The 114,177-nt window shown below is 64.7% G+C and carries 105 protein-coding genes, 1 tRNA gene and 5 pseudogenes (1 of these 111 only partly in view); 66 read left to right on the plus strand and 45 right to left on the minus strand.

Annotated elements, in window-relative coordinates; genetic code table 11:
• Window positions 1-114 precede the first annotated feature (114 nt).
• Window positions 115-588 carry a nucleotidyltransferase family protein gene (locus EV641_RS20590; RefSeq protein WP_054717717.1) on the minus strand — a complete coding sequence of 158 codons (474 nt, stop codon included), beginning with the start codon at window positions 586-588 and terminating at the stop codon, window positions 115-117.
• A gap of 40 nt (window positions 589-628) precedes the next feature.
• On the opposite strand from EV641_RS20590, the pseudogene EV641_RS29905 reads away from it, so the two are divergent.
• Window positions 629-1,110, plus strand: a pseudogene (locus EV641_RS29905) (hypothetical protein); the annotation flags it as partial.
• Window positions 1,111-1,229: 119 nt separating this feature from the next.
• Here EV641_RS29905 and EV641_RS20595 read toward each other — a convergent pair.
• Window positions 1,230-1,306 (minus strand) — tRNA-Met (locus tag EV641_RS20595).
• Between the two features lie 122 nt (window positions 1,307-1,428).
• On the opposite strand from EV641_RS20595, the gene EV641_RS20600 reads away from it, so the two are divergent.
• Window positions 1,429-3,321, plus strand: a complete 1,893-nt coding sequence (locus EV641_RS20600) for an alkyl sulfatase dimerization domain-containing protein (RefSeq protein WP_132474198.1) — start codon at window positions 1,429-1,431, stop codon at window positions 3,319-3,321.
• On the opposite strand, the gene EV641_RS20605 is transcribed toward EV641_RS20600, so the two are convergent.
• Window positions 3,311-4,045 carry a FadR/GntR family transcriptional regulator gene (locus EV641_RS20605; protein ID WP_132474200.1) on the minus strand — a complete coding sequence of 245 codons (735 nt, stop codon included), beginning with the start codon at window positions 4,043-4,045 and terminating at the stop codon, window positions 3,311-3,313. The genes EV641_RS20600 and EV641_RS20605 overlap by 11 nt on opposite strands.
• A gap of 28 nt (window positions 4,046-4,073) precedes the next feature.
• Window positions 4,074-5,741, minus strand: coding sequence for an L-lactate permease (locus EV641_RS20610; protein WP_132474202.1), 1,668 nt, complete (start codon window positions 5,739-5,741; stop codon window positions 4,074-4,076).
• A gap of 206 nt (window positions 5,742-5,947) precedes the next feature.
• On the opposite strand from EV641_RS20610, the gene EV641_RS20615 reads away from it, so the two are divergent.
• The 3 genes from EV641_RS20615 to EV641_RS20625 are packed head-to-tail and all read left to right on the plus strand — an operon-like array spanning window position 5,948 to window position 8,822.
• Window positions 5,948-6,700, plus strand: a complete 753-nt coding sequence (locus EV641_RS20615) for a (Fe-S)-binding protein (protein ID WP_054712979.1) — start codon at window positions 5,948-5,950, stop codon at window positions 6,698-6,700.
• Window positions 6,697-8,202 (plus strand): LutB/LldF family L-lactate oxidation iron-sulfur protein, encoded by a 1,506-nt coding sequence (locus EV641_RS20620; RefSeq protein ID WP_054712981.1) that lies wholly within the window; start codon window positions 6,697-6,699, stop codon window positions 8,200-8,202. The genes EV641_RS20615 and EV641_RS20620 overlap by 4 nt, the downstream gene beginning before the upstream one ends.
• Window positions 8,202-8,822 carry an LUD domain-containing protein gene (locus EV641_RS20625; RefSeq protein WP_132474204.1) on the plus strand — a complete coding sequence of 207 codons (621 nt, stop codon included), beginning with the start codon at window positions 8,202-8,204 and terminating at the stop codon, window positions 8,820-8,822. The genes EV641_RS20620 and EV641_RS20625 overlap by 1 nt, the downstream gene beginning before the upstream one ends.
• A 24-nt stretch (window positions 8,823-8,846) precedes the next feature.
• Here EV641_RS20625 and EV641_RS20630 read toward each other — a convergent pair whose 3' ends face one another.
• Window positions 8,847-10,670: a GAF domain-containing protein gene (locus EV641_RS20630; RefSeq protein ID WP_054712983.1), complete on the minus strand. Its 1,824-nt coding sequence runs from the start codon at window positions 10,668-10,670 to the stop codon at window positions 8,847-8,849.
• A gap of 135 nt (window positions 10,671-10,805) precedes the next feature.
• Here EV641_RS20630 and EV641_RS20635 point away from each other — a divergent pair, with 135 nt between their 5' ends.
• Window positions 10,806-11,609, plus strand: coding sequence for an N-acyl homoserine lactonase family protein (locus tag EV641_RS20635; RefSeq protein WP_054713008.1), 804 nt, complete (start codon window positions 10,806-10,808; stop codon window positions 11,607-11,609).
• A 259-nt stretch (window positions 11,610-11,868) separates the two neighbouring features.
• Here EV641_RS20635 and EV641_RS29315 read toward each other — a convergent pair whose 3' ends face one another.
• Window positions 11,869-12,012: a hypothetical protein gene (locus EV641_RS29315; protein ID WP_158289201.1), complete on the minus strand. Its 144-nt coding sequence runs from the start codon at window positions 12,010-12,012 to the stop codon at window positions 11,869-11,871.
• Window positions 12,013-12,062: 50 nt separating this feature from the next.
• On the opposite strand from EV641_RS29315, the gene EV641_RS20645 reads away from it, so the two are divergent.
• Both EV641_RS20645 and EV641_RS20650 read left to right on the plus strand, forming a co-directional pair.
• Entirely contained in the window at window positions 12,063-13,184 is a 1,122-nt protein-coding gene (locus tag EV641_RS20645) for an alcohol dehydrogenase catalytic domain-containing protein (RefSeq protein ID WP_132474205.1), read from the plus strand.
• The gene (locus tag EV641_RS20650; protein WP_054712987.1) at window positions 13,181-14,647 is read left to right on the plus strand and encodes an NAD-dependent succinate-semialdehyde dehydrogenase; all 1,467 of its coding nucleotides are present in this window, start codon (window positions 13,181-13,183) and stop codon (window positions 14,645-14,647) included. The genes EV641_RS20645 and EV641_RS20650 overlap by 4 nt, the downstream gene beginning before the upstream one ends.
• 186 nt (window positions 14,648-14,833) lie before the next feature.
• On the opposite strand, the gene EV641_RS20655 is transcribed toward EV641_RS20650, so the two are convergent.
• Window positions 14,834-15,445 carry a maleylpyruvate isomerase family mycothiol-dependent enzyme gene (locus tag EV641_RS20655; protein ID WP_054712989.1) on the minus strand — a complete coding sequence of 204 codons (612 nt, stop codon included), beginning with the start codon at window positions 15,443-15,445 and terminating at the stop codon, window positions 14,834-14,836.
• 140 nt (window positions 15,446-15,585) lie between these two features.
• Here EV641_RS20655 and EV641_RS20660 point away from each other — a divergent pair, with 140 nt between their 5' ends.
• Window positions 15,586-15,948, plus strand: coding sequence for an MmcQ/YjbR family DNA-binding protein (locus EV641_RS20660; protein ID WP_054713010.1), 363 nt, complete (start codon window positions 15,586-15,588; stop codon window positions 15,946-15,948).
• Window positions 15,949-15,968: 20 nt separating this feature from the next.
• Here the strand turns inward: EV641_RS20660 and EV641_RS20665 are convergent, their stop codons facing one another.
• From EV641_RS20665 to EV641_RS20675, 3 genes are read right to left on the minus strand one after another with little or no spacing between them, the layout of a single operon-like run.
• Complete coding sequence (locus EV641_RS20665) at window positions 15,969-16,586, minus strand: LON peptidase substrate-binding domain-containing protein (protein WP_132474207.1); 618 nt, start codon at window positions 16,584-16,586, stop codon at window positions 15,969-15,971.
• Window positions 16,586-17,059, minus strand: coding sequence for a DUF309 domain-containing protein (locus tag EV641_RS20670; RefSeq protein WP_054712991.1), 474 nt, complete (start codon window positions 17,057-17,059; stop codon window positions 16,586-16,588). Before EV641_RS20670 ends, EV641_RS20665 begins: the two co-directional genes overlap by 1 nt.
• Before the next feature lie 39 nt (window positions 17,060-17,098).
• Complete coding sequence (locus EV641_RS20675) at window positions 17,099-17,719, minus strand: TetR/AcrR family transcriptional regulator (RefSeq protein WP_054712993.1); 621 nt, start codon at window positions 17,717-17,719, stop codon at window positions 17,099-17,101.
• Between the two features lie 153 nt (window positions 17,720-17,872).
• Between EV641_RS20675 and EV641_RS20680 the strand changes: the two genes are divergently transcribed.
• Genes EV641_RS20680 through EV641_RS20690 form a run of 3 tightly spaced genes read left to right on the plus strand, consistent with a single transcriptional unit; the run spans window position 17,873 to window position 22,085 of the window.
• Window positions 17,873-19,027 (plus strand): acyl-CoA dehydrogenase family protein, encoded by a 1,155-nt coding sequence (locus EV641_RS20680; protein ID WP_054712995.1) that lies wholly within the window; start codon window positions 17,873-17,875, stop codon window positions 19,025-19,027.
• 35 nt (window positions 19,028-19,062) lie between these two features.
• Window positions 19,063-20,592 carry a long-chain fatty acid--CoA ligase gene (locus EV641_RS20685; RefSeq protein WP_054712997.1) on the plus strand — a complete coding sequence of 510 codons (1,530 nt, stop codon included), beginning with the start codon at window positions 19,063-19,065 and terminating at the stop codon, window positions 20,590-20,592.
• Window positions 20,592-22,085 (plus strand): aldehyde dehydrogenase family protein, encoded by a 1,494-nt coding sequence (locus EV641_RS20690; protein ID WP_132474209.1) that lies wholly within the window; start codon window positions 20,592-20,594, stop codon window positions 22,083-22,085. The genes EV641_RS20685 and EV641_RS20690 overlap by 1 nt, the downstream gene beginning before the upstream one ends.
• On the opposite strand, the gene EV641_RS20695 is transcribed toward EV641_RS20690, so the two are convergent.
• Window positions 22,073-22,708 carry a TetR/AcrR family transcriptional regulator gene (locus EV641_RS20695; RefSeq protein WP_132474211.1) on the minus strand — a complete coding sequence of 212 codons (636 nt, stop codon included), beginning with the start codon at window positions 22,706-22,708 and terminating at the stop codon, window positions 22,073-22,075. The two genes, EV641_RS20690 and EV641_RS20695, sit on opposite strands and share 13 nt — an antisense overlap.
• Before the next feature lie 106 nt (window positions 22,709-22,814).
• On the opposite strand from EV641_RS20695, the gene EV641_RS20700 reads away from it, so the two are divergent.
• The 8 genes from EV641_RS20700 (at window position 22,815) to EV641_RS20735 (ending at window position 31,490) form a co-directional block, all read left to right on the plus strand.
• Window positions 22,815-23,705: a metal-dependent hydrolase gene (locus EV641_RS20700; protein ID WP_132474213.1), complete on the plus strand. Its 891-nt coding sequence runs from the start codon at window positions 22,815-22,817 to the stop codon at window positions 23,703-23,705.
• Entirely contained in the window at window positions 23,702-24,760 is a 1,059-nt protein-coding gene (locus EV641_RS20705) for a PDR/VanB family oxidoreductase (RefSeq protein ID WP_132474215.1), read from the plus strand. Before EV641_RS20700 ends, EV641_RS20705 begins: the two co-directional genes overlap by 4 nt.
• 13 nt (window positions 24,761-24,773) lie before the next feature.
• Window positions 24,774-26,279, plus strand: coding sequence for an NAD(P)/FAD-dependent oxidoreductase (locus tag EV641_RS20710; protein ID WP_132474217.1), 1,506 nt, complete (start codon window positions 24,774-24,776; stop codon window positions 26,277-26,279).
• Window positions 26,276-27,130 (plus strand): short-chain dehydrogenase/reductase, encoded by an 855-nt coding sequence (locus EV641_RS20715; protein ID WP_132474219.1) that lies wholly within the window; start codon window positions 26,276-26,278, stop codon window positions 27,128-27,130. Before EV641_RS20710 ends, EV641_RS20715 begins: the two co-directional genes overlap by 4 nt.
• A 227-nt stretch (window positions 27,131-27,357) precedes the next feature.
• Window positions 27,358-28,626: a cytochrome P450 gene (locus tag EV641_RS20720; protein WP_132474221.1), complete on the plus strand. Its 1,269-nt coding sequence runs from the start codon at window positions 27,358-27,360 to the stop codon at window positions 28,624-28,626.
• Between the two features lie 69 nt (window positions 28,627-28,695).
• A complete protein-coding gene (locus tag EV641_RS20725; RefSeq protein ID WP_132474223.1) occupies window positions 28,696-29,907 on the plus strand; it encodes a thiolase family protein in 1,212 nt (403 codons plus the stop codon).
• An 11-nt stretch (window positions 29,908-29,918) separates the two neighbouring features.
• The gene (locus EV641_RS20730; RefSeq protein ID WP_132474225.1) at window positions 29,919-30,680 is read left to right on the plus strand and encodes a crotonase/enoyl-CoA hydratase family protein; all 762 of its coding nucleotides are present in this window, start codon (window positions 29,919-29,921) and stop codon (window positions 30,678-30,680) included.
• Window positions 30,681-30,719: 39 nt separating this feature from the next.
• Window positions 30,720-31,490, plus strand: a complete 771-nt coding sequence (locus tag EV641_RS20735) for an SDR family NAD(P)-dependent oxidoreductase (RefSeq protein WP_054719086.1) — start codon at window positions 30,720-30,722, stop codon at window positions 31,488-31,490.
• Window positions 31,491-31,551: 61 nt separating this feature from the next.
• Here EV641_RS20735 and EV641_RS20740 read toward each other — a convergent pair whose 3' ends face one another.
• The 4 genes from EV641_RS20740 to EV641_RS20755 form a co-directional block, all read right to left on the minus strand.
• The gene (locus EV641_RS20740; RefSeq protein ID WP_054719089.1) at window positions 31,552-32,121 is read right to left on the minus strand and encodes a hypothetical protein; all 570 of its coding nucleotides are present in this window, start codon (window positions 32,119-32,121) and stop codon (window positions 31,552-31,554) included.
• A gap of 870 nt (window positions 32,122-32,991) precedes the next feature.
• Complete coding sequence (locus EV641_RS20745) at window positions 32,992-33,396, minus strand: hypothetical protein (protein ID WP_132474227.1); 405 nt, start codon at window positions 33,394-33,396, stop codon at window positions 32,992-32,994.
• The gene (locus EV641_RS20750; RefSeq protein WP_132474229.1) at window positions 33,353-34,201 is read right to left on the minus strand and encodes a hypothetical protein; all 849 of its coding nucleotides are present in this window, start codon (window positions 34,199-34,201) and stop codon (window positions 33,353-33,355) included. The genes EV641_RS20745 and EV641_RS20750 overlap by 44 nt, the downstream gene beginning before the upstream one ends.
• Before the next feature lie 469 nt (window positions 34,202-34,670).
• On the minus strand, window positions 34,671-35,600 hold the full coding sequence (locus EV641_RS20755) for a LysR family transcriptional regulator (RefSeq protein WP_132474230.1): 930 nt from the start codon (window positions 35,598-35,600) through the stop codon (window positions 34,671-34,673).
• On the opposite strand from EV641_RS20755, the gene dapA reads away from it, so the two are divergent.
• Window positions 35,599-36,582 carry a 4-hydroxy-tetrahydrodipicolinate synthase gene (dapA, locus tag EV641_RS20760; RefSeq protein WP_347238245.1) on the plus strand — a complete coding sequence of 328 codons (984 nt, stop codon included), beginning with the start codon at window positions 35,599-35,601 and terminating at the stop codon, window positions 36,580-36,582. The genes EV641_RS20755 and dapA overlap by 2 nt on opposite strands.
• Window positions 36,583-36,762: 180 nt before the next feature.
• Entirely contained in the window at window positions 36,763-36,966 is a 204-nt protein-coding gene (locus EV641_RS20765; RefSeq protein ID WP_132474232.1) for a LuxR C-terminal-related transcriptional regulator, read from the plus strand.
• Between the two features lie 9 nt (window positions 36,967-36,975).
• Here EV641_RS20765 and EV641_RS20770 read toward each other — a convergent pair whose 3' ends face one another.
• Window positions 36,976-38,658, minus strand: coding sequence for an acyl-CoA synthetase (locus tag EV641_RS20770; protein WP_054715562.1), 1,683 nt, complete (start codon window positions 38,656-38,658; stop codon window positions 36,976-36,978).
• 125 nt (window positions 38,659-38,783) lie between these two features.
• On the opposite strand from EV641_RS20770, the gene EV641_RS20775 reads away from it, so the two are divergent.
• Window positions 38,784-40,268: an aldehyde dehydrogenase family protein gene (locus EV641_RS20775; RefSeq protein WP_241997390.1), complete on the plus strand. Its 1,485-nt coding sequence runs from the start codon at window positions 38,784-38,786 to the stop codon at window positions 40,266-40,268.
• Between the two features lie 98 nt (window positions 40,269-40,366).
• A complete protein-coding gene (locus tag EV641_RS20780) occupies window positions 40,367-41,593 on the plus strand; it encodes an amidohydrolase family protein (protein WP_054715564.1) in 1,227 nt (408 codons plus the stop codon).
• Between the two features lie 66 nt (window positions 41,594-41,659).
• Here EV641_RS20780 and EV641_RS20785 read toward each other — a convergent pair whose 3' ends face one another.
• The 7 genes and pseudogenes from EV641_RS20785 to EV641_RS20815 all read right to left on the minus strand — a co-directional run bounded on the left by EV641_RS20785 (window position 41,660) and on the right by EV641_RS20815 (window position 47,736).
• A complete protein-coding gene (locus EV641_RS20785; RefSeq protein WP_132474234.1) occupies window positions 41,660-42,421 on the minus strand; it encodes a TetR/AcrR family transcriptional regulator in 762 nt (253 codons plus the stop codon).
• Window positions 42,422-42,573: 152 nt separating this feature from the next.
• Window positions 42,574-42,765 (minus strand): ferredoxin, encoded by a 192-nt coding sequence (locus EV641_RS20790; RefSeq protein ID WP_132474236.1) that lies wholly within the window; start codon window positions 42,763-42,765, stop codon window positions 42,574-42,576.
• A gap of 50 nt (window positions 42,766-42,815) precedes the next feature.
• The gene (locus EV641_RS20795) at window positions 42,816-42,962 is read right to left on the minus strand and encodes a DUF1059 domain-containing protein (RefSeq protein WP_132474238.1); all 147 of its coding nucleotides are present in this window, start codon (window positions 42,960-42,962) and stop codon (window positions 42,816-42,818) included.
• Window positions 42,959-44,530, minus strand: a complete 1,572-nt coding sequence (locus EV641_RS20800) for a class I adenylate-forming enzyme family protein (protein WP_132474378.1) — start codon at window positions 44,528-44,530, stop codon at window positions 42,959-42,961. The genes EV641_RS20795 and EV641_RS20800 overlap by 4 nt, the downstream gene beginning before the upstream one ends.
• A gap of 42 nt (window positions 44,531-44,572) precedes the next feature.
• Window positions 44,573-46,054 (minus strand): annotated as a pseudogene (locus EV641_RS20805) (AMP-binding protein); the annotation flags it as partial.
• On the minus strand, window positions 46,051-46,878 hold the full coding sequence (locus EV641_RS20810; protein ID WP_199233343.1) for an enoyl-CoA hydratase/isomerase family protein: 828 nt from the start codon (window positions 46,876-46,878) through the stop codon (window positions 46,051-46,053). The gene EV641_RS20810 and the pseudogene EV641_RS20805, both read right to left, overlap by 4 nt.
• 36 nt (window positions 46,879-46,914) lie before the next feature.
• Window positions 46,915-47,736: an enoyl-CoA hydratase-related protein gene (locus EV641_RS20815; protein ID WP_132474240.1), complete on the minus strand. Its 822-nt coding sequence runs from the start codon at window positions 47,734-47,736 to the stop codon at window positions 46,915-46,917.
• A 119-nt stretch (window positions 47,737-47,855) separates the two neighbouring features.
• Between EV641_RS20815 and EV641_RS20820 the strand changes: the two genes are divergently transcribed.
• Genes EV641_RS20820 through EV641_RS20830 form a run of 3 tightly spaced genes read left to right on the plus strand, consistent with a single transcriptional unit; the run spans window position 47,856 to window position 50,735 of the window.
• A complete protein-coding gene (locus EV641_RS20820; RefSeq protein ID WP_132474242.1) occupies window positions 47,856-48,542 on the plus strand; it encodes a hypothetical protein in 687 nt (228 codons plus the stop codon).
• Between the two features lie 52 nt (window positions 48,543-48,594).
• Entirely contained in the window at window positions 48,595-49,500 is a 906-nt protein-coding gene (locus EV641_RS20825; protein WP_199233344.1) for an enoyl-CoA hydratase/isomerase family protein, read from the plus strand.
• Between the two features lie 20 nt (window positions 49,501-49,520).
• Window positions 49,521-50,735: a cytochrome P450 gene (locus EV641_RS20830; RefSeq protein WP_054713043.1), complete on the plus strand. Its 1,215-nt coding sequence runs from the start codon at window positions 49,521-49,523 to the stop codon at window positions 50,733-50,735.
• 92 nt (window positions 50,736-50,827) lie between these two features.
• Here the strand turns inward: EV641_RS20830 and EV641_RS20835 are convergent, their stop codons facing one another.
• Window positions 50,828-51,970, minus strand: a complete 1,143-nt coding sequence (locus EV641_RS20835) for a thiolase family protein (protein ID WP_054713032.1) — start codon at window positions 51,968-51,970, stop codon at window positions 50,828-50,830.
• On the minus strand, window positions 51,963-52,403 hold the full coding sequence (locus EV641_RS20840; protein ID WP_054713033.1) for an OB-fold domain-containing protein: 441 nt from the start codon (window positions 52,401-52,403) through the stop codon (window positions 51,963-51,965). The genes EV641_RS20835 and EV641_RS20840 overlap by 8 nt, the downstream gene beginning before the upstream one ends.
• Window positions 52,404-52,541: 138 nt before the next feature.
• Here EV641_RS20840 and EV641_RS20845 point away from each other — a divergent pair, with 138 nt between their 5' ends.
• From EV641_RS20845 to EV641_RS20855, 3 genes are read left to right on the plus strand one after another with little or no spacing between them, the layout of a single operon-like run.
• Complete coding sequence (locus tag EV641_RS20845; protein ID WP_054713034.1) at window positions 52,542-53,381, plus strand: amidohydrolase family protein; 840 nt, start codon at window positions 52,542-52,544, stop codon at window positions 53,379-53,381.
• A gap of 28 nt (window positions 53,382-53,409) precedes the next feature.
• Window positions 53,410-54,477, plus strand: a complete 1,068-nt coding sequence (locus tag EV641_RS20850; protein WP_132474244.1) for an acyl-CoA dehydrogenase — start codon at window positions 53,410-53,412, stop codon at window positions 54,475-54,477.
• An 11-nt stretch (window positions 54,478-54,488) separates the two neighbouring features.
• Complete coding sequence (locus EV641_RS20855) at window positions 54,489-55,676, plus strand: acyl-CoA dehydrogenase family protein (RefSeq protein WP_132474246.1); 1,188 nt, start codon at window positions 54,489-54,491, stop codon at window positions 55,674-55,676.
• Between the two features lie 63 nt (window positions 55,677-55,739).
• On the opposite strand, the gene EV641_RS20860 is transcribed toward EV641_RS20855, so the two are convergent.
• Complete coding sequence (locus tag EV641_RS20860) at window positions 55,740-56,960, minus strand: CoA transferase (RefSeq protein ID WP_054713036.1); 1,221 nt, start codon at window positions 56,958-56,960, stop codon at window positions 55,740-55,742.
• Window positions 56,961-57,055: 95 nt separating this feature from the next.
• Here EV641_RS20860 and EV641_RS20865 point away from each other — a divergent pair, with 95 nt between their 5' ends.
• From EV641_RS20865 to EV641_RS20875, 3 genes are read left to right on the plus strand one after another with little or no spacing between them, the layout of a single operon-like run.
• Window positions 57,056-58,594 carry an aldehyde dehydrogenase family protein gene (locus tag EV641_RS20865; RefSeq protein WP_054713037.1) on the plus strand — a complete coding sequence of 513 codons (1,539 nt, stop codon included), beginning with the start codon at window positions 57,056-57,058 and terminating at the stop codon, window positions 58,592-58,594.
• 35 nt (window positions 58,595-58,629) lie between these two features.
• Window positions 58,630-59,478, plus strand: a complete 849-nt coding sequence (locus tag EV641_RS20870; RefSeq protein ID WP_132474248.1) for a mycofactocin-coupled SDR family oxidoreductase — start codon at window positions 58,630-58,632, stop codon at window positions 59,476-59,478.
• Window positions 59,479-59,486: 8 nt separating this feature from the next.
• Entirely contained in the window at window positions 59,487-60,314 is an 828-nt protein-coding gene (locus tag EV641_RS20875) for an NAD(P)-binding domain-containing protein (RefSeq protein ID WP_132474384.1), read from the plus strand.
• Here EV641_RS20875 and EV641_RS20880 read toward each other — a convergent pair.
• The 4 genes and pseudogenes from EV641_RS20880 to EV641_RS20895 form a co-directional block, all read right to left on the minus strand.
• A pseudogene (locus tag EV641_RS20880) lies at window positions 60,303-60,766 on the minus strand (isochorismatase family protein). The gene EV641_RS20875 and the pseudogene EV641_RS20880 sit on opposite strands and share 12 nt — an antisense overlap.
• A complete protein-coding gene (locus tag EV641_RS20885; protein WP_132474250.1) occupies window positions 60,763-61,755 on the minus strand; it encodes a Rieske 2Fe-2S domain-containing protein in 993 nt (330 codons plus the stop codon). Before EV641_RS20885 ends, EV641_RS20880 begins: the two are co-directional and overlap by 4 nt.
• Before the next feature lie 30 nt (window positions 61,756-61,785).
• Window positions 61,786-63,087, minus strand: coding sequence for an amidohydrolase family protein (locus EV641_RS20890; protein WP_132474252.1), 1,302 nt, complete (start codon window positions 63,085-63,087; stop codon window positions 61,786-61,788).
• A 49-nt stretch (window positions 63,088-63,136) separates the two neighbouring features.
• Window positions 63,137-64,369, minus strand: coding sequence for an amidohydrolase family protein (locus EV641_RS20895; RefSeq protein ID WP_054713039.1), 1,233 nt, complete (start codon window positions 64,367-64,369; stop codon window positions 63,137-63,139).
• Between the two features lie 91 nt (window positions 64,370-64,460).
• On the opposite strand from EV641_RS20895, the gene EV641_RS20900 reads away from it, so the two are divergent.
• Window positions 64,461-64,850, plus strand: coding sequence for a pyridoxamine 5'-phosphate oxidase family protein (locus EV641_RS20900; protein ID WP_241997391.1), 390 nt, complete (start codon window positions 64,461-64,463; stop codon window positions 64,848-64,850).
• A 22-nt stretch (window positions 64,851-64,872) separates the two neighbouring features.
• On the opposite strand, the gene EV641_RS20905 is transcribed toward EV641_RS20900, so the two are convergent.
• Entirely contained in the window at window positions 64,873-65,592 is a 720-nt protein-coding gene (locus EV641_RS20905) for a TetR/AcrR family transcriptional regulator C-terminal domain-containing protein (RefSeq protein ID WP_054713041.1), read from the minus strand.
• Window positions 65,593-65,727: 135 nt separating this feature from the next.
• On the opposite strand from EV641_RS20905, the gene EV641_RS20910 reads away from it, so the two are divergent.
• Entirely contained in the window at window positions 65,728-66,525 is a 798-nt protein-coding gene (locus EV641_RS20910; protein ID WP_132474254.1) for an SDR family oxidoreductase, read from the plus strand.
• Window positions 66,526-66,529: 4 nt separating this feature from the next.
• Here EV641_RS20910 and EV641_RS20915 read toward each other — a convergent pair whose 3' ends face one another.
• Genes EV641_RS20915 through EV641_RS20925 form a run of 3 tightly spaced genes read right to left on the minus strand, consistent with a single transcriptional unit; the run spans window position 66,530 to window position 68,995 of the window.
• Window positions 66,530-67,333: an enoyl-CoA hydratase-related protein gene (locus EV641_RS20915; RefSeq protein WP_132474256.1), complete on the minus strand. Its 804-nt coding sequence runs from the start codon at window positions 67,331-67,333 to the stop codon at window positions 66,530-66,532.
• A gap of 37 nt (window positions 67,334-67,370) precedes the next feature.
• Window positions 67,371-68,183, minus strand: coding sequence for an enoyl-CoA hydratase-related protein (locus EV641_RS20920; protein WP_132474258.1), 813 nt, complete (start codon window positions 68,181-68,183; stop codon window positions 67,371-67,373).
• A 26-nt stretch (window positions 68,184-68,209) separates the two neighbouring features.
• Entirely contained in the window at window positions 68,210-68,995 is a 786-nt protein-coding gene (locus EV641_RS20925) for an SDR family oxidoreductase (RefSeq protein ID WP_054715727.1), read from the minus strand.
• Window positions 68,996-69,155: 160 nt separating this feature from the next.
• Here EV641_RS20925 and EV641_RS20930 point away from each other — a divergent pair, with 160 nt between their 5' ends.
• From EV641_RS20930 to EV641_RS20950, 5 genes are all read left to right on the plus strand, one after another.
• Window positions 69,156-70,394, plus strand: coding sequence for a cytochrome P450 (locus EV641_RS20930; protein WP_241997383.1), 1,239 nt, complete (start codon window positions 69,156-69,158; stop codon window positions 70,392-70,394).
• A gap of 20 nt (window positions 70,395-70,414) precedes the next feature.
• Window positions 70,415-71,911 (plus strand): carboxyl transferase domain-containing protein, encoded by a 1,497-nt coding sequence (locus tag EV641_RS20935; protein ID WP_054715736.1) that lies wholly within the window; start codon window positions 70,415-70,417, stop codon window positions 71,909-71,911.
• A 68-nt stretch (window positions 71,912-71,979) separates the two neighbouring features.
• Window positions 71,980-73,617, plus strand: a complete 1,638-nt coding sequence (locus tag EV641_RS20940; RefSeq protein WP_132474262.1) for an AMP-binding protein — start codon at window positions 71,980-71,982, stop codon at window positions 73,615-73,617.
• Window positions 73,614-75,269, plus strand: a complete 1,656-nt coding sequence (locus EV641_RS20945; protein ID WP_132474264.1) for an OB-fold domain-containing protein — start codon at window positions 73,614-73,616, stop codon at window positions 75,267-75,269. The genes EV641_RS20940 and EV641_RS20945 overlap by 4 nt, the downstream gene beginning before the upstream one ends.
• The gene (locus tag EV641_RS20950; RefSeq protein WP_054715730.1) at window positions 75,266-76,144 is read left to right on the plus strand and encodes an alpha/beta hydrolase; all 879 of its coding nucleotides are present in this window, start codon (window positions 75,266-75,268) and stop codon (window positions 76,142-76,144) included. Before EV641_RS20945 ends, EV641_RS20950 begins: the two co-directional genes overlap by 4 nt.
• 6 nt (window positions 76,145-76,150) lie before the next feature.
• On the opposite strand, the gene EV641_RS20955 is transcribed toward EV641_RS20950, so the two are convergent.
• The 4 genes from EV641_RS20955 to EV641_RS20970 are packed head-to-tail and all read right to left on the minus strand — an operon-like array spanning window position 76,151 to window position 79,153.
• Window positions 76,151-76,885: an ESX secretion-associated protein EspG gene (locus tag EV641_RS20955; protein WP_054715733.1), complete on the minus strand. Its 735-nt coding sequence runs from the start codon at window positions 76,883-76,885 to the stop codon at window positions 76,151-76,153.
• Entirely contained in the window at window positions 76,882-78,189 is a 1,308-nt protein-coding gene (locus EV641_RS20960; RefSeq protein ID WP_132474266.1) for a hypothetical protein, read from the minus strand. Before EV641_RS20960 ends, EV641_RS20955 begins: the two co-directional genes overlap by 4 nt.
• 2 nt (window positions 78,190-78,191) lie before the next feature.
• Window positions 78,192-78,521 carry a hypothetical protein gene (locus tag EV641_RS20965; RefSeq protein ID WP_054717413.1) on the minus strand — a complete coding sequence of 110 codons (330 nt, stop codon included), beginning with the start codon at window positions 78,519-78,521 and terminating at the stop codon, window positions 78,192-78,194.
• Entirely contained in the window at window positions 78,518-79,153 is a 636-nt protein-coding gene (locus tag EV641_RS20970) for a DUF3558 domain-containing protein (RefSeq protein ID WP_132474268.1), read from the minus strand. Before EV641_RS20970 ends, EV641_RS20965 begins: the two co-directional genes overlap by 4 nt.
• 266 nt (window positions 79,154-79,419) lie before the next feature.
• Between EV641_RS20970 and EV641_RS20975 the strand changes: the two genes are divergently transcribed.
• Both EV641_RS20975 and EV641_RS20985 read left to right on the plus strand, forming a co-directional pair.
• Window positions 79,420-80,745, plus strand: coding sequence for a 3-hydroxyacyl-CoA dehydrogenase (locus EV641_RS20975; protein WP_241997384.1), 1,326 nt, complete (start codon window positions 79,420-79,422; stop codon window positions 80,743-80,745).
• A 320-nt stretch (window positions 80,746-81,065) separates the two neighbouring features.
• Window positions 81,066-83,948, plus strand: a complete 2,883-nt coding sequence (locus tag EV641_RS20985; protein WP_132474272.1) for a UPF0182 family protein — start codon at window positions 81,066-81,068, stop codon at window positions 83,946-83,948.
• Here the strand turns inward: EV641_RS20985 and EV641_RS20990 are convergent.
• Complete coding sequence (locus EV641_RS20990) at window positions 83,942-84,493, minus strand: TetR/AcrR family transcriptional regulator (protein ID WP_132474386.1); 552 nt, start codon at window positions 84,491-84,493, stop codon at window positions 83,942-83,944. The genes EV641_RS20985 and EV641_RS20990 overlap by 7 nt on opposite strands.
• Before the next feature lie 159 nt (window positions 84,494-84,652).
• On the opposite strand from EV641_RS20990, the gene EV641_RS20995 reads away from it, so the two are divergent.
• From EV641_RS20995 to EV641_RS21020, 6 genes are all read left to right on the plus strand, one after another.
• A complete protein-coding gene (locus EV641_RS20995; protein WP_054714314.1) occupies window positions 84,653-85,798 on the plus strand; it encodes an acyl-CoA dehydrogenase family protein in 1,146 nt (381 codons plus the stop codon).
• Window positions 85,799-85,830: 32 nt separating this feature from the next.
• Window positions 85,831-87,048, plus strand: a complete 1,218-nt coding sequence (locus EV641_RS21000; protein WP_132474274.1) for an acetyl-CoA C-acetyltransferase — start codon at window positions 85,831-85,833, stop codon at window positions 87,046-87,048.
• A gap of 145 nt (window positions 87,049-87,193) precedes the next feature.
• Window positions 87,194-87,955, plus strand: coding sequence for a glucose 1-dehydrogenase (locus EV641_RS21005; RefSeq protein ID WP_054714318.1), 762 nt, complete (start codon window positions 87,194-87,196; stop codon window positions 87,953-87,955).
• 25 nt (window positions 87,956-87,980) lie between these two features.
• Window positions 87,981-88,739 carry a 3-oxoacyl-ACP reductase FabG gene (gene fabG, locus EV641_RS21010; protein ID WP_132474276.1) on the plus strand — a complete coding sequence of 253 codons (759 nt, stop codon included), beginning with the start codon at window positions 87,981-87,983 and terminating at the stop codon, window positions 88,737-88,739.
• Window positions 88,740-88,973: 234 nt separating this feature from the next.
• On the plus strand, window positions 88,974-90,566 hold the full coding sequence (locus EV641_RS21015; RefSeq protein WP_054714337.1) for an MFS transporter: 1,593 nt from the start codon (window positions 88,974-88,976) through the stop codon (window positions 90,564-90,566).
• A 13-nt stretch (window positions 90,567-90,579) separates the two neighbouring features.
• On the plus strand, window positions 90,580-91,146 hold the full coding sequence (locus EV641_RS21020) for a TetR/AcrR family transcriptional regulator (protein WP_054714321.1): 567 nt from the start codon (window positions 90,580-90,582) through the stop codon (window positions 91,144-91,146).
• 73 nt (window positions 91,147-91,219) lie between these two features.
• Here EV641_RS21020 and EV641_RS21025 read toward each other — a convergent pair whose 3' ends face one another.
• On the minus strand, window positions 91,220-91,912 hold the full coding sequence (locus EV641_RS21025; protein WP_054714326.1) for an IclR family transcriptional regulator: 693 nt from the start codon (window positions 91,910-91,912) through the stop codon (window positions 91,220-91,222).
• Window positions 91,913-92,030: 118 nt separating this feature from the next.
• Between EV641_RS21025 and EV641_RS21030 the strand changes: the two genes are divergently transcribed.
• From EV641_RS21030 to EV641_RS21045, 4 genes are all read left to right on the plus strand, one after another.
• Window positions 92,031-92,846, plus strand: a complete 816-nt coding sequence (locus tag EV641_RS21030; protein WP_054714329.1) for an SDR family oxidoreductase — start codon at window positions 92,031-92,033, stop codon at window positions 92,844-92,846.
• 22 nt (window positions 92,847-92,868) lie between these two features.
• Window positions 92,869-93,789 (plus strand): NAD-dependent epimerase/dehydratase family protein, encoded by a 921-nt coding sequence (locus EV641_RS21035; RefSeq protein ID WP_054714334.1) that lies wholly within the window; start codon window positions 92,869-92,871, stop codon window positions 93,787-93,789.
• Window positions 93,790-93,810: 21 nt separating this feature from the next.
• Window positions 93,811-95,178: an MFS transporter gene (locus EV641_RS21040; protein WP_132474278.1), complete on the plus strand. Its 1,368-nt coding sequence runs from the start codon at window positions 93,811-93,813 to the stop codon at window positions 95,176-95,178.
• A gap of 111 nt (window positions 95,179-95,289) precedes the next feature.
• A complete protein-coding gene (locus EV641_RS21045) occupies window positions 95,290-96,438 on the plus strand; it encodes a steroid 3-ketoacyl-CoA thiolase (RefSeq protein WP_132474280.1) in 1,149 nt (382 codons plus the stop codon).
• Between the two features lie 16 nt (window positions 96,439-96,454).
• Here the strand turns inward: EV641_RS21045 and EV641_RS29910 are convergent, their stop codons facing one another.
• On the minus strand, window positions 96,455-96,595 hold the full coding sequence (locus EV641_RS29910; protein ID WP_241997385.1) for a hypothetical protein: 141 nt from the start codon (window positions 96,593-96,595) through the stop codon (window positions 96,455-96,457).
• 356 nt (window positions 96,596-96,951) lie between these two features.
• Between EV641_RS29910 and EV641_RS21055 the strand changes: the two are divergent.
• The 12 genes and pseudogenes from EV641_RS21055 to EV641_RS21110 all read left to right on the plus strand — a co-directional run.
• Window positions 96,952-97,170: pseudogene (locus EV641_RS21055) on the plus strand (DegT/DnrJ/EryC1/StrS family aminotransferase); the annotation flags it as partial.
• Between the two features lie 174 nt (window positions 97,171-97,344).
• Window positions 97,345-98,580, plus strand: a complete 1,236-nt coding sequence (locus EV641_RS21060) for an amidohydrolase family protein (RefSeq protein WP_054718693.1) — start codon at window positions 97,345-97,347, stop codon at window positions 98,578-98,580.
• Window positions 98,577-99,443 (plus strand): amidohydrolase family protein, encoded by an 867-nt coding sequence (locus EV641_RS21065; protein ID WP_132474282.1) that lies wholly within the window; start codon window positions 98,577-98,579, stop codon window positions 99,441-99,443. Before EV641_RS21060 ends, EV641_RS21065 begins: the two co-directional genes overlap by 4 nt.
• A gap of 6 nt (window positions 99,444-99,449) precedes the next feature.
• Window positions 99,450-101,651 (plus strand): acyl-CoA dehydrogenase, encoded by a 2,202-nt coding sequence (locus EV641_RS21070; RefSeq protein WP_132474284.1) that lies wholly within the window; start codon window positions 99,450-99,452, stop codon window positions 101,649-101,651.
• Window positions 101,648-102,189 (plus strand): annotated as a pseudogene (locus tag EV641_RS21075) (SDR family NAD(P)-dependent oxidoreductase); the annotation flags it as partial. The gene EV641_RS21070 and the pseudogene EV641_RS21075, both read left to right, overlap by 4 nt.
• Window positions 102,190-102,325: 136 nt before the next feature.
• Window positions 102,326-102,922, plus strand: coding sequence for a TetR family transcriptional regulator (locus EV641_RS21080; protein WP_132474388.1), 597 nt, complete (start codon window positions 102,326-102,328; stop codon window positions 102,920-102,922).
• Window positions 102,923-103,100: 178 nt separating this feature from the next.
• Window positions 103,101-104,747 carry a class I adenylate-forming enzyme family protein gene (locus EV641_RS21085; RefSeq protein WP_054712944.1) on the plus strand — a complete coding sequence of 549 codons (1,647 nt, stop codon included), beginning with the start codon at window positions 103,101-103,103 and terminating at the stop codon, window positions 104,745-104,747.
• 125 nt (window positions 104,748-104,872) lie between these two features.
• A complete protein-coding gene (locus EV641_RS21090) occupies window positions 104,873-106,414 on the plus strand; it encodes an ABC transporter substrate-binding protein (RefSeq protein WP_241997386.1) in 1,542 nt (513 codons plus the stop codon).
• Window positions 106,415-106,457: 43 nt separating this feature from the next.
• Window positions 106,458-107,399 (plus strand): ABC transporter permease, encoded by a 942-nt coding sequence (locus EV641_RS21095; RefSeq protein WP_132474286.1) that lies wholly within the window; start codon window positions 106,458-106,460, stop codon window positions 107,397-107,399.
• Window positions 107,396-108,283, plus strand: coding sequence for an ABC transporter permease (locus EV641_RS21100; RefSeq protein WP_054712897.1), 888 nt, complete (start codon window positions 107,396-107,398; stop codon window positions 108,281-108,283). Before EV641_RS21095 ends, EV641_RS21100 begins: the two co-directional genes overlap by 4 nt.
• Window positions 108,270-109,325, plus strand: a complete 1,056-nt coding sequence (locus tag EV641_RS21105; RefSeq protein WP_054712900.1) for an ABC transporter ATP-binding protein — start codon at window positions 108,270-108,272, stop codon at window positions 109,323-109,325. The genes EV641_RS21100 and EV641_RS21105 overlap by 14 nt, the downstream gene beginning before the upstream one ends.
• Entirely contained in the window at window positions 109,322-110,128 is an 807-nt protein-coding gene (locus EV641_RS21110) for an ATP-binding cassette domain-containing protein (protein ID WP_054712903.1), read from the plus strand. Before EV641_RS21105 ends, EV641_RS21110 begins: the two co-directional genes overlap by 4 nt.
• A gap of 6 nt (window positions 110,129-110,134) precedes the next feature.
• On the opposite strand, the gene EV641_RS21115 is transcribed toward EV641_RS21110, so the two are convergent.
• Both EV641_RS21115 and EV641_RS21120 read right to left on the minus strand, forming a co-directional pair.
• On the minus strand, window positions 110,135-110,965 hold the full coding sequence (locus EV641_RS21115) for an IclR family transcriptional regulator (protein WP_132474288.1): 831 nt from the start codon (window positions 110,963-110,965) through the stop codon (window positions 110,135-110,137).
• A gap of 54 nt (window positions 110,966-111,019) precedes the next feature.
• Window positions 111,020-111,625 carry a TetR/AcrR family transcriptional regulator gene (locus EV641_RS21120; RefSeq protein ID WP_132474290.1) on the minus strand — a complete coding sequence of 202 codons (606 nt, stop codon included), beginning with the start codon at window positions 111,623-111,625 and terminating at the stop codon, window positions 111,020-111,022.
• 93 nt (window positions 111,626-111,718) lie between these two features.
• Here EV641_RS21120 and EV641_RS21125 point away from each other — a divergent pair, with 93 nt between their 5' ends.
• Both EV641_RS21125 and EV641_RS21130 read left to right on the plus strand, forming a co-directional pair.
• The gene (locus EV641_RS21125) at window positions 111,719-112,546 is read left to right on the plus strand and encodes a TauD/TfdA family dioxygenase (RefSeq protein ID WP_054712917.1); all 828 of its coding nucleotides are present in this window, start codon (window positions 111,719-111,721) and stop codon (window positions 112,544-112,546) included.
• Between the two features lie 60 nt (window positions 112,547-112,606).
• Window positions 112,607-113,212 carry a carboxymuconolactone decarboxylase family protein gene (locus EV641_RS21130; protein WP_054712920.1) on the plus strand — a complete coding sequence of 202 codons (606 nt, stop codon included), beginning with the start codon at window positions 112,607-112,609 and terminating at the stop codon, window positions 113,210-113,212.
• Between the two features lie 12 nt (window positions 113,213-113,224).
• Here EV641_RS21130 and EV641_RS21135 read toward each other — a convergent pair whose 3' ends face one another.
• Both EV641_RS21135 and EV641_RS21140 read right to left on the minus strand, forming a co-directional pair.
• A complete protein-coding gene (locus tag EV641_RS21135; protein WP_054712923.1) occupies window positions 113,225-113,872 on the minus strand; it encodes a response regulator transcription factor in 648 nt (215 codons plus the stop codon).
• Window positions 113,854-114,177, minus strand: partial view of a sensor histidine kinase gene (locus EV641_RS21140; RefSeq protein WP_132474292.1) — the 3' portion only. It continues 906 nt past the right edge of the window; the window shows 324 of its 1,230 coding nt (coding positions 907-1,230); its start codon lies beyond the right edge, outside the window; its stop codon occupies window positions 113,854-113,856. The genes EV641_RS21135 and EV641_RS21140 overlap by 19 nt, the downstream gene beginning before the upstream one ends.

Raw genomic sequence — 114,177 nt, forward strand, 5'->3', positions numbered from 1 at the left:
CGGGTAGTCGATCGTGGAAGCACACCGGATCCACGGTTTTCCACGTCCAATCCGAACTGCTCAGGCCAGCGCGTCACCCGCGCGAAAGATTGAGGTTAGCAGCCCTGCGGTCCATCACAGCGGCATCGCTTCGCGGCGGATGTCATCGTCCAGTCGGGGCTTCAGCCCGCCGTAGTCGATCAAGTCGATTTCTCGACCGAGGATATGCTCGATGAGCTGCTTGAAGCGGATGAACCCGAATGACGATGTCTTGTCGGGTGTTTCGACGATCAAATCGATGTCGGAGTCCTCCCGGGCCTCGTGTCGTGCGACCGAGCCGAAGACGGCGAGGCGCGTGTAGCCGTAGTCGGCGGCAAGGGTTTTCAAGATCGGTGTGGCGGCTTCGATCAGAACCTCGGGGTGTACGTCGTCGAGCTCAGGGGTGAACTTGAGTTGCTGGCTCACCGCAGGCTGGGAGATGCCGAGTGCTTGGGCGATCTGCCGCTGGCTCATGCCGGTGGCGACCATCGCCCGCAAAGCGAGTAGGCGGCGCAACCGCGCGACGTATTCGTCATGGCGGGCGTCGTGGTACACGGCCAGCAAGGTCATAAGGCTATCTTATCAGCATCCGACGATCTGCCTCGGCCGGCGGTGGTGTGACCGCGAAAAGAAGATCGCCTGGCTGCAGCTCCTTGCCCACCACCCGTATCCAACGCTGCTACTTCCACATGTTCCAGGTCGTCCGACGCCACCATCCTCGAGCCCGACTCGACGCCGGCCGCGAAATCCATACCCTCACCCGGGCTTTGATGAATATCCGCGACATCGACCAGGCCGTGCTGTGGCTGCAGGAGTACGCGGCGTGGGAGTCGCAATCAAAGATCTCTTCCGCACGCACCGGAGTCTGCCGCCCGAGCATGCGCGTCGGGCCGTGGAGTGGAAGCTCAACAGTCTCACCGCCGAACCGCGTGATCTGTGGGGTCTGGTCCGTCCCGAGCATTACGCACCGCCGCGTTCTCAACGCAACGACGACGTGGTGGACGAACCGATCGGGCCCACGATGGGCACCGACTTCAGTTGGAGGACGGCAACGGGGTTCAGCAGGGCTGGGCCGGTCGGTCACACCGTTGAGTCCGGTCGACACGCCGGTAGCCATACACACAATCTGGCCTATAACCCTATAACCCTATAACCCGCCATCGACCGCTGACAGCAAACTGGCCCGGACTCGAATGAGTCCGGGCCAGTGATGGTAGCGGGGACAGGATTTGAACCTGCGACCTCTGGGTTATGAGCCCAGCGAGCTACCGAGCTGCTCCACCCCGCGTTGCCTGACCTACAGTACACGATGTTTCGGGGTGCAATTACCAGGGTCCATGCTCGGACGTTGGGCCGATCCACCCCGAGAGGATGAAGCGGCCGACCGCGACGGCGGTGCACGCTGTCGGCATGGCCGCGACATCGAAACCCGCATCCGAGTCCATCGTCCGCCAGCAGAGGGAGATCCTCGACAGCCTGCCCTTCTCCGACACCCAGGATTTCGAGGACGCCACCCGCGGCCTCGTGGCCCGCCGGGAACCGAACGCGGTCACCGCGGAGGACGGCACGGTCCTGTGGGGCAACGACACGTACTCGTTCCTCGAGGGCGACGCCCCCGACACCGTGAACCCGAGCCTGTGGCGTCAGTCCAAGCTCAACGCGGTCAATGGGCTGTTCGAAGTGGTCCCCGGTATCTACCAGGTCCGTGGGATGGACCTGGCGAACGCCTCGTTCATCGAAGGCGACGAGGGCGTGATCGTCGTCGACACCCTGCTGTGCGCAGAGACCGGTCGCGCGGCGCTCGAGCTCTATCGTGAACACCGCGGTGACCGCCCGGTGAAGGCGATCGTCTACACCCATCCGCACGCCGATCATTTCGGCGGCGTCAAGGGCTTCGTGTCGCAGGAGGAGGTGGACGCCGGCAAGGTCAAGATCTTCGCACCGGAAGGATTCACCGAGCACGCGATCTCCGAGAACGTATTCGCGGGCACCGCGATGAACCGCCGCGCCGCATACATGTTCGGCGCCGCCCTCGCGCGCGGTCCGCAAGGCCAGGTCGGCGCCGGACTGGGGCAGACGCTGTCCACCGGTACCGTCACGCTCATCCCGCCGACAGACATCATCACCACCACCGGCCAGGAGGTGACCGTCGACGGCGTCCGGATGATCTTCCAGATGGCGCCCGAAACAGAGGCGCCGGCGGAGGTGTTGTTGTACTTCCCGGACTTCAAGGCACTGTGTTCGGCCGAAGACGCCACGCACACCTTCCACAACCTGCTCACCCTGCGCGGCGCGGTCGTCCGCGACCCGCACGGCTGGGCCGGCTACCTGACCGAGACCATCGACCTGTTCGGCGACGACGTCGAGGTCGTGTTCGCCTCCCACCATTGGCCGACGTGGGGTAACGAGCGGGTTGTCGACTTCCTGACCAGTCAGCGCGACCTGTACGCGTATGTGCACGACCAGACACTCCGCCTGATCAACAAGGGCTTTACCGGACCCGAGATCGCCGAACAGATCCAGCTGCCCCCGTCGCTCGAGAACACATGGAGCGCGCGCGGCTACTACGGCTCGGTCAGTCACAACGTCAAAGCGATCTACCAGCGCTACCTCGGCTGGTTCGACGGCAACCCGGCAAGCCTGTGGGAGCACACCCCTGTCGAGCAGTCGAAGCGCTACGTCGAGTTCATGGGCGGTGCGGACGCGGTCGTCACGAAGGCTCGCGAGTCGTTCGCTGCGGGTGACTACCGCTGGGTGGCGCAGGTGGTCAACCACGTGATCTTCAACCAACCCGACCATGCAGAGGCGAGGGAACTACTCGCCGACACTTATGAACAGCTCGGTTACGGCGCGGAGAACGGCACCTGGCGCAGCTGGTACCTCTCGGGCATGACCGAGCTGCGTGAGGGACAGTTCGGCACGCCGACCGAGACGAACGCACCCGACGTCATCGCGGAATTGACCCCGGACATGCTGTTCGATTCGATCGCGATCCAGGTCGACGGGCCGCGGGCGTGGGACGAAAAGCTGTCGATCGACGTCGTGCTCACCGACGTCGACGACCGGTACCGCCTGCGCCTCGCAAACGGTGCGCTGACCTACAGCACCCGTCCGCAGAAGGGCGCAGCGGACGCGACCTTGACCACCACCAAGGCAGCGCTGCCGGCGATCGCGCTGGGTGGACTGTCGGCCGACGGTCTCGCGAAGGCCGGCATCGAACTGGACGGCGATCCCTCGGTTCTCGAACGACTTGCGGCTGTCCTGGATCCGGGTAACAAGAACTTCGCGATCGTCACACCCTAGGAGTTCTGTTCTCGATCCGGTCCGATCCGAGGGTCTCGGAGTAGTACCCGCGGATATGGTCTTCGATTCGCCGGCGGGCGAGGTCCGCATCGCCGGCGCGCACCGCGTCGATCAGACCGCGGTGCTCGTGCCGCAGGCGTCCGCACGTCGTCGGCCAGATCGCGAGCGGTGCCCCGGCCAGGACGTATCCCTCGATGGATTCGCGTAGTCCTGCCATCATCGCCGCGATCACCTGGTTGCCTGCGGCGTCTGCCATTGCGATGTGGAACTGCGAGTCGAGCACCAGAAACTCGTTTGCTGCGAGCGCGGTGTCGTCCATCGCGTCGAGCAGCTCCTCCGCATTGCCCAGATCCGGTGTGGGGTTACGGGTGGCAAGCAACTGCATCACCTCGGTTTCGAGGACGAGGCGCGTCTGCACGACATCGGCGACCGGGAAATTCTGGGCCGCGACCTGCATCCGCATGAGCATCGTCATGCCGCCTGTGGGGCGCGACACGATCATCGCGCCGGAGGTGGGCCCCGATCCGGTCTGCGACTTGAGCAGGCCCAGCGCCTCCATCACGCGCAGCGCCTCCCGTACCGACGACCGCCCGACCCCGAGATCCGCGGCGAGTACACGTTCACCGGGCAGGCGCTGGCCCGGGGAGAGTTCCCCGGATACCAGCATCTGCTCGAGGTGGTTCAGTACGTGTTCCCACGCGCGTGGCTCGGACTGTGGCGACATGACTCGACAGCCTATGTGTCGGGGCAGGTCAGGGCAGCATCCAGGACAGCACCGGCGTCGACTGCAGGTACACCAGCACGCACAGGACCGCGAGCATGCCGATGCTGTACCAGACCACCTTGCGCAACAGTTCCGGCTCACTACCGGGCCGGTCGACGGCGGTGGCCGCGATGGTGAGGTTCTGCGGACTGATCAACTTGCCGACCACACCACCGGAGGTGTTCGCCGCAACCAGCAGCGTCGGATCGATACCGGCGGTCTGGCCCGCAGCCTGCTGCAGGCGAGCGAACAGCGCATTGGCCGAGGTGTCGGATCCGGTGACGGCGGTGCCCAGCCAGCCGAGAATCGGTGAGAACAGTGCGAAGATCGCCCCGGTTCCCGCGAGCCACGTGCCGATCGCGACGGTCTGCCCGGACTGGTTCATCACGTACGACAAGCCCAGCACCGTCGCGACGGTGGCGATAGCGAGGCGCATCTTCCATGCGGTGCTCCCCAGGGTGACCACGGCCAGACGACCGGTCATCGGGAACTTTCCGGCGTGGTTCCATATCGCGTAGACCACGGTGACGATGGCGCCCGAGAGGAGCAGGAGTGTGCCCGGAGTGGACAGCCACGGCAGCGTGTAGATCGCGCCCGTCGAGGCGGACCCGTCCTCGTTGAGGAGATTTCCGTACAGGCCGGGCCACTCGATCTTGATATCGGTGGAGGCCAGCCACTTCGGGATGTCGACTCCGAGGGTCCACAGCTTGGCAATGCCGAACACCACGATGACGAGCAGGTAGGGGAACAGGGCGAACATCGTGCGGGTGGGGCCGATGGCTTCGGCCGACGCCTGTGAGAGCTGGTCGTCAGGGGTGCGGGGACCCCAGAAGCGCAGCATGATCACTGCGGCGGCCAGGCCTACCAGCGAGGCGACGACGTCGGTCAGTTCGTACGAGAAGTGGCTCGAGCACCAGAATTGGGCGAGCGCGAACGCGGCGCCGGTGACCAGTGCGATCGGCCATACCTGGCGGAAGCCGCGGCGACCGTCCACGAGGAACAGCAGCAGCATCGGCACGAACAGCGCCAGTAGCGGGGTCTGACGTCCCACGACGGCGGCGATCTCGGTGGCGGGGATACCGGTGAGGTTGCCGGCGGTGGTGATCGGAATTGCCATGGCACCGAAGGCGACCGGTGCGGTGTTCGCGACCAGGACGGTGACGGCGGCGCGGATGGGGGGCATTCCGATCGCGATGAGCATGGCGCCTGTGATGGCCACGGGTGCACCGAATCCGGCGAGGGCCTCGAGCATGCCGCCGAAGCAGAACGCGATGAGCATCGCCTGCACACGCATGTCGCCGCGGCCGACCGAGTTGAACACCTGCCGGAGGTCTTCGAACCGGCCGCTGACGACGGTGAGTTCGTAGAACCAGATCGCGGTGACCACGATCCACATCACGGGGAACAGGCCGAACGCAATGCCTTGCAGGGCCGACAGTCCGGCGAGCGGTGCGGGCATTCCGAACCCGATCACCGCGATGAGGAGTGCAACCGCGAGCGCGCCGAGCCCGGAATACCAGGCCTTGAGTTTGAATCCGGCGAGCAGGACGAAGAACGTCAGCAGCGGCACCAGGCCGAGCAGCGCGGAGGCGGTGAGGCTACCGGCGACGGCGGTCGTCGACGGTGTGAAGGTCACCGCAAGCAGATCGGTTTCCACAAGGGGGCTCCTGAGGTCGCGGCCGCAGTGCGCGGCGACTGGCTATGTGGTCGGACCACGTGGTCAGACCACAGGGGAAGCTACACCATGATGCGGGTCACAATCGAGTCCCGATGCAGAATCGAGAAATTTCGAAATCTCGTGACGGGCTCCACGATCATCCGCTAGGGTGTGGTCAGACCACACAAGCCGATGCGGAGTTCCCCATGCGAGTCGCGCTGTTCGCCACGTGTCTGGGCGACACGTTGTTTCCGAATGCAGTCAAAGCCACCGCCCTCCTGCTGACCAGGCTCGGGCACGAAGTCGTCTTCCCCGACTCCCAGACGTGCTGCGGCCAGATGCACATCAACACCGGTTACCAGCCCGATGCGCTTCCCCTGGTCGAGAACTACGCGGGCACTTTCGGAGACACGTCCATCGATGCAGTCGTCGCGCCGTCCGGGTCCTGCGTCGGATCGGTGCGACACCAGCACGAGATCGTCGCGTCGCGATACGGCAGCGCGAGCCTGTGCGGTCGTGTGGACACGGTCAAAGCCAAGACGTACGAGCTGTCGGAGTTCCTCGTCGATGTCCTCGGCGTCACCGATGTCGGTGCTTACTTCCCGCATCGCGTGACGTACCACCCCACATGTCATTCGCTGCGGATGCTGCGTGTCGGCGACAAGCCCCTCCGGCTCCTGCGTGAGGTCCGGGAAATCGATCTCGTCGAGCTCCCCGAAGCCGACTCGTGCTGCGGCTTCGGTGGCACGTTTGCGATCAAGAATGCGGAGACCTCCACCGCAATGCTGGCCGACAAGATCCGCAACGTCTCGACCACGGGCGCCGAGTTCTGCAGCGCGAGCGATTCGTCCTGCCTGATGCACATCGGCGGTGGCATGTCGCGATTGCAGACGGGAACCCGCACCATCCATCTCGCCGAGATACTCTGCGCTACCGACTCGAAGGTGGTGCCGGCATGACATCCACCTCACTCGGACTCCCGTCGATACCGCCGCGCGGATTCGGCAATCTGCGCGGAACCGAGACGTTCCCGGCCGCGGCGCATCACGAGCTCGCGAACGGACAGCTGCGGCGCAACATCGGCAAAGCGACACACACCATCCGCGCCAAGCGACTCAACGTCACCGGTGAGATCCCCGACTGGGAACAGTTGCGCGACGCCGGTGCCGCTGTGAAAACCGATGTACTGAACCGGCTTCCCGAGTTGCTCGAGCAACTCGAAGCTGCGGTGATCGCGCGCGGCGGGGTCGTGCACTGGGCCGCGGACGCCGCCGAAGCCAACGCCATCGTGACGCGGCTCGTCCGCGAGACCGGATCCGACGAGGTCATCAAGGTCAAGTCGATGGCCACGCAGGAAATCGGCCTCAACGAGCACCTCGAGGACGAGGGAATCCACGCCTACGAGACCGACCTCGCCGAGCTCATCGTCCAGCTCGGACACGACAAGCCGTCGCACATCCTGGTGCCGGCCATCCACCGGAACCGCACCGAGATCCGCGAGATATTTCTGCGCGAGATGGCCGGCGTGGACCCGAATCTCGACGACAATCCCGCACATCTCGCCGAAGCGGCACGCAAGTTCCTCCGCCGGAAGTTCATGACCGTTCCGGTCGCCGTGTCCGGAGCGAACTTCGGGATCGCGGAGACCGGCACGCTCGCTGTCGTGGAGTCCGAAGGCAACGGTCGCATGTGCCTGACCCTGCCCGACACCCTGATCACCGTCATGGGTATCGAGAAGCTGCTGCCCACGTATCGCGATCTCGAAGTGTTCCTGCAGTTGCTGCCCCGGTCGTCCACGGGCGAGCGGATGAATCCCTACACCTCCATGTGGACGGGTGTCACTCCCGGCGACGGACCGCAGAACTTCCATCTCGTGCTTCTCGACAACGGCCGCACCGCGGCGCTCGCCGACCGCGTGGGACGCGAAGCACTGCACTGCATCCGGTGCTCGGCATGCCTGAACGTGTGCCCCGTGTACGAGCGCACCGGCGGGCATGCCTACGGATCGACGTACCCTGGCCCGATCGGTGCGGTGCTCAGCCCCCAATTGGCCGGCATGAGCGAACCCGGCGACCCGAACGCGACCCTGCCGTTCGCCTCGAGCCTGTGCGGCGCGTGCTTCGACGCATGTCCGGTGAAAATCGACATCCCTTCGCTCTTGGTCGAGCTGCGGCACCAGAAGGTCGAACATGCGAAGTTCGGGCCTGAGGCCGCGCTGATGAAGGCGGCTTCGGTGGCGATGTCGTCGTCTGCGCGTTGGACCGCGGCGCAGAAGGCTGCCGGCGCGTTGCGGATCGTCGCGGGAAAGAAGGGCAAGATCTCCAACCTTCCCGGACCACTCGCAGGATGGACGGCAGCTCGGGACATCCCGGCACCTCCGAAACAGACCTTCCGGCAATGGTGGCACTCCGACGAGGGCGCCGCGGCGATCGCGCAGGCGCGCGAGAACGGAGAGGCGTGATGACGTCGCGCGACACGATCCTGGGACGCATCCGCGACGCCGGGGTACTGGCGCCACCGATGCCAGTGGAGATTCCACGTGAATACCGCACCGGCCGAGTGCTTCCCGACGACGAACGCTACGAGCTGTTCGTCGATCGGCTCGTCGACTACAAGGCCCATGTGCATCGCAGCACGGTCGAGGAACTGCCCGCCACGATAGCGCGTGTGCTGAACGAACGAGGCGTCCGCCGGGTGGGGATACCTGCGGGGCTGGACGCTTCGTGGCTCTCCGAGTTCGACGGTGAGACCGTCGTCGACAGTGCCGACGTCCCGGCGCCGGAGCTCGAGAGTCTCGACGGTGTCGTGACCGCGTCGACGGTGTCGTGCGCCGAGACCGGCACGATCTTCCTCGACGGCCATTCCGATCAGGGCCGCCGGGCTCTGACGCTGGTGCCCGACCTACACGTGTGCGTGGTGCCGATGAGCAGCGTCGAGGTCGGGGTACCGGAGGCGCTGGCCAGGTTGGTGCCGGAGCGGCCCACCACCATGATCAGCGGGCCCTCGGCGACATCCGACATCGAACTCGAACGTGTCGAGGGAGTACACGGCCCGCGGACCCTCGACGTCGTGATCGTCTGACCGCAGGTCGGGGGAACACTGTGGTCAGGATCGATCGATCTGTAAGCGCGGTAGTTCGACACCGGGATGGCCGGGTGCATTCGGTGCGGTGCGAAGCCGCCACAGTCGCAGAGCGAGATGGGTGTCCAGACTTCCCGGTGCCCGACGCCAGCGGTCACCGAGAATCGTGTCGATGCGGTCGGAGCGTTGACGCACCGTGCTCACGTGGACATGGAGCGCGGCCGCGGTCCGCGCGAGATGACCGCCGTTCTCTAGATAGTGCCATGCCGTCGAACACAACTCGGTCCTCCGCTCCCGGTCGTACGAGATGATGGGGCCGAGGAAGCGTTCGATCAGATGATCCACCCATCGTTCGTCGCGCGCCCCGGTCACCGCGCCTGCCAGACCCAGGCCGACGACGTCGGAGGCCTCACCGGATCGTCCGAGTGCTCGCATTGCCGACACGACTGCGCGGGCTTCGTCGTGTGCAACCCGGATCTCGCCTAAGCACGACGCATGAGAGCTGCCGACGAGGACCGTTATTCCCACTGCACGTAGGGAATCGGAAATCGCCCGTCCTCGTCCAGGTCGCTCATCGGACGAACGAAGAACACAGATGTGCCCGGTGTGTACGGCGACGAGTGCGGGTGCACCGGCCACCACCGACTTGATCGCTGCGACTGCTGCCGATTGTCGTGTGCCCGTATTGCCTTCACACACATACAGGTCGAACTGCTCGCCTTCGCGGAAGCCGTATGACTCGAGTTTCGACGCGATCGCCGTTTCGCTGCGTCCGCTCATGTCCATCAGCAGTTCGATCATCTCGAACTGTTCCCGATTCCGGGATGTTTCCAAGGTTCGCTCGAACAGTCTGGCCGTGGAGACGAATACAGAGGCTCGAGAGAGTATCTCGCGCCGACCGGGGCCGTCCTCGGCGACGAGGGTGGCGAGATGTTCTTCACCGGCGGATGCTGCCATGACCAGAAGCGGGGTGCCGGCTGCGGCCACCAGCACTGCGGCCTGCTCACGGTGGGAGACAGCCACGGAGGTACGCGCGTCATCCCCGCGTAATCTCCGATCGGCGGCGACGGCAGAGCCGGCGACGAGGCGGCCGTCGGGATCGGCGATGCCCACCGGCGTGCCGAGGAACTCGCCGAGCACGTCGGCGATTCCTGCGAGCGTGCTCGTTCCCCGCAGTGCTGCCATCAGACGGTCGTCGAGGAGAAGCAGTGATTCGAGTTCGTGCTGTCGGCGTCCGGTCGACGACATCGTCCGGGAGAGCACCGTCCGCAGCCGCGATGCCTCGTTGCGGATGCGTAGGTGTTCGTAGGCGACTCCGGCCTGCGCTGCCAGATCGACAAGCGCGGCGACTGTTTCGTCCGGGAACGCGGTGCAGACCCGATGGGCGACGAGGAGCGCGGCCACGACACGTCCGCCGACCCGGACCGGGGCTCCGGCGATCGAACGAACACCTTCGCCCCGGACGATCGCGTCGATTCCCGGCAGGTGGTTCATGTCGGGGTCCGCGAGATAGTCACGGGTCTGTGTCGGTGCGTTTCCCGCGGCGACGGTCCCGAGGATTCCGGTGCCCAACGGCATCCGGATCGTGCGGTATTCCTCGGTCTCCACACCGACGGTCTCCGCGATGTGCGTCTCTCCGCTCTCGAGGTCGTTCACGCTGAGATACGCCATATCGACACCGAGAAGGGTGCGGGTGCGTCGCAGGATGCCCTGGAGAACCACCCCTCCGTCGCGGACGCTGGTGAGGTCCTCGGCGCACTCCCGCAGGACTCGGCGCACCTCGTCCGTCGTCGGGACGGCGAGAGCTGGGCTCGGGTCGGCGGGCTGTTCTCGGCTGGGTGTGTTCATCGATCCTCCACGCAAGAGTATGGCGCTCAATGTCACCTATGGCCCTTCAATATGTCACAGAGAGCCATATCTGCGATGGGCGAAATCGGTCATGGTGAAGGTCACCAAGAACACAAGGAGGTTGCCGTGGTCGACATGAAGGTGCACGTCCTCTCCACCGGCGTGATGGAGACGGATCTGACGTGGCTGCTGCTCCAGGGCGGTCACACGATCCGTGACCGGCACCACAAGAATGAGCCCGTGGTGTGGCGCGATTGCCCCACCCACGCCGTGCTCATCGAGCATCCAGACGGGAACATACTGTGGGACACCGGGGTTCCCCGAGACTGGGAGGAGCGCTGGGCGCCGACGGGTTTCCACGACTTCTTTCCGGTGCGCGAACCGGTCGACGGACCGGGGTACCTCGACACATCCCTCGCCCAGCTCGAGATGACGTCCGACGACGTCGACATCCTGCTCCTGTCGCACCTGCATTTCGATCACGCCGCGAACGCGAAGATGTTCACGAATCCGAAAACGCGGATCCTGGCGCAGGCCGACGAGATCGAAGGTGCGAATGCGATCACGGGCTATTCCAGCGGAGCGCACATCGTCAGCGACTACGACGGACTCGACCTCGAAGCGGTCCACGGCGACTCGGAGATCGTCCCTGGGGTGAGCGTGATTCACACCCCCGGGCACACCTGGGGCACCATGTCGTTGCAACTGGACTTGGAGAACGACGGCACGAAGATCTTCACGTCCGACGCCGTCTACCTCCAGGAGAGTTGGGGTCCGCCGGCGGTCGGCGCGGCGATCGTTTGGGACAACGTGCGCTGGCTCGAATCAGTGGAGAAGCTGCGAGGAATCGCCGACCGCACCGGTGCCGAAGTGATCTTCGGGCACGATGCCGAACAGCGGAAGAGTCTGCGGCTTGCGCCCGACGGATACTACAGCTAGGCGGGCCGAAATGATTCTCTACGACTTCGGCTGCGACAACGGACATTGCTTTGAAGCAGCTGTACCGAACATGAATTCGCCGGCTCCGTCGTGCATCGCATGTGGTGGTGCCACCCGGCGGCGACCCACACGTGTACGGATGGGTGCCGTCGCGTCGGCCGGTCCGAGCCGCGAGCAGATGCCGAACACATGGCGGAGTGTGCGCGGCGGCGACCGAGAGACGGTTGCCCACTGGCACACACTCGCCCGTCGGCGCGAGTCACTCGAGGAGCGGTATCCCGAACTTTCCGGCGATCGACGTCCCGTCCTTGCACACGAAGGCATCTTCGCCGACCGCCCGCTCCGTGCCGGTGACGACATCCAGGCATCGGTCGCGGATGCACTTGCGACGGGCGGTGGACACGCACACTCCCACGGAAGCTCGAAGAACACAGCGAAGGAAGGGGATACGGCGTGAAGATCGCCGGAGCAATACTCGAGGAGATCGGCCGGCCGAGACCGTACGCGGAATCCCGGCCCATCCGCATTGTGGAACTCGACATTGATCCTCCCGGACCGGGAGAGATCCTGGTGCGGATCGAGGCAGCGGGACTGTGCCATTCCGACCTGTCTGTTGTGGACGGCAACCGGGTCCGTCCCGTTCCGATGCTCCTCGGGCACGAAGCGGCCGGCCGTGTCGTCGAGACTGGCCCCGGTGTCAATGATCTGAGCCCGGGTCAGCGGGTCGTGATGGCGTTCCTGCCGCGGTGTGGAGAGTGCGCGAACTGTCGCACTGATGGGCGGCTGCCCTGCGCCCCGGGCTCGGCTGCGAACAACGCCGGAGAGCTCCTCGGTGGTGGCAGGCGGCTGCGCTGGGACGGTGAGGAGATCCACCATCACCTGGGTGTGTCCGGCTTCGCCGATCATGCCGTCGTCGATCGTCGTTCGGTTGTCCCCGTCGACGACGACATCCCGCCGCACGTCGCTGCAGTCTTGGGATGCGCTGTCCTCACTGGCGGCGGTGCCGTCATCAACGCGGGTGACCCCCGAGATGGTGACACCGTCGTCGTGGTCGGTCTCGGCGGTGTCGGCATGGCCGCGCTGATCACCGCGGTGTCGCTCGGGCGCGGTGCAGTCATCGGTGTCGACGCGGTCCCCGGCAAGCTCGAACGTGCCCGGCAACTCGGCGCAAGCGCGGTGTACACACCGCAGGAGGCGCTCGATGCGGGGATCAAGGCCCCCATCGTGGTTGAGGCTGCGGGTAACGCCCGCGCCTTCGAAACCGCGGTGCTGCTCACCGGCGCCGGCGGCAAGACGATCACGGTGGGTCTGCCCGCGCCCGATGCGCGGGCTACGATCGCGCCACTCGGGATCACCGCGGAAGCACGCACCATCATCGGAAGCTATCTCGGGTCCGCCGTGCCCGCTCGGGACATTCCGACCTTCGCCCGATTGTGGCGCGACGGAAAGCTTCCCGTCGAGCAACTGATCTCGTCGACAATCACGATCGACGACATCAACGAGGCTATGGACAACCTCGCCGACGGCAGCGCAGTCCGTCAGGTGATTCTGTTCGAGAAAGGACAAGAGCCATGATCATGGAGATCGAAAGATCTTTGCTGGCAACCTTACCCACCGGTCTCTACATCGACGGTCGGTGGCGCGATTCGTCCACCGGATCACGATTTGCCGTCGACGACCCAGCGACCGCCGAGGAACTGACGACCGTGGCTGATGCGTCCCCCGACGACGCGCGGGCAGCACTCGACGCCGCAGTCGCGGCGCAGGAGTCGTGGGCGGCGACACCGCCGCGGGTCCGAGGGGAACTGCTCCGGAAGGCATACGAGGCGGTCATCGCCCGCGTTGACGACTTTGCGTTGCTCATGACCCTCGAGATGGGGAAGGCGCTACCGGAGGCGCGAGGGGAGGTCGCCTACGGCGCGGAGTTCCTCCGCTGGTTCAGCGAGGAAGCGGTACGCATCGACGGCCGCTACACCACCGCACCCGACGGCGCGTCGCGTCTGCTCGTGTTGAAGAAGCCGGTCGGGCCGTGCCTGCTCATCACACCCTGGAACTTCCCGCTCGCGATGGCCACGCGCAAGATCGCACCGGCGCTGGCCGCGGGGTGCACCACGGTGGTGAAGCCGGCAGCACTCACGCCGCTGACGACATTGCTGTTCGCGCAGATCCTCGACGAGGTCGGCGTCCCGGCCGGGGTCGTCAACGTCGTCCCCACCTCCGGTGCGGGTGCCGCCACGGGACCGCTGATCGCGGATCCGCGATTGCGGAAACTGTCGTTCACTGGCTCGACGGAGGTCGGGCGGAAGCTGCTCGAACAGGCATCGACGAACGTGCTGCGCACCTCGATGGAACTAGGCGGCAACGCACCGTTCATCGTCTTCGAGGACGCTGACCTCGACGCGGCAATCGAGGGTGCGGTCGCCGCGAAACTGCGAAATGTCGGCGAGGCGTGTACCGCGGCGAACCGTTTCTATGTGCACGAGGACGTCGCCGACGAGTTCGCGCAGCGTCTGGCCGCCCGCTTCGAAGCAAAGCGTGTCGGTCGCGGGACCGAGGACGGCGTGGATCTGGGTCCGCTCATCGACGAGGCCGGCCGCGACAAGGTGACGGCTCTCGTCGACGATGCGGTCCGCCGCGGAGCCACCGTCGTCACCGGTGGTGCGGCGCTTCCCGGCGCCGGCTGGTTCTACCGGCCGACGGTGCTGGCCGGGGTGCCGGAGGACGCGGAGATACTGTCCGAGGAGATCTTCGGGCCGGTGGCGCCCATCACCACGTTCCGCTCCGAGGACGAGGCGGTGGCCCTGGCCAACGGCACCGACTTCGGCTTGATCTCGTACGTCTATACCCGGGACGCGGCGCGCATGTTGCGTATCCCGGAGCGGCTCGAATCTGGGATGCTGGGCATCAATTCGGGGGTGATCTCGAATCCAGCCGCACCGTTCGGTGGGGTGAAGCAGTCGGGTCTCGGTCGCGAAGGCGGACACGAAGGCATCGACGAATACCTGGAGACGATGTACGTCGGGATCGGCGGACTCTGACCGTCCGCGTCGGACCGTCGTGTGCGGGGCCGTGTCGAAGCGCACAACCCCGCACGCGATCATACGGTGGCGCCGAACTCGACCCCCGGCACCGAGAACCGCCACCCGCTCACCGGCCGGCACCCTGTCGCGGAGCACATCGAGGGCACGGTCCGCAGCCCCTCGATGTGGTGATCGTCTGAGCGCTCAGGACCGACCGATACGTAGGCGCAGCAGTTCGACGCCGTCGCCGTCCAATTCGTCGAGAACTGCGGCCCTGCCTACTATCGCCAGCGCGAGTGCCTCCCCGGGACCTTGCACGACGGGCCCGTCGCCGCGTTCCCACTCCAGGTCGGTCGCGACGAGCCGGAGTTCTCGGATATAGCGTCGGGGTCGGGCGAACGGATCCGGGTGATCGAGCACGAGCCGGAGCCGGTCGGGGTCGATCGTTCGCGGAAGCCCCAGCGGCCTGCGGATGTCCTGCTGGTGGACAAGATGATCGGCAAGACACAGACGCGGAAAGTATCGGGCCATCCAACTCGTGGAGATCGAGGCCGACAACCCGTCCACGAGCCGGTCGACGGGGACCTCGCGCGCTGCGACGACGTAGTGCTCATTGAGGCGATCGGCCGACGGATGGACGAGACCGGTGAGAGCGTATCGGTGTAGGGGCACCGAATCGATCGTCAGATGGCCCGCGACGTCGCGCACCGACCACCCGTCGCAGAGCGACGGCGCGTCCCACTGGGCGGGCGTCAGTGAACGTAGGAGTTCGACGAGTTCCGCGCGTTCGGCCACGATCTGTTCTCGGATGTCCACGTCACCACAGTACGACCGCTGCGGTGCCGTTCCGCCCGTGAATTCTCACAAGCGACGTACCCTGGACGTGGTGATCAGGTGCCGGTGGTGATCGTGTGACAAGGGCGCGGGTGGAGGACATTCACAAATTGGCGTCGGTCATGCCCGACGTCACGATCGAGGCCGGGCCCAAAGGCCACTCCGTGTATCAAGTGGGTCGTAAGTCGTTCGTCTTCTTCCGTACGCCACGTCCGGACGCGAAGGACCCCGACACCGGCGAGCGATACACCGATGTGGTGGTCTTCTGGGTGGCGTCCGAATCCGACAAGCTCGCACTGATCCAGGATCCCCACACGCCCTTCTTCACCACCCCGCATTTCGACGGTCACCCGTCGGTCCTCCTGCGCACGAGCCGGATCGGCGAGATCAGCCGTCAGGAGCTGGCCGAGGTGATCGAGGATGCCTGGTTGGCGCAGGCATCACCGCGCCGACGTCAACGGTGGCTCGCGGAACACGACATGTGACGACGCAAGACGCCGCACGGTCAGCCATTCTTCAGCCGCCATTCCGCGAGGTCGATTGTGCTCGAGATGGATTCGATGAGCGAAACGAGTCTCTCCTCGGGGCCCGGCGCGCTGAGTATCGCGTACCGGTCGGCCTCGCCCATCGGGATGTGCCGAGCAAGAGCAAAGAGCCGCGCGCCGGGATCGGTCGGAAGATCGTCCGGCGGGGGCGCCGCGCGCCCCTCGGTGAGTTTGTCGAGCAGACCGTAGAGCCTGCCCAGATACACGGTGAGTTCGCTCAGATCCACGGTGCCGGAGTCGGTGTCGGGCCACTCCTCTACCTCAGCGCGCGGATACGGATCGTCGGGAAGCCATCCGAGGATGCGAATACGTTCTTCCGCAATACATTCCAGAGTGTGACGTCCACCACCGAGCTCGTTGTCGACCATGATGCGAGCCACGGCGCCGACGTCGGTGCGCTGATCACCGCCACCTACCTCGTGCCCACGGGAGATGAGCACGACACCGAATCGCGGGCCGTCGGGTGAAGCCATACAGTCGCGGACCAGTTCTTGATACCTCGGCTCGAACACCCGCAGGGGAAGGTGGTCTCCGGGAAGCAGTGCCGTACCCAGTGGAAACATGGGGAGAGTCGGCATCAGGGCATCCTCAACCGTGGTGTCGGAGGTTCCGGGATCGGGTCGCCGCGTTCGATCTCGGTGAGCAGATGGTCGGCCCACGCGGAAAGCCCGTCGATGTCGAGACCGTGGGGTGGTTCGTCCTCGTAGTGACGTATTCGCGCCTGCCCCTGCTTCAGCACCGACGTGGCGCCTTTCACGTTGCCACGAAGCAGGTGGGTGAGCCCGACCGAGAGCTGTGCCAGACCCTGCCACAGGGGGCGCTCCTCGGGCTCGCAGGACTTCCAGACCGACTCGAACACCTCGTGGGCGTGGAATGGGTACCCGTGGTCGAAGAGGCGTTGACCTTCGGTGATCGCCTCGTCGGGGTCGAATTGCGCGTCCTCGGGAATTCCCTCGACCCCCTCCTCGCCGTAGGGAAGGGGGCGACCCAGTGCGTCGCGAGGTCGTGCGTTCTGCGGTTTCCCGTCCGAGGTCCGGTCCCGATCCGACATGGGTCCAGGTTAGTCCACCGTGTGTCCCCGGCGGCACCTTCACGCGGAGCGGGATCCCCCGATGGACGATTCGACGATCACGATCAGGGTGTCGGTGAGCAAGGTGTGGACTTGATCGCGGGTCAGTGATCGGCGTTCGATCCATTCCCGGCCGGTGGATTTGATCAGACCGCCGTAGGCACGAATCATCGGGTGGAGCGCGAGGGCCTCTTCCTCGGTGATGGCAGGTCCGAGCGCCTCGAGCAGGCGATCAGCGGCAAGGTCGTCCGCGTCGCTGAGGATCTTGCCGACGTCCGGGTCGCTTGCCATGCCGCCGCCGGCGACTGCGACGAGCCAGGTCTTGCCGTGTCGTTCGAGGATGCTCAGGAACCAGTCGATGAAGGCGTCCGCACGCTCGGCGAGGGTCCCGTCGGGGACGGTGACGCGATCCGGAGGTGGCACGGTGACCATCGCTTTGATGACCTCGAGATAGAGGTCGCGCTTGCCTCCGAAGTAATGGTTGATGAGTCCCCGCGCGACACCGGCTTCTTTCGCCAGTTCGGTGGCCGACACCGACGCGTAGGGGCGTTCGCCGAACAGTCGGATGGCGCAGTCGAGGATCTGGCGGCGACGTGCGTCGGGTTCGAGGCGCTGTCGCCGGGGTTCGGCCTCCAAGCTCATGGAAATACCCTCTCACTCCTGGTGGCCCCCGTTTCGCGTGGGCGAAATTCTGACCCGGGAATTGTTATTGACAGTGTGCCAACAAGCACATTACCTTGGGGGCACTCACGGGGACAGAAGCGAACCCGATCATCGCGCGACACCGGAGGCACCGTGTCCACAGCACTCATCACCACGCCCGAAGCGAGCGAGCCGGCTGCTGTTCGGGAACTCGCCCGCGACTTCTTCACCAAGGAAGTGGCGCCGCTCGAGTCGAAGTTCATCGAGCAGGGCTATCCCGACCGATCCGTCTACCGCAGGGCCGGCGACCTGGGGCTTCTGTGCATGTCCATCCCCGAGGAGTACGGCGGCGGCGGTGCCACCTTCGCCTACGAAGCGATCCTGTTCGAGGAGCAGATCCGCTCCGGTGACAGCGCGATGCAGCTCGGCGTGCACACCGGTATCGTTCCGCATTACATCCTCGCGTACGGCACCGAAGAGCAGAAACAGCGTTGGCTGCCGAAACTCGCGTCGGGGGAGTGGATCGGCGCCATCGCGATGACCGAGCCGGGAACCGGATCCGACCTGCAGGCCATCAGTACCCGCGCTGTCAAGTCCGGAGACGACTATCTCGTCTCCGGCGCAAAGACTTTCATTTCCAACGGCCGAAACTGCGACCTGCTGATCATCGCCGCGAAGACCGACCCCGAGGCCCGCGCGTCGGGCCTGTCGCTGCTCGTCGCCGAGGTATCCGACGACACACCGGGTTTCGAGCGCGGACGCGTGCTGGACAAGATCGGGCAGAAGGGCCAGGACACCGCCGAACTGTTCTTCGACGACCTGCGGATCCCGGCGGAGAACCTCCTCGGCCCCGACGAAGGCAGGGGATTCATCCAGCTGATGGAACAGCTCCCCAACGAACGCCTGATCTGCGCAGTGGCAAGTGTTGCGATGATGGAGTACGCCGTCGAGGTGACCACCGCATACACGAAGGAACGCAATATCTTCGGCAAGCCGCTCATGGACATGCAGAACACCCGCTTCGAGCTCGCCGAGTGCGCCACCGTCACCCGCATCGCACGGACCTTCGTCGACGACTGCATCGCCAAGTTCCTCCGAGGCGAACTCGACGTCCCCACCGCCGCGATGGCGAAGTACTGGACCAGCGACCAGCAGTGCGTGATCGTCGACCGCTGCCTGCAGCTGTTCGGTGGCTACGGGTACACGAACGAATTCCCGATCGCGCGCATGTTCACCGACAGTCGCGTACAGAAAATTTATGCCGGCGCCAACGAGGTCATGAAGGACATCATCGCCCGTTCGCTGTAAGACCCTCACCGTTCCCCGGACACCCTGGAGTTTCAATGTACCTGACCCAAGGCCTGCACCGTGCCCTGCAGCGCACTCCCGAGGCACCCGCCACCATCTACGGTGATCGCACACGCACGTTCCGCGAACATATCGATCGCATTGCTCGTCTCGCCGCCGGTCTGCACAGCCTCGGTGTGGTCTCCGGCGACCGCGTCGCGATGCTCTCGCTCAACAGCGACCGCTACGCCGAGTACCTTCTTGCGGTTCCGTGGGCCGATGCGGTTCTGAACCCGGTCAACATCCGGTGGAGCCCCGCCGAGATCGCATACTCGCTCAATGATTCCGGCACGAAGGTGCTCATCGTCGACGACGCGTTCACCGCGGCCGTTCCCGCTCTTCGCGGTGCCTGCCCCGACCTGACCACCATCGTGTACGCGGGGGAGAACGATGCCCCCGAAGGCACCGTGTCGTACGAAGAGCTGATCGCCACCCACGAACCGGTGGAGGACGCACGACGTTCCGGCGATGAGCTGGCCGGCATCTTCTACACCGGCGGAACCACCGGTTTCCCCAAGGGCGTGATGCTCAGCCACGCCAACATGGTGACCTCGGCAGCCGGAACGGTCGCCACCGGCGAGCTCCTGTCCGGTGATGCGCGTTTCCTGCACGCTGCGCCGATGTTCCACCTCGCAGACCTGGCCGCGTGGGCAGGCCAGGTCATGCTCGGCGGACCTCACATCATCGTGCCGTTCTTCGAACCGGTCGCGGTACTGAAGGCGATCGAGCAGTATCGCCCGACCGATGTCCTGCTGGTCCCGACCATGTTGCAGCTCCTCGTCGATCACCCCTCGGTGAGCGAATACGATCTGTCGGCGATGCAGCGGATCCTCTACGGCGGTTCGCCGATCGGTGAAGGTCTGGCCAATCGGATCCTGACGATGTTCCCGGGTGTGCGCATGACCCAGGCGTACGGCATGACCGAGGTCGCGCCCGTCGCGTCGCTGCTGCTCCCGGACGATCACAGGGGCGCCACACTGCGCTCGGGTGGACAGGCCGCACCGCACTCGGAACTGCGGATCGTCGACACCGGCGGCAACCCTGTTCCTACCGGTACCGTCGGCGAGATCTGTGTGCGTGGTGGACATGTCATGCAGGGCTACTGGAACAAGCCTGCCGAAACCGCAGCCGTCCTGCGCGACGGCTGGTACCACACCGGCGACGGCGGTTACCTCGACGAGAACGGATTCGTCTTCGTCGTCGACCGACTCAAGGACATGATCGTGACCGGGGGAGAGAACGTGTACTCCGCCGAGGTCGAGAGCGCCCTGAGCAAGCATCCGGCGGTCGCGCAGTCCGCGGTGATCGGGTTGCCGTCCGAGACCTGGGGAGAAACAGTGCACGCCGTCGTGATCCTGGCCGCGGGCGCCGAGGTCACTGCCGAAGAGTTGCAGGCATTCTGCAAGGAGCACATCGCCGGCTACAAGACACCACGCAGTGTCGAGTTCGTCGACGCCATCCCGATGTCCGGGGCAGGCAAGATCCTCAAGCGTGAGCTTCGGGAAGCCCTGGCCGAGCGGTCCTGATGAGCTCTGAAATCCAGGTATCCGACGAGGAGTTCCGCTCCCTCGATCCGGCGACGGACGAGGAAGTCGAGCGGTTCCGCATCCACGACGAGCACGCTGTACAGCTGCGGGTCGATCGCGCGCGGTCGGCGCTCCCGTGGTGGAAGCGCCAGGGTATGAGCGGCCGCGGCGCCCACCTGCGGCGGTGGCGGACGTGGATCTGGCGTAACGCCGACGAGGTCATCGACCTGATCCATCGGGAGAACGGCAAGCCGCGCGACGATGCCTTCATCGAAGTCGTTCTGGCCGTCGAACACATGCGCTGGGCGGAGGACAACGCCGCCCGCGCGCTGCGTCCGCCGAAGTCGGGCCCGGGGCTGCTCTTCGCGAATTACGCGACAGACGTGGAGTACACGCCGCTCGGGGTGGTCGGCATCATCTCACCGTGGAACTATCCGCTCTACGCTCCGAACAGTTCGGTCTCGTTCGCGCTCGCAGCGGGCAACACTGTGGTGCTGAAGCCGAGCGAGTACACGCCTGCGGTTGCGGCCTGGTACGTCGACGCGTTCTATCGGGCGAATCCAGCTGCGCCGTCGGGTGTTCTGGAGCTGACGACGGGTTTCGGGGAGACCGGCGCCCTGCTCTGCAACGCCGGCGTGGACAAGGTCGGGTTCACCGGGTCGACACGCACCGGCAAGAAGATCATGGCGCAATGCGCGCACACCCTCACACCGGTGCTGCTCGAGTGCGGCGGCAAGGACCCCGTCGTCGTGGCAGAGGACGCCGATGTGAAGGCCGCGGCGCGCGCCATCGCGTGGGGTGGATTCTCCAATGCCGGTCAGACCTGTGTGGGTGTCGAACGTGTCTATGTCGTCCGCGAGGTCAGAGACAGGTTCCTCGCGGAACTACGCGGTCAGCTCGATCAGGTGCGACCGGGCAGCGGTGACGACGCCACGTATGGGCCGATGACGATGCCCGCCCAGATCGACGTGGTGCGTCGCCACATTGCCGCTGCTGTGAAGGACGGTGGGCAGTTGCTGCTCGGAGGGCCCGAATCGGTGGGCGATCGGTACATCGAACCGGTCGTGATCCTCGACGCAGACGAGGACTCGGCCGCGGTCAGGGAGGAGACGTTCGGTCCGGTGGTGACGGTGCGGACGGTCACCGACGTCGACGAGGCCGTGGAGTTGGCAAATGCGAGCGACTTCGCGCTCGGTGCGTCGGTGTTCTCGCGTCGGCGCGGTGTCGAGATCGCTGAGCGGCTCCGCGCGGGCCAGGTCACGATCAACTCCGTCGTCGCGTTCGCGGGCATGGGCGCTGTCCCGATGGGCGGAGTCGGCGACAGTGGGTTCGGGCGCGTTCACGGGGTCGACGGGATGCGTGAATTCGTCTCTACCCGCAGTGTGGTGCGTCAGCGCTTTCCGCTACCCGGATTCGAGCTGATCGCGCTTCGCCGCAAGTCGTACGTGCTGCCGGTGCTGCGGCGCGTGCTGGGGCTGCGTCACGCCCGATGAGGTACCACGATCGAAAGCAGATGGGATTGCGCGAACGACACCAGTTCGTCGCGTGATCCGAGGGGTATCACTGCCTGCGGCGTGAGAACAACGGAATGAGCAACCCGAACGAGGACCTCGGCGCGCGCGGCGAGGTCCTCGATGGCGGGCATCAGTCCGGATTTCACGGCTTCGTCGAGTATGGCGGCGGCCGCGTGCGTGGCGTTCGTGAGGAGTGCGCCCCCATCGGTCGTCAATCGGGGTAGCGAACTCGCGGCCTCGAGGGTGAGCATCCGATTCCAGACGGGGTGTTCGCGCATGCGAATGACGGTGGTGGCGAAGACGTTGCCGATCATGTCGTCGATGGTCTCGGCGGCTCGGGCCGTGGCGACGACCTCGTCGATCAGACGCGCGGCGCTCCGGGTGGTCACGGCGTGCGCGATCTCGTCCCGACCGCCGATTCGTCGGTAGATCGTCACCCGCCCCACGCCGGCACGTCGAGCGATGTCGTTGATCGTCGTCAGTTTGACGCCGATTTCGCTGAACTGGGCCTCGGCCGCATCGAGGATCGACTCGATCTCCGGCGGGTTGGTGGCGCCGACGGTGGACGCGACATCGGCGGCGGGCGGCTGTTCGGCAGGCATCGTCCTAGGCTATCCCGATCTATCTTCCTGAAACATTGATACACGGTAAGTCCTAATGTATCTTCGCTGTATCTTCCAGTAACACGTAACAACCGAGGAGTCAGGCATGTCGTCACATCACGGCGCTCCGACGCCCTACAGCGAAGAGGCACTCGCGATCACCGCTCGCAACGTGCGCTTCGACTGGTCCGGGGTGCCACTGCAGTACGTCCCCGGCGACTCGTACGCGACGCAGTTCTGGAACGTCATGCACCTCGTACTCCCCGAGGGCGAGCGCGCCATGGCAGACGTCTTCGGCCGATCCCTGGAGTACATCGACGACCCGCGCCTGCACGAAGAGGTCGTCGGATTCGTCGGTCAGGAAGCCACGCACGCGAGCTCCCACGAGAGCTTCCGCACGTACCTCGCCGAACACGACGTCGACATCGCGCCCGTCCTCGAGCGCATCGGATACATCGTCGACCAGATCTTCGGCGACCACGGCCTCGAGGGCCGCGCGGGACGAATTTGGCTGCGCGAACGCCTCGGCATCTACGCCGCCGCCGAGCACTTCACTGCCGTCGTCGGCGAGTGGCTGATCGACAACGCCCCGTTCGACCGACGCGGTGTCGATCCGACGATGCTCGACCTGCTGCGCTGGCACGGAGCCGAGGAGATGGAACACCGCAACGTCGCGTACGACGCCTTCCAGTATGTCGACGGCAGCTACGCGCGCCGTGTGCGCACCGCGTTCATCGCGTTCGCGGGCCTCGCGATCCTGTGGTTCAGCACCACCGCCTACATGTACCGCATCGACACCACCGAAACCCGCCGCGTGTGGTGGCCCCTCGCCTACCGGCGCTCGGTGAAGGCATCGATGATCCCCACTCTGACCTTCCTCGCGAAGCAGATCCCGCCGTACCTGAAGCGCGACTTCCACCCCTCGCACATGGGCGACATCGACAAGGCCGTCCGCTACCTCGCCCAGTCTCCCGCAGCCCGGGAGGCCGCAGCATGAGCACCGTCACCGCACCGTCGCCGTTCCTCGGCGCGGTGATGCACGCGACCCAGGCCTACTCGAAGCTGTTCAGCGAGAGTCGCCTCGCCCCGATCCTGTCGCGACCCGCCCCCGTGCGGCACAGCGCCTACGACCGTGTGCTCCACGTCGAGACCCGCACCGTGGAAGCCGACGGAGTCGTCTCCCTGACACTGTCCTCACCCGACGGCGGACCGCTGCCCGCCTGGGTTCCCGGTGCGCACCTCGACGTCTTCCTGCCGTCGGGTCCACAACGTCAGTACTCCCTGTGCGGAGACCCCGAGGACCGGGCCCGCTACCGCATCGCCGTCCGCCGCATAGACGACGGCGTCGGTTCCGCCGAGATCCACGACGCGGTCGACGAAGGCAGCACACTCCGGGTCCGCGGCCCCCGCAACGCCTTTCCCCTCGCCGCCGCACCCTCGTACCTCTTCGTCGCCGCCGGGATCGGAATCACGCCGATCCTGCCGATGATCCGCAGTGTCGCCGGCACCGGGACTCCGTGGACGCTGCTCTACCTCGGCCGGTCCCGCGACACCATGCCGTTCCAGGGCGAACTGTCGGCACTCCCCGGTGGCGACGTCCTGATCCGGCCCGACGACGAATTCGGCATCACCCCGATCGCCGAGATCCTCGGCCACGCCCGGCCGAACGGCGCCATCTACCTGTGCGGTCCGGCGCCCCTCATCAAAGACGCATACCAGCAGGCTCCCCTCGTGGCACCGACCTGCTCGCTGCACACCGAACGATTCAGCCCGCCGCCCGTCGTCGGGGGCGAACCGTTCGCGCTGCGTCTCGCACGGACGGGAACCACCGTTGAGGTCGCTGCGGACGAGACCGCTCTCTCGGCGCTGCGGCGTGCCGTCCCGTCCGCGGCCTATTCATGCCGGCAAGGCTTCTGCGGAAGCTGCAAGGTGCGCGTGGTGTCCGGCGACGTCGACCATCGCGACACGCGTCTCCTCGATGAGGAGCGATCGGGATCGATGCTCCCGTGCGTGTCGCGCGCTGCCGGATCCACACTCGAAATCGACCTGTGAAACGAGTCGGACCATGACTGATACACATTTGCGCGTCGCCATCATCGGTGCCGGTTTCGGTGGCCTGGGGACGGCAATCAGGCTTCAGCAGGACGGAATCGACGACTTCGCGGTATTCGAACGCGCGGAAACTCTCGGCGGAACCTGGCAGGCCAACACCTACCCGGGCGCCCAGTGCGACATACCGTCGATCCTCTACTCCTTCTCGTTCGCGCCCAAACCCGACTGGAGCAGGCTCTACCCGCTGCAGGAAGAAATCCAGCAGTACCTCGAGGACTGCGCGGACAAGCACAACCTCCGCCCCCACCTGCATCTGGGGACCGAGATGGTCGAGGCAGCCTGGAACGATACGGCTCAGCACTGGCGCGTGGAGACCACCCGCGGGAACTACACCGCCGACATCCTCGTCGCCGCGATGGGCCCGTTCAGTGAACCTTCCGTGCCGAACCTTCCCGGCCTCGACTCGTTCGACGGTGCCACCTACCACTCGGCCGACTGGAACCACGAGCACGACATCGCCGGTCGACGCGTCGCAGTGGTCGGTACCGGAGCGTCTGCCGTGCAGTTCATTCCGCGCCTGCAACCGCAGGTCGAGCACATGACGGTGTTCCAGCGGACACCCACCTGGATCCTTCCGCACCCCGACCGCCCGGTCGCTCCCCGTGTGCAGCGGCTCTTCGCGAAGGTGCCGGCCACCCAGCGTGCCGCCCGCAAAGCCCTGGATCTCGTCCAGGAAGCCCTCGTGCCCGGGCTCGTCTACCGCCCCGGGTTGCTCAGCGGCGCTGCGGCACTCGGACGGTGGCACCTGCGCCGCCAGGTCGAGGACCGGGCATTGGTCGAGAAGCTCACCCCCACATACGCATTCGGATGCAAGCGGCCCACGTTCTCCAACAGGTACTACCCGGCCCTTGCGTCCGACAACGTCGATGTCGTCACCACCGGAATCGATCACGTCGAACGCGACGCGGTCGTGACCGTCGACGGCACCAGGCACGAGGTCGACACCATCGTGTTCGGCACCGGGTTCAAGCTCACGAACAACAGTGGCTTCTCCCGACTGCGCGGCCGCGACGGCCGCCTGCTGTCGGAGCAGTGGGCGGGCGGTGAGATGACCGCCTACCTGGGGACGACGATCGAGAACTTTCCCAATATGTTCATGCTGCTGGGTCCGAACTCCGTGGTCTACACCTCTCAGGTGGTCACCATCGAAACGCAGATCGACTACCTGCTCGCGGCTCTGCATGCCATGGGTGCCACGAACATCGACAGTGTCGAGGTGCGAGCCGATGTCCAGCAGGATTTCGTCGAGGACACCGACCGGCGCTTGGCCGGATCCGTGTGGAACTCCGGCGGATGCAGCAGCTACTACCTGAGCCCCTCGGGCCGCAATTTCACGTTCTGGCCCGGCTTCAACGCGTCGTTTCGCCGACGGATGTCGAAGTTCGACCTCGCCGACTACCGGCTCGGGAAGGTCCTGGCCCCTGCCGCGCATCCCGCATCGGAGGAAGCGTTGATATGACACGGTCTCTGAACCTTGCTGGAAGGGTCGCTCTCGTCACCGGCGCTGCCCAGGGCATCGGATTGTCCATGGCCCGCGAACTTCTCGGACGCGGTGCCCGCGTGGTGCTCGTCGACCGCGACGAGATCACGTTGAAGAGGGCGGCCGAGACGCTCGATGCGAACGCAACCTTCGTTGCGGTCGCCGACGTGACCGATCGCGACGCGATGGCCGACGTGCTCGCCCGCTCCTCGGAGGACTTCGGACCGATCGACGTGGTCGTCGCCAACGCCGGTATCACCCCGCTGCCCGCGACCATCCGCACCTCGAACCTTGCGGAGTTCGACCGCGTCATGGCGGTCAACCTCACCGGTGCGCTGAACACCATCCACCCGACACTCGACGGGATCGTCGAGCGCGGCGGGCACATCGTTGTTGTGTCTTCGGCCGCAGCGTTCAGCCCCGGGCTCGGTGGCTCCGCGTACATGGCGAGCAAGGCCGCCGTCGAACAGGTCGGGCGAGCCCTGCGCTTGGAACTGGCCCACACCGGCGCGACCGTCACGGTCGCTTACTACGGATTCGTCGACACGGAGTTGGCGCGCAACACCCTCGACCGGGATCCACTGGGAGCGCGAGTCGGTGAATTGCTGCCCTGGCCGATGAACAGGCGGGTCAGCCCCGAACGCGCTGCCGCCGTCACCGTGCGCGCAATCGAACGGCGAGCACCACGTGTTGTCACCCCGAGGCTGTGGGCTGTGTACTCGGCGCTGCGTGGGATCGTGAACCCGCTGATCGACGAGTGGATCGTGCGGAACCGCACGGTGCACACACTCGTCGACGACCTCGAGCGGCGAGAGCCGATCGATCCGTGACCGCGGGCATCTGTTCCCGCGCGCATCCCAGCCTTCGGCACGCGTTGTAACCGCCGCGGAAAGCCAGCCGGCGCGCGGGACGAGACCGGGGAAATGTGAGCTGTTGTTCTATCGACTTCCTTACGGAATGGTATACGGTATGGGTGTCCGGGCCCGCGCGGATGAGCGCGGGCCCGACGCTCCACCCGTAGCTTCGTCGCCATAACCAACCGGTATCCGGAGGTAGCATGAGCAACGTCTCCACTGCGTCGACTCGGCCGTACCACTCGCTGGACATCTCTGCGTCGTCGTTCTGGGACCAGGACTTCTTCGAGCGTGAGCGGACATTCGCGCAGTTGCGCGCAGTCGACGGGCTCACCTGGCACCGGCCGACGGAATCGCTCTTCCCGCACGAGGAGCAGGGGTATTGGGCCGTGACACGGCACGCCGATATCCGTTATGTGAGTGCCCATCCTGAACTGTTCTGCTCCTCGGCGGGTATCAGCATGGACCCGATGCCCGCCGAGATCCAGAAGGGGATCAGTTTCTTCCTCACCATGGATCCGCCGGAACACACCCGCTATCGGCGATTGATCAGCATGGCGTTCACGCCCAAACAGGTGCGCACGATAGAAGAGCAGATCATCGCGAACGCTGCGGCGATCGTCGACGAATTCCTCAGCGAACTGGGCTCGGGTGAACCCGTCGACTTCGTCCAGTCGGTGTCCAAGAAACTACCGATGCGGACCGTGTCGCAGATGATCGGGATCGATCCGGCGAACCACGAAGCGGTCGCCTACGCCGCGGAAGCGCTCTTCAGCACCAGCGACGACGAATACGCAAGCATCGAAGAGCGCGCAACACACATGATGACCCAGCTCGGTGTGCTTACGCAGACGGGCGTCGAGCTCGCGCGCACACGCAGGGCCGATCCGCAGGGCGACCTGATGACCAACATCGTGCAGGCCGAAGTCGATGGCCACCGCCTCACCGACGACGAGGCCGGATCGTTCATGGTCCTTCTGGCGTCGGCCGGCAACGACACCACCAAACAGGCGACCTCACACGCATTCAAAGCGCTGACCGACAATCCCGAACAGATCTCGTGGCTGCTCGACGACTGGGACGAGCGCGGCCCGGAGGCCGTCGACGAGTTCGTCAGATGGTCGACCCCGGTTATCGAGTTCGCGCGGCATGCGGTGGTCGACACCGAGGTGTCGGGTACTCCGATCAAAGCCGGCGAGAAGCTCGTACTGTTCTATTGCTCCGGCAACTTCGACGCCGACGTCTTCGCCCGTCCCCTCGAGTTCGATGTGGGGCGAACACCCAACCCGCACGTCGGATTCGGTGGCGGCGGCCCGCATTTCTGTCTCGGCAAGCAGCTGGCCGTCCTGGAGCTGAAGCACCTCTTTCGAGAGCTCCTGTCACGGCTCCCGAAGGTCGAGGTATCCGACCCCGAATACGTGCACAGCGATTTCGTTCACGGCATCAAGAGGATGTCGGTCAGAAGACTCTGACCCTTGGTCGATCGGCTTCGACAAACCGGAGTGGAGCACAGCCACTCCCTGATCACACGAGGTTCACCCATGCCGCAACCTGTCATCGTCGGTGCGGTCCGCACCCCGATCGCACGTTCCTTCAAAGGTTCTCTGGTCAACACGTCGGCGGAGGAACTGGCAACCGCCGTCCTCCCGGAAGTGATTCGCAGATCCGGCCTCGATGCCGCAGACATCGACGACATCATCCTGGCCGAATCCAACTACGGCGGTGGCGACCTCGCTCGGCACGCAGCGGTCGCTGCTGGGCTGGAAAACGTTCCGGGACAGGCCGTCAACCGTCACTGCGCGGGCAGCCTGACCGCGATCGGAAACGCCTCCGCGCAGATCGTCTCCGGCATGGAACGCGCCCTCATCGCTGGAGGTGTCCAGTCGCTGTCGACGGGCCCGCTGATGAAGTGGCGGGTTCCGACACGTAGGGGCAGCAGCGTCGACGGACGCGCCGAGAGCGCAGCATACGTCGAACCGTGGATTCCGCCGAGTCACCCGGAGACTCCCGCCGCACCGGTCCTCGACATGGCGGTCACGGTGGGCTGGAACACCGCAAAGTCCGTGGGGATCTCCCGCGAGGACATGGATGCGTGGGCAGCCCGGTCGCATCAGCGAGCCGTGGCGGCGATCGACGCCGGAAAGTTCGTCGACGAGATCCTGCCGCTGAAGGTCGCAGGTGCCGACGGTTCGCTCGTCGACTTCACCATGGACGAGCATCCCCGCCGCGATACGACAGCCGAACGGCTCGCCGCCCTGCCTGTCCTACATCCGGAGATCGAGGGGTTCTCGGTGACTGCGGGCAACAGCAGTGGCATCAACGACGCCGCGGCCGTCATCGCTCTTGCGAGCAACGAGTTCGCGCGCGACAAGGGACTGAAGGCCCTCGGGACCGTGAAGGCATGGGCAGCATCCGCAGTGCCGCCGCGCGACTGCGGACTCGGCGCAGTGGCGGTGATCGGCAAGGTCCTCGACCGCGCCGGGCTGGCCGCATCCGACGTCGACCTGTGGGAGATCAACGAGGCATTCGCCTCCGTCCCGATTGCTGCGTGTCGCGAGTTCGGCATCGACGAAGACATCGTGAATGTGTCGGGAAGCGGTTGCAGCCTGGGACATCCGATCTCGGCATCGGGTGCACGCATGGTGACGACGATGGTCTACGAACTGGCGCGCCGCGGCGGAGGAATCGGCGTCGCAGCGATGTGCGCCGGGGGCGGCCAAGGCGGCGCCGTGGTATTCGAAGTCGAAGGCTGAGAGGAGCCGCAATGTCCGACGAAGTACTGCTCGAACGCCGAGGGCGAATTCTGATCATCACGATCAACCGCCCGGAGGCACGTAACGCAGTGAACCGGGCGGTGAGCCAGCAGCTGGCCGACGCGATGGACGAGCTGGACGGAAACCCTGAACTTTCCGTCGGTATCGTCACTGGTACCGGTGGAAACTTCAGCGCCGGAATGGATCTGAAGGCGTTCGCGGCGGGTGAGATTGCCGCTGTCGAAGGTCGTGGCCTCGGGTTCACCGAGAAACCTCCGAAGAAGCCGTTGATTGCAGCCGTCGAAGGTAATGCCCTGGCCGGGGGAACCGAGATCGTTCTCGCCACCGACCTGGTCGTCGCGTCGACGAGCGCGAAGTTCGGTCTACCGGAGGTCAAACGAGGTCTTGTCGCCGGCGGTGGCGGTCTCCTGCGGCTACCCGACAGAATCCCATACCAGAAGGCCGTCGAGCTGGCCCTGACCGGCGACACGTTCAGCGCGGAGGAGGGCGCCGGCTACGGGTTCGTCAACGTCGTCGCGGAACCGGGACAGGCCCTGGACGAGGCAATTCGCCTGGCCGAACGCATCACCGAGAACGGACCGCTGGCCGTGGCCGCAACCAAACAGATCCTTGCCGAGTCGCGGAGCTGGTCGGACGAGGAGAAGTGGAAGAAGCAACTCGATCTCCTCATCCCGGTCTTCATGTCGAAGGACGCCGCCGAGGGCGCGAAGGCCTTCGCGGAGAAGCGGAAGCCGAACTGGACCGGCAGCTGACACCGGGCGCGAACCAACCGAACAACAGGAGGGGAACACATGTCTTTCGAAGGTGAAGTCGTACTGGTCACCGGTGGTGCCGGGGGTCTGGGGGCGGCGACGGTGCGGAAGCTGCACGCCGAGGGGGCTGCGGTGGTGATCGCCGACATCGCCGATGAGCAGGCACAGAAGTTGGCCGACGAGCTCGGCAACAAGGCCGTGTACGTACGGACCGACGTGCTCGACGACGACTCCGTGGAGGCGACGCTGGCGAAGGCCGATGAACTGGGCACACTCAGGTACGCGGTCATCGCCCACGGCGGTATCGGGGTGCTGGAGAAGGTGGTCAATCGCGACGGCACCCCGCATTCGCGCAAAGGGTTCACCGACACGATTTCGCTCTACCTCACTGGCACGTACAACGTGCTTCGCCTGGCGGCAGCCAAGATCGCGAAGCTGGAGCCCAAACCGAACGGTGAACGGGGCGCCATTGTCATGACCAGCTCCATCGCCGGTTTCGAAGGGCAGATGGGGCAGTCCGCGTACTCGGCGGCGAAGGCCGGTGTCATCGGTCTGACCTTGACCGGTGCCCGTGATCTGAGCTCGGTCGGTATCCGGCTCAACTCCATCGCACCGGGCACCATGCGCACGCCGCTGCTCGAGCTGATCGGCGAGGAAGGACTCGAGAAGTTCGCCAAGAACATCCCGTTCCCGAAGCGTCTCGGTACACCCGACGAGTACGCGTTCCTCGCCCAGCATCTGCTGGAGAACTCGTACATCAACGGTGAGGTCGTGCGTCTGGACGGGGCGCAACGGTTCCAGACTCGCTGAGTCGACGAACGGACCCGGGAGGGAGGGCGGCCGTCGCGTATCGGTGACGCCCGCCCTCCCGTCAGGTATACCGGTTCACCGATACCTGGTCGGCGGGCCGATGCCGGCCGAGCATACTGTGCAGCGTTCGGCCCGCGATCAGCCCCAACATGAGCATCAGGACCGCGCCGATCGTGGCGTATCCCGGGATGTCGGCGAGCTCGTCCGGCACCACCGATAGCACCAGCAAGAAGATCCCGATCGAGAAGAACGGCGCGCCGGTGAACCACACGAGTGTGGCGGCGAGTGTGGTTCCGCGTCGTTGCGCGTAGGCCACGGCGGGGACCACCGCCACGGCGGCAACGATCACGACCGTCTCGGCGACACCCGTACCGCCGATTCCTGACTCGACGAACCCCACGATCTTCAGTGTGATGACAATACACGCGACACTCGCGGCGACGAGCAGTACGAGGTCGTCACGGATCTGCGCTGTACAGGTGCAGTTGTCGTGGTCATGGTTCGACGTTCCCCCGTCCTCGATCGAGCCACCTCCCCGGAAGAGACCTTCGTCTTCCCCTTTGCGGGGGAGGCACACCACGCATGCACACTCCGTCACGGTGATGACCAGGTCTCGGTTGAACTCCGCCATGGCGACACGCTGGATATCGTCATCCGAAACCGAATTGCCGAACCTACGATGTCACCTTGCCGCGGAATGGGATTGACGACAATGCGTGCCCGAATCGACCGTGTAGACGGCGTCCTGGTTGTCGGCGAGAAGGACGGATGGTGGACGGTGCAGGTTCGGTTCCCGATGGAGCGGTCGTGATCAAGGTCGCAGTGGTGGACGACGGCCCTTTGGTTCTCGACGGCCTCACCACGATCCTCGGTGCCATCGCAGATATCGAGGTCATCGCGACCGCCACCGACGGGGGCCGCCGCGACCGACCTCGTCGAACGACACGGTGGGGATCTCGATGTGCTGTTGCTCGATGTGCGCATGCCCCATATGGACTGGTTTACCCCGAATCGGAGCTGCTCTTCGATCACCGCGAGGCAGGGGCTCTTGAACTGCACGTCCTCGGACAGCAGCCCAGTGGTGCCGACGGCGATGTGAATCTCCCCCGAGGTGACACTTGCGAGAGCTTCACGTCGGGCCTTCGGCTTGTTCTTGCCCGGGACGAGGACTGCACGCAGGCCGAGCTTCTCTCAGGTTTCGGCAATTTCTTCGTAGTGCTGCTGGACGAGCACACCGATGGGTGCCATGAGGGCTGCCTGGTGGCCGCCTTCGATGGCCTGCAATATCGCGTAAATCGCCACCTTGGTTTCCCCGGAGCCGACGTCGCCCGGTGTTCCCGGTGCGATCGGTGCGTTCCTCGGACCTCGCGGTCGGCGGCGGCCTTGCGGTCGCGTCGCTCGATGCGGCGCAGCCGCTCTGCAGGAGCCGCTTCATCGGAGCCGACGCACGCAGATCCTCGGCGATCTCCTTGAGCACCCGGTTCTGGGCACCGGTCATCGGCTACGGCAGCGAATCCAGCCACGGCCGGGTCAGTCGGCCGGTCGGGGCGTGCACGACCGCGGGCAATGTGAGGGCGGCGTGGCGCTGCACCCCCATCGCCAACTGTATCCGCAGCAACTCGTCGTAAGCGAGCCGGTCCCGACCCGAGGTGGCGTCGGCGGCGTTGTCCGGGACGTGCACGGCACGCAGCGCATCGAGCGCGGCCCGGTGCAGCGTCCAAGTCGAAACCTGATGCTTGTCGGACTGCGGGTACACCGGCACGAACGGGACGGTCGCATCCCGCATCGGCGCGATCAGCGCACCGCCCATCTGGATGAACCCTTCCCCTTCGGTGACGTCACCCCACATCAACACGAGGTCGTCACGCCGGAAGCGTTGCGCCAGCCAGGGCTGCTGAAACTGCATCGACCTGACACGGTAGCTGCCAGAGCCGATCTCGATGCGCGCGTACTTCTTTCCCCAGTCGGCTTTGGTGGACAGCACCTTTCCGACGGTGGCGACGTTCTTCATCCCAGGCCGCAAGGCTGACATGGGGGGTGATCTCGGATCGATCAATGTAGCGCAGCGGCACCCGCATCATCAGGTCGTAGACGGTGGCGATCCCGGCGGCGGTGAGGCGTTCGGGTTCCTTGTCTCCGACGCCGGCGTCGTCGCAGATACCGGCGAGGTCGTCGATCGGGACGCCGCGGAGGCCGTCGAGGGTGCCTTCGAATTCGAGTGGCGGCTTGTGGGAGGACTGACCGAGGACGGCTGCGGCCGACAGGGTCGGGATGGTGGGGATCTCGACGTCGTGGCGTGGCCGGTCCATTCGGGCCGCGTGCTGGGGTTTCGGTGTCCCTTGGCGGAAGACCGGATCAGTGGCAGGGGCGGCGGGGCCGGTACCGAATCCGGTCTGCGTCGCGGCCTGCTGCGACGCACGCAGCGCCGGGTCGAGCGGGACCCGGGCAGGGCCGGTACCGAAACCGTGCCGAGGCGCGGCCGCCGTCGGGGGTTCCGCCTGCCGCGGTCCGGGACCGACGATCTGGGTGAGATCAAACCCGAGAGCGCCGAGCTGGTCAGCGAACGCGGGCAACTGAGCTCGAACGCGCTCCACAGCAGGGTGCCAGTGCGCCGATCGTGCAGCCGCCGACAGAATCGCGGTCGCCGAACCCGACTCGTGGAGCGCAATCACCGCGGCCCGCAATGCATCGACCTGCTCGACTGCCGTCACCTCACCTCGCCCTTCCCTGTCCGACCGACTCGGACAGCTCGCACCTGCGCCGCATCTTTCCTGCACACACAGACAACCTCCGCTGTGCGCTGCACTCGGCACGGTACCGACCCGCTTCACCAGTCGATCGGTGGCTGAAACACCCTCTGCCTGTGCTCGATACCGTCGCTTCACACCACATGAAGACCCGGGGTCACTGTCTGTGACCCACCGCCCGCGCGGCCATCCCGCCGCGCCCGATCCCCGCAGGAGGGCCTCATGTCCGTTTCCATTTCCGCTGCTTCGCAGTCGTTTCCGCCCGGCATCCGCGGCTGGGAGCACATTCCGTTCGGCTTTCGCCGATGGAATACCAGCATGTACGCGCACGCGTGATCGGCCGGTGCAACCAGCCACTCGACCCGGTCTTGAACCGATCCGGGTGTTCGACAGCCAGTCTCCGTATGCGGCTGGGAAGATGCAGTTCGCTTCCTCAGCCCGGCACAACGACTCCCGATGCACTGTCCAAGGACTCGTCGGACAATGCAGCCAGTAGTGCACGGATGTTCGGGCTGGTGTCGGAGCTGCATCGCCACACTGCATATACCTCCCGCTTGGGCGGTCGATGCAGTGCACGGCGAACGAGACCTGGACCGAGTGGCGGTCGAGCCAAGTGCGGAATCAGCGCAAGTAGGTCCTCGGTCGCGGCCAATGCGAGTTGTGTCGAGAAGTCGTCGATCTGGTGACGGACGTCGGGCACATTGCGTTCTTCGGCGAATAGCCGCTGGAACCACTGATGACACACAGTGCCGTGAGGGCTGGCCACCCAAGCGTGTCCAGCTAGCTCAGCGGCGGTGAGAGGACTCTCGCTGGCGGCAAGTGGATGCGTCCGGCGCATCACCACATCGCCGAAGTCCGCGTGCACAAGCCGCTGCTTGAGCGACTCGGGCAGCGAGTTGGCCATTCCGTCGGCGTCGTGGACCAATGCAACGTCGGCTTTGCCTGAATCGACGCAGTACACGGCTTCCTGCGGGTCCTGCTCGGTGATGCAAACCTGCATGTCGGAATACCGCATGGCCAGAGCCGCGACCGCGGGAGTCAGAAGCCCTCTTACGGCCGTGGAGAACGCGACGACCTTCAACCGACCACGAGGGACGCCGCCCGCGATCGACCGAGCTGCCCCCGCACATCGCTCCAAGGCCTGGAATACCTCTGGTGCGTTGTCAACGATTACTTGCCCCGCCGGAGTCAGCACCACCTTGCGACCCGCCGGTGCCACCAATGCGACGCCGATCTGTCGTTCAAGCCGCTTGATCTGCTGCGACACAGCAGAGGCCGTGAACCCCAACTGCTCGGCCGCCTGTCCGACCGTCCCCAACTCTGCAACAGCGCGCAACGCACGTAGCCCCCCCACGTCGATCATGAACGCAGACTACACAATCACCGGAAACAACTTTTGCTGGACCTTTACCTTCGTGGTCCGCAGGATTCATGCCATGTCCGATTTACGGCAGCCTGCTGAAGAGCTTTTCGGTACGAACCTCGTCGCGATGGCGACCCCGATGCGTCCGGGAGGCGACCTCAGCGTGTCCGACGTGGGTTCGCTCGTCGACCACCTGCTTGCCAAGGGATGTGACGGCATAGTCGTTGCCGGCACCACAGGTGAGTCGCCCACCCTGACCGAAGCTGAAACCACCGCGCTCGTACAGGTAGTCAAGGGTCGTGCCGGAAACCGCGCCAAGGTGATCGTCGGGGTCGGTACCTACGACACCGCAGCCACCGTACGCCGCGCCCAGGATGCCGAAGGCGCGGGCGCCGATGCCCTGCTTCTGGTATGCCCGTACTACTCACTACCCACTCAGGCGGGAGTGATCGCACACGGGCTCACCGTCGCCGACGCCACCGCGCTGCCTGTAATGCTCTATGACGTCCCCGCCCGTACCGGCACACCGATGGACACGACCAGCATCGTCGAGCTGGCCGCTCACCCGAACATCCGCGCGATCAAGGACGCCAAGGGAGACCTGTTGGAGGCGATGTCCATCATGGAACGGACCTCGTTGGCCTACTACTGCGGCATCGACGAGCTCAACCTCGCCTATTTGGCATGCGGGGCCGCAGGGGTGCTCAGCGTGGTCGGCAATGTCGCTGCCGACCGCACCGCCGCTCTGATCGCCGCCGTTCGCGTCGGCGACCTCGAATCTGCACGCAAGATCCAGACGTCGCTGCTTGGCCTCACCGACGCGATCATGCGCACATCCCAGGGCGCCATCATGATCAAGGCGGCGCTGGCCCAGCTAGGCATAATCACCCACCCCACAGTTCGGCTTCCACTGGTGGAGTCGCCAACGGCTGATCTGGACAAGCTGAATGCTGCGCTCACACCACTCGCGATTTGCGCCTAAAAGAGAGTTCTTACAGAGTGATACACGATCAGTGGATCAAGTTTCTGACCCGATGGAACGACGGGCAAGTCTCGTCCGACGAGCTCACCGAATGGCAGACTGCTGCACTGCAAACAGTCCTCGACCGTGTCTCGGACAAGTCGCCGTTCTACCGCGAGCGCATGAGCCGGCAGCGGGTGATTGTGCGGGGCGTGCACGCCCCGCGAACTTCGCGTTCTCGAAGCGCTCGTGCAAGGGGATGAGAACCGTGAGATCGCCGAAGCGCTCCACGTCACCCGCGAGACGGTCAAGACGCATGTGTCGTCGGTCCTCGCCAAGTTCGGTGCGCGGAACCGCACTCACGCGGCGGTTCTGGCGCTCGACGCCGGTCTCGTCACCTGGTGAGTGGCGGGACTACTCGGTCCCGAGGGACGCAGCTTGTGCTCGCGCCCACCGGTAGTCGGCCTTGCCGACGGGGCTTCGCTGAATCGCTTCGGTGAAGATCACCGACTTCGGAAGCTTGTACCGAGCAACCGACTTCGCTGCGTGGTCCACCAGTTCGCCGGCGTTCACTTTATGGCCCGGGAGTAGTTGAACGATCGCGACGACTGCCTCACCCCACGTGTCGCTCGGGCGGCCGGCAACGAGAACATCGGCGATGGCGGGGTGCGAACCGATCGCCATCTCCACTTCTTCGACGAAGATCTTCTCCCCGCCGGAGTTGATGGTCACCGAGTCGCGGCCGAGCAGGTGGATCGATCCGTCGTCGAGTCGTTGCGCTCGATCGCCCGGCAGGACGAATCGCTCGCCCCCGACGACGGGGAAGGTTGCGGCGGTCTTCTTTGCGTCACCCTTGTAGCCGAGCGGGACGTGTCCGCGTTGCGCGAGCCAACCCAGGTCGTGGTGCCCCGGTTCGGCGAGTCCGTCGAGGTCCTCGGTGAGGACGCATGTGTTCGACCCGGGAGTGAATCGACCGGTCGAGACGGAGCCTGCGCTGGAGACATGCGTCATCTGCGTTCCGGTCTCGGAGGAACCGGCCCCGTCGATCACCACCGCCTTGGGGACGAGGTCCAGAAGTCGCTGCTTGACCGTGGGCGACAGGATCGCACCACCGTTGGCCAGGATCGACAGCGACGACAGGTCGGCATCGGTCTTCTCGAACTCGGCGGCGAGGGGTCGCGCGATGGCGTCGCCGACCATCATCAACGCGGTGGGGCGTTCGGCCTCGATCGTCTGTGCCACTGCCTCCGGATCCAATCGGTCGACCACAGGGGAGAACACCAGGGTCTGTCCGGTGAGGATGCCGGTCAGTGACGCCCACTGAGCCGCGCCGTGGATCAAGGGGGGAAGCACGAACATCGTGAATCCGGCATTGTCGGCCGCGGTCGACGCCACTTGGTCGGGAGAGGTGATGCACTCCCCGGTGTACACGTTCCGACCACCGCAGGATGCCATGTAGATATCGTGCTGACGCCACAGCACGCCCTTGGGCATACCGGTGGTGCCCCCGGTGTAGAGAATGTAGAGATCGTCCGGTGACTGTGCGGCAGGCGCTGGGGCCGGGGAGGTTTCGGCAAGCACGGTTTCGTAGTCGACCGCACCGGGGAGCAGAGGGTTGCCCGAGTCGTCGGCGATCTGGATCAGCACCTCGATGTGGGGAAGCGCTGGTAGCACCTGTGCCAGTTGCGGTGCGAACGCCGCGTGGTAGACGATCGCGCTCGCTTCCGCATCGGAGAGAAGATATTCGAGCTCCTTCTCCACATAGCGGTAGTTGACGTTGAACGGTGCGACGCGGGCGCGGAAAGCGCCGAGCATCGACTCGAGGTATTCGTTGCCGTTGTACGCGTAGATGCCGAGGGTGTCTTGGCCGATCTCGTGTCCGTCGAGCCCGTCGCGTTCGGTGCGGGCACCGAGCCCACGAGATGTCAGATAAGCGGCGAGCCGGCGAGAACGATCGGCCAGCATGGCCTGCGTGATCCGCCGGTCGCGGAAGACGACGACTTCTCTGTCCGGAATGGACGACGCGACAGCGTCCACGAGTTCCGGGATCGTGAACTCCCTGGTGACTGCCGCGGGCCCTGCGGTGAGATCGGTCAAGGTGACTCCTGTGGGATCAGCTAACCCGTCACATGAACTATTCGACAAACTGTAATGTATACGGCAACTCTTGCGATAGGGTTCGGGTCTGGCAATGTGCAGTCGAACGGGGGATGGCGATGAGCATGGTCGAGAACGTCGGCGTCACCACACTGAACGAACCGGACGGGGAGTTGTCGCGCATCCTCGCGCTGCAGCGGAGAGCATTTCTCGCCGATGGTTTTCCCTCCGCGGAGAGGCGACGTCACCGCATCGACCGACTTGTCGCGCTCATGCTCGACAACGCCGATGCGCTCGTCGACGCCCTGGTGTCGGACTTCGGTAGTAAGTCTCGGATCGGCACGATGTCGATGGAATTCGTCGGCATCATCGACGCGATCGAGCACACCCGTGCGCACGTGGCGAAGTGGATGAGAACGACGCCGCTGATGCGCGCGTGCAGACTCGCAGGGTTGCGGGCCGAGGTGGTGCCGTCGCCACTCGGGGTGGTTGGGATCATCGGGCCCTGGAACTTCCCGCTGCATCTGGTGATCATGCCCGCGGCAGCAGCGTTTGCGGCGGGAAACCGGGTGATGATCAAGATGTCGGAAATCACCCCTGCGACATCGGACCTGTTCGCCTCCCTCGCTCAGAAGTATTTCGACGAGGCGGAACTGGCGGTCGTGACCGGCGGAGCCGACGTGGGTGCCGCATTCTCGGCTCTCCCGCTCGACCATCTGTTCTTCACCGGTTCGCCAGGTGTCGGGAAGCGAATCCAGGCTGCGGCGGCGCAGAACCTGGTGCCCGTCACGCTCGAACTCGGTGGAAAGAATCCGGCCGTGGTGGGGCCACGCGCTGGCATCGAACGCGCGGCCGAACGCGTGGCTCTGGGACGGATGGTCAACGGCGGCCAGGTCTGCATCTGTCCCGACTACGTGATGGTGCACGAGACCGATGCCGAAAGATTCTCTGCTGCAGTGCTGTCCACGTGGAGAAAGCGATTCCCCACTATGGTTGCCAACCCGGAGTATCCCTCGTGCGTCGACACCGCGAACTACGACCGAGTGGTGAGCTTGATCGACGACGCGCGTTCCCGCGGTGCACACGTGCAGGCGGTCGCGCCCAGCGGCGAGCAGCTTCCCGATCCGGAAACGCGAAAGGTTCCCCCCACTCTCGTTTCGAACGTCTCCGACGACATGCGCATCACGCACGAGGAGATCTTCGGCCCGGCACTCATGCTCGTCGCCTATCGCGATCTCTCCGACGTTGTCGACTACGTGAACGCGCGCCCTTCGCCGCTGGTCGCCTACTGGTTCGGGCCGGACGACGACGACTTCCGCCGGTTCGTTCGCAGCACCCGCACCGGTGGGGTTGCGCGAAACGAGTTCGGAATTCACATGCTTCCGGCGTCTGCCCCGTTCGGTGGAGTCGGGAACAGCGGCATGGGCGCTTACCATGGCAAGGCGGGTTTCGACACGTTCAGCCATCGCCGATCCGTCGTGGGCACCGATCTTCCGTTCATGCTTGCGACGTCGAGTGCTGTCCCGCCGTTCGGGCGGGTGCCCCGCCTGATCGTCGATCTGACGATGCGGCGCGCTCGCCGACGGACCGCCCACCGCCTGCGGGATTAGATACTGTATAGACAACAGTAAGTGTGTGGCCTAGTGTTCGACGTGAGGAAATCTGCGCGCCCGCCGTGTGCCGAAACTTCGACCGGAGGTGAACGACGATGACCGTCGTGCCCGAGAAATCAACCCGCAGCGACGAAGTCGTGTACAACCGGCCTGTCGATTGCGACAACCACTACTACGAGAAGATCGACGCCTTCACCCGGTACCTCGACCCCGCTTTCAAGGATCGCGGTGTCGAAGTGATCAAGCGCGGCAAACACACCGAATTGCTCGCCGGGGGAAAACTTCTCGAGTTCGTTCCGAATCCGACATTCGACCCGGTGATCGTCCCGGGTGCTCTGGATCTGTTGTTCCGGGGACAGATTCCGGAGGGAGTCGATCCACGAAGCCTGATGAAGGTGGAGCCGCTCAACCCCGCGTACCAGGATCACGACGTCCGACTCGAGATGATCGAGCAGCAGGAGATGTCGGGGGTGATCCTCCTTCCGACACTTGCGTGTGGAGTCGAAGAGGCACTCAAAGAAGACATCCCGGCCACGATGGCGAGTGTCACGGCATTCAACACGTGGTTGGACGAGGACTGGGGATACAACTACAAGGGCCGCATCTTCTCGGCGCCGATGCTGGCGCTCGCCGACCCGGATGAAGCGGTCGCAGAGATCGACCGACTCCTCGAACGCGACGTCAAGCTGGTCTACGTCCGTCCCGCGCCCGTACCAGCCGGGCACGGGACCTCCAGATCGCTCGGCGACATGAGGTACGACACCGTGTGGGCGAAGCTGGAGGAATCAGGCATCCCGGTTGCGTTCCATCTCAGCGACAGCGGATACAACGGCTCGATCGCACGTGCCTGGGGTGCACCGGCACGATTCGTACCCTTCAAGACGTCGAACCCGCTCGCGAACATCGTCGTCTCCGATCGTGCGATCCACGACACGATGGCGAGTCTGATCCTCGGCGGCGTGTTCACGCGTCACCCGAAGTTACGTGTCGCCAGCATCGAGAACGGTTCGGACTGGGTGCAATTGCTGGTCAAACGACTGAAGAAGCAGGCGAATCAGACGCCATGGGCATTCGCCGAGCCGCCCGTCGACACGATCCGCCGGCACCTGTGGGTGGCGCCGTACTACGAGGACGACGTCCGCGCGCTGGCCGACCTCGTCGGATCCGATCGCGTCCTGTTCGGCTCCGACTGGCCACATGGTGAAGGCCTCGAGAAGCCGACGGATTTCGTCAAGGAACTCGGCGACTTCGACGAGGGTGAGAAAGACCGGATCATGCGCACCAACGTGCTGGATTACCTGGGGATCCCTCCCGGTTGCTGAATGCCGCATGGGTGCACTCGTCTCACCAGGCGAGTGCACCCACGCGAATCCTGTGTCCGCAGACGTCTACTTTGCGCGCGACGAGCGCGTCGTGGCCTTCTTTGCCTTGCTTTTCGCTGCGGGCTCCTCCTGCTCGAGGAGGCGGCTGGTGTGTTCGAGGATGCAATTGAGCCCGTACTCGAAGTTGTAGTCGTCCGGTACGCCGCCCACTCGCCCCCGACCTGCAGCTTCCGCGAGAAGCGGGGTGCTCTCCGGCGTGACGACCAGGTTCTCGTAGTACGCCTGCGACGTCGGGTCGTATTTCTTGCCGCGTTCCTGCAGTCGCGCGAGCACGACCGAACCCCGGACGTGCAGCTGAACGGCGGAGTATGCGTCGAAGGCGTCGTCGAGCGACAGACCGCCCTTGACGAGGTCGTCGATGATGTGCTCGATCTCGCGTGCGCCGAGGGTGGCGTTCTTGGGGCTGAGTGACGACCTGATCAGGATCAGGTCGCACAGGATCGGGTTTGCCAGGAATGCGCGCCGCGCCGCGTGTGCGTGGTTGTAGAGGCGTTCGCGCCAGTCCGAGCCGGAATCGCCCATCACGGCCTCGACCTGCATCTGCGCGAGGGCGCGATCCGTCATCGCGTTGAGCAGTTCGTCCTTCTTGCGGAAGTACCAGTAGATGCTCGTGACACCGACGCCGAGGTGTTTGGCGAGTTGCGGCATGCTCAGGTTGTCGACCGGGACGTCCTCGGCGAGTTCGAACGCGCCGGCGATGATGTCCTCGGGATTGATGGATCCGCGCTCACGACGTTCGCGCTTCTGAGGCTCTTCTTTACGCGCCATTGCTCTCCGACTTCCGTCCACAGTTCATCCGTCAGGACGGCAGCACAGGCGTGAAGCGGCCCGTGCGGTGGTACGGACTGCCGGTGGCACTGAGTGCTGCCGACCATTTCGGCTCACTGTAGCGCATACCGGAACGTTGCCGGGATGTGCCGTCACTCGGCGATGCTGAGTGCAGCGGACGGGCAATTGCTCACCGCAGTACGCAGATCGGCTTCGCTGCATCTCACCGCAGCGGCGTCGTCGATGACGACGTACCCTCCGTCGCCGACCTCGAAAACATCGGGTGCGGTCGCTTCACACAGGCCGTGGCCCACACACCTGTCACCATCGACAACAACGCGCATCGTCTCGCTCCTTGCTCGGCTACTCGGATCCGGCAACTGGGGCTCGGAAGTCAATAGGCCATGAAGAGGATCTCGTCCCGGCTGTAATCATGGTCGGGATGACGTTCGCCGAGATGGTGCCGGACCTTCTCGACGAGGTCGTCCTCGTCGGTGCCGCGTAGGTATTCGCCGCACGGGCAAGTCAATCGCTTCTTCATGATGTTCCTTCCATTGTGGTCGAATGGATTTGGCGGGCAAGCAGGTCGCGAAGTCGGGCCGTGTCGACCTTCCCTGTGCCACCACGCGGAATTCTCTCGTCGGACTCGAGCACGAGCCATACCGTGGGGACCTTGAACGAACTCAGCAGTTCTTTTGCTGCCGAGCGTAGTTCGACAGGGTCGAATGCGCGTGAGCAGATCACCGCGGCGCTCACCCGTGGTCCCGCATCGCCGTCGACTTGCGTGACGAAGGCGTTCTCGACTCCGTCGATCGTCTTCAACGCCGCCTGCACCTCGCTCGGATACACGGTGGCTCCGTTGACCTTGAACATGTCGTCGATCCGACCCCGATGGAAGAGGAACCCTGCGTCGTCGAGATACCCGAGATCGCCTGTGGGGTAGAAACCGTCGGGTGTGAACACGTCTTCCCGGCTGCGGCCGCAGATGCCTTGCATGACATGGGGTCCCCGAACCTCGATCTGGCCTTGCATGCCGCAAGAGAGTGGGCTGCCCGTCTCGATATCGGTGATGCGGACTTCCATGCCGTCGAACGGGGTGCCGCAGCTTCCCCAGGATTCCCGAGGCATCGGAGTGTCCAACCGGTAGCCCGAGTACGGCCCGAATGTCTCGGTCATGCCGAACAGGTTCGCGCGCGAGCCCGGTTCGCCGCGCTCCGCGGCAGGCATCAGCGCGGGGAGGCTGCCCGGCTGCAGCGACGACAGGTCGACGTCCGTCGATCCGGACCTGCGTGCCAGTGCTTCGGCCTGGTCGGGCCAGCCGCGGAACAACGTCACTTTCTCGGCTTCGAGGAGTTGCAGCGTCGTGTCGGGCGCCGGGATTTCCTCGGTGACCAGGGTGGCGCCCGCGATCAGGGCCGACAGGATTCCCGCACCGAAACCCCCGACCCAGAAGAACGGCATCGGCAGGTAGAGCCGGCTGTCGGAGGTGATGCACCGCGCGGCCAGACCGGAGGCAACGGCCGCCAGCGCGCCGCCGTGCGAGTGCAGGACGCCCTTCGGTGGTCCGCTGCTGCCCGACGTGAAGATGATGACCATGGTGTCGGACGGTGACACGGCGTCTTCCAGCGCGGCGGCAACCGCTCGAGTCCGGGCAGTGGGCTCCGCACCGGTTACTTCCTCGACGCCCCAGGTTCTTCGCAGGGACGGCAGGCCGGGGTGGAGAATGTCGCCCGGTTCGAGTGCGGGTTCGCCGATCGTGGTTGCCAGAGCATCGAGGTATCGGTGCCCCCGGAATTCGTCGGCGCTGATGAGATGACCGATCGACGCAGCGTGGATCTGTGCGCGGAGTTCGGCGCCCGAAAGCAAGGTACTCAGCGGAACGAGCACCGCACCGATCCGGGTGATCGCCACGGCGATCTGCACCCACCCGGTGTTGTTCGGCATGATCAGCCCCACCCGGGTGCCTGCGGTGACTCCGCCGTCGACGAGCGTCGCGGCGATGCGGCGGCTGGATGCGTCGAGCTCGCGGTAGCCGACTCGGGTGGCGGGGTCGACGACCATGTCCTTAGTCGGCGTCGCGTCCGCTCGTGCGCGGATCAGTGCCGCCATCGTGGTCGGAGACGGAAGGTCGGAAGGCTTGTTCAGCCTGCTCCGGACGGCCCTCAGATCCGCCTTGCCGGACGGCGTGCGAGGGATGGAGTCGACGACGGCGATCTCGGTCGGGATTTCGTAACGAGCAAGATGCGTCGACAGGTATTCGGCGAGTTCGCCGGGCGTGGCACGCGCATCGGCGCGACATTCGACCATTGCCACGGGTGTTTCACCCAATCGGGCATCGGGACGCCCGACCACTGCCGCGTTCTCCACCGCGGGATGGGTTTCGAGAGCCACCCGGATGTCGTCGGGCATGATCTTGAATCCGCCCCGGATGATCGCTTGGTCGGCGCGACCGTGGATCCAGACGAACCCGTCGGCGTCGATCCGCGCAAGATCAGTGGTCCGCATCCAGCCCGCCATCGGCCCACGCTGCGCGGGCTTGACCTCGAGGAGACCGACCGTATCGGTGTCGACCTCGTGCCCGGACTCGTCGACTACGCGGAGTAGCGAACCCGGCTCGGCGCGCCCCACACTGCCCCGTTTACTGGACCAGCACTTGCGGTGGTCGGCGAGGTTCCATCCGGCGACACCACCGCCGAATTCTGTTGCAGCATAAGATGTGAGAACCGGAATGCCGAACTTGTCGGTGAACGCGTCGGCGTCTTCGGCCGAGAGTGGTGCGGTGCCGGAGGTGACAACGCGCAGACTCGAGAGGTCGTCGCGGGTCAGATCGGAGTGCAGCACCATGCGGAGCGCCGTCGGCACCAGGGATGCGGCGCGGGGACGGTGACGCCGGATCGCATCGGCCCACGTGGCGAGTTCGAAACGCGGCAACAACACGTAGGGTCGCGCAGCGACGATGCACTGCAGCGTCCGGTACACCCCGCCGATATGGACCAGGGGTGCGTTGACGATCGCGACACCGGAACTGAGGCGTTCGGGCGTCGAGCCCTTCCCGATGGGGCCCAGCACGCTGTGGGCGAGCATGTCGTAGGTGAGTTCGACGCGCTTGGGGGGCCCGGTCGTTCCGCTGGTCAGCATCAGGACCGCGGTTCCGGAGCGGTTGTCGGACGGCACCGGGGGCCCTCCGGCAGTGGCCACCTGGGGTTCGTCGGAGATGTCCGCGACTGCGACGGTGGTTGTGGCGGGCGGCCGTCCGACGAGGGTGTCGAGGTCGGCGGATTCTCCGATGACGACGCGAAGGTTCAGTGCGGCGAGGTCGGCTCGTGTGCGTGCGTCGCCCCTGGATGGATTGATGACGACGAGGCATCGTCCGGAGAGCAGCACTCCGAGAAGGACAGCGACGTGTACAGGTCGGTTGTGGAGCAGCACTCCGATTCCCGTTCCTTCGTCGGGCCCGTGCTGCCTGCAGATCGTGTTGATGCGGTCGGCGCAGCGGGCGATCTGCGCCCAGGTCGTCCATTCACCCTCGTACTCGATCGCACCGGCGTCGGGATCGATGCCGACCACCGCTTCGATCCGGTGTGCGAGGCGGTGGTCGGTGACGGATTCGGTGAGCACGCTGTGGTTCGTCATCGGATCCTCGGGCGTATCGTGTCGTGGGCGGGTTGGGCGCTAGGCGCGGCGAGTTCGTCCTTCGCGATCGGGTTCCCGAGCCGCGTGTAGATCAAGCCCTGATCCATCGCGGCTCGATAGGGTTTGTCGAGGGATTCCCAGATCGCCTTCACCGTCCCCTGGGTTGCGGTCGGAGGTTTCGCGGCAATCTGGACGGCGATCTCGTGTGCTCGTATCCAGAGTTGTTCGCGCGAGCTGATTTCGGTGACGAGCCCTATGCGGAGGGCAGTGTCGGCGCTCACGCGTTCGTCGTTGCCCATCAGTGCGATCCGCAGACTCTCTCCGAGGCCGACACGGCGCATCAGCCCGACAGGCTCGAGGGCGGAGACCAAACCGGCCGAGACGTGCGAGTCGAAGAAGGTCGCATCCGTGGAGCAGATCACCACATCGGATTCGTTGACGAAGTACAGCGCGCCCGCCGTGCACATTCCATGGATTGCGCACACCACGGGCTTCCACATCTTCTGCCACTTGGGGCTGAGGAGCTCGCCGGGATCCTCGTGGTTCCAGATGTTGTCCGGCTGACCGTAGACGGACTTGATGTCGAGGCCGGTACTGAAGGCGCGGTCGCCTGCGGCGCGAAGCACCACAGCGTGCACCCGCTCGTCGAATTTGACGAGGCTCCATGCCTCCCGCATTTCGTTGCACATGGTCCGATCGAACGCGTTCAACCGGTCCGGCCGATTCAGAGTGATCGTGGCGACGTGGTGGTCGGCATCGACGTCGAGGAGGATCGTCTCGAACTCGGGAATCGCCGACTCGTCGACGGCCGTCGGTAATGCCATTGCGGGTCTCCGATTCTCGGTGATGTCGGTTGTGGGCTATCGGCCGCGGAACTCGGGTTCGGTGCGTTCCTTGAATGCGCGCAGTCCTTCTTTGAAATCCTCGGTTCGACACGCTAATTCAAGGGAATAGAGCTCCTGGTTCATGGCGTCGGTCAACGATGCCGTGTGACTGCGATTGATGGCCTGCTTGGCCAGGCCGAGGGCGACGGTGGGGCCGGATGCGAGCCGATCCAGTAGTTGGGCGGCGACGGCATCGAGATCGGGTTCGGGTGTGGAGCGGTAGATCAGCCCCCAGTTGCACGCGTCGGGTGCTCCGATCTTCTCTCCGAGCATCAGCATCTGTTTTGCCCGTGCCGTTCCTGCGAGTCGGGGGACGAGCCAGGTGGCCCCGGAGTCGGGGCTGAACCCGCGCGTGATGAACGGCTCCCAGAACACTGCGTCGTCGGCGGCGACCGTGAAGTCGGCCGCGAATGCGAGGTTGCAGCCCAGGCCCACGGCCCATCCGCGGACGGTGCAGACTACGGGAAGGTGGAGGTCGTGGATCAGTTCGACGATGCGATGAGCCTGGTGGGGGACGCGACGCACCAGGTTTCCGGCGCGCGGCCGCGATGCATCGTTGCGGTTCGTCGCGACCCAGTCGGCACCGCCGCAGAAGTTCTCACCGGCGCCCATGATGTGCACCGCGCGAAGTGAATCATCGTGTGCCGCATCGGTGAGTTCACGGATGAGGGTCTGGACCATCGCGGAACTCAGTGAATTGAGTGCCTCGGTGCGGTCGAGGGTGAGCCGCAGGATCGGTCCGTCGCGCTCGACACGCACCGCTTCGGATCGTCTGCGCGAACCGTGGTCGTTGCTCACCGTGGTAACCACCCCTCACAACCTATACTGTTACATATACGGTATGTAGTACCGTTGCGTTCTACACAAGTTAGCAAGGAACCCGGGCCGACGGAACCGGGACGGCCGAAAGAGGCGCGATGACCAGCTACGAGGTGGAACCGACGACGTCCCGCCCCGACGGGCGTTATGTTCCGGGGCGGTTCGGCGAGGCGCCACTGCCGCAGACCCGACATGCTGCGAGCGCACTCCGCCGGCTCACAGGGCTGCTGCTCTCACTCGAACACGAACACGAGGTCGTCGACGAGATGCTCACCCGCTTCGCGGAATGGGAGCAGATTCTGGCAGCAGCCGTGCCTGCCGATCTTCGGCTCCGGCGCGCAGACGACACCAGTGGCGACCGGCGCGTGTACCTCGACCATGCCATCGACATCGGAGCATTCAACCCGGCCTTCCCCGACTACGAACTCCGGACGTTCGACGCCGACACCGCGTCCGGCACGGTGAACTTCCCCCTGGTGTACGAGGGGCCACCCGGGCTGGTTCACGGTGGTTTTCTCGCCGTGTTCTTCGATTGCATGATCCAGCACCACAATTGCGAGGTCGGGATCGCGGGGAAGACACGTCTGCTCAGTATTCGCTATCGGCGACCCACCCCGTTGCTCACCACGCTGGATTTCGATGTCGTCCGACGGACGACGGAACGCGGCCTGGTATCCGAAGCGCGCCTCGTGCGGGACGGCGAAGTGTTGTGTATCGCCGAGCTCGACTGCGTCGCCATGCAGATCGACCAGCTGGAGACCACGGCATTCGGCCACCGCCGATGACGCACTTTCGGCTGTATCCCGCGGCAGGAAACACCATTCGGAAGGACTACAGATGACCGAGGCCAGTGCGTCCGACGGCAGGGTGTTGTTCGAGATCGACCGCGATACCCGAATCGCGACGATCACCCTGAACAATCCGTCGCAGCGAAACTCCTACGATCAGGCGATGCGCGACGAACTCGCGCGATACCTGGACATCGTGGTCGATGACGACGACCTCACCGTCGTGCTGCTGCGGGGAGCGGAAGGCGTGTTCAGCACCGGAGCGAACATGAACAACGCCTACGGCTGGTACGGCGAGGGCCGAGGCGGCAACGGTGACAATCCGGCGCCGGAGAAGCGCAGGCCGAGTCAACGACGCCGATTGACCGTGGACCGCAAAACCTTCGGTTTCTATCACGAATTCCTGGGATTTCCGAAGGTCACCGTCGGCGAGATCAGCGGATTCGCATTGGGCGGCGGCTTCGAGATGGCCCTGATGACCGACATCTCCGTCATCGCGCGCGACACACGAATCGGCATGCCCGCGACCCGTTTTCTCGGTCCGGCGCTCGGAAGCCTGCACATGTTCTTCCACCGCCTGGGGCCCGTCCTGGCGAGGCAATTGCTCCTCACCGGCGACATCGTCACCGCCGAATCCGTCGAGCACCGTGGTGTGTTCACCGAAACCTGCGAATCCGCGCACGTGACGGCGCGCGCACGGTATTGGGCCGAGAAGGCCGCGAAGATGCCGGCCGACGGGGTCGTCATCGCCAAGGAAGCGTTCCGATTGGTCGAGCAGAGCCAGGCGTACCAGGGAGAAGAGGTCGCGAGCTACCTCTTCCACGCATTCGGCACCAATCTCCAGTTCTCCTCCGGCGAATTCAATTTCGTGAAGACACGTGCCCAGCACGGGACGAAGCACGCCTTCCGTCTCCGTGACGAGCACTTCCACGTCCCCGAGCCGGACCTGACGTGAGTTCCCCACAGGAGGATGCCGTGACCCACACGAAGCTCGTCTTCGACCCGTTCTCGCAAGAATTCTTCGACGGTCCATACGACATCTACACCAGGATGCGCGACGAGGCACCCGTCTACTACAGCGAGGAATACGACTTCTATGCATTGAGCCGGTACGAGGACGTCGCTCCGGCATATCGAGATTTCGAAACCTATTCCTCGGCACGAGGACTCGATCTGGCCACCGTGCGCAAAGGCGAGATCTCCTCGTTCAAGTCGATCATCGTCCTCGACCCACCCGAGCACCGGCACATGCGACGACTCGTGAGCAAGGTGTTCACGCCCCGAGCGATCAACGACCTGCGCGAGATGGTCGACGCACAGATCGTCCGTTTTCTCGACCGCGTGGACCCCGCGGGTTTCGATATGGTCCAGGATTTCTCGGCATACTTCCCGATGGAGATCATCTCGGAGATGCTCGGTGTTCCAGAGGAGTACCGGACTCGGCTGCGTCTGTGGACCGATGCGTCGCTGCACCGTGAGATCGGGCAGATCGAGATGGATGAGGCCGGAACCGACGCGGTCGTCGAAGCGATGCGGTTCTACTACGGGCTCGTCAAAGAGCGTCGTGATAATCCCCAGGACGACATGATCAGCAAGCTCATCGAGGCCGAGATCGAACGCGACGACGATCAGCCGCCGGCACTGACCACAATGGAGATCGCGATGTTCGCGTCGTTGCTCGGCGGCGCCGGAGCCGAGACCGTAGCCAAGCTGGTCGGCGGAGCGCCGGTGACGTTCGCGCGATTCCCGGATCAGTGGGCCAAGTTGCGGGAGGATCGCTCGCTCATTCCGGATGCGGTCGAAGAACTGCTGCGTTTCGAATCCCCGAATCAGTACAACGTGCGGTACTCCATGCGCGACGTCGAACTGCACGGGGTGACCATTCCCGCAGGCAAGCCGGTGTTCTTGATGCTGGGTGCGGCGAATAGGGACCCTGCTGCCTTCGACGAACCGGATGTCTTCGACATCGAGCGGGATCGTGCGGGCCGGCAGAGCCTCGCTTTCGGGCTCGGGATCCACAGCTGTCTCGGTGCGGCACTTGCGCGGATGGAAAGCGCACTGGCCCTCGGTCATCTACTCGATTTCATGCCCGAGTTCGAGGTCGATTTCGACAACTGCACCCGTGTGAGTATGCAGAATGTGGCGGGTTACGAGAGCGTGCCGGTCAGGGTTCGCACCAGGTTGCACTGACGCCGGGTGGCGATCACACCGTAAATAGACAGAAGCAACCTTCCGGAAAGGTTGTTTCTGTCTATTCGTGCCGCGGCGGTGTTCGATCGCTTCTATGTGGACACAACGGTTGCGCCCGCGGTCCCCGGCGCACCGTAGAGCAATGCGAATCCCGCTTTCGGATTCCCTGGTACCTGCCGTGGTCCGGCGTCGCCGCGCAGCTGAAGCACGAGTTCGTGGAGTTGCCGCAGCCCCGAGGCGCCGATCGGCTCGCCATTGGCGATCAATCCGCCGTCGGTGTTGACGGGGAGACTTCCCCCGATCTCGGTGGCGCCGTCCGCGATCAGCTTCTCCTGGTCGCCGTCGGCGCAGAATCCGGCTTCCGCCATGTGGATCACCTCGGCACCGGCGTCGGTGTCCTGGAGTTGGACCACATCGATGTCCTGGGGCGAGATGCCTGCAGCCTCGAAGGCGGCGCGCGAGGCGAACACAGACGGTGACGGGACTTCGTCGACCGGCGCGTAGGTGGTGTTGACCTCGTAGGCGCCGTAGGTGCGTGTGCGGACCTCTACCGAACGGACATGGACCGGCTTGGACGTGAAGCGGTGGGCGATGTCGGCTCGGCACATGATGACCGCGGCCGCGCCTTCATCCGGGGCACAGAACATGTAGTGCGTCAGTGGGTAGTTGAGCATCGGGGAGTCGAGAATCTGCTGTTCCGAGATGGGCTTGCGCCTGAACGCATTCGGATTGTTCACGCCGTTCCGGTAGTTCTTCGCGGCGACCTTCGCCAAGGTCCGGACGGAGATGTCGTGGTCGTGCAGGTAGCGGTTTGCCTTCATTCCGAAAAACTGCGTGGTGAGGTACTGGCCGTTCTCTCCGTACCAGGAGGGCATTCCGACCAGTGTCGGATCCACGGTGAATGCGCCGCGAGGGTGCTTGTCGAGACCGATGGCGATACCGACGTCGTACTTGCCGAGCCTGATTGCATCCGCGCATGCCTCGGTTGCGCTTGCGGCCGTGGCGCAGGCGTTGAACACGTTGGTGAACGGTATTCCGGTGAGCCCCATCAGGCCTACGATCGCGTCGGGATTCGCGATCTCCCAGCTGCCTCCGACGGCGAACTGGATGTCGTTCCATTCGAGGCCGGCATCGGCGAGCGCGGCGCGGATGGCGTCGGTGCCCATCTGCATCGCCGTCTTGTCGAACCGGCCGAAGGGATGCATGCCCACGCCGATGATCGCTACCTCATTCATTCGATGCCCCCTTCGGATCGACCGGCCGAAATGCGAAAGTGAGGACTTCGTCGCCCTTCTCGTCGTGACCGAGCGGGATCATCGTCAACTCGACATCCATGCCGAACTCCAGGTTCGACGGACTGTTCTCCGTGAGGCGCCCCTCCACTCGGACCACGTCGCCCAACTGCACGAGGCCGACGCCGAACGGTACGAACGTCTCGGGGGTTTCGTCCCCGAGATACGGCGCGCCGGGGAGGAAGCCCTGCGTGGTCCAGGCGACGAGGGTTCCGGTGCGAGGGAGCGCGACGTCGGTCATCTGTTCGCGGCTGCACCGAGGGCACAGCGGCTGCACTGGGAAGACCGTCGCCTCGCAGTGGTCGCATGTACTTGCGAGGAGGTGCGGCCGGGCGTCGGGCCAGGTCGATAATTCTGGGGCGATAGCTCTCTGCATGGATCGTCCTCAGGTCGTCGGGACTGGGAAGAGACTTGTCCGGGACACTCTCAACTCTTGCGGTAGATCATACCGATAGGTATACAGTAGTAGCGGTTATCACGCGAGAGGCCACGCAGTCGTCCGAACGGAGATCATATGCCGCGCAAAGTCATCGACTGCCTGCTCAACGTCCACTTCGGGGAGGCGGACTCGCAACCGAAATGGATGACATCGGTCCGCGACAACTACTTCAAGGGACCCAAGTCGATGTTCGATCCCGTCGACATGTCGGAGCTGCTCGACGAGATGGACGAGATGGGCGTGCAGAAGGCCATCCTGATGGACTCCATCGCGACACCCCGGCTCACCGCGCGGAAATTCGCCGAAGCCCACCCGGAACGGTTCTCCCTAGCAATGGGCGTCGGGCCCTTGTTCCGCCCGATGAAGATGGTGCGGGAACTCGCCGCAATCACGCACGACCTGCCGGTCCGCTACGCGGCGATCGGCCCCAGCTTCTGGGGCGACGGCGACTATCCGCCGAGTCACGCCCTGTACTACCCGCTGTACACGAAATGCGCCGAAATGGGCCTGCCGCTGTGCATGAACACCGGCATCCCCGGTCCGGCGCTCCCCGGCGAAGTGCAGAATCCGCTCCACCTCGACAAGGTGTGCGTGCGCTTCCCGGAACTGAAACTCTGCATGATGCACGGAGCGGATCCGTGGTGGGACGTCGCGATCCGAATGTTGCTCCGGTTCCCGAATTTGCGGCTCATGACGTCGGCGTGGTCGCCGAAACGACTGCCAGAAAGCTTGTTGCACTTCATGCGCACGCGCGGACAGAACAAAGTGATCTTCGCGTCCGACTGGCCGGTGCTCACGCAGCGCCGCATCGTCCCCGAAGCAACGTCGCTCGAGCTGCCCGAGACTGCGCTCGACAATTTCCTGTTCGGCAATGCCGAGGAGTTCTTCTTCGGCGACCGGCAGCCCCTCAGCTGATCTCCAGACGACAACTCGAGGAGTAGAGATGGATCGGTACGAGCTGCGGCGCGAGGATTACAGCCTGAGCGAAGACCAACTGGATCTGCAGAACGCGTACGCGAAATTCTTCGAAACCCACTGCACGATCGAGACTGTGCACGCCAACGAGGCCGACGGATTCGACCGTGCCCTGTGGGAGAGGCTCTGCGCGACCGGCGCGACGACGATGGCTCTTCCGGAAGAAGCCGGCGGCGACGGAGCGACGCTGGTCGATCTGACCCTTGTCGCCGAGGAAGTGGGCAGATATCTGGCTCCGGTCCCGTGGATTGATCATGTCTGTGCTGCAAGGCTTCTCGCTCGGTTGGACATCGATGAACTCGGTGTGATCGCGTCGGGTAAGCACATCGTCGGACTCGACCCGCACCTCGGTGACCGGACGGGCCGACGGCTGACCCCCACCGCATCGATCGCCGACGACCTCATCGTGCGCGACGGCGACGACGTCGTACTCCTCACCTTCGACCCGGCCCCGGAGCGCGTCGAAAACCTCGGTAAGCTGCCGATGGCGTGGGTCGACCCCGCCGACGCACCGCACCGGACGGTTCTGGCGAGTGGCCCCACCGCCATCGCAGAGTGGGGCCGCGCTCTCGACGAATGGCGCCTGCTGACCGCATCGGCCCTGGTGGGTCTTGTGGAACAGACCATGCGCATCGCCGCCGAATTCGCGAAGACCCGTTACACGCTGGGCGTTCCCATCTCCTCGCTGCAGGGCATCTCGCATCCGCTGGCGAACATGGCCATCGTCGTGGAAGGCGGACGAGCACTGGCACGTAAGGCCGCCTGGTTCCTGGAGAACGAGCCGGACGTTCGGCCGGAACTGCCGGGCGCGGCCTTCGTCTTCATGGCGGAAGAGGCACCGCGGGCCGCGACGATGGCCGTTCAGGTCCAGGGTGGTCTGGGGGTGTCGACAGAGGCCGCGGCGAGTTCGTATCTGGTACGGGCTCGCGGGTGGCCGCTGGCCGGCGGCGACCTGTCCGACACCACGCGACACGTGGCTCGGGTGGTGGCACAGAAGCGGTCCGCGAGTGCCGATGCGGCGCTGGCTGCGGTATAGAGGAGACGAACATGGATTTCTCACGAGTGGAACTGGCCGCAGACGAACAGGCGTTCCTTGACGAGATTCGCACGTTTCTCGACAAGCACGTCACCGACGAAGTGCGCAGACGTGATCGAGAGACCGGCGACAACTTCGACGAGGGCGTCCACCTCGCGATGGGAGAGACCGGGTACCTCGAACGCGAGTACCGCAAGCCGGAGGACGGCGGCTTCTCCCGCGTCGAGAGCCGCATCTGGGCCCTCGAACGTCGACGTGTGCACGCCCCATGGGTGACGTGGGGAACCACCATCCTGGTCTCACATTCCGTCGAGGCATACGGTTCCCCGGAGTTACGTGCCGAAGTGATGCCCGGAGTGTTCAGCGGCCACGTGCGCATGTGCCTCGGATACACCGAGCCCGACGGCGGTTCGGATATCGCGACGTCCAAGACCAAAGCGGTGCGCGACGGCGACGACTGGGTGATCAACGGTGCCAAGATGTTCACGACCGGCGCGCACAACTGCCGGTACGTCTTTCTCATCACCAACACCGATTCGAACGCGGAGCGGAAACACAAGAGGCTGACCATGTTCCTCGTTCCGCTCGATACTGCTGGTATCGAGATCCGGGGCCTGCGGACGGTGGATGGCGACCGCACCAACATCGTCTACTACAACGATGTGCGCATCTCCGACAAGTACCGGCTCGGGGACGTCAACGGAGGGTGGGCGGTGTTGCGCGGGCCGCTCGATGCGGAGCACGGGGTCGTCGACGCGGCCACCGACGGTCTCGACGACATCGCGATCCTCCAGCACCAGGGCATGTTCATGGGCACGGCGGTCGACAAGGTCGCGGCCATCGTGGGGCGGCCGGGGAACGACGGGCAGAGCCGAATCGACGACGGTGCCGTTGCCGACCGCCTGGGCAGGTCCGTCGCCCGGATCGAGATGGCGCTCAGTACGCCCAACATGTACGGCCGTGTCGCGATCGCCCAGACGATGCGCGACGTCGCACCCGAACTCATGGACATCCTGGGATCCGCGTCTGTGCTGCCGACAGATGCCGATGGGGCGATCGACGAGGGAGCGAGCGAGTACCTGTATCGGTGGGCGCCGCTGTGCGGAATCTACGGCGGCACACTGGAAGTGTTTCGCAACATGATCGCGCAGTATGTGCTCGGCTTGGGTCGACCGGTGTACGCGCCGGTCAAGAGCTGAAAGCCCGGCTACGGCACAACGCCGGCGCGGCCGATGCGGCCACGCCGGCGTTCTACTGTCGGTTTACAGGACGGCTCCGGCGACCTTCGCCGCGATGATGTCGTCCCAGGTCATCCCCAACTCTTCGAGGATCTGGTCGGTGTGTTCGCCGTGTTCGGGTGAGCGTCCTGGTTTCGCGGGGGTCTCGTCGAACTGGATCGGGGCTGCGACCGTCTTGAACACTTCACCGTCCTCATCGGCGACGCTCATCAAATAGCCGTTGGCGACGGCCTGCTGGTCGTCGAGCACCTCGGCAGGGGTCGCGAGCGGCGCCCACACACCTGGCTCGTCGGCGAGGATTTTCTGCCACTCGGCAAGATCGCGGTCGGCGAAGATCGCCCGAAGAATGGTCGTCGCTTCGTCTTTGTTGGCGACGAGATTGGCGAGTGGGGTGAATCGTTCGTCGACTGCGAGTTCGGGATGCCCGATCCGTTCGCAGAATCCGTGCCAGAAGCGGTCGGCCTGCAGGAACACGAGTTGGAGCCACCGGCCGTCGCGGGTCTTGTAGCGATTCACCACAGGATTCGGAGCTTCCCCCTGGGAGTAGGCCGGGATGCGGTCGATTCCGTAGTAGTCGGCCGCGCAGATGTCAGGTGCCACGGCCCACATTCCTTGGGCAAGAAGCGATCCGTCGACCGTGCGTGCCACTCCGGTCCGTTCCCGATGGAAGAGTGCTGCGACGATGCCGCCAGCGAGGGTGCTGCCGCCCTGCAGGTCGCCGAATGCGGGGCCCTGCGCGAACGGAAACTCCTGACCGTCCGGTGTGAGTGCATAGGCAACGCCTCCGCGTGCCGTGTACCCGGAGGCGTCGAACCCGCCCTTGTCGCGGTCGGGGCCGAGCGGGCCCTGGCCGCTTCCGCGCGCGATGATCACGTTCGGGTTGAACGAACGGAGGGTCTCGACCGAGAGATCGGCGCGTTCGAGCGCGCCGGGGAGCCAGTTGGTCAGGAGGACATCGGCCTTCGCGATGAGCTTGGCGAAGATCTCGCGCCCCTCCGGTGTCTTGATGTCGATTGCGATGCTGCGTTTTCCGTGGTTTCCGATCTCCATCATGAAGTTGGCCTTCACCCGGGATTCCGCGGGATCGAGACCGCCGACCGTCAGGTAGCGGCATGGGTCGCCGCCCCGGGTGTCTTCGATCTTGATGACGTCGGCGCCCCAGTCGCGGAGTACGACGCCGGCGCTCGGCACATACGTCCAGGAGGCGAGTTCCACCACAGTGACACCGTTGAGGAGATCGGACATCGACGTTCCCTTCTCGCAAAGTCGGGCTGTACAGCTTCCCGGAAGATTACTGTATAGATTACAGTTAGTCATCCGGTTCCGGTTGAGGAGGATGCATGAGTGAGGTCGACAGCCCCGAGATCACGAGCGTGGAATTGGGGCGGCGCGTCGCGCAGCGGGCGGAGATCCGATTGCTCATCGACGGAGTGCTGACCGAGGCGACGAACGGTGCGACGTATCGAAATCTCAGTCCCGCCACCGGACTCGTACTCGGCGACGCCGCCGCGGCGACCGCACACGACATGAACCGAGCGATCGGCGCGGCACGTCGCGCATTCGATGAGACCGCATGGTCGACCGACCGCGCCCTGCGACGGCGCTGCCTCGAGCAACTCCAGACCGCGATCGAGGCAGAGAAGGAAGACCTGCGAGACGAACTCGTGGCCGAGGTCGGATGCCCGGTGATGGCCACGGCCGATGCGCAACTGGACTGGCCGCTGTCGGAATCCCTCCGCTACCCGGCAGCGTTGATCGATGAGTTCGAATGGGAGCGGATCCTCGACGGCGGGGGTCTGTTCGGGCAGCGAAACATCCGCACCGTGGTCAAGGAAGCGGTGGGGGTGGTTGCGGCGATCACGCCGTCGAACTATCCGATCGAGGTGATCCTCAACAAGATGGGCCCGGCTCTCGCCGCAGGAAATACCGTGGTTCTCAAACCGGATCCGAACACGCCGTGGAACGCGGCACGCCTCGGCAGGCTCGTCGCAGAAAAGACCGACATCCCAGCCGGGGTGTTCAACGTGGTGACCACCCCCGACAACGACGTTGCAGGTCTGCTCGCCGACGACCCGCGCGTCGACCTGCTTTCCTTCACTGGATCCACCGCGGTCGGCCGCGCCTTGATGCGCCGAGCAGCCGACACGATGAAGCGGACGTTCCTGGAACTCGGGGGAAAATCGGCTCTCATCGTCACCGACGGCGCCGACCTGTCGAAGGCGATCATGGCGACGATCGGCGCGTGCTCCCATGCGGGTCAGGCTTGCGCGGTCAACACCCGAATCCTCGTGCACGAGTCGCTGTTCGATGATCTGTCGGCCGGAGCGGCCGAGGCATACCGGCAGCTTCCGGTCGGCGACCCGGCGGCAGCAGGGACATTCGTCGGCCCACTCATCAGCGACGCCCAGAAACAGAAGGTGCTCGGCATGCTCGAGCAGGCGCGCATCGACGGTGCGCAGTTCCTCGTCGGTGGAGGCGAGGTGGACGGCCTGGACGAGCATCTGCGCGGCGGCCACTTTGTGGCGCCGACCCTTGTGACAGGCGTCGACAACAGCGAGGCTATCGCGCAGGACGAGATCTTCGGGCCGGTCGCAATCCTGATTCCCTTCGCCACCGACGACGAGGCGATCAGGCTCGCCAACGACAGTCCGTTCGGCCTTGCCGGTGCAGTCATGACGGACTCGTTCGAACGAGGCGAGGCCATCGCACGTCGCGTGCGCACCGGCGCAATCGGTATCAACGGTGGCAGTTTCTACGGCGCCGACGCACCTTTCGGTGGCTTCAAGAACAGCGGTATCGGGAGGCAGTGCGGGATGGAAGGTTTCGAACAGTACCTCGAAACCAAGACCCTCGCCGCGCGGGTTCCCCGACGTGCATGAAGACGATTCACGTATCGGCGACGAAAGGTACACGGATGGGCAAGCTCGACAGTAAGGTCGCACTGGTCTCGGGAGCAGCACGCGGACAAGGGAGGTCGCATGCGCTCCACCTCGCGGCCGAGGGCGCGAGCATCATCGCCCTCGACCTCTGCGCCGACCTCGAGGGCAACACCTACCCGCTGGCGAGACGGGAGGATCTGGAGGAGACGGCCCGCCTCGTCGAGAAGGAGGGAGTTCGTGTCCACACCGTGGTCGCCGATGTACGTGAACGCCGCGACGTGTGGAACGCGATCGCCGGCGGAGTGAGCGAACTCGGCGGACTCCACATCGTCGTTGCCAACGCGGGAATCTGCCCGATGGGTGACGGGCAGACATTGCAGTCCTGGTCCGACACGATCGACACCGATCTGGCCGGGGTGTTCAACGTCGTCCAGGGCAGCATCCCGCACCTCGGCGCGGGGGCGTCGATCATCGCGACCGGTTCCCTGGCCGCTCAACTGGGCAGCGCGACCAACCAGGGACCGGGCGGCTCGGCGTACAGCCTCGCGAAGCAGATGGTGGCGCGCTACGTCAACGATCTCGCAGTGCAGCTGGCGAAGAAGGACATCCGCATCAACGCTGTGCACCCGACGAACGTGAACACCGACATGCTCCACAACGAGGGGATGTACCGGGTGTTCCGACCCGATCTCGAGCATCCGACGAGGGAAGAAGCCGAGATGGCATTCCCGGCCATGCAGGCGATGCGCGTGCCGTACATCGAGCCGTCGGACGTCTCCGAGGCAGTTCTGTTCCTCGCGAGCGACGCATCGCGTTTCATCACCGGCACGCAGCTGCGGATCGACGCGGGTGGCTATGTGAAGTCCGTGCCCTGGAAGGGATGAATACCACCATGACCGACATCATCGGATTTCTCGGAGCCGGCCAGATGGGTGAGCCCATGGTCCGCAGACTCCTCGGCGCGGGGCACGACGTCCGCATCTACGCCCGCAGGGAAGAGGTGCGCATGCGTCTCGGCGTTGCGGGTGCGTACCTCGCCGACTCGGTCGCGGATGTGGCTCGGCAGGCCGACATTCTCGTTGTGTGCCTGTTCTCGGATGCGCAGTTGACGGAACTGGCCGCGGGGCCGGACGGTTTCATGGCGAACGCGAAGGACAGCGCGGTCGTCGTGTCGCACACGACGGGCACCGTCGGCACTCTCGAGAAGATCCGCGCCGACCACCCCGGCGGGCCGGTACTCGTCGATGCGCCGGTGAGCGGATCGGCAGAGGACATTGCCGCGGGCAAACTGACCGTGCTCATGGGCGGGGAGAATGCGGTGCTGGATCGCGTGGTAGCGGCGGTGGGCGCATATGCCGATCCGATCATCAGGACCGGTCGATTCGGCAGCGCACTGAACTTGAAGTTGGTCAACAATCTGCTCTTCGCGGCGAACGCTCAACTTGCCGCGGCAGCAGTAGAACTCGGCGACCGTCTCGGTATCGGAAGTCGTGAGCTACTCGCCGCGATTGCGTTGTGCAGCGGCAGAAGCCATGCCCTCGCGTCGATCGGAAAGGTCGGCGGTGTCGAGACGTTCGACGAGTTCGCGTCACCGTTCCTGCGGAAAGATGTCGCCGCATGTACCGCGGCAGCCGAGGATGCAGGCGTCGATCTGGGCTGGCTTGCTTCTGTGGTGGCAGGTGGTCCCATTGCCGGACTCGTCGCCCACTCACAGGGGTGAGCCGGCGTCGCGAGACGCGTCACCGCTCCACATCGAGAGGATGTTGTCGGTGGTGGTGATGGTCGCGAGCACGCTCAACGTGTGGTCGATCATCGACCGTGCATGCGGGTCAACACCAAGTCGGACGGTGCCGGCCCGAGTTCCGGCAGAAGGGAGGCTCCCGAGCTCCCCGGGGCCATGGAGGTGGTGTGGCGTCCGATCGCGAAGAGCTTTGCGTTGTCGTTCGAGCCCTGATTGTCGTCACGACGGTGTACCAGGCAATGCACCACACGAACACCCGCGTCGCGGGCGACGGGAAGCAGGCGGCCGATGTTGGGGAGGGCATGACGTCTCGCCTCGTGTGCGAGTTCTGCCATGCCTGAATCCGGACCGACGACGGCGCCCTGCAGTTCCTGCGTGACGATTGCCGTGCGGTCCGGATTCAGAAGGTCTTTCAGCGTCGGCGCGCTCACGCGCGGGTCTCGTAGAACTGCGTCGCCCACCGACGCATCGCCATGTACGGCTTGGCGTCGACGCGACCGAGCGGGGGATTCTCGACGTAGACCTGATGGCGCCAGATGCCGAGGTCTTCGAAGACGGTGTGGAGGAATCGACGCTCGACCTTCTCCTGAACGTCCTTCGGTGGAACGTCGGAGTCGTGACCGTCGTTGCGAGGCCACCAGATCGAATAGAAGAGGTCGGAATGCCCGTCGTCGACGGGGGTGCAGGCGAAGATCAGCCGGTAGTTCTGGGCACCTTCGAACGCGCTCATCGCGTATCCCAGACCGGAGAAGTGGCTATGAATGCGAAGCGCCATCTTATCGGGATCGTCGCTGGTCTCATCGGGCCAGCCGGTGAGGAACTGCCACTCGTTGTCGACGGCTTCCCATCCTAGCGACACTGGAGTCACACTGGCGCCGTGCACATATCGGAAATGGGCGCTGTCCGGTCCGTTCTCGGCCACGATCTGTGGATGCACCGGCTCGTACTCCGCGCGGCGTGAGAACTCCGGATAGATGCGGTAGTAGTTGTCTGGGCCGGCGGTGATTTCGGGGAACTTGGTGAACGGATCGGGCAGTTCCCACTGTGGAGGTTTCCCGGCCGGCTGATGCCACATGTACACGATTCCGTGCTGCTCCCGAATGGGATAGACCCGCAGCTTCAATGCCTTGTTGGGGCGGTCGGGGTCGTACGGAATGTAGCGGTTGCTCCCGTCCGGCCCCCACCGCCAACCATGGAACGGACATTCGATGCAGTCGCCCACCACTTTTCCGCCGTGTCCGAGGTGCGCGCCGAGATGACGGCAGTGCCCGGTCATGACGTGCAGTTCATCGGCATCGTCGCGGTAGGCGACGAGTTCCTCCCCGAAGTAGTGCAGGGCACGGCTCTGCCCGGCTTCGAATTCGCCCGACCAGCCGATCACGAACCAGCCCGTGACCTTCCACGTGAACGGTACTTCCAACGGATACTCCTGATTTCGGGTCGGTTGAGTTCAGCTCGAGCGTTGCATCTGGGAGGCTGCGCTGATCTGCTGCTCCCAGGCCGCGAGTTTCTCTTCGGCGCTCGTCTGATGATGACTCAACGCACGGATACTCACATCGTGACCTTCCGCTGCGGCCCGTAGTGCTCCCACTGTGGCCTGCTCGCGGCGGACATGTGCGAACGGGTCGAAGGAGTACCATCGCATCGCGTTCAGGTGGGTCATCTTGTCTATCTCCCCGTCGGGAACGTGGTCGTCGGCGAAGACGCTGCTCAGTTCCTCGGGCGCACCTGGCCACATCGAATCACTGTGCGGATAGTCCATTTCCCACGCGATGTTGTCGATACCGATGTCGTGGCGAAGTTTGACGCCGAGCGGGTCGCTGATGAAGCACGTGAGGAAATACTCTCGGAACACTTCGCTGGGGAGCTTTCCTTCGAAGTCCTGCAGCGTCCAGGTCGAATGCATCTCGAAGGTGCGGTCGACGCGTTCGAGGAAATACGGGATCCAGCCCGTACCACCTTCGGAGAGCGCGATTTTGAGGTCTTTGTATTCCTTGACCGGGCGCGACCACAGAAGATCTGCGGCGGCGTTCACGATGTTCATCGGCTGGAGCGTGATCATGACATCGGGCGGCGAATCCGTCGAGGGGATCGAGAGCTTGCCCGAGGATCCGATGTGGATCGACAGCACCATATCGGTGTCGACGAGAGCCTTCCACAACGGATTCCAGTATTCGTCATGGAAGCTCGGGTATCCGAGCGCGGCCGGATTCTCGGTGAAGGTGAGGGAGTGCACCCCCTTCTTCGCGAGGCGCCGGACCTCCTGAGCGCACAGTTCGGCATCCCAGATCACCGGTAGGCCCATCGGGATGAATCGGCCGGGGTATGCACCACACCACTCTTCGAGGTGCCAGTCGTTGTAGGCCTGGACGAGTGCGAGCGAGAATTCGGAGTCCTCGGTCGCGAACAGACGAGCGGCGAAGCCGGGGAACGACGGGAAGTTCATCTGCGCCAGAACACCGCCCGCATTCATATCTTTGACGCGTTCGTGGACGTCGTAACAGCCCGGTCGGATCTCGTCGAGCCCTTCGGGTTCGAGGCCGTATTCCTCCTTCGGACGACCGGCTACTGCGTTCAGAGCAACGTTGGGAATGATCCTGTCGCGGAACTTCCACATGTCTGCGCCGTTCTCCATGTGCACCAGGCGCGGTGCGTCGTCCACGTACTTCTTGGGGAGGTGGTTGACGAACATATCGGGTGGTTCGATGATGTGGTCGTCGACGCTGACCAGGATCATGTCGTTCTTGTCCATGCTCGTTCCTTCCGAGGGCCGTGCGCGAGGTCTTGAGTTTCGTAGGCGACTACCTTGCTGTGGCGAGCGTCGGCGGATCGGCAGCATCCGGATCCGGGTTCGCGATAGAGAGGCCCATGAAGCGGCGAGCGTTGTCGCCCATGAAATCCCACGTCCGCCGGCGATCCATTCCTTCCGCGTACTTCCAATACCCCTTGGGTTCGGGAAGGCCTTCGGGATGCGGGTAGTCGGATCCGAACATGACCTTGTCCCAGCCGACCATGTCGACGACATCTGCCACCGACCCTTCCCAGAAGGGGCTGACCCAGACGTTGCGACGGAATACCTCGAGCGGATCTTCCGGGAAGTTCTGCGGCATCTTCTTCGTCAGATCCTCGAGGTCGTGGAACAGCGGCCGGATCCACGAGCTTCCGTTCTCCACGCTGGCGATCCGCAGCTTCGGGAAGCGCGTGAGGGTTCCGTGGCAGATCAGGCTGCCGAGCATGTCGGAGATCTCCCGGTGCCCGAGAGCAAGCCAGCGAAATGCGCTCATGGCCATGAAGCTCTGGGTGTTCGGGGGCTCCCACTTGTTGACGTATTCGTCGAGTGGCGGCTGGCTCGCGTGAAGCGCGATCGGGAGGCCGGCCACTTCCACGTCATGCCAGAAGGGGTCGAACTCGGGGAGTGCGGGAGAGCGCCAGCCGTGGAGACCTCTGACCGGAGCGGGCTTGATCAGCGCGACCTTCGCCCCGTTCTCGACGAGGTATGCGAGTTCGCGTCGGGCGCCGTCCACCTCGGCGCAGTTGATCACTGGAGTGGTGAACACTCTGCCGTGGTGGTCGAAGCCCCAGTGCTCGAGCATCCACCGGTTCAAGGCGTGAACGATTGCGAGTGTCAGTTCCGGATCGTCGGCGGACGAATGTTCGACGAGGCTGGCGAGAGTGGGGAAGACCAGTGATTCCCGCACTCCCTGCCGGTCCATCTCGGCGAGTCGTTCGTCCGGACCGCGAGTGGCGGGTGGGCAGTCGATGGCGGACCCTTGCATTTCGCGGAGTGTGAGTCCGTCGACGTTCTCGCCGGCGAAGAACTTCTCGTGGGCGCCCGGTGCTGCGACCCGGTCGAAGGTGGGGTTCGGGATGAAGTCGGTGATCTTACCGTTGATGGCGAGGCGCGTGCGACGACCGATCTGTACGTACTGGACGGCGTTCGTGTACTTGTCGGGGAGGTACCTCGTGAGGGCTTCGGACGTCTCGTACATGTGTGTGTCGGCATCGAAGATCGGTGCACCGTCGGACGTTGTCATGCGCAGTCTCCTTCGTGCCGCTCGTGAATTCGAGCCTCGCAGCGCGCAACGGTTATGTCAACAGTCGGCATTACGGTAACTTGGGGTCATGATGTCGAAAGTGCCTCCCGGTTACGAGGACCTTCTCGAACGGCCGATCGTCGGTGTGCTCGGTACTGTCAGTCCCGATGGGTCGCCGAGTCTGTCTCCGATGCGATTTATCTGGGATGGTGCACATCTGAGGGTGAGCCACACTATTCCTCGCAAGAAGTTCGTGAGTCTTCAAGCGAATCCCAACTACTCGTTCCTGATCACCGACCCGGACGAGCCCGCGCGGTGCCTCGAGGTACGCGGTTGGCTGGTGACAGTGCAGGGCGACCACGACGGCTCGTTCTACCTGTCGCTGGGGAAACGCTACGGGCAACCCGACCTGCAACCGCCCGACGATGTCGACGACCGCGTTGTGATGATCCTCGACGCCACCCGTTTCACAGCGAAATGAATCGACAGGAGGCCTGCCGCGATCATCGATTCGGCGACGCGGGGACCGCGCCCCAGTCTTTCTGTGAAATGAGCACTCTTGCAGCGTGGTCGAGGATGCAGTCCAGTCCGTACTCGAAGTTCCGGTCGTTGGGTTCGCCGCTCTGCAGGCCACTCTCGCTCGCCTCTGCAAGCAGGGGAGTGGTCTCAGGGGAGATCGACAAGATCTCGTAATACGCACCCGAGGGTTCCTCGGACTGCCGGTTCTTCTCCTGGAGTCGTTGGAGGACAACCATGCCGTGCACGTGCAATTGCACGGCAGAGTAGATGTTCACCGCGTCGGCCAGGGTGAAGCCGGATTCGACGAGGCTGGTGATCACGTTCTCATTGTGCAGCGCGCCGAGCCGAGCTGCATTGGAGCTCAAGGATGGGCGGATCAGAACGAGGTCGCACAGGATCGGTCGGTCGAGGATCGTGCGACGAACAGTTCGTGCGTGGGCACGCAGCGTGTCGCGCCAATTCGAGGCCTCGACGAGAGGCATGGACCGCATGGAGTCGCGCAGTACGCGGTCGGCCATCGCGGTGAGAAGGTCGTCCTTCTTGCGGAAGTACCAGTAGATGCTGGTCACGCCGATGTCGAGGTATCGTGCCAGCATTGGCATGCTCAGATTGTCGACGGTGACCTCCTCGGCGAGTTCGAATGCGCCCCTGAGGATGTCATCGGGATTGAGGGACCCTCGCTCGAGCCGGGTTCGCTTCGCCATGTCGGGTACCGCCTTACAGGTTACGTCCGGGATGCTCGGGCGAGCCGTCTCCCCATGTTCTCTACTGTAGATATGCTTACCGTATAAGATACGGTATCTGCATAAGTTACGGCGTATCGGTAGATGAGGGGCACGATGGATCTCGGACTCGGCGGTGCTGCAGCGGTTGTCGTGGGTGGCAGCCGTGGGATGGGATTTGCGTCCGCGCAATGCCTTGCGCAGGAGGGTGCGCGCGTTGCGGTCGCCGGCCGGTCGCGTGCCGATGTCGAGCGTGCCGCAGCGAACTTGTCCGAATGCGGGAGCCCAGATGCGGTCGGGCTCGTGGCCGACGTACGTGATGGGCAGGCCGTGATCGGCCTCTTCGATGAGCTCGGAAAGCGTTGGGGCGGTGAACTCAACGTGCTGGTCAACACCGTGGGGCCGAATGCGCAGGGGGCATTCGACGTCCTGACCGACGACCAATGGCACGACGCCGTCGAGGACGGCGTGATGTCGATGGTGCGCTGTGTCAGATCCGCCCTCCCGCTCCTGCGTTCCGCAAAGTGGGCGCGCGTCGTCAACTTTTCTGCGCAATCCACTCAGAGACAGAGCGTTCCGCTCGTCGCCTACACTGCAGCGAAGGCAATGTTGACCAGTGCGTCGAAGAATCTGTCGCAGCTGCTGGCGCCCGAAGAGATTCTGGTCAACGTCGTCTCACCCGGAACGATCGTGACGCCGTCGCTGAGGGAATGGGCGAGGTCGGTGGGTGTCGAATCGACCGATCCGTACGCCCTGATGGATGCTATAGGAACACATTTCGGACACCCGTCGCAGATGCCACGGGCGGGTCTGCCGGACGAAGTGGGCCCGTTGGTGGCGTTCCTCGTCTCGCAGCGCAACTCGTACATCACCGGAGCAAATATCAACATCGACGGTGGGTCCGACTTCACCTGAGCGCTTATCTGCACTGCCATATCGGCGCACGCTTCTCGACGAATGCGCGCGGGCCCTCGAGTGCGTCTTCCGTGCGCGTCACCCGCTCGCGGAACGACTCGGCCAGTATCTCGGCCTCGTGCAACGGCATGTCCAGGCCCTTGATGATGGCCAGGCGAGTTCCCCGAACTGCCAGTGGTGCATTGGAGTTGACGATGTCGGCGATCTCGTGTGCCCGTTCGAGCAACAGGTCGTGTTCGACGATCTCCGTGATCATCCCCAGTTCGTATGCGCGCTGGGCGCTCATTCGTTCATGCTTTCCCATCAGAGCCATGCGCAGTGCCACGTTCCGCGGGAGCACCCGAGCGGCACGCACCACCTCACGTCCTGCGACGAGGCCGATGCTGACGTGCGGATCGAAGAAGGTTGCCATCTCGGAGGCGATGACGATATCGCCGGTGGTGACCCAGTCCATGCCTGCGCCGCAGCAGATCCCGTTGACAGCAACGACGATCGGTTTCGTCATCGAACGAAACGGGGGGGTGCCTTCTTGCGGTGCCTCCCACTGGTCGTAGGTCGACAGGTACGGCCGTTCGTTGACGACTTTCCCATCGCCCGGAATCTCCTTGACGTCGGCGCCCGTGCAGAATGCCCGACCATTGGCGGTGACGACGAGAGTCCAGACCTTGTCGTCGTTCTCGGCCTCGGCATACGCGGCACGCAACTCGGTGATCATGTGCGGGCTCAGGGCATTGAGCGCCTCGGGCCGGTCGAGAGTGAGGGTCGCGGTGTGGCCGTCGACGGCATATTCGATGGTCTCGAACGTCACTGTTCTTCCTTCTGCAACGAGGTCGGGGTCCGGTCATTCACCGTGCGGCTGCGGCACGGGTGTAGTCGGGGTCGCGCTTGTCCGAGAATGCGGCGAAGGCCTCCAGTATGTCGGGGCCCTGGAGGTTCGCCGCCTGCGCCTGTGATTCGTACTCGAGTGCTTCGGTCAGCGACCGGTCGAGTCCGCGGTTGAGCAGGTCCTTGGTCTGTGCGAGCGCGAGCGGCGGCCCGGAGGCGAGCCGCTCCGCGATGCCGTGGGTGAACTCGTCGAGCGAGACCGGAGCAGTCACCCATGTGACGAGACCGAGCGACTGCGCTTCGTCCGCTCCGATCATGTCGGCCAGCAGCGCCAGCCGCTTGGCTTGCTGCAGCCCGACGAGCCGCGGGAGCAGCCACGACCCGCCCGTGTCCAGCGACAACGCACGGCGCGCGAAGATCTGGCAGAACCGCGCATCCGACGCGGCCACCACCAGGTCGCAGGCAAGGGCGAGATTCCAGCCCGCCCCGGCCGCGACCCCGCTCACCTTCGCGACGGTCGGTACCGGAAGCTCCTGGAGCAGCCGGATGGTGTCGTTGATGGTGCTGATCAGGTCGGACGGGTCGGGGAATTCGTCCATTCCCGCGGTGTCGGCGATGTCGGCGCCGCTGCAGAACGTGGCGCCCGCGCCGGTGAGGACCACCGCGCGCACCCCGTTGTCGACGGTCGCGTCGAGAAGGCGATCTCGGAGGCGCGCCCACATCTCGGGCGTGATCGCATTCTTCCGTTCGGGGCGGTTGAGTGTGAGCGTCAGGATGCCGGCGTGCAGATCGGCGAGCAGTGGCCCGTCGGGGCTCACGGCGTTGTCGGGCATGGTCACCTCGGGGTGTCGAAGGGTGGTCAGAGCTGGATCGGTGCACCGACGGTGAGCGGCGCGACGAAACCGCCGTCGACGTGGATGTCCTGACCGTTCACCCACCCGGCGTCAGGCGATCCGAGGAACGCGATGACCGGCACGACGTCGGCGACCGTGGCATGCCGGCCGATGAGCGCTTTCACCCCGTCGAGGACGTCCTTACCCATCGATTCCTCGAAGTCGCCGAGGATCGGGGTCTCGGTCGGTCCGGGGCTCACCGTGTTCACTCGGACGCCGTACTTCTGCCATGCGGAGGGCGCAAGGCGCTTCGAATAGATGATCGCGGCCTGTTTCGACGTGCTGTACACGGGATAGTTCGGGTCTTGTTCGGCCTGCCAGCGTTCGACGGTGTCGCCGTCGGTTGCCTCGAGGAGACCGGCGAGGTCGTTCTGGCGCTCCTGCCATCCGAGGGCTGCCACCGACGCGACGGTGACGACGGACCCGCCTTGGCGCAGCAGAGGCAGCATGCCTTCGACGAACAGCCGCATGCCGAGGTAGTTGACCTTCAGGACGTCGGCGGCGGGTGCGGTTCCGGGCACCCCGGCGACGTAGGCGAGCAGATCCCAGTCTCCCCCGATCGAGCCGAGAAGCTTGTTGATCTGCGTGGCATCGCGCAAGTCGCACTGTGCGTGCGCCGATGCTTCGGCACGATCCGGGTGGAGGTCGACGGCGAGTACGTGGTCGCCTTGTTCGTGGAAGTGGGCGGCGGTCGCGGCACCGATTCCCGACCCCGCTCCGACGACGACGATCTTGCGCTGATCAGTTGCCATGTGGCCTCGCGCCTTTCCGGGATCACCCCGACGAAAGCTATATAGAATGCTTGACAGTAAGGCACACTATAAATCACTCTGGGGCGAGAAGACCAGGGCTCGGGGTCTGCGACGCCGGACCGAAAGCGTCGCCGGAATACGCGGGAACGGAGTGTCGTTCGTGAACCAGCGAATCGTCGGAGAGGGTGCCGAGGTCTTGGCGACCCCGACTGCGTACAAGGACGAAGACCACCTGCATTCGGTGCTGACGGAGGCACGCACAACGGCACCGGTGGTTCGGGTGGAGGTGCCGTCCTATCAGCCGTTCTGGGCACTCCTCAAGCACGCCGACATCATGGCCGTCGAACGCGAGAACACGCTCTTCACCAACTGGCCCCGCCCGGTGCTCATGACGGCGGAGTCCGACGAGATGCAGGCCGCGGTCGGTGTTCGCACCCTCATTCACCTCGACGGTGCGCAGCATCGCGTGCTTCGCTCGATCGCAACCGACTGGTTTCGCCCGAAGGCTATGAAAGCCATCGAGGTTCGAATCGAGGAGCTCGCGAAGTCTCATGTCGATCGGATGCTCGCGGCCGGAGACGAGTGCGACTTCGTGCCCGAGGTCGCGGTGAACTTCCCTCTCTACGTCATCATGTCGCTGCTCGGCGTACCCGAATCCGATTTCCCTCGAATGCTGCGTCTCACGCAGGAGCTCGTGGGTAGCGACGACGACGAAATGAAACGAAGCGAGCCCGCCGACGAAACCATGAACGCACTCCTCGAGATGTTCGAGTACTTCAGCGCGCTCACGGCATCCCGCCGTGAGAACCCCACCGACGACATGGCGTCGGCGATCGCCAACGCGCGAATCGACGGCGAACCCCTCTCCGATATCGAGACCATGTCGTACTACACGATTATCGCGACCGCCGGCCACGACACGACCAGCAGTTCCATCGCAGGCGGGCTTCGTGCACTGATCGACCATCCCGATCAACGCCGAGCGCTGAGCACCGATCTCGACATGCTGCCGCACGCGGTGGAGGAGATGATCCGCTGGGTCACTCCCGTCAAGGCGTTCATGCGTACCGCCGCCGAAGACCGCGAGATCTGTGGTGTGCGCATCGCGGCCGGGGATTCCCTCCTGCTGTCCTATGCGTCGGCCAACCGCGACGAAGACGTCTTCGACGACCCCTTCACCTTCGACATCCGCCGCGACCCCAACAACCATGTCGCGTTCGGGTTCGGCGTGCACTTCTGTCTGGGCGCGGGCCTGGCACGGATGGAGATGAAGAAGTTCTTCGCCGAACTGTTGCCGCGCCTGGGCACGATCGAACTCGCCGGTGAACCCGAACTCACCGCAACCACTTTCGTCGGCGGGCTCAAGCACCTGCCGATCCGCTACTCGACGGCCACATGACGACCTCCGAAGGACCTCACATGACACAGGCGCGGATCTGGGACGACACCCTCGACGACCTCTCCCGCCGCCGGACCCACGCGCACGGGATGGGTGGCCCAGAACGAGTGGCGAAGCATCGCGGCAAAGGCAAACTCGATGCGCGAGCGCGAATCGATCACCTGCTCGACAAAGGCAGTTTCCACGAGTTCGGCACGCTGGTCGGTGGGGAGATTGCCGCCGACGCCATTGTCGCCGGTTCGGGACTCATCCACGGAATGCCGGTGATGGTCGGGGCCGAGGACTTCACCACGCTCGCGGGCACGATCTCGCCGGGCAGCAACTCCAAACGCTACCGGCTCGCCGAACTCGCTGTCCGCAACAAGGTCCCGCTCATCATGCTCCTCGAAGGGGCCGGGTTCCGCCCCACCGGAGATCACTACGGCAGAACCCCGACCGATCTGCTCGCACAGGCGCAGTGCTCGGGGAAGGTGCCGGTGGTCACCGCAGTGCTCGGTGCCTCTGCCGGGCACGGCGCGCTCATTGCACCGGTCTCGGACTTCGCCATCATGAGCCGGCAGGGCGCGATATTCACCGCCGGTCCGCCGGTCGTGAAAGTGTCCACCGGAGAGGATGTCTCCAAGGAGAATCTCGGCGGACCCGACGTCGCCATCGCAAGCGGACTGATCCACAACGTGGCCGACACCGATGAAGAAGTCCTCGACGAGATCCGCCGCTACCTGTCGTACTTCCCACCGAGCGCGTGGTCGTACCCCATCGCGACCGAGCCCGACGAGTTCTCCGAGCCCCGCGACACCCCCGAGCTTCTCGACATCATCTCCCGCGACAACCGCAGCACCTACGACATGAGATCCGTGATCGACACGGTCGTCGACACGAAGGACTGGTTCGAGGTGCAACCCGACTTCGGGCGGGCAATCATCTGCGGGTTGGCGCACTTGGGAGGTCACCCGGTGGCGGTTGTCGCGAATCAGCCGCAGGTGATCGCCGGGTCGATCGACTCCGACGCGGCCGACAAAGCAGCCCATTTCATCTCGGTCGCCGACGCGTTCCACCTGCCGCTCGTGTTCCTCGCCGACAATCCGGGGATGCTGCCGGGCAGTGAATCCGAACGCGATGGCGTGCTCCGCAGTGGGGCCAGGATGTTCGTCGCGCAGACCACCGCGACGACGATGAAAATGCATGTGACGCTGCGGAAAGCGTACGGTTTCGGGTCCATGGTGATGTCGCTGATCGGGTTCGACGGGCAGGTCGCCGCGTACGCCTACCCCGGCGCGACGATGGGTGCGATGAGCGCTGATGCCCTCAGCGGTGCGTCGAATGCGGACGACGGCCTCGCGGCGTCACTTCGAGAAATGGAGCTCGAGGCGTCGTACCGTTCCGCTGAACACATGGGTTTCGACGAACTCATCAGTCCCGAAGAAACCCGCAATGCCCTGCTCACATCGTTGCAGCGGGGAATCTATGCACGACAAGCAGTAGCGGAGCCGGTGAGCCGCTGTGCGATCGTCCCCTGAGTCCGCTGATCCACCGATTTTCGCTGATAGACACTGCCACTGATAGACACTGCCACAGGAGAGATGCGTTGAACGAATGGACTCTCGGCGAAGTGTTCGACGCCGTCGCAGATGCAGTACCCGAACGAATCATGACCGTCTGCGGTGATCGCAGGAGCACCTTCGGTGAATCCGCGGTGCGCACGCGGCGGTTCGCGAACTTCCTCGCCGAACGCGGGTTCGGAGCCCATACGGAAAGGGAGGGGCTCGAGCGGTGGGAGTGCGGTCAGGATCGCGTCGCCATGCTCATGTACAACGATCTGTACCCCGATGTGCTGATCGGATGTCTCGAGGCGCGCGTCGTACCGGTCAACATCAATCCGCGCTACACGCCCCAGGAGATCCGCAGCCTCCTCGAATACATTGCGCCACGAGGAATCGTCTATCACCGGTCGTTCGGTCAGGTGGTATCCGAGGTCGTCAGCGGCAGCGCAGAGCTGAAGGACAGCGTGGAGTTGCTGGTGTCCGTCGACGACGGCACCGGTATTTCCGAACTGGACGGGACCGTGTCGTTCGATGAGGCGGTTGCGCAAGGTGATCCGGAGAAGTTGATCAAGGGATCACCCGACGACTTGATGATGATGTGCACCGGCGGCACCACGGGACGCCCCAAGGCTGTGCTGTGGCGGCAGGGCGACGCGTACGTCTCCTCCATGAACGGCTCCGACCACGAGTCCGACGAACCGATACGGACGCTCACCGCGTTGACGGGACAGAGCTGGTTCGCGGTGTCGCCCCTGTCGCACGCAGCGGGTACGTGGACGGCGTTCTCGGGTCTGCTGGCAGGCCAGACAGTCGTGCTCTACGACGATCGAAGTGCTTTCGATGCGCAGACAGCCCTGGAAATCGTCGAGAAGGAGCAAGTGTTGCTGATGACCATCGTCGGCGACGCCTATGCCGGACCACTTGTCGACGAGATGCGCAAGCGCCGACACAACTTCGATTCGTTGGTGGTCATTGCGAGCGGTGGAGCGGCAACGAATGCTGTCCATCGGAGAGCGTTCCTCGAACTGCTACCGCACGCGACGATCGTGGAAGGGTACGGATCGACCGAGACCGGTGGCATGGGATTCGGACGAAGCAGCCGCGGTGCCGAGGTCGATACGTTCGCCCCGATGCCCGGGGGCGCTGCCGTGTCACACGACCGCACCCGGCTCCTGAAACCGGGTGATGACGAGATCGGATGGGCCGCCCGGGCCGGTCGCGTCCCCCTCGGGTACTTCCGCGACCGGCAGGCCACCGAGAACACCTTCCCCGTGGTCGACGGTCAGCGGATGGCGATACCGGGCGACCGCGTGAGGATCGCGGACGACGGGTCACTCCGCCTGCTCGGCAGGGACTCTCTCGTGATCAATACCGGCGGTGAGAAGGTCTTCGTCGAAGAGGTCGAGGAAGTGCTGCGCGCGCATCCGACAGTGATCGACGCCCTGGTGGTCGGTCGCGCCAGCGAACGCTGGGGACAGGAAGTTGTCGCCCTGGTGCATGCGGTAGACGAGGCGCAGTGCTCCACCGAGGACTTGAAGAGTGCATGCGGAGAATCGTTGGCGAGGTACAAGATCCCGAAGCAATTCATGTTCGTCCCCGCGATACGCCGCCTCGGCAACGGAAAGCCCGACTACCGATGGGCAGCGCGACAGGTGCAGGTCGAGGGAACAGTGGTGTCATGAGCGCACCCACCACACGCCTGGCACCATCGATCTCACCCGAGACGGAATTCTTCTGGACATCCGGTGCCGACGGCTGCCTGCGAATTCAGGAATGCCGCTCCTGCTCGGCGCTGATCCATCCACCGCGCCCCGCCTGTCGCTATTGCCACGGCAGCGAGATGGGTGTGCGCGTCGTTTCCGGCTTTGCGACGCTCATCGGCTTCACCGTCAACCACAGGTTCGCTCCGCCGGGAATGCCGCCGCCGTACATCGTCGCGCAGGTGGCGCTCGAGGACGATCCACGCGTGCGCCTCACGACCAACGCGGTCGAATGTGCGGCCGACGACCTCGCACTCGGTCTGCGGATGGAAGTGGTCTTCGAGAAGGCAGAAGAGGTGTGGCTTCCGCTGTTCCGTCCGGCTGAACCTGGAGCGGTGACGGAACTGCCGGCCGACGAACCGGACGCCGCCGCGATCCGCCGCAGTGTGCGACCCATGGCGAGTACGGACAAGTTCGAGGACAAGGTGGCGCTCACCGGAATCGGTATGTCGCGCATCGGCCGTCGTTTCATGGTCGATCCGTTGTCGTTGACCATCGACGCCTGCCGCGCCGCGATCGACGACGCGGGTCTCACCGTCGACGACATCGACGGACTGTCCACCTATCCGGGTGCTGGGTCTCTCGGGCCATTCACCGAAGGCGGAATCACGGCGGTCGAATCGACACTCGGACTGGAACCCACCTGGCACAACGGCGCCGCGGAGACGTTCGGTCCTGGTGGATCGGTGATCGCAGCGATGCTCGCGGTGGCATCGGGCCTCGCGCGGCATGTCTTGTGTTTCCGGACTGTGTGGGAATCGACTTACAGCGAACTCGTGCGTACGGGTCGCACGGCGCCGGGCGGAGCACTGTCGGACGAGTGGTTCGCACCGTTCGGCGCGGTATCGGCCGCACACCTGCTGGCCCAGACCGCGCAGCGCCATTTCCATCGATACGGGACAGATCGCGAAACGCTCGGCTGGATAGCGCTCAATCAACGTGCGAATGCCGCCCGGACTGCAGAGGCGATCTACCGCGATCCCCTCACGATGGACGAGTACCTGGGTGCCCGCCCGATCACGACACCGTTCGGTCTCTACGACTGCGACGTGCCGTGCGACGGTGCGGTTGCGGTCATCGTGTCGGCCCGCGACACCGCGCGCGACCTCGCGCAACCGCCGGTGTTCGTCGAAGCGGTCGGTACCCAGATACTCGAGCGGCTCGACTGGGACCAGAGCACCCTCACCCACGAACCTCAGGTCCTCGGACAGGCCGCGCACCTGTGGAGTCGCACCACGCTGCGCCCCGACGACGTCGACGTCGCCGAACTCTACGACGGATTCACCTTCAACTGCCTGTCGTGGATCGAAGCACTGGGCTTCTGCGATATCGGAGACGCAAAGGACTTCCTCGACAAGGGAACGAACATTGCGCTCGACGGAAGGCTGCCGTTGAACACCCACGGAGGTCAGCTCTCGCATGGACGCACCCACGGGATGGGACTCGTGCACGAGGCGATCACTCAGATGCGCGGACACGGCGGGGAACGTCAGGTGCGCGACGCACGTATCGCTGTGGTCAGCAGCGGCGGGCTCACACCGAGCGGTGTCATGTTGTTGAGGGCCGGCCGATGAACGCTGCAGACGTCGGAGAGCTCGACGACACCGTGGCCGCTCACACCGTAGAAGTCCACGGGGTGCAGACCTCGGCATTGTGCTCGTACGTGGAGCGACCACGCGCAGTCATCGTCGCGTTGCACGGCGGCGCCACAACCTCTCGATACTTCGATCTGGAGGGACGCCCCGAACTGTCGCTGCTCCGCACGGCGGCGACGCTCGGCTACACCGTCCTCGCGATCGACCGCCCGGGCTACGCAGATTCGTTCGAATGCCAGGAACGGTTCGACGATCCCGCCACCCGCGTCGACGCTGCGTACGGTGCTGTGGACGCGCTGCTCGAGGGTTGTTCACGCGGAGCCGGTGTCTTCCTTCTTGCTCACTCGGCGGGCTGCGACCTCGGTCTCCGGATGGCCGCGGATCCGCGGGGTGCCTCGTTGCTCGGTGTCGAACTCGCGGGCACCGGCACACGCAAGCAACGCGAGGCGCTCGAGATCATCAAGCGGATGCGGACCACGCGCAACCGGGGAGCCATCCGGGATCTGCTGTGGTACCCGGAGGAGCTGTACCCGCCGGAGGTGCGTGGCGGTCGCAGCCTCACGTGCATCACCCCTCGATACGAGGCGGTGGTCGCAGCCGAATGGCCGAGGGACTTCATGCGTCTCGCTCCCGAGGTCCGCATTCCGGTTCGCTACACCTATGCCGAGCACGAAAAGGTATGGGAGACCGACGATGATCTGCGGGCCGAGATCAAGGCTGCGTTCCTCGCGGCTCCGCGGTTCGTCGAACATCGGCAGACAGGCAGCGGACACAACATGAGTGTGGGGTTCGCGGCGGCCGAGTATCACCGTGGCGTGGTGGCGTTCGTCGAAGCGTGTGCAGCACGCGGGTAGCGCCCGTCACCAGGGTGTCGGTGCGTCCTGTCGTCGGCGGGCGCGCGCCCGGCCGATCCGGCGGGTGAGTTCGTCGCGCAGAATATCGTTGGTAGCGGGCAGCACTCGCGTGTCTGCGCCCGGCATGAACATGTAGCGACCGTCGTCGACGACATCGAACCAGCCGATGTCGGCTTCCGTGGTGAAGCGGCCGTGAGCATTCGGGGCGAGCAGCCGGATGCTGCCCGCACCGGAACGGTCGCGGAGAAGGAGGCGGCGCAGCGCCCGCGGTTCGCTCTCGCCGATCTGCTCCCTCACGGATGTGGTGCCGCTGGGTTCGGTGAGTTCGCGCATCGACGCGGCTCGAGCCTGCTCACGTCCGCGTGGCGCATCCGGGATCTGTGCGACGACGGCACGGGGAAGCGCATCCGACTGGACAGGAGTGATCTGGATGTCGCCGGAGACGTGCTGGCGTGCGACGACGGCGAATGCGCCTTCAGCTCCGCCACGCACTCGTATGTCTGCATTCCCTGCGGTGCCGTACACCTCGACGGCTATCTCGCCCGCGTGCAGGATGCGGATCGCGTGCTCGAGGCGCGGATCGGCCAGTTCCCGACGCCACTCGTGAGCGGCGTGCAGGTTGGCGTCGTGTTCGTCCTCCCACATCGACGTCGATCGATAGCGCAGGGGGAACGGAAACTCGTCGCTCCCCGCCGTGGTCCACAGCGACAGGAAACGGTCGGGCGTGATATTCCATGTCAAAGCGGGTCAACTCCTAGGACGGGCGGGGCGGTGTCGGGGAGCGACCCGATCAGTTCGTTTCCGTGATCGTTCGTGACGAGATAACTCGCGACCCTTTGTTCATCTTCGTTGCCGCGCTGCTGACCACCCATCATGCCGGGATACATTCCCATCGGACGCATCGAACCGGCGCGCGCAGCGGCTCCTCCCTGTTGGGACGCGGCAGGTGTCGGGGCGGCAGCCGCGCCGACGCCGCCGACAGCGCCCGGTCCGAGCGCGGAGCCACCGCCACTACCAGCGCCACCTCCGGCCGTGCCGCCACCGCCGTAGCCTCCGCTTCCGGGTATGCCCGAGCCGGTGGTCGAAGAACCATACGGTTGACCTGTCGCGCTGCCGGGGAGGGTTGATGTCGGGGCCGTCGAGGTCGGTGACGTGCGGGCCGATTCCGATCCCGGCGAGCCCGCCCGCTCGGATTCCGCAGACTGCGCCTGTCCGTTCTGAGACCGATTGGTCTCGGAACTGTCGGTCGTATTGCTGCCATCCACTGCGGTCGCTGCAGATCCGGACGGCTGACTGCCCCCTGCCCCGCTCCCATTCGAGACTGCCGCTGCGCTGTTGCCGCCGCCGGATGCGAACGGGCTCGCGAACCCCGAGGGGGTCGTGCTTGCGGCGCCGGCACTGGTGGAGTCCTGGGGTGGGGGTAGTACCGGTACCGCAGATCCGGAATCGCGGTAGTACGGCTTGTAGAGCGATTCCATGACTCGGACCGCCTGCTGCCGTGCAGCCTCTTCCTGCCGCTCTCTGTCGGCCGCGGCGACGGGACTGATCACGTCCATCGGCAACGGGACGGAGATCGACGGGGGAGTGACCGACGACTTCACTCGAGCACCGACGTCCGCCGCGATCTGGAGTTTCTCCGACACCGCGAGCGACGCATCGCTCAGCCGCTGCGCGGAGGTACCGAACAGCTCCGTCGCCGACGATGCGGCGTCCGCGGCGTCGCCTTCCCAATGTTGGGCGATCTTGTCGCGGATCATGGCGGTGGCCACGGAGACCGTGAAGCTGAATACCGTTCCGAGGTTTCTCCATTCACTCGCGAGTGTGGTCATCGCGAGCGGGCTGATCGTCTGACTGAGCTGATAGATCGCCTCGTGTTCCATGCCGTGGAAATTCTCGAACTGCGCGATGTAGTCGGGGTCGACGCCGCTGTCCACCCGCCCGGCCAATTCGTCGTGGCGGGCTTGGCGACGCGCGACCGACTCCGGTGGCACGGACCCCAGCAACGGGGTGAGGAGTTCGTGGATCGGGTTGTCGGTGTCGGACATCGTCACAACTCCTGGTCGATGGTGGCGAGCCGGCGGGCCCAGTCGAACTCTGCGTCGAGGAAGGCCTCGCCGCCGGAGGCGAAGGCGTCGCGGAGGTGGGTGAAGGCGACGATGTACTGCTCGACGCGCTCCTTGGCCGATTCGGGGGTGCCTGAACCCTTGCGCGAGAAGCCGGCGGCGAGTTGCTGGGCTGACTCGAATTCGCCGAATCCATGAGCTTCGCCGAGATTTCGTGTGATGTCCGATGCCCTGTCGAGCTCTTTGAGCACGGCGTCGCAGATGGCGAGGATCTCGTCGATCACATGTGGTTCGAGGCGGACGAACTCGCTCACTGCGGCCTCTTTCCGGGATTGTTCTCGATGAACGGCTCGAACAACGCGACCGCGTCGGTCAGACCACCGCAACGCTCGTCGTACGTGAGCGTGCGGGTGTGGTCGGCGTGATACGAGCGGCTGAAGATGACGATGCCGAAGTCGGTCTGTACTGCGATCGCGCATGTGTTGTCCGGCGTCGGGTTGTATTCAAGCAGCGCACGACGCCCGTTGACCGTCGTTTCGCTGGCGATGGCCGCATCCTTGGCGAGTTCTTCGTCGAGGGTGACGTTCCCGGCGAGGATGCCGAGCCCGTAGGAGCGGATCACTCCGGGGATCGCGACCGGAGCGCGATAATTGCACCCGATGAAGGTGTAGTGCTCCATCGGATAGTCAGCCGAGTCCTCGGTGCGCGGGTCATAGCCGGCTTCGACGAGGACGTCGTCGGGGATGTCGAGGCAGGGGTCGAAGGTGATGTCGGGTCGGCCCGACTCGTCGGTGAGGCGTGGTGCGCGGGTCGTCGGCGTCGTCGTGGTCTCTTCCACGGCGACCGCGGTCGCGTCGCTCGCGGTGGTGCAGCCGCTGAGTACGACACCCGCGGTGATTGCGGCCGCCCCCACTGTTGCCGCACTGAAAAGACGTGGATACGTCATTGCCAAGGATCCCCCCGATCCGTCCGGTCGGGCAGATATTAACGCAGATCCGGACACGCGTCCGAGCCAGCGCCGACGTTGCGAAACTTTCCCCCAGTCGCGCGGGTTTCCGTTGCCTCACGACCCACGGCAACCCGGACGACGCGAGCAAAGCGTGCGGAGCAGTGGGATCTGTATCACAATCGGCTGTCCACCCATCCGGCAGACAATTGGGTGACCACCGATCACGGCACCTTGTGCCCCGACTCTCAGAGGAAGTGCGGCTCGTGAGTACTCCCACCTCGACCGACAGCCCGGAATCCGCCGAGAAGTATCTTGCCGAAGCGGTGACGGCCGCGGCGCAGGTCGCCGACATTCCCGACTCGGTGACGCCGCGCCCGATCAACCGTGTCGCGGTGATCGGTGCAGGCACCATGGGCTCCGGAATTGCCATGGCGTTCGCCAACGGAGGCGTGTCGGTCGCGTTGATCGAGCAGAGCTCCGAGGCGCTGGACCGGGGGATCAACACGGTTCGCAAGAACTACGAGTCGTCCGCCGCGAAGGGCAAGATCACCGCTGAACAGGCTCAGGAGCGCGTGGCGCTGATCGAACCGCACCTCGACTTCGCGGCCGCCTCCGACGCGGATCTCGTCATCGAAGCCGTCTTCGAGGACATGGGCGTCAAGAAGGAGGTGTTCGGCAAGCTCGACGCACTGTGCAAGCCGGGGGCGATTCTTGCGTCGAACACCTCCCGTCTCGACCTCGACGAGATCGCGCGCAGCACGTCCCGCCCGCACGAGGTGATCGGGCTGCATTTCTTCAGCCCGGCTCACGTGATGAAGCTCGTCGAGGTCGTGCGCGGCGACGCCACCGCCGACGATGTCGTGGTCACCTCGATGACGCTTGCGCAGACGATCGGTAAGGTCCCGGTGCTCGCGAAGGTCTGCGAAGGATTCATCGGCAACCGAATGCTCACCCCGTACCGTCGTGAGGCCGATTTCCTGCTCGAGGAAGGCGCGACCCCGCAGCAGGTCGATGCAGCGCTGAAGGCTTTCGGGCTCGCGATGGGGCCGTTCGCCATGGCGGACCTGGCCGGCAACGACATCTCGTGGGCCGCGCGTAAGCGACTCGCCCCGACGCGGCCGAAGGATCTCCGTTACTCGCGGGTGGCCGATACTCTCTGCGAGGCAGGACGCTTCGGGCAGAAGACCGGATCCGGTTATTACACGTACGAGCAGGGGAGTCGCACACCGATTCCCGACCCGGCTGTCGAAGAGATCATCCGCACGTGCGCTGCGGAGGACGGTATCGAACGTCGCACGATCACCGACGAGGAGATCGTCGACCGCTGCATCCTCGCGTTGGTGAACGAAGGTGCTGCGTTGCTCGGTGAAGGTATCGCCCAGCGGGCATCCGACATCGACGTGGTCTACACCAACGGATACGGATTCCCCAAGCATCGCGGCGGCCCGATGCATTATGCCCAGACAGTCGGTCTCGACGTCGTGCTGCAGAAGATCCGTGAATTCGAGAAGGTCCACGGTCGGGTGTGGGCTCCGGCGCCGTTGCTCGTGGACCGCGTCGAAGGTGGTCATTCGACCTGCTCCGCTTAGGCGTTCGAGATGACTGTGGGTGTACCGAAATTTCGGTACACCCACAGCCATCTCGCGCTTCTACTGCATCTCGATGCAGCCGGACAGTTCACACTCCCCGCACAGTGGGTTTGACAGGAAGCTCGAAGCCGCCGTGGCTGCGGCAGTCACGATCATCTCGCATTCGGTCGCCGCACCCTCGTCGGCGTCGGCCTCGGTACGTTGACGTTCGTCGCGCTCGTCAACTTCTTCTAGGGATACACCGAACCCGCAGTCCGTAGACTGGCAGCACGCGGGCGCCGCACGAGAGCCCGGCGCCCGACTCCCCGCCGGGAGGGGCCATGCGCACACGGACACGGGCGACGATCGTTGTCGCGGTGGCATTGTTGGTGCTGCTTGCCTTCGTGCCTCCGATCGTGCGCGCGTACACGGATTGGCTGTGGTTCGGCGAGGTCGGATACCGAGGGGTTTGGATCCGAGTGTTCCTCACCCGGTGGGTGGTGTTCCTCGTCGTCAGCGCGCTGGTCGGGGGTGCGATCTTCGCCGGGATGGCGGCGGCGTTCAGGACCAGACCTCTGTGGATGCCGTCGCGCGGCGACCCCCTCGAACCGTATCGCCGGGTAGCGCTGCAGCGGGTCCGAGTGTTCGGTATCGGTATCCCGGTGGTGATCGGGATGCTGGCAGGGCTGATCGCACAAAGCAATTGGGCAACCGTCCAGTTGTTCCTGCATGGGGCAGCGTTCGGCACCGTCGATCCGGAATTCGGGCTCGACGTCGGCTTCTTCGTATTCGATCTGCCGTTCTACCGGTGGGTGCTGGGCTGGCTGTTCGTCGCGGTGTTCTTGGCGGGAATCGCGAATGTCACCACGAACTACCTGTTCGGTGGGATCACCGTCGGCGGCAAGTTACGCAATGTGTTCTCCTCGCCTGCGCTGATCCAGGTGGCGGTGCTGGCCGGGGTTTTCGTGTTGCTCAAAGCCGTTGCGTACTGGTTCGACCGCTACGCCCTGGTGTCGTCGGGGCATCGTGAGCCTGCCTTCGCCGGCGCGGGTTACACCGACATCAATGCGGTCCTTCCCGCAAAGTTCATCCTCTGCGCCATCGCGTTGTTGTGCGCGGTGGCGTGTTTCGCGGTGATCAAACTTCGGGACCTGCGTATCCCGGTGCTGGCACTGGCGTTGCTGTTCCTGTCGTCGATCCTGGTCGGGGGCGCCTGGCCGCTGGTGGTCGAACAGCTCTCGGTGCGGCCGAACGCCGCAGTGCGCGAAGCCCCGTACATCGAACGTGGTATCGACGCCACGCGGCAGGCCTATCGCGTCGGGGACGACACCGTCGAATACGTCCCGTACCGGGGTGTCGGTACCACGCCGCCCCAGGACGTCCTGCCCGACGTCACGACCATCGCCAATATCCGGTTGCTCGACCCCGACGTGCTGTCGCGCACGTTCACGCAGCAACAGCAGTTGAAGAACTTCTACGAGTTCCCCCGCGACCTCGACCTCGACCGCTACCGGATCGACGGGGAAATGCGGGACTTCGTGGTGGGAGTGCGTGAACTCTCGCCCGAGCGACTCACCGGCAACCAGACCCATTGGGTCAACAGGCATACCGTCTACACCCACGGCAACGGGTTCGTCGCGGCCCCGGCCAACCGCGTCAACGCGGCGGTGCGGGATGCGACGGATGGCGCGTCGAGCAGCGACAGCGGATACCCGCTGTACACGGTGAGCGACATTGCGACGCACGGTACCGAGCAGTTGATTCCGGTCGAGCAGCCCCGCGTGTACTTCGGTGAGGTGCTCGGACAGTCCGGGCAGGAGTACGTGATCGTGGGCGGCGAACCCGGTGAGGCGCCGCGTGAGTACGACACCGACACCTCGTCGTACACCTACGACGGTGAGGGCGGTGTCTCCATCGGGAACTGGTTCAACCGGCTCGCGTTCTCGGCTCGCTACGGCGAACGCAACATCATCTTCTCCAACGAGATCGGCTCGGAATCGAAGATCCTGTTCCACCGCGATCCCGCAGAACGGGTGCACATGGTGGCACCCTGGCTCGAGACGGACACGAATCCGTATCCGGCGGTGGTGGACGGGCGGATCGTATGGATCGTCGACGGATATACCACGGCCGACGGGTATCCGTATTCGCAGCGCAGTGCGCTTCCCGAGCCGGATGCGCTGCGGCCGCAGGCGATCAACTACATGCGGAACTCGGTGAAGGCCACCGTTGATGCCTACGACGGCACCATCACTCTCTACGAGGTCGACTCCGCCGACCCGGTGTTGCAGACGTGGATGAGCGTGTTCCCCGGCACCGTCCTACCCGAGAGCGAGGTGCCCGACGATCTGCGCGCCCACTTCCGTTATCCGGAAGATCTGTTCCGGGTCCAGCGGGATATTCTGGCCCGGTATCACGTCGATGATCCGGTGGAGTTCTTCACCACCAACGCATTCTGGTCGGTGCCGAGCGATCCCACCGTCGACACGAATCCGAATCAGCCGCCGTACTACGTGCTCGTCGGCGACGAGGAGACCTCGCAGCCGTCGTTCCGGCTGACGGGAGCGATGGTCGGATTCCATCGAGAATTCTTGTCCGCCTACATTTCTGCGCGCTCCGACCCGGATGGGTACGGGAAGATCACGGTGCTCGAACTGCCGACCGACAGTCTCACCCAGGGGCCGCAGCAGACGCAGAACTCGATGATCTCGGATACGCGTGTCGCGTCGGAGCGCACTCTGCTCGAACGATCGAACCGCATCCACTACGGCAATCTGCTGACACTGCCGATCGCCGACGGCGGGTTGCTCTACGTCGAACCGCTGTACACCGAGCGGATGTCCGCGGCGACCGACGGATCGACCTTCCCGCAGTTGGCGCGGGTACTGGTGAGTTACCGCGACCCGCAGACCGGCGGTGTCCTCGTCGGGTATGCCCCGACGTTGGCGGAAGCACTCGATCAGGTGCTCGGTCGCGGTGCGGGGAGCGCAGCGACACCACCGGGCGGAGATGCCGCGACCGTGCCCGAGGAAGCGCCACCGCCGGCAGAGGGGCCCACGCCCGCTGAAACCCCGGAAGCAGCCGCGGCCGCGCAGAACCTGCAGGCCGCCCTCGAAGAGTTGCGATCAGCGCAGCGGAACGGCGACTTCCGCACATTGGGTGCTGCACTCGATCGGCTGCAGTCCGCGGTGGACGCGTATGTCGCCGTGACCGGAGGTCAGTGAACCGCCCCGACCAGCCGCAATGCGAGGTCGGCGTAGAGGGAGCTGAGGGTGTCGGGCTCGTGGTATCGACCGGCCGGATACCAGCGGCAGATGTCGACGCACAGTGACATGAGGGCGAGGGTGACGCCCTCGGCGTCGGGCACCGTGAACTCACCCGAGGCGATACCGAGGTCGACGACGTCGCGCACCACCCGGGTGGTGTCCCGCCGCAGACCGGTGATGACGCGGTAGTGGTCGGGCTCGAGTGCGGTCAGTTCGTACTGGATGACGCGGGCGCGTCGATGATTCTGGGCCTGCCACTGCGCGAAGCGCCGGATGATCGACGTGAGGCGCGTCGTGGCGTCGGCGTCGGGCAGGTCGGCGTCGTGTACCACCCGCAGCGCGAAGGCGTGACCCTCGTACGCGATGGCGTAGAGGAGCTCTTCCTTCGACTTGTAGTGCGGATACATCGCGGCCGGGCTCATGTCGAGGCGCGCCGCGATCTGCCGCGTGGTGGTGCTGCCGTAGCCGTTCTCCGCGAACGCTTCGATCGCGGCCTCCCGCATGCGCGCGGCGGCCTTGGAGTTGCTGATCACGGTGTTCTCGGGTGCGCTCACGGTGGGTCCGGCCTCCTTTCACTTTCTGGTTGACAAGCAAACCACAGCGTCGTTTAATAAGCGAGCGCTTAGAATCTAAGCACATGCTTATCCATGAGGAGCAGTTGAATGCGACGCACCCTGTACGGCCCCGACCACGAAGCGTTCCGCGAGTCCGTTCGTGAGTTCGTGAATCGGTTCGTACTTTCCCGTGCCGAGGAGCTCATCGAGCGCCACGAGATCCCGCGCGACATCTGGATCGAGGCCGGTAAGGCCGGCATCCTCGGGCTCGAGATTCCCGAGCGTTTCGGTGGCAGCGAGGCCGGTGACTACCGATTCAATGCGGTCGTCGCCGAGGAGATGGCCCGCGCGAACATGGCGCTGTCGTCGTCGATCGGTATCCACTCCGACATCACCGTTCCGTACATCGTGCATCTCGGTAACGACGAGCAGCGCGAGCGCTGGCTCCCCAAGTGCGCAACCGGTGAGCTGATCTGCGCGATCGGAATGACCGAACCGTCCGGTGGATCGGACCTCGCGAACCTGAAGACTACTGCGGTACGCGACGGCGACGACTGGATCCTCAACGGTGCGAAGACGTTCATCACCAACGGCTACAACTGCGATCTCGTGGTCGTGGCAGCCCGCACCGATCCGAGCAAGGGTGCGAAGGGTATCTCGCTGCTCGTCGTCGAGCGCGGGATGGCGGGCTTCGAGAACGGCCGCAAGCTCGACAAGGTGGGCCAGCCCGAAGCCGACACCGCCGAGTTGTTCTTCGAGAACGTGCGTGTCCCGCACGCCAACATGCTCGGTGAGGAGGGCATGGGCTTCATCTCGATGATGAAGCTGCTGCCGCAGGAACGCCTCGGTTCGGCCGTCAACAACGTGCACCACGCCAAGCAGATCCTGCTCGAGACCATCGAGTACGCGAAGGAGCGCAAGGCGTTCGGCAAGGCCATCGGCACCATGCAGTACAACAAGTTCCTGCTCGCCGAGCTCGTGACGAAGATCGAGGTCGCGGAGGCGTACGTCGACCAGGCGGTCGAGGCGCATGCCGATGGTGAGCTGAGCGCGGTCGACGCCGCGAAGGCGAAGTGGTGGAGCGCACAATCCCAGTCAGAGGTACTGGATGCGTGCGTGCAGATCCACGGCGGCTACGGTTTCATGAACGAATACCGTGTGGCCCGCGCCTGGAAGGACGCCCGCGTGACGAAGATCTGGGCAGGGACGAACGAGATCATGAAGGAACTGATCGGCCGCGACCTGGGCCTGTAGCCCCGGTTACGACAACCAACGAGGAGCATGTAATGCCCGAAGCTGTGATTGTGTCCGCTGTCCGCTCGCCTATCGGGCGCGCCATGAAGGGCTCGCTCAAGACCGTCCGCCCGGACGATCTGGCGACGCAGATGGTGGCTGCCGCACTGGCGAAGGTCCCCGAGCTCGACCCCACCGAGATCGACGACCTCATGCTCGGCTGCGGTCAGCCGGCCGGTCAGTCGGGCTTCAACATCGCTCGCGTTGTTGCCGTGCAGCTGGGCTACGACTACCTGCCCGGCGTGACCGTCAACCGGTACTGTTCCTCGTCGCTGCAGACCACTCGCATGGCGCTGCACGCCATCAAGGCCGGCGAGGGTGACGTGTTCATCTCGGCGGGTGTCGAGTCCGTGTCGAGCTTCGTCACCGGCAATGCCGACGGCCTGCCCGATACGAAGAACCCGCTCTTCGACGATGCGCAGGCGCGCAGTGCCAAGCTCGCCGAGGGTGGCACCGCGTGGACCGACCCGCGCGCCGAGGGGCTGATCCCCGACGTCTACCTCGCCATGGGGCAGACCGCTGAGAACGTCGCCTCCTTCACCGGCATCTCCCGTGAGGATCAGGATCGCTGGGGCGTCCGCTCGCACAACCGCGCCGAGGAAGCCATCAAGTCGGGCTTCTTCGAGCGGGAGATCACCCCGGTCACGCTCGCTGACGGCACTGTCGTGTCCACCGATGACGGCCCGCGTCCCGGTACCACGTACGAGGCCGTCAGCCAGCTCAAGCCGGTGTTCCGTCCCGACGGCACCGTCACCGCCGGCAACGCGTGCCCGCTCAACGACGGTGCTGCCGCTCTCGTGATCATGTCCGACACCAAGGCCAAGGCTCTCGGCCTGACGCCGCTCGCGCGCATCGTATCGACCGGCGTGTCGGGTCTGTCGCCCGAGATCATGGGCCTGGGCCCGATCGAGGCCGTCAAGAAGGCCCTGGGTCGCGCGAACATGGGTGTCTCCGACATCGACCTGTTCGAGATCAACGAGGCGTTCGCCGTGCAGGTGCTCGGTTCCGCTCGTGAGCTCGGAATCGAAGAGGAGAAGCTCAACGTGTCCGGCGGCGCGATCGCGCTCGGCCACCCGTTCGGCATGACGGGGGCGCGCATCACGAATACGCTTCTGAACAACCTTCGGACCCACGACAAGCAGTTCGGTGTCGAGACCATGTGTGTCGGCGGCGGCCAGGGTATGGCGATGGTGCTCGAGCGCCTGAACTGATCCTATAGGTTCGGGCTAAGTCACCGTTAGGCCGCATGTCTGAAAAGGCATGCGGCCTAACGCGTTTCGGGAGTCTTTCTTTTGTAATCGGACCGTCCATGGGCTATACAGTGTTGTAGTCCCCGTCATATGAGGAGATCGCTGCATGTCCGTACTCGACAGGTTCCGCCTCGACGACCGCGTCGCGATCGTCACGGGCGCTTCGTCCGGGCTCGGTGTCGCCTTCGCGCAGGCCCTCGCAGAAGCAGGAGCCGATGTGGTGCTCGCGGCGCGCCGCGTCGACCGGCTCGAGCAGACCGCAGAACTCGTCCGCGCGGCGGGACGACGGGCCGTCACCGTCGAAACCGACATCGCCGATCCCGATCAGGCGCAGCACATGGTCGATGTGGCAGTCGAACAACTCGGCAGGGTCGACATCCTCATCAACAACGCCGGGATCGGCACCGCGGTGCCGGCAACCAAGGAAACCCCCGACGAGTTCCGGCGGGTCATCGACATCAACCTGAACGGATCGTACTGGGCGGCGCAGGCGGCCGGTCGCGTCATGCAGCCCGGTAGCTCGATCCTCAACATCTCGTCGGTCCTCGGCCTGACCACCGCGCGTCTGCCGCAGGCCGCGTACGCAGCGAGCAAGGCCGCGATCATCGGGCTCACCCGAGACCTTGCTCAGCAGTGGGGTGCGCGCAAGGGCATTCGCGTCAATGCCCTCGCACCCGGCTTCTTCGAAACCGAGATGACCGACGAATACCTGCCCGGCTATCTCGACAGCATGAAACCGCGCATCGTCCTGGGCCGCACCGGCGACCCGGCAGAAATCGCCGCCACCGCAGTGTGGTTGGTATCCGAGGCGGCCGGGTATGTCACCGGCCAGACCATCGCGGTCGACGGTGGCCTCACCATCAACTGACCGCACCACTTCACGGAGGTTTTCAGTGAGCTCAACTGTCCGCACCGCCATCGTCACCGGAGCCGCACGCGGTATCGGTGCCGCCGTCGCCAAGCGTCTGGCCGCCGACGGCATGCAGGTCGCCGTCCTCGACCTCGACGCTGCTGCCTGCGCCGACACCGTGTCCGTCATCGAGGCTGCGGGCGGCAAGGCGCTCGCCGTGGGCGCGAACGTCGCCGATGAGGCCTCCGTGGCTGCCGCTGTGGAGAAGGTCGCCGAGGAGCTGGGTGATCCCACGGTGCTGATCAACAATGCGGGCATCACGCGCGACAACCTGCTGTTCAAGATGACGGTCGACGACTGGGATGCCGTCATGAGCGTCCATCTGCGCGGTGCCTTCCTCATGGCACGCGCCACCCAGAAGTACATGGTGGACAACAAGTTCGGCCGCATCGTCAACCTGTCGAGCACGTCGGCGCAGGGCAACCGCGGCCAGGTCAACTATTCCGCAGCCAAGGCCGGCATGCAGGGCTTCACCAAGACCCTCTCCATCGAACTCGGCAAGTTCGGCGTCACCGCCAACGCGATCGCCCCGGGCTTCATTGCGACCGAGATGACGGCCGCGACCGCCGAGCGCGTCGGCGCGTCGTTCGAGGACTACAAGGCTGCTGCCGCGTCGCAGATCCCGGTCGCCCGTGTCGGTGAGCCCGAGGACATCGCGCACACCGCGTCGTTCCTCGCATCCGAGGGCGCCGGCTTCGTGTCGGGTCAGGTCATCTACGTGGCGGGTGGTCCGAAGGACTGAGCTGGTTCGACTCGCGGCGCCGCGGTCCCGGAAGGGGCCGCGGCGCCGCTTCGTGTGCGGGGGAAGTCTCAACGCAAGCCTTGATCGGTACTTGACGTCACTTATACCGTTCGGTCTACTATGTGTGACGCATGTACACATATACATTCCCCGCCGAATACTGAGGTGACTGCCATGACCACCACTGCACTGTCCGAGGATGCGTCTCCGCCGGGAGGTGCTCCGCCGCAAGCCATGACGAACCTGCGGCGCGGGGCGATCCTGGTCGTCGTCTGCCTGGCGGAACTGCTGGTGCTGCTCGACAACACCGTCGTCAATGTGGCGTTGCCGTCGATGGGTGTGAGCCTGGGAGCCGGGTTCTCCGGCCTGCAATGGATCGTCGACGCCTACACCCTGACCTTCGCCGGACTGCTGTTGGCCTGCGGACACCTCGGCGATCGGTTCGGACGTCGGCGCGTGATGCTGATCGGACTGGCCGGCGTCGCAGTGATGTCGGTCGGCGGCGCATTGGCCACGAGCGTCGGTATGGTCGTCGCTGCCCGCGCCGCGATGGGTGTGTTCGCTGCGGCCGTGTTCCCCGCGACCCTGGCGCTGGTCACCATCACATTCACCACGCCGAAGGGACGCGCGGCGGCGATCGCGGTGTGGACCGCGATGGCCGGTTTCGCAGTGGCCATCGGACCGACTGCCGGCGGATGGCTGCTCACGCACTTCTCCTGGCACTCGGTGTTCTGGATGAATGTTCCGATCGCCCTCGCGATCCTCGTCGCGGCCCGGTTCGTGCTCCCGGAGTCGCGCACGAATGCGCATGGCAGGCTCGACATTCTCGGCCTCGTACTGTCATTCGCCGGAATCATCACCCTCGTCTGGGCGATCGTCGAGGGACCCCGCCACGGATGGGTCTCCCCGACGACCATCGGGGCGTTCGTATTCGGAGCGGCCATGATCGCAGTGTTCGTGTGGCGCGAAACCCGAGTCAGCAACCCGGTGCTCGATGTGAGGCTCTTCCGCAACCGGCGGTTCTCACTTCCAGCATTGTCGATCGCCGTCGCCTACTTCTCGATGTTCGGGTTCCTGTTCCTGATCACCCAGTATTTCCAGGGCATCCAGGAATATTCCCCGCTCGAATTCGGGATCCGCTCGCTGCCGTTCGCCGCCGCCGTGCTCATCGCGGCACCGGCCGCGACCATGCTCGCTCAGCGCGTCGGTACAACGGCGGTGCTGGTCGGCGGATTCGTCATCCTCGCAACGGGAATGGGGATCGCCGGTCAGGTCTCCGTCGAATCTCCGTACGTAGGAATCGTGCTGATCTCGATGATCCTGATGGGCCTGGGGTTGGCAATCGTGCAGGGGCCGGCCACCGAATCGATCATGGGATCGGTGGATCTCGAGGAGGCCGGCGTGGGTTCGGCAGTCAACGACACCACACGTGAAGTCGGCGGCGCATTGGGCGTTGCAGTGTTGGGATCGATCGTGGCGTCGGCGTACACGGACAGGGTGGCTCCCCTCGTCGACACGATCCCGGATTCCATGATGGACCCACAGCAGAAGGATTTCGCACGCCAGTCCGTCCTGACCGTCCTGGAGATCCGCAAGCACGACGTCCCGACGATGTTCTCCGACAGCAAGGACCACCTCATCTTCACGATGAAGGCAGCAGCGCTCGACGGGTTCCAGGTCGCGTCATACGCGACAGTGGGTCTGGCGATCGCCTGCGCTATCGCAGTGGCCGCGCTCCTACCGTGGAAGCGTCCGGAGAACGGATCGGTGCTGCTCGGCTGGATGCAGTCTCCCTCATCGGACGAGACGCCCACTACAGGAACCTGAAACAATCGGGCCCATGACGGGATCCGTACGGGAGCGTTTGATCAGCAGCGCCGTCGAGCTGGTGCAGCGCCACGGCGTCGCGGGCACGTCCGTGGCCGATCTGCTCGAGCGCAGCGGGGTTGCGCGCCGGTCGGTATATCTGCACTTCCCCGGCGGAAAGAACGAGCTGATCACCGCATCCGTCGAGGAATCCGGAAGCACCATCGGAGCGATGATCGAGCGGCTCGTCACGACTCAGTCGCCGCCCGAATCGTTGAGCGCGTTCATCGAGTTCTGGAAGCACCTGCTCACCGGCTCGGACTTCGAAGCGGGATGTCCCATCGCGGCCGCCGCCTACGGTGGTCAGGACGCTCCCGAGGCACGTGAACAGGCACACCGAGTGTTCGCGCACTGGCAGGATCTCCTCGTCCCGCGCCTCACCGCGTACGGCATCGACGAAGCGGACGCATGCGCCGTGGCGACCACGACGATCGCCGCCATCGAGGGTGCGGTGATGCTGTGCCTCGCCGCCGGCGACACCGCACCACTCGACCGTGTCCATTCACAGCTGCAGAGACTGCTGCCGCCGCAGACCGGTTGACGGCAGTCTCGGAGCACGACCTCGGTCGGCGCCGATGCCTCGATGCAGGGCCCGACGTCGAGCAGCGGCCTGGTCACGGGACCTGCTGGAGACCCCCGCTGCCGATCCGACGCCAGATCTCTGCGGCGGCAGTCTGCGCGGACGACATCATGCGCTTGTCACGGACCCGGTCGGCCGGACCGAACACCGACAGGGCCGCGGCGTCGGTGCCGCCGATCCGCCCGATGGGCACGGCGACGCAACTGAAGCCCTTCAAACACCGTTCCGGGTCGTAGGCCAGGCGCAGTTCACGGATGCGCGAGATCTCGGGGGTGTCCACGTCGGCGGAATCGTCGATCGCGAGCAGTGCCTTACCGATCGTCGACGTCGCGACGGGAAGCCGGTCGCCGACGCGGGACCGCACGAGCGGGGCCGACTCACCGCCGATCTTCTCGAGGTAGACGGCCTCGGACCCGTCTCGGATTCCGAGGTGGACGACGCATCCGGTCGCCCGATGCAGGCGACGCAAGGTGGGCAGAGCAGCGCGACGCAGGGCATTCTGCTGCGCGGCCGCCGCGCCCAGCTCGATCATCCGCATGCCCAGCTGGTAATCCATACCCTCGCGATACACCCAGCGCAGTGCCACCAACTGCTCCAACGCGCGGTGCACCGAGGTGCGCGGGAGCCCGGTGGCAGCGACGACCTGCGACAGGTTCAGCCGGTCTGCGCCCTCGAACACGTCGAGGATCACTGCCGCGCGTTGCAGACTTCCGGTCGGCCCCTCCATCTGGTCTCCTTCTCATCCCCGCACATGGGTAACACACCGTCGCGTGCGTGGAGGCCAATTCTTCCGGCCACCGGAATCACCACTGTCGCCCAGATATGGCGTGCGGTGTACTTCGTCCATGTCGAATCCCTCATGTATGACTCCCGGCGCGATGTTGGCAGGTCGTCGCGCTGTGGTGACCGGTGGCGCCGCAGGTATCGGCGCTGCGATCGCGAGGTCGTTCGCCGCTCACGGAGCCGACGTACTCGTCGCAGACATCGAACCGGTCGGTTCGCTCGAGTTCGACCCCGCAGCGGGCGGGGCGATCAACGCCGTCGAATGGGATGTGTGCTCGGCGGAGTGTCCTCCCGAACTCGTCGAGCATCGGCCGGACGTGCTGGTCAACAATGTCGGCCACTACCTGCAGCCGCCCCACGCGTTCGCGACCAATGCGCCGTCGCTGTGGGACGGGCTTCACGAGGTCAATTTCGCTCACGTGCTGCGTCTGACGCAGGCGCTGCTCCCGGGAATGACCGAACGTGGTCACGGCTCGATCATCAACCTGACCACGGTCGAATCCCACCGGGCGATTCCCGGGCACACCGTGTACTCCGCGTACAAGGCCGCGCTGACGCAGTTCACCCGGTCGCTGGCTGCGGAGGTCGGCCCCGCCGGCATCCGGGTCAACGCTGTGGCTCCGGATCTCGTCGAGTCGGTGCAGGTGCCCTACACGACGCTCGTGCCGGTAGAAGACGTGCCGTTGTGGCCGAATTGGTCGCCGCTCGGCGGTCCCGGGCAGCCCGAGGACGTTGCGGGCGCTGCGTTGTTCCTCGCCTCCGACCTGTCCCGGTTCGTCACCGGCGGCACCATCCACGTCGACGGCGGCACACATTCCTCCGGCGGGTGGGTGCCGCGCAACTCCGGTGGCTGGACCAACCGTCCCCGCAATCCCTGATCCACGATCTGAAAGAGACATCATGAAGATTCTCGTTATCGGCGGTACCGGCATGATCGGCGCGCATGCCGCACTCGAACTGCGTGAACACGGCGACGACGTCACGGTCGCGGGACGCGGTCCGCTTCCCGGCGATTCACTCGTCGCCGATTTTCCGCTGCTGACCGGTGACTACACGGTGCCGACCTTCACTCGCGAGCAATTGTCGGGTTTCGAGGCCATCGTCTTCGCCGCCGGCCAGGACCCCCGACACAAGACACCCGAGGACGACGACGCTGTGTTCTGGGAGACCACACAGAGCGTCGGTGTGCCACGCTTCGCCCAGCTCGCCAAGGACGCTGGTGTGGGCCGCTTCGTGCAGGTGGGAAGCTACTACCACCAGGTGCGTCCGGAGATCGCGGAGGTCAACCCGTACGTCGCGGCCCGCAAGGCAGCCGACGAAGGTGCTCGTGCGCTCGCCGACGAGTCGTTCAACGTCTGCACGCTCAATCCGCCGTCGATCCTCGGTGTGGTGCCGGGCGCCTCCACCCGCCGCTACCGGAAGATGGTCTCGTGGGCCGCGGGCAACGAACCTCGGATCCCCGATTTCGCCCCGCCCGGCGGCACGAACTACCTGTCGGCCCGCTCACTCGCTCAGGCTATCCGCGGCGCCGTGCACCACGGTGAGTCGGGGAAGGCTTATCTCATCGGCGACGAAAACCTCACGTATCAGCGGTTCTTCCAGATGATGGTCGATGCAGCGGGCGGTAATCGCCAGATCACGGTGAAGGACGAGTCGCACCCGTTGCTCTCGGATGCGGCGATCGTCCAAGGGCGCGGCAACACGCTCGCGTACGAGCCGGATGCGGACGAGACGCGGCTGCTGGGCTACGACCGCAGCGACTGCACGCGAGCGGTGGAAGCCCTTGTCGAGGCCGTCGTCGCGGCCACCACGCGTAACTGACCAAAGAGCCAGGAGAACGAAGTGAGCTCATCGAAAGAGGTTGTCGTCGACCGCAGTCAGCTGCGCAGGGTAGCGCTGTCGAGTCTGCTCGGCACCGTACTGGAGTATTACGACTTCCTCCTCTACGGCACCATGGCTGCGTTGGTGTTCGGTGAGTTGTTCTTCCCTTCCTCGAACCCAGCGCTCTCCACGATCGCCGCATTCGGCACTCTCGCAGCCGGTTACGCCGCGCGTCCATTGGGCGGCGTGATCTTCGGCCACTTCGGTGATCGTCTCGGCCGCAAGACCATGTTGATCGTGACGATGGTGGTGATGGGTGCAGCGAGCTTCATCATCGGACTGCTTCCTACCTACGAGGCGATCGGAGTTCTCGCCCCGGTGCTGCTCGTGACGCTCCGCATCGTGCAGGGATTCGCGATCGGTGGCGAGTGGGGCGGCGCAGCGCTCATGGTGATCGAGCATGCGGAGCCCGAGCGTCGCGGACGGTGGGCAGGCATCATGCAGCTCGGCTCCCCGATAGGGTTCCTGCTCGCGACGGTGGTCGTCATGGTGGTCAGCCTTCTTCCGGACGAGAGCCTGTACTCGTGGGGCTGGCGAGTGCCCTTCTTGCTCAGTGCGCTGCTCGTCGTGGTCGGTCTCTACATGCGGTTGGGTGTCGTGGAGAGCCCCGTGTTCCAGGAAGCGGTGGACAACGACGACGCACAGGTGGAAGCGAAGACACCGCTTCTGCGAGTGCTCCGGCATCCTCGCGCGCTGATCCTCGCGTGCGCAGCGGGAATCGGGCCGTTCGCGTTGACCGCGCTCGCAACATCCCACATCATCGCCTACGCCAAGGGGATCGGGTACGACCAATCCGACGTGATGCGTGCGTTGGTCATCATCGCGATGCTGTCGCTGATCACGATCCCGTTCTTCTCAGCGCTGTCGGACCGGGTGGGGCGACGTGGTGTGGCCCTGGCGGGTGCGATCGGTGCGGTGGTGTTCGCGTTACCCATGTATGCGCTCGTCGACACCGTGTCGGCACTGTGGCTGACCGTGGCGCTGCTGATTGCGCAGGTGGTCCAGAACCTGATGTATGCGCCTCTCGCGCCGCTGCTTTCGGAGATGTTCGGTACCGAGACCCGCTATACGGGTGTGTCACTCGGATATCAGATGGCGAGTCTGATCGGAGCAGGATTCACCCCGCTGATCGCGAGCAGCCTGCTCGCGGCGACCGGAGGGTCGAGCCTGCCGCTGAGCTGCATCATCGTGGTCACGGCCCTCATCACGGGCGTCGCGGTCTGGCGGATCGTCGAAACACGTGGACGCGATCTGACCACCGGATTCGATGAGTCCTCGCCGGGTCGCATCGAGCAGTCCGAACCTGACGCGGGAGTGCGAGTGGAATGACACGTGTGTTCCCCGTAATTCGGTGCCGTCCAGTGAGACCGTGGAACCTCGGATCGTAGTTTCCGCGATATCAAGAAGACGTTCGGTCGGACTACTGCGAGGAGGACTGCAATGGGCAACCCGGTGATCGTCGATGCCGCGAGGTCCCCGATCGGCCGACGCGGCGGAGCATTGTCCGGGCTGCACGCCGCGGAACTGCTCGGGGCAGTCCAGAAGGGCGTGCTGGAGCGTCTGAACCTCGATTCGGCAGTCATCGAGCAGGTGATCGGTGGGTGCGTCACACAGGCGGGCGAGCAGGCGTCGAATGTCAGCCGCAATGCGTGGCTGCACGCCGGGCTGTCGGAGCGGACCGGTGTGACGACCATCGACGCGCAGTGCGGATCCGGTCAGCAGTCGGTGCATCTGATCGCCGCCCAGATCGCGGCAGGTGTGATCGATGCGGGGATGGCATGCGGAGTCGAGGCGATGTCGCGGGTGCCGTTGCTGTCCAACATCGCCGGCGACTTCGGTAGCCCGAAGCCTCCGGACTGGAGTGTCGACATCCCGGCCCAGTTCGATGGCGCCGATCGCATTGCCCGGCGCCGCGGATTCACGCGTAACGACCTCGACGCGTTCGGGTTGCGGTCGCAGGAGCGCGCAGCGGCCGCATGGGCGGCCGGCCGCTTCGACGCGTCGATCGTGCCGGTGAAGACTCCCGGCGCGGAGGGCGAGGCCTCTACCGTCGTGTCGCGTGACGAAGGCCTGCGGGACAGCTCGATGGAGGCCCTGGCGCGCTTGAATCCGGTGCTCGAGGGCGGCCTGCACACGGCAGGTACGTCGTCCCAGATCTCCGATGGCGCAGCCGCACTCGTCGTCATGGATCAGGCACACGCGGAGGTGATCGGACTGCGTCCGCGAGCGCGGATCGTCGCGCAGTGCCTAATCGGTGCCGAGACGCACTACCTGCTCGACGGCCCCGTGCAAGCCACTGAGTACCTGCTCGAGCGTGCCGGCATGTCGATCGGCGACATCGACCTCTTCGAGGTCAACGAAGCGTTTGCGGCGGTGCCGATGTCGATGGCCCGCGTGCACGGCGTCGATGAGGACCGCCTGAACGTCAACGGCGGCGCGGTTGCGCTCGGTCATCCCGTCGGCTCGTCCGGTGTCCGGCTGATCGGTGCGGTGATCGACGAGCTCGAGCGTCGCGATGCCGAACGTGCCCTCGTCGTGGTCTGCGCCGGTGGCGCGATGGCGACCGGGGCGATCGTCGAACGAATCTGAGTGCCGTGCAGGTCATTCAGCCCCCGGCGCGTGAGGCCATGCCGTCGAAGAACAGAGACATGCAGTACTCGGAGAGTTCTGCGAGAGTGTAGTCGTCGTCGGGCTTCGGCCAGTAGACGGTGAACCACACGGAATCTCGAAGGAATCGGTGGAACACCCTGGTGGGAATGTCCTTCCGGAGAACTCCCGCGTCCGTCCCCGCCTCGATCGCATGGAGCCAGATCTTCTGGATCGAGTCTGCGAGGAGGCGGGCCTCGGCGAAGCCTTCGAGGTTGCGCGACTGGCCGAATTCCGATTGGTAGACCTTCGTCGCGTCGCTGCGGGCAGCGTCGGTCGCAAGGGAGACATCGATGATTGCCTACACACGGGCCCTGGGTTCGAGATCTTCCGCCCTCGCGGCCCGGTAGTCTCCGACAAATATCCGGTCACCAGTTCGGTGACGATGGCGCTCTTGGACCGGAAGTAGTGGTAGAGCGCGCCCGCATTCAATCCGACGGCATCGCCGTCCGACCGCCCAAGCAGCTGGAGGACTTCCACACCGCGTGGCTGTGCTACCCCGTGACAATCAGTGAGGATGCAGGGTTCGAGCGTTCGGACTTGCAGGAGTTCCTCGAGGGCGCCGGCATCGACACCCGCACCGTGTGGAGCGGCAACGTCACCCGCCACCCGATGATGCGCAACATCGAGTATCGAGTGCCGGAGGCCGGTCTACCGGCTGCTGACGAGGTCTTCGTCCGCCCCTTTCTGGCTGCGTCGTCCCCAAAAAACTGGGACCGGGTTTCATCTCTGAGTGGGATTCTGGCTTAACCAACGCGAATCAGGCGCTAACCTGACCTTCAGAATATAGAACCGTGTTTCATATATGCATCGACCGTGATTCGGGTAGATCTCGCACAGGAGCAGCTTGTGACATTCGAAACGCCTTACGTCCTCATTTCCGCCGACAGCCATGCCGGCGCCGATCACTCCACGTACCGCGAGTATCTCGAGCCCAAGTGGCACGAGGAGTTCGACGCGTGGCGCGGCGAGTACAAGAACCCGTACCGCGACCTGGTCGACGACGGCCGGAACCGGAACTGGGACAACGATCGGCGCATGCGCGAGACGCTCGGCGACGGCACCGTCGGTGAAGTGTTGTTCCCGAACACCGTTCCGCCGTTCTTCCCGAGCGCGGCAGTGCTCGCCGGGCCGCCGCGTGCCGAGGATTTCGAGAGGCGTCTCGCCGGGGTTCGTGCACACAACCGATGGCTCGCGGACTTCTGCAATGACGCGCCTGCGCAGCGGGCCGGTGTCGGGCAGATCTTCCTCAACGACGTCGACGAGGCGATCTCGGATGTGAAGTGGATCAAGGAGCACGGCCTGCGAGGAGGTGTGCTGCTGCCGAACCTGGCACCGGACATCAAGTGGGTCAAGCCACTCTACGATCCTGTGTACGACCGGCTCTGGGAGGTCTGCGAAGACCTCGGTATCCCGGTCAACTGTCACGCCGGCACCGGCCTACCCGATTACGGCCGCTACAAGACGTCCTCGCTGCTCTACATCAACGAGGTCGGGTTCTATTCGATGCGTCCGCTGGTGCAGATGATCCTTTCGGGTGTCTTCGAACGGTTCCCGAAGCTGAAGTTCGCCGTCTCCGAGCAAGGCTGCTCATGGGCTCCGGATCTGATGCGTCAACTCGACACCGTGGATCTGCGGGTCAAGCGCACCGGGCGGATCGGTGAGCTGTTCTACAGCGAGGACGAGCAGCTGCCGTTGCGGCCGAGCGAGTACTTCCGTCGCAACGTGTGGGTCGGCGCGACGATGCCGTCCGCGCAGGACATGGCGGTGCGAGGGACGCTCGGTGAGGGAAAGTTCATGTGGGGCAGTGACTACCCGCACAACGAGGGCACCTATCCGTTCACCCGCGAGTGCATCCGTCAGGTCATGCACGACGTCGACGAGGCAGAGCTGCGGAAGCTGTTCGCAGCGAACGCGGCCGAACTGTACGACTTCGATCTCGACGCACTTGCTCCGCTGGCCGCGGAGTACGGCCCCACACCGTCCGAGGTCGCGCAACCGCTGACCGAACTGCCCGAGAACCCGAACGACGTGCTGATGCGGGAGTCCTTCGCCAAGCAGCTCGAACAGGAGCTGAACGCATGACTCCGTACTCGGGAACTCCGATCATCGACACGCACATCGGATTTCGAGAGTCCGGATACGACGAGTACACCTTCATCACCAGGCAGACGAAGGACAGTCAGAGTCGTGACGAGTTCACGATGCCCGCGCAGTACATGTTCAAGGACGTGCCGAGCGATCTGGCCACCGATGACCCGGTGTCGGTGACGCTGCGGGAGATGGACAAGCACGGCATCGAGATAGGAATGGTCAGCGTTGCCAAGGAGTCCGGGCAGCGGGCGGTCCGTACGTTTCCGGACCGGTTCGTTCCGCAGGGCTCGGCTGTCGACCCCAACGACATCATGGGCACCTCGAAGCGAATGACACGCGAGTACGAGGAGTTCGGGATCCGCTCCGTGAGTTCGTTCGCTGCCGGCACGTTTCCGCAGGTGGCTCTCAATGCGCCGCAGATGTACCCGATCTACGCGAAGTGTGTCGAACTGGACATCCCGATCTTCGCGTGTGCCGGCATCGCCGGGCCCCGGCTGAAATCTGCGGTGCAGCACGTCGAACTGATCGACGACGTGATGTTCGATTTCCCTGACCTGGTGTTCGTCACCAGGCACGGCTGTGAGCCATGGGAAGACCTGGCGATCAAGCTGATGATCAAGTGGCCCAACCTGTACTACTCGACATCGGCCTTCGCTCCGAAGCACTACCCGAAGGCGATTGTCGACTACGCGAACACGCGCGGCGCGGACAAGATCATCTACGCGGGCTATTTCCCTGCCGGACTGAGCCTGGACCGAATCTTCGGCGACATGCCGAACGTGCCGTTCAAGGACCACGTATGGCCGAAATTTCTGCACGACAACGCCAGCAGGGTCCTCAAGTTGAAGGGATGATCGGACATGTCGATCGGTATCGGAGCGGATCACGATGCTCTTGCAGACTCGTTCGCTCGGTTCGCTGCGCGGAACGCACCCGTCGAACGGACCCGCGATCAGTTCGACCGGCTGGGACGAGGCGACCGCCCCGCCTTCTGGGAACAGCTGGTGAGCCTGGGAATCCCGTCGCTGCATATTCCCGAGGAATACGGCGGGGCCGGTGCGGGTCTGCTCGAACTCGCAGTGGCGCTCGAACAGTCCGGACACGGATTGATCCCGGGTCCGCTGCTACCCACGGTCGGCGCAAGCGCCGTGATTGCTTCCCACGGCACCGATGCGGCGCGCGCAACGTTACTTCCGCGACTGGCGACCGGGACGACGGGCGCTCTGTGTCTCGAACCGGGCACTGTCGCTCTCGATGGTGACGGAGGCGAGGTGATCGCCACCGGAACGACGGCCCCGGCGCTCGGTGCGCTCGGAGCGGATGTCCTCGTTCTGGTAGGAACATGCCGGGACACGCCGGTCTGGTTCGTCGTATCCGCAAGTGATGCGGGAGTCGAGGTCCTCGGTGAACAAGGCGTCGACCTGACCCGCGACATCGGTCGGGTGAGACTGTCCGAGACGCGGATCCCAGCGGAGAATGTCCTCGGCGCCACGGCCGACGAGATCGCTGCGCTCACCGTGGTGCTGTTCTGCGCCGAGGCAGTCGGTGTGGCGCGTTGGGCGCAGGAGACCGGCCTCGCGTACGCGAAGATCCGGGAGCAGTTCGGACGGCCGATCGGATCCTTCCAGTCGATCAAGCACAAGTGTGCACAGTTGCTCATTCGCGTCGAGACGATGGCCGGCTCCGTGTGGGACGCAGCCCTGGCCGCGGACAGCGGTGACCGGCAGCAACTCGCGCTCGCCGCGGCACGTGCCGCGACAGTGGTCCGTCGTGAGGCCGTCGATGTGGTGCTCGACGCGCTCACCGTGCTCGGTGGTATCGGCAACACCTGGGAACACGACATCCATCTGTACTGGCGTCGCGCAGTCGGTCTGCTCGCGCTCGGCGGTTCACAGGACGTGTGGGCCCGTCGCGCGGGCGAACTCGCCCTGAGCGTCGAGCGCGAATCGACACTCGGCGTCCCGGACCGCCCCGACTTCCGGACCGGTGTCACCGCGACGATCGGCGAGGCCGCCTCGCTCGGCGCTGTGGAGGCCCGGGCGTTTCTGGCCGACCACGGTCTGGTCTCACCGCACTACCCCGCCCCGTACGGGCTGGGCGCCGACACGGCCGGCCAGCTGATCATCGCGGAGGAGTTCGAGCGTGCGGGTATGACACCGCCCAGCACAGTGATCGGAGAATGGGCGCTGCCCTCGATCCTGCAGTACGGGACCGAGGCGCAGTGCGAACGCCTCATCGCACGGACGCTGCGAGGCGAGATCATCTGGTGCCAGCTGTTTTCAGAGCCCGGTGCGGGGTCCGACCTCGCGTCGTTGACTACCTTCGCCACCAAGGTGGACGGTGGTTGGCGCATCGACGGCAGAAAGGTATGGAATTCCAAGGCGTATGAGGCGCACTGGGGGATCTGTCTGGCCCGTACGGATCGGGACGCCCCCAAGCACCGCGGCATCAGCTACTTCCTCGTCGACATGTCGACACCCGGTGTCGACGTCCGGCCGCTACGGGAAGCCAACGGCGACAGCATGTTCAACGAGGTCGTCCTGGACGGGGTGTTCGTGCCGGATGCCGATCTCGTAGGTGCACCCGGTGAGGGCTGGAAGGTGGCGCGGACGACGCTGACGAACGAGCGGGTCTCGATGGGGCGAACGCCCGTCGTGGGCCGCGACCGATTCGATCCGGTGGAGATCGTACGGGCACTCGACCCGGTGACCCGGCAGGATGCGATCCCCGCGCTCGGTCGGCTCACATCCATGACCGGAGCACTCGACGCACTCGCGCACCGCAATGTACTCGTACGCCTGTCCGGCGGAGCTCCCGGTGTGGAAGCCAGCGTCCTCAAGGCAGCGTCTGCGCAACACATCACGAACGTGGCGGCGCAGGTGCTCGAATGGTTCGGTTCGGAGGCCGCCGTCGGCAGCCTGGAGCAGAACGTCGTCGGGGGCGGCCGGGCCGCCAAGGCATATCTGTCGACGCCGTCGTTGCTGATCGGTGGTGGCACCCTCGAAATCCAGCTCAATGTCATCTCCGAGCAGATCCTGGGGCTGCCGCGGGAGTCGCGATGAACGCGAGGATTCTGGACGGCCGTACCGCAATCGTCACCGGTGCAAATGAAGGGCTCGGTCGTGCGGAGGCAGTCGCCCTCGCCGTGGCCGGTGCCGACCTCGTGATCAACGCACGGAGTGCGCGGCTCGTCGGCGTCGCAATCGAGGAGTTCGGCAGACTCGACATCCTCGTGAACAACGCCGGTATCATTCGGGATCGCATGGTGTTCAACATGTCGGCGGAGGAATGGGACGATGTCCTCCGGGTGCGGCGAACTACGCGGCGTCGAAGGCCGGGGTCGTCGCGCTCACGATGTCGACGGCACGGGGCTGCGAAAGCTTCGGCGTGCGCGCCAACGCACTGTGCCCCCGTGCCCGGACTTCGATGACCAGGGAGGTGTTCGGACCGGCTCCGCACTCGGGAGACGACCCGCTCTCTGCCGCGCACGTGACACCGCTCGTCGTCTATCTCGCTTCTCCTGCGGCCGAGGCGATCACCGGGCGTGTCCTGAGTGTGTACGGTGACCGGATCGATGTGATGTCCGCTCCCGCGGTGGAAGCGAGCCTGAGAACCCCACACGGCGGGAGCACGAAGAACTGCCCGAGCTCCTCGGCGGGTACTTCGGTTCGTCCTCGTCTGTGGCGGAGCCCGAAGCGACTAGAATGCCGTCGTGACCGACTCCTTGGCCGTGCCGATGAGCCCCGACGACATGACCGAGGGGCAGCGTCGCCGTCGGCGGCAGCTGACCACCGCGGTGATCGAGATGCTCGCGGAGACGGGTCCGGACGGGATCCAGATGCGGGAGGTGTCGGAGCGGTCGGGGGTGGCGATGGGAACCCTGTACCGGTACTTCCCGGCAAAAGAGCACCTCCTCGCTGCGGCCATGGTCGCCTGGAACGACATTCTCGCCGAGCGTCTCGAGGACGAACGCCGCTCCGGGCGCCGGAGCGGCGTTCACGGGTCGGTCCTCGAGCGGGTAGTCGATTTCTATACGCGACAGATGAAGGCATTTCAGCGGGGCCCCCACTTCGCGCGACTCGAGGTCGAGTTGCAGACTTCCGGTGATCCCTACGTCCGGGACACGCTCGACGAGCGTTCTGCTGCCAATCGGACGGCCCTGTTCGGGGTGATGGACGGTGTTCCCGCCGAACGTGCTCGGCTCGCGTCGCTGGCGATCGGCAGCACGATGCTCAACTCGCTGATCTTGTGGACCACCGGAAGGATCGCATTTCCGGAGGCATTGCGAAACGTCCAGGATGTGGCACGGCTGGTTCTGACCGACTGCATGTGAGGGGTGAGTGACGCTTAGCGCGTCGGATCCGCTGCGAGTGCCGTCCAGTGAGACTTGCGCCACAACGCTCTCGTTCGTCCGGTACCAAGGACAGGTCCGACCATCGCCGGGTGGTCGGACGTCGGATGTTCGGCCTCTTGTAGGACCGTCGAATGCGTTGCTGGAGAAGGAGTGGTGGATGTCCGATCCTCGTCTCGCGCCCGACGCGCACGCGGACCCCGTTGCACGGCTCACCGCGCCGGGCGCGCCCTTCGAGATCGTCGAGGAGCAGGTTCGCGGAGTGCAGATGCCGGTGTTCGGCACCAGATACCGGTCGCTGAGCGCGCTACTCGCAGACTCGGCGCGCTACGGTGATGCCGAGTACCTGGTCTGCGAGGATCTCAGGCTGACATTCACCGAGCACCTCGGGAGGGTCGCGTCACTTGCGCAGGAGTTGCGCTCGCGCTACGGCGTGGGCCGCGGCGACAGGGTGGCGATCCTCTCTGCCAACAATGCCGAATGGATCATGACGTTCTGGGCTGCGACGTCACTAGGCGCAATCGCTGTGGGGATGAACTCGCTGTGGTCTGCCCGCGAGATCGAGTACGGAATCGAGCTTTCCGGCCCGAAGGTGATCGTGACGGATGCCGGGCGACGAGCCTTCCTCGGGTCCTCTGATGTCGGCGTTTTGTCGGTGGAGCACGATGTGCCGCATCTGGGATCCGTCCACCCGCACGCAGAGTTGCCCGACGTGGAAATCGACGAAGACGATCCCGCGGTCATCCTGTTCACCAGCGGCACCACGGGACGCGCCAAGGGCGCCACACATTCACACCGGAACATGATCGCGGCGGTGGATTTCCACCGATTCAACGACGCGCTCGCCGGCGAACTGGGTCAGGCACCGAACAGGCGGCGGTTTCTGCTGGCCACACCGTTGTTCCATATTGCGGCGTTGCACAATCTTGCGGTGCCACGCCTCGCTTTCGGTGACACCGCCGTGATCAGCGCCGGCCGGTTCGACATCGATCGGGTGCTCCGGCTGATCGAGAAGGAGCAGCTCACCAACTGGGGTGCGGTTCCGACCATGATGACTCGCTTGATCGAGCATGGGGATCTGTCCCGCTACGACCTGTCGTCGCTGAAGGCGGTCTCGATAAGCTCTGCTCCGTCCACACCGGCGCTCCGGGCGAAGCTGAAGGAAATCCTTCCGTCTGCGGAGCGCACACTCGGTACCAGCTATGGGTCGACGGAGTCGTCCTCTGCTGCCACGCTCGCGACCGCAGCGGACCTCGCCGAGAGGCCCGATACCGTGGGCCGGCCCGTCCTCACGACGAGTATCGAGATTCGCGACGAGACCGGATTCGCAGTCCCGGACGGTGTCGAGGGCGAGATCTACCTGCGTGGGCCGCTGATGATGCTCGGCTACTGGAACAACCCGGAGGCGAATGCCGCAACCATCGTCGAGGGCGGTTGGATGCGGACCGGGGATCTGGGCACGATGGAGGACGGCTACCTCCGGATCAGCAGTCGGCGTTCCGATCTGATTCTTCGCGGCGGTGAGAACGTGTATCCGGCAGAGGTCGAGGCAGTCATCGACGAGCACCCGGCAGTGCGTGAATGCATCGTTGTGGGAGCCGACCATCACGACTACGGCGAAGAGGTCTGCGCGGTGGTCGTGGTGTTTCCGGGCAGCGAAGTGACGGATCTGGAGATGTCCGGCTACGCGGCCGAGCGGATTGCTCGATACAAGGTACCGACCAGGTGGATCTTCCGGACGGATGACCTGCCGCGCAACGCGACAGGCAAGGTCAAGCGGGTGGATGTTCGAGCTTCCCTGCAGTAGTGACAGTTTCGTGGCAATTCGCCGCTTGCCCCGGTGCGTACAGCACTCCCCGTGAACGGCCATCCGGATCGCGGGTACTCGAGAGGACACATATGAGGCACAGTTGGATTCGAATGACGCGCTTGATGGCTGCTTCTGCCGTCGGCTCCCTGGCGCTGGTGGCATGTGGCGGCGGGGGCGTGTCCTCGACCACTGCCGATGGCCCCACCGGCGCGCCCGACAGCGCCGCCGTCCTGCGGGTCACTGCGAGCGCGCCCACTCGCAATCTCGACCCGTACCTGCAGACCAGCTACGGCGGATGGGGTTACATCACAACGGTGTTCGATCGGTTGACGGTGGTCGACGGTGACGGCGCCTTGCAGCCTGCTCTTGCCGAATCCTGGGAGTTCGCGCCGGACGGCTCGTATCTCGAGCTGAAGTTGCGGACGGATGTCACCTTCCATGACGGTGCGCCGTTCGATGCTGCCGCCGTGGCCGCGAACATCGAGCGCGGAAAATCTCTGGAAGGCAGCACCGTCACGGCTGCGCTGAGCGACATCACCGGCGTCGACATCGTCGACGACCACACGGTCCGTCTGCTGCTCGTGCCGGGAACCGGTGTGGAACTTCCGGGTGTGTTCACCACGAATGTCGGAATGATGGTCAGTCCGAAGGCAATCGAATCCGGCATGGATCTGCGCAACGATCCCGGCGCCAGCGGGTCGGGCGCATACCTCGTCAGCGAGTACATCCCGGAGGAGTCGTTGTCGCTGACACGCGCTGACGGCGGGAACTGGGACCCCGAAGCCGGCAAGGTCCAGGCCATCGAGTTCGAGACGATCTCGGATGCCAGTACCCGCATGAACGGCATCAAGACGGGTGCGACGGACCTGACATGGGTCAGTTCCGCCAACGAGGTCGTCGAAGCGCAGGGGCTGGGCCGCTCGGGAGCGTTCGCCGTCGACGAGGTCCAGTTCCGGAACGTTCTCGGGCTCTACATGCGCGCACAAGGTGATCTCACGAAGCCCGAGGTGCGCCAGGCGGTGGCAACCGCAATCGATCCGGACGCGATCAGCGCATTGTTCTCGGGCACGTGCACACCGAGCCGTCAGTTGTATCCGGCCGGAAGCTGGTCGGTGGACGACTCGTACGAGTACCCGTACACGTATGACGTGGAGAAGGCCAGGAGCCTCGTCGAGGCAGCCGGTGGTGCCGAGATCGCCCTGACGTTCGCCTCCGGCACCAACACCGAGAAGACCGCGAATGTCATCCAGTCCCTGCTCGACGATGCCGGGATCACTGCCGAACTCAATCCTGTTCCGAACGTTCAGAACGAACCTCGGTACATTGCAGGCGATTTCCAGTCGATGGTTGCGAACAGCCTCAGCCCGAAGGTCGATCCCGCGGAGACGGCCAACACCTTCGTTACGGGCCCGTACGACCTGTCGAACGGCAATGCGGCGATCAAGGATCTTGCAGACAGAGCCGCGGACCCGTCGCTCGCCGACGAGGAGCGTGCGCCCCTGTATCAGCAGATCTGGGATCTCACGTTGCAGGAGGCGATGTTCGTGCCGATCTGCAACCAGACCAATGCGGCAGTGTCCACAGACAAGGTCACCGGCGTCGACGACATGCCCTGGGCCGATCTGGGAATCTTCGACGTTCGCCATATCGGGATAACCGAGTAGACCACGCGGACACCGACTTACCGATACGTGAGGAGGTTCGACGATGCTGCTGTACGCCGGTCGACGACTGCTTGCAGCGATTCCGCTGCTGCTGATCGTGCCGTTGCTGATATTCCTGTTGATCGACCTGGCCCCGGGCGACCCCGCAGTGATCCTCGCAGGCGAGAACCCGAGCCCGGAGCGACTCGACGAACTGCGGGCAACCCTGAACCTGGACCAGAACGTGTTCGTCCGCTATCTGGACTGGGTCGGGGGCGTGCTCCGCGGCGACCTCGGGACATCCCTCCTGTCCGATCAGTCGGTCGGTGAACTGCTCCTGCGACGGATGGCGACGACCCTGTCGCTGGTGGCGTTCGCCATGGTGCTGGCCGTGGTGATCGGGGTGGTACTCGGGGTGCTGGCGTCGCTGCGTCCGGGCGGCGTGCTCGATCGTGCGATCAATGTCGTGGCCTCTGTCGCGATCGCCATCCCCGCATTCTGGTTCGGGCTCGTGCTGGTCTCGGTGTTCGCGGTGTCGAATCAGATCTTCCCGGCGTTCGGCTACGTGCCGCTTGCGGACGGTGTGGTGCCGTGGTTCCAGCACCTGGTATTGCCGGGTGTGGCGCTGGCCCTGCTTCCGGCGGCAGAGGTGACGGTGCAATTGCGTTCCGCGCTCGGGCAGGTGATGAGCAGCGACTACGTTCTCAACGCCAAGGCCCGGGGGCTCGCACCGGCGAGTATCGTCCTCAAACACGGCCTCAAGAACGCGTGCATTCCGGTGGTCACGGTTCTCGGTTTCCGCGTCGCGGAGGTCCTCGGCGGTGCCGTGACGATCGAGATCATCTACAACATGCCGGGAATGGGCAGTCTCGCCGTCAACAGTGTGCAGAACCACGATGTTCCGGTACTGCTCGGATTCGTCCTGTTCACCACATGCGTCGTCGTGATCGTCAATCTGCTCGTCGACGTCTCGTACGGCTACTTCAACCCGAAGGTGCGCGCATGACATCGACGCTGTCCGACACCGTGAACGTCGAGCATTCGGCGGGGATGCTCGGCCGCATAGCAGGATTCGTCCGACGACGACCGGTGACTGTGATTGCGGGTACTTTCGTGCTCCTGCTCGTGGTTCTCGCTGTCTTCGCGCCCGTCGTGGCACCGTACGATCCCTACGCACAGGAGGTCGTCGACCGTCTTCAACCGCCGTCGTCTGCGCATTGGCTGGGTACCGACGACTACGGCCGGGACGTGTTGAGCCGGCTGATCTTCGGTGTCCGCATCTCGCTGCAGGCATCGCTGCAGGCCGTTGTGCTGGCGCTCGTCCTCGGGCTTCCGCTGGGTGTGGTCGCCGGGTATCGCGGTAGCTGGGTGGACACCGTCCTCACACGCATCATGGACGCGTTGATGAGCGCTCCGTCGCTCGTCCTGGCGATCACGATCGTCGCGGTTCTCGGGTCGGGTATCACCAATGCGATGCTCGCAGTGGGCTTGGTGATGGCGCCCCGATTCTTCCGGGTGGCGCGGGCCTCGACGATGGATGTGCGGGGAGACACCTATATCGAAGCGTCGATTGCATTGGGATGCAGTACCTTCCGAACCATCGCTCGACATATCCTCCCGAACGTGATGCCGCCGATCGTGCTGGTGATCTCCGTGTCGCTCGGTACTGCGGTCGCGGCTGAAGCGAGCCTGAGCTTCCTGGGGCTCGGTGCGGCGCCGCCGGCCGCGAGCTGGGGAGCGATGCTCAGCACTGCCGCGTCGAACATGCAGCTCGCCCCGTACCTGGTGTGGCCACCCGGCGTGATGATCTTCCTGACCGTGCTCGCGTTCACCTATCTCGGCGACGGAGTTCGCCGCGCTCTGACGAGGAGTCGACATGGCGGCAACTGACACACTCACCCATCTCGAGAAGACCTCGTCGGACTCCACCTCACCGTTGGTTCGGGTGCGCGACCTGACGGTCCAGTTCCGCGCCGGACGCAAGGAGTGGGTGACTGCCGTGCAGGGCGTGTCGTTCGACGTCGCGGCCGGTGAATCGGTCGCTCTGGTCGGTGAGTCCGGATCCGGTAAGACCGTGTCTTCTCTCGCAGTGATGGGCCTGACCGGAGACACCGGCGGTAGAATTTCCCGCGGCAGTGTGGAATTCGAAGGTCGTGACCTGGTGTCGGCCCCTCATGCGGAGTGGCGGGCGTTGCGTGGCACCGGGATGGGCATGATCTTCCAGCAACCCATTCGCAGTCTCAATCCCGCCTACACGGTCGGCGACCAGATCGCAGAGTCGGTCCGCAAGCACCTCGGTCTCGATCGCAAGGCTGCAATGGCTCGCGCAGTCGAGATGCTCGACATGGTGCAGATTCCGCGTGCCGCGGATCGGGTGCGCGAATATCCGCACGCGTTCAGCGGTGGGATGTGTCAGCGTGTGATGATCGCGATGGTCATGGCCTGCAACCCGCGGTTGCTGATCGCGGACGAGCCGACGACGGCGTTGGACGTGACGGTGCAGAAGACGATCCTGCAATTGTTGCAGGACCTGCAGGAACAGACCGGAGTGGCATTGTTGTTCGTCACGCACGACCTCGGTGTCGTGGCGGAACTGTGCCGGCGAGTGGTGGTCATGTATGCGGGGGAGGTCATCGAGGACGGCATGGTCGAGGACGTCTTCTTCACCCCGCAGCATCCGTACACGTCGGGACTACTGTCGTCGATCCCGCGACCCGGCATGACCGCCGGGCGACGGCTGGCTTCGATTCCCGGGCGCATTCCTGCCGCGGGGGAATGGCCTGCCGGCTGCCACTTCCACGACCGCTGCACCCATGCCCGGGCGGGGCTCTGCGACCGCATCCACCCGACGTTGGACGAGACTACATCCGGTCGTTCCGCACGCTGCCTGCGCGTGACCGACCTGGAACTGCAAGGAGTGACGGGATCATGAGCCTGCTCGAGGTAGCGAACCTGACGAAGTCGTTCCCGACCGGGCGGAACCTGCTGGGCCGCCGCACCGGCTGGACGCACGCCGTGAGCGACGTATCCTTCACTCTCGATGCCGGCGAATGCTTGGCTGTTGTAGGCGAATCCGGTGCGGGCAAGTCCACGGTCGGGCGCATGGTGCTTCGATTGGTCGAATCGGACTCGGGTACCGTCATGTTCGACGGGGAAGATGTGCTCGCTGCCAAACCTGCACGGCTGCGCGAGATGCGGCGCGGCATGCAGATGATCTTCCAGGATCCGCACAGTTCTCTGGATCCGCGGATGACGGTGCTCGACGCGGTCGTGGAGCCACTCATCGTTCATACCGATATGGACCGCCCGGCTCGTCGGCGTCGCGCCGAAGAACTCTTGGACAAGGTGAGTATCGGCGCGCGCTATCTCGGTAGGTATCCGGCCGAGCTGTCCGGAGGACAGCTTCAACGGGTGGCGATAGCCCGGGCGTTGACCCTCCAACCGAAAATGATCGTGTGCGACGAACCCGTCGCCGCCCTCGACGTCTCAGTGCGTGCCCAGGTGCTCAATCTGTTGCGCGACCTACAGGAAGAACTCGGGCTCGCCTACCTGTTCGTGTGCCACGACCTGGCTCTCATCGAGGTCATCGCCGATCGCGTGCTGGTGATGAAGTCGGGCAGCGTCGTGGAATCGGGGACGGTCGAGCAGATCTACACGAGACCCTGTGAGGACTACACGCGCGAACTGCTCGACGCGATTCCTGTCCCGGTCCCACGCACGACGCGCAAGGCCTGAGTTCGGTTACAGTGCGGCACCCAGCTTTGCGTGAGGTGATTGCCTGGCGCTCTTGGACTGTCGATGTGCGTCCGGGTGAAGCGCCCGCGAGATGCGGCGCGTCGCAGAAAAGACCATCGGGGCGATATTCGACAGCTCTACTGTGCCGACGCAGGAGACCGAGATCGCGCCTTCGACACCATCGGGTCCGGTGATCGGCGCTGCGACAGAGCTGATTGCCATATGACATGCGCGGCGGGGAATCACGTCGAGACCGTGGCGTTGGCGTATCCGGTTCAGGCGTGTGTGGAGGTCGTCGAGATCGGTCCGCGGGTATCCGCGCGGACCCGATCTCATCAATGAATCGACCTTCTCGGGCTCGAGTCCGGCGAGGAGTACCCGTCCGCTGATGGTGCTTTCGGCGGGTAGGTGTGTCGCGACCTGTGAAGGAATGGCCGCGCTCGCGGCACCTCCGATCCGATCGAGGAAATAGATGGAGGAGCCTTCGAGGACCGTCAGGTGGACGACTCCCTGGGTGCTGGCGTGGAGTTCGTTGAGTATTCCTGACGCTGCTCCCCGCAGCCGGGAGTAGTCCTTGGTCCGGTTCATGGTGAACATCCGTGGTCCCGGCTGGTAGCCGCGTGAATGGTGCTCGATCCAGCCCTGATCGATGAGCTGAGCGAGGAGTCGGAAGACTGTGGAGCGAGGCAACCCGGTGATCTCGGTGATCTCCTCGAGGTACATCCGCTCCGGTCCGGCGGCGATCGCGTCGAGGATGAGCGTGAATCGTTCCACCACACCTGGTCGCTGTTCGCTGGGTGTGGACGGCGAATTCGATTCGTTTCGCGTCAATGTCATTGAATGACCTCCTTCGCGGCACTATACCAAGCAATTGCTTGGTAGTTCTACCTGCTAATGATAGGAGGTGGACCTGCTCGTGTGCGGCGCCAGGCCGTTCAGTAATGAATCCACGACGTCGACGATCAGCTCGTTGTTCAGTGGGTCGATAGTCTTGTTGTTGGCCATGACGAAGATGCCCTGCAGTGTTGCGAAGAAGACGGTTCCGATGGTTCGGGCATCACCGGACAGCTCATTTTTCGACAGGCCGATGTCGATCAGAACGGCAACGGGTGCGAAGCTCGCGGCACGTGCGTGCCGCAGTTCATCGGTGACGTCCTCCCGCCGGTAGCGGGACATCAGCTCAACCAGTGCGGGGTTCTCGGTCGAGAACCGGACAAAGGCCACCGCGACGTCGTGCAGGGTGGGCACGAAACCGCGGTCGCCGAGTGCGGCCGCAGTCTCCAGTCTGGTGCCCAATCGGCGAAATCCTTCGACGGCAAGGGCTTCGAGCAGGGCCGCTTTGTCGGCGAAATGCCGACTCGGCGCGCCGTGGCTGACACCGACCGCGCGCGCGAGCTCGCGTAGCGACAGTCCGGCTTCCCCAGATGTCTGCAACAACTCTTCGGCTTTGGTGAGGAGTGCCGCGCGGAGATCCCCATGGTGATAGCCCTTGCCCATAGGGGCGAACCCTAGCAAACGACCGGCAATGTAGTCATTGACAACATTGGATGGTCACCCCTAAGGTTTCGATGAACGAGGAAGGGTGCGTTCATGATCACAACAGCAGCGTTGCCATCGATCGGCGTTGAGGTTCAAGGAGTCTCGGATTCCGGATTCACCTCCCGCGACACGGCGTCGCAGACCTTGGAGCTACTCGCTCGTCACGGGGTCGTGGTCTTCAGGCGGGCAGACATCTCCGATGCAGACCTGGTCGTATTCAGTCGAATGCTCGGCGATGTGGTGGTCGCTCCCATCGGCGGGCACCCGGAGTTCCCTGAGATCTCCCCGGTCTCCCTCGACCTCACTAGGAGCGAGTTGGCGCGGGCCCGCCGCAGCACGATCTTCTGGCATGTCGACGGAGTCACCGATGATATCCCGCAGAAGGCCACGCTGTTGACCGCGCGCGAAGTCGTCGACGGTGAGGGTGATACCGAATTCGCGAATACCTATGCTGCTTACGACGCGCTTCCGGAGGGCCGGAAAGCCGAATTCGCGGGCTACCGAGTGATCCACAGTATGGCTGCGGCTCAGGCATTGACCCATCCCGATGCGACTCGGAAGCAGAAGGATGCATGGGATCGTCTACCTACGCGGGAGCATCCACTGGTGTGGGAGCATCGGGACGGCAGGCGCTCACTGCTGATCGGGGCGACGGCCGGGCAGGTTGTGGGGATGAGTCCGGAAGACGGGCGCGCGCTTCTCGATGACGTCCTGGAATGGGCAACGCAACCCCAATTCGTGCTTCGTCATCGATGGCAGGTGGGCGATCTCGTAATATGGGACAACACAGGTCTTCTGCATCGAGCGCTCCCGTACGAACCCACCTCACGTCGTCTGATGCATCGCACCACCTTGGCGGGCGACGAGTCGGTCGCATAGCCGGGAAGCAGTTCCGACGTCGCACATCCGCAAACCCTACGAATCCGAGGACGAACCGACATGGCACGAATCGAACCGCTCACTCTGCGTGAGTTCCCCAAGGAAATGCGCGCGGCGCTGGCTGCGATGACCCCTCCGAATCCACGACATGCGCAACCGTCCACCGAGGGGCGTCCCAAGGCGCTCAACACGTTGGGAACGTTTGCCCATCACCCGGAATTGGCCAAGGCGTACTTCACTTTCAACGGTCATCTTCTGATGGCGACCACATTGTCGGAACGCCAGCGTGAGCTTCTCGTGCTTCGGGTTTCCGTTGTGCGTGATTCGGGATACGAATGGATTCAGCATGTGTTCATGGCACGCGACGCCGGTCTCGACGACGAGGAGATCAGCCGGGTCACATTCGGCCCGACAGCACCGTTCTGGGACGAGCTCGACGCAGCGATACTGCGGTCCGTCGACGAACTCATCGTCGACGGCGAGATCAGCGCATCCACGTGGAAGGTCCTGGCCGCGCATCTCGACGTCCAGCAGATTCTCGACCTGATCTTCACGGTAGGCAGCTACGACCTGTTGGCACGGATGTTCAGATCGTTCGAACTCGAGATCGACCAGGACATCAAGGATCTGGTGGCAGAACGAGCTGCGAAGGCAGAAACCGCGTAACGGTACCCGCCTTCATCTCTGCAGGTACTTCAGCACCGCCAGCACTCGTCGGTGCCCGTCCATTTCGGGTGGCAGATCGAGCTTGATGAGAATCGAGCGCACATGTTTCGCGACCGCGGCGTCGGTGACCACCAGTTTCGATGCGATCGTCGCGTTCGAATCGCCCTCCGCCATCAGTGCCAGCACCTCGAGCTCACGGCCGCTCAACCGCGACAGTGGGTTCCGGTTCGTGGCAAGGAGTGTGCGGACCACTTCGGGATCCACCACCGTGCCGCCCTCCGCGACACGTTCGACATCGGATACGAACTGCTCGACTTCGCCGACGCGATCTTTGAGCAGGTAGCCCACGCCGCCGGTGTCGAAGTCGATGAGTTCCGCCGCATAGGTGGGCTGGATGTATTGGCTGAGGACGAGCACGGGTAGGTCAGGATGAGTGCGGCGCAGAGTAATTGCGGCGAGTAGACCTTCATCGGTATGGGTCGGAGGCATCCTTACATCGGTGATCGCGATATCGGGCGTGTGGACTGCGACCGCCTCGAGGAGCGCGTCGGCGTCGGTCACGGCAGACACCACGTCGTGCCCGAATCGCCCGAGGATGCCCACGACCCCTTCGCGGACGAGAAGGGAATCCTCGGCGAACACTATGCGGAGTGCCGGCATGGAATCTCCATTCGAAGTCGGGTGCCCCCGCCGATCGGACTGTCCAGCACAATCGTGCCGTCGAGTACGGCGAGACGGTGACCGAGACCGGTGAGTCCGGTGCCGTGTGCCGGGTCGGCGCCGCCGAAACCGTCGTCGATCACTTCGAGAATCAACGTCGAGTCGGTCAACTGTCCTTCGACGCGAACGTACGAAGCATCGGCATGTCTCGCGACGTTCGCGAGCGCCTCGCACACCGCGAAATATGCGGTGGATTCGACGTCCGCGGACATTCGGGGTACGTCCAACCGCACCTCCACGGGTGT

This window comes from Rhodococcus sp. SMB37, from assembly GCF_004345605.1.
Lineage (GTDB): Bacteria > Actinomycetota > Actinomycetes > Mycobacteriales > Mycobacteriaceae > Rhodococcus.

What these genes read in the sequence shown, in the direction of transcription:
- EV641_RS20590 (WP_054717717.1), bottom strand. Translation starts at nt 588, where the DNA reads ATGACCTTGCTGGCCGTGTACCACGACGCCCGCCATGACGAATACGTC.
- EV641_RS20600 (WP_132474198.1), top strand. Translation starts at nt 1,429, where the DNA reads ATGGCCGCGACATCGAAACCCGCATCCGAGTCCATCGTCCGCCAGCAG.
- EV641_RS20605 (WP_132474200.1), bottom strand. Translation starts at nt 4,045, where the DNA reads ATGTCGCCACAGTCCGAGCCACGCGCGTGGGAACACGTACTGAACCAC.
- EV641_RS20615 (WP_054712979.1), top strand. Translation starts at nt 5,948, where the DNA reads ATGCGAGTCGCGCTGTTCGCCACGTGTCTGGGCGACACGTTGTTTCCG.
- EV641_RS20620 (WP_054712981.1), top strand. Translation starts at nt 6,697, where the DNA reads ATGACATCCACCTCACTCGGACTCCCGTCGATACCGCCGCGCGGATTC.
- EV641_RS20625 (WP_132474204.1), top strand. Translation starts at nt 8,202, where the DNA reads ATGACGTCGCGCGACACGATCCTGGGACGCATCCGCGACGCCGGGGTA.
- EV641_RS20630 (WP_054712983.1), bottom strand. Translation starts at nt 10,670, where the DNA reads ATGAACACACCCAGCCGAGAACAGCCCGCCGACCCGAGCCCAGCTCTC.
- EV641_RS20635 (WP_054713008.1), top strand. Translation starts at nt 10,806, where the DNA reads ATGAAGGTGCACGTCCTCTCCACCGGCGTGATGGAGACGGATCTGACG.
- EV641_RS20650 (WP_054712987.1), top strand. Translation starts at nt 13,181, where the DNA reads ATGATCATGGAGATCGAAAGATCTTTGCTGGCAACCTTACCCACCGGT.
- EV641_RS20660 (WP_054713010.1), top strand. Translation starts at nt 15,586, where the DNA reads ATGCCCGACGTCACGATCGAGGCCGGGCCCAAAGGCCACTCCGTGTAT.
- EV641_RS20665 (WP_132474207.1), bottom strand. Translation starts at nt 16,586, where the DNA reads ATGCCGACTCTCCCCATGTTTCCACTGGGTACGGCACTGCTTCCCGGA.
- EV641_RS20670 (WP_054712991.1), bottom strand. Translation starts at nt 17,059, where the DNA reads ATGTCGGATCGGGACCGGACCTCGGACGGGAAACCGCAGAACGCACGA.
- EV641_RS20675 (WP_054712993.1), bottom strand. Translation starts at nt 17,719, where the DNA reads ATGAGCTTGGAGGCCGAACCCCGGCGACAGCGCCTCGAACCCGACGCA.
- EV641_RS20685 (WP_054712997.1), top strand. Translation starts at nt 19,063, where the DNA reads ATGTACCTGACCCAAGGCCTGCACCGTGCCCTGCAGCGCACTCCCGAG.
- EV641_RS20690 (WP_132474209.1), top strand. Translation starts at nt 20,592, where the DNA reads ATGAGCTCTGAAATCCAGGTATCCGACGAGGAGTTCCGCTCCCTCGAT.
- EV641_RS20695 (WP_132474211.1), bottom strand. Translation starts at nt 22,708, where the DNA reads ATGCCTGCCGAACAGCCGCCCGCCGCCGATGTCGCGTCCACCGTCGGC.
- EV641_RS20700 (WP_132474213.1), top strand. Translation starts at nt 22,815, where the DNA reads ATGTCGTCACATCACGGCGCTCCGACGCCCTACAGCGAAGAGGCACTC.
- EV641_RS20705 (WP_132474215.1), top strand. Translation starts at nt 23,702, where the DNA reads ATGAGCACCGTCACCGCACCGTCGCCGTTCCTCGGCGCGGTGATGCAC.
- EV641_RS20710 (WP_132474217.1), top strand. Translation starts at nt 24,774, where the DNA reads ATGACTGATACACATTTGCGCGTCGCCATCATCGGTGCCGGTTTCGGT.
- EV641_RS20715 (WP_132474219.1), top strand. Translation starts at nt 26,276, where the DNA reads ATGACACGGTCTCTGAACCTTGCTGGAAGGGTCGCTCTCGTCACCGGC.
- EV641_RS20720 (WP_132474221.1), top strand. Translation starts at nt 27,358, where the DNA reads ATGAGCAACGTCTCCACTGCGTCGACTCGGCCGTACCACTCGCTGGAC.
- EV641_RS20725 (WP_132474223.1), top strand. Translation starts at nt 28,696, where the DNA reads ATGCCGCAACCTGTCATCGTCGGTGCGGTCCGCACCCCGATCGCACGT.
- EV641_RS20730 (WP_132474225.1), top strand. Translation starts at nt 29,919, where the DNA reads ATGTCCGACGAAGTACTGCTCGAACGCCGAGGGCGAATTCTGATCATC.
- EV641_RS20735 (WP_054719086.1), top strand. Translation starts at nt 30,720, where the DNA reads ATGTCTTTCGAAGGTGAAGTCGTACTGGTCACCGGTGGTGCCGGGGGT.
- EV641_RS20740 (WP_054719089.1), bottom strand. Translation starts at nt 32,121, where the DNA reads ATGGCGGAGTTCAACCGAGACCTGGTCATCACCGTGACGGAGTGTGCA.
- EV641_RS20745 (WP_132474227.1), bottom strand. Translation starts at nt 33,396, where the DNA reads ATGCAGTTTCAGCAGCCCTGGCTGGCGCAACGCTTCCGGCGTGACGAC.
- dapA (WP_347238245.1), top strand. Translation starts at nt 35,599, where the DNA reads ATGAACGCAGACTACACAATCACCGGAAACAACTTTTGCTGGACCTTT.
- EV641_RS20755 (WP_132474230.1), bottom strand. Translation starts at nt 35,600, where the DNA reads ATGATCGACGTGGGGGGGCTACGTGCGTTGCGCGCTGTTGCAGAGTTG.
- EV641_RS20775 (WP_241997390.1), top strand. Translation starts at nt 38,784, where the DNA reads ATGGTCGAGAACGTCGGCGTCACCACACTGAACGAACCGGACGGGGAG.
- EV641_RS20780 (WP_054715564.1), top strand. Translation starts at nt 40,367, where the DNA reads ATGACCGTCGTGCCCGAGAAATCAACCCGCAGCGACGAAGTCGTGTAC.
- EV641_RS20785 (WP_132474234.1), bottom strand. Translation starts at nt 42,421, where the DNA reads ATGGCGCGTAAAGAAGAGCCTCAGAAGCGCGAACGTCGTGAGCGCGGA.
- EV641_RS20790 (WP_132474236.1), bottom strand. Translation starts at nt 42,765, where the DNA reads ATGCGCGTTGTTGTCGATGGTGACAGGTGTGTGGGCCACGGCCTGTGT.
- EV641_RS20795 (WP_132474238.1), bottom strand. Translation starts at nt 42,962, where the DNA reads ATGAAGAAGCGATTGACTTGCCCGTGCGGCGAATACCTACGCGGCACC.
- EV641_RS20800 (WP_132474378.1), bottom strand. Translation starts at nt 44,530, where the DNA reads ATGGCGGCACTGATCCGCGCACGAGCGGACGCGACGCCGACTAAGGAC.
- EV641_RS20810 (WP_199233343.1), bottom strand. Translation starts at nt 46,878, where the DNA reads ATGGCATTACCGACGGCCGTCGACGAGTCGGCGATTCCCGAGTTCGAG.
- EV641_RS20820 (WP_132474242.1), top strand. Translation starts at nt 47,856, where the DNA reads ATGACCAGCTACGAGGTGGAACCGACGACGTCCCGCCCCGACGGGCGT.
- EV641_RS20825 (WP_199233344.1), top strand. Translation starts at nt 48,595, where the DNA reads ATGACCGAGGCCAGTGCGTCCGACGGCAGGGTGTTGTTCGAGATCGAC.
- EV641_RS20835 (WP_054713032.1), bottom strand. Translation starts at nt 51,970, where the DNA reads ATGAATGAGGTAGCGATCATCGGCGTGGGCATGCATCCCTTCGGCCGG.
- EV641_RS20840 (WP_054713033.1), bottom strand. Translation starts at nt 52,403, where the DNA reads ATGCAGAGAGCTATCGCCCCAGAATTATCGACCTGGCCCGACGCCCGG.
- EV641_RS20845 (WP_054713034.1), top strand. Translation starts at nt 52,542, where the DNA reads ATGCCGCGCAAAGTCATCGACTGCCTGCTCAACGTCCACTTCGGGGAG.
- EV641_RS20850 (WP_132474244.1), top strand. Translation starts at nt 53,410, where the DNA reads ATGGATCGGTACGAGCTGCGGCGCGAGGATTACAGCCTGAGCGAAGAC.
- EV641_RS20855 (WP_132474246.1), top strand. Translation starts at nt 54,489, where the DNA reads ATGGATTTCTCACGAGTGGAACTGGCCGCAGACGAACAGGCGTTCCTT.
- EV641_RS20860 (WP_054713036.1), bottom strand. Translation starts at nt 56,960, where the DNA reads ATGTCCGATCTCCTCAACGGTGTCACTGTGGTGGAACTCGCCTCCTGG.
- EV641_RS20865 (WP_054713037.1), top strand. Translation starts at nt 57,056, where the DNA reads ATGAGTGAGGTCGACAGCCCCGAGATCACGAGCGTGGAATTGGGGCGG.
- EV641_RS20870 (WP_132474248.1), top strand. Translation starts at nt 58,630, where the DNA reads ATGGGCAAGCTCGACAGTAAGGTCGCACTGGTCTCGGGAGCAGCACGC.
- EV641_RS20875 (WP_132474384.1), top strand. Translation starts at nt 59,487, where the DNA reads ATGACCGACATCATCGGATTTCTCGGAGCCGGCCAGATGGGTGAGCCC.
- EV641_RS20890 (WP_132474252.1), bottom strand. Translation starts at nt 63,087, where the DNA reads ATGGACAAGAACGACATGATCCTGGTCAGCGTCGACGACCACATCATC.
- EV641_RS20895 (WP_054713039.1), bottom strand. Translation starts at nt 64,369, where the DNA reads ATGACAACGTCCGACGGTGCACCGATCTTCGATGCCGACACACACATG.
- EV641_RS20900 (WP_241997391.1), top strand. Translation starts at nt 64,461, where the DNA reads ATGTCGAAAGTGCCTCCCGGTTACGAGGACCTTCTCGAACGGCCGATC.
- EV641_RS20905 (WP_054713041.1), bottom strand. Translation starts at nt 65,592, where the DNA reads ATGGCGAAGCGAACCCGGCTCGAGCGAGGGTCCCTCAATCCCGATGAC.
- EV641_RS20910 (WP_132474254.1), top strand. Translation starts at nt 65,728, where the DNA reads ATGGATCTCGGACTCGGCGGTGCTGCAGCGGTTGTCGTGGGTGGCAGC.
- EV641_RS20920 (WP_132474258.1), bottom strand. Translation starts at nt 68,183, where the DNA reads ATGCCCGACAACGCCGTGAGCCCCGACGGGCCACTGCTCGCCGATCTG.
- EV641_RS20925 (WP_054715727.1), bottom strand. Translation starts at nt 68,995, where the DNA reads ATGGCAACTGATCAGCGCAAGATCGTCGTCGTCGGAGCGGGGTCGGGA.
- EV641_RS20935 (WP_054715736.1), top strand. Translation starts at nt 70,415, where the DNA reads ATGACACAGGCGCGGATCTGGGACGACACCCTCGACGACCTCTCCCGC.
- EV641_RS20945 (WP_132474264.1), top strand. Translation starts at nt 73,614, where the DNA reads ATGAGCGCACCCACCACACGCCTGGCACCATCGATCTCACCCGAGACG.
- EV641_RS20950 (WP_054715730.1), top strand. Translation starts at nt 75,266, where the DNA reads ATGAACGCTGCAGACGTCGGAGAGCTCGACGACACCGTGGCCGCTCAC.
- EV641_RS20960 (WP_132474266.1), bottom strand. Translation starts at nt 78,189, where the DNA reads ATGTCCGACACCGACAACCCGATCCACGAACTCCTCACCCCGTTGCTG.
- EV641_RS20970 (WP_132474268.1), bottom strand. Translation starts at nt 79,153, where the DNA reads ATGACGTATCCACGTCTTTTCAGTGCGGCAACAGTGGGGGCGGCCGCA.
- EV641_RS20985 (WP_132474272.1), top strand. Translation starts at nt 81,066, where the DNA reads ATGCGCACACGGACACGGGCGACGATCGTTGTCGCGGTGGCATTGTTG.
- EV641_RS20990 (WP_132474386.1), bottom strand. Translation starts at nt 84,493, where the DNA reads ATGCGGGAGGCCGCGATCGAAGCGTTCGCGGAGAACGGCTACGGCAGC.
- EV641_RS20995 (WP_054714314.1), top strand. Translation starts at nt 84,653, where the DNA reads ATGCGACGCACCCTGTACGGCCCCGACCACGAAGCGTTCCGCGAGTCC.
- EV641_RS21000 (WP_132474274.1), top strand. Translation starts at nt 85,831, where the DNA reads ATGCCCGAAGCTGTGATTGTGTCCGCTGTCCGCTCGCCTATCGGGCGC.
- EV641_RS21005 (WP_054714318.1), top strand. Translation starts at nt 87,194, where the DNA reads ATGTCCGTACTCGACAGGTTCCGCCTCGACGACCGCGTCGCGATCGTC.
- EV641_RS21015 (WP_054714337.1), top strand. Translation starts at nt 88,974, where the DNA reads ATGACGAACCTGCGGCGCGGGGCGATCCTGGTCGTCGTCTGCCTGGCG.
- EV641_RS21020 (WP_054714321.1), top strand. Translation starts at nt 90,580, where the DNA reads ATGACGGGATCCGTACGGGAGCGTTTGATCAGCAGCGCCGTCGAGCTG.
- EV641_RS21025 (WP_054714326.1), bottom strand. Translation starts at nt 91,912, where the DNA reads ATGGAGGGGCCGACCGGAAGTCTGCAACGCGCGGCAGTGATCCTCGAC.
- EV641_RS21030 (WP_054714329.1), top strand. Translation starts at nt 92,031, where the DNA reads ATGTCGAATCCCTCATGTATGACTCCCGGCGCGATGTTGGCAGGTCGT.
- EV641_RS21035 (WP_054714334.1), top strand. Translation starts at nt 92,869, where the DNA reads ATGAAGATTCTCGTTATCGGCGGTACCGGCATGATCGGCGCGCATGCC.
- EV641_RS21045 (WP_132474280.1), top strand. Translation starts at nt 95,290, where the DNA reads ATGGGCAACCCGGTGATCGTCGATGCCGCGAGGTCCCCGATCGGCCGA.
- EV641_RS21065 (WP_132474282.1), top strand. Translation starts at nt 98,577, where the DNA reads ATGACTCCGTACTCGGGAACTCCGATCATCGACACGCACATCGGATTT.
- EV641_RS21070 (WP_132474284.1), top strand. Translation starts at nt 99,450, where the DNA reads ATGTCGATCGGTATCGGAGCGGATCACGATGCTCTTGCAGACTCGTTC.
- EV641_RS21080 (WP_132474388.1), top strand. Translation starts at nt 102,326, where the DNA reads ATGAGCCCCGACGACATGACCGAGGGGCAGCGTCGCCGTCGGCGGCAG.
- EV641_RS21085 (WP_054712944.1), top strand. Translation starts at nt 103,101, where the DNA reads ATGTCCGATCCTCGTCTCGCGCCCGACGCGCACGCGGACCCCGTTGCA.
- EV641_RS21090 (WP_241997386.1), top strand. Translation starts at nt 104,873, where the DNA reads ATGGCTGCTTCTGCCGTCGGCTCCCTGGCGCTGGTGGCATGTGGCGGC.
- EV641_RS21095 (WP_132474286.1), top strand. Translation starts at nt 106,458, where the DNA reads ATGCTGCTGTACGCCGGTCGACGACTGCTTGCAGCGATTCCGCTGCTG.
- EV641_RS21100 (WP_054712897.1), top strand. Translation starts at nt 107,396, where the DNA reads ATGACATCGACGCTGTCCGACACCGTGAACGTCGAGCATTCGGCGGGG.
- EV641_RS21105 (WP_054712900.1), top strand. Translation starts at nt 108,270, where the DNA reads ATGGCGGCAACTGACACACTCACCCATCTCGAGAAGACCTCGTCGGAC.
- EV641_RS21110 (WP_054712903.1), top strand. Translation starts at nt 109,322, where the DNA reads ATGAGCCTGCTCGAGGTAGCGAACCTGACGAAGTCGTTCCCGACCGGG.
- EV641_RS21115 (WP_132474288.1), bottom strand. Translation starts at nt 110,965, where the DNA reads ATGACATTGACGCGAAACGAATCGAATTCGCCGTCCACACCCAGCGAA.
- EV641_RS21120 (WP_132474290.1), bottom strand. Translation starts at nt 111,625, where the DNA reads ATGGGCAAGGGCTATCACCATGGGGATCTCCGCGCGGCACTCCTCACC.
- EV641_RS21125 (WP_054712917.1), top strand. Translation starts at nt 111,719, where the DNA reads ATGATCACAACAGCAGCGTTGCCATCGATCGGCGTTGAGGTTCAAGGA.
- EV641_RS21130 (WP_054712920.1), top strand. Translation starts at nt 112,607, where the DNA reads ATGGCACGAATCGAACCGCTCACTCTGCGTGAGTTCCCCAAGGAAATG.
- EV641_RS21135 (WP_054712923.1), bottom strand. Translation starts at nt 113,872, where the DNA reads ATGCCGGCACTCCGCATAGTGTTCGCCGAGGATTCCCTTCTCGTCCGC.